The sequence below is a fragment of the Orbus hercynius genome (assembly GCF_003634275.1).
In the GTDB taxonomy this organism is placed as follows: Bacteria; Pseudomonadota; Gammaproteobacteria; order Enterobacterales; family Orbaceae; genus Orbus; species Orbus hercynius.
The window spans coordinates 57672-173014 of the sequence record NZ_RBWY01000003.1 but is presented as its reverse complement, the minus strand read 5'-3'; the positions used below and the strand labels follow the sequence as shown (position 1 = coordinate 173014).

The 115343-nt window shown below is 39.7% G+C and carries 108 protein-coding genes, 4 tRNA genes and 2 pseudogenes (2 of these 114 cut by a window edge); 34 read left to right on the top strand and 80 right to left on the bottom strand.

Annotated features, from left to right (window positions below; all coding sequences use genetic code 11):
- The 7 genes from zwf to DES39_RS08410 form a co-directional block, all read left to right on the top strand.
- A protein-coding gene (gene zwf, locus DES39_RS08440) for a glucose-6-phosphate dehydrogenase (protein WP_121145346.1) crosses the window boundary here: on the top strand, positions 1-530 show its 3' portion. Its footprint begins 943 nt before the window's first position; 530 of the gene's 1473 nt are visible here — the last part of the coding sequence; its start codon lies beyond the left edge, outside the window; its stop codon occupies positions 528-530.
- A 12-nt stretch (positions 531-542) separates the two neighbouring features.
- Positions 543-1238, top strand: a complete 696-nt coding sequence (gene pgl, locus DES39_RS08435) for a 6-phosphogluconolactonase (RefSeq protein ID WP_121145345.1) — start codon at positions 543-545, stop codon at positions 1236-1238.
- Between the two features lie 21 nt (positions 1239-1259).
- Positions 1260-2234, top strand: a complete 975-nt coding sequence (locus tag DES39_RS08430) for a sugar-binding transcriptional regulator (protein WP_121145344.1) — start codon at positions 1260-1262, stop codon at positions 2232-2234.
- A gap of 226 nt (positions 2235-2460) precedes the next feature.
- Positions 2461-3411: a transaldolase gene (gene tal / locus DES39_RS08425; protein WP_121145343.1), complete on the top strand. Its 951-nt coding sequence runs from the start codon at positions 2461-2463 to the stop codon at positions 3409-3411.
- An 82-nt stretch (positions 3412-3493) separates the two neighbouring features.
- Positions 3494-5500, top strand: a complete 2007-nt coding sequence (tkt, locus tag DES39_RS08420; protein WP_121145342.1) for a transketolase — start codon at positions 3494-3496, stop codon at positions 5498-5500.
- A 243-nt stretch (positions 5501-5743) separates the two neighbouring features.
- The gene (locus DES39_RS08415; protein WP_245959588.1) at positions 5744-6292 is read left to right on the top strand and encodes a DUF1007 family protein; all 549 of its coding nucleotides are present in this window, start codon (positions 5744-5746) and stop codon (positions 6290-6292) included.
- Positions 6283-7293 carry a nickel/cobalt transporter gene (locus tag DES39_RS08410; protein ID WP_121145340.1) on the top strand — a complete coding sequence of 337 codons (1011 nt, stop codon included), beginning with the start codon at positions 6283-6285 and terminating at the stop codon, positions 7291-7293. The genes DES39_RS08415 and DES39_RS08410 overlap by 10 nt, the downstream gene beginning before the upstream one ends.
- Here DES39_RS08410 and DES39_RS08405 read toward each other — a convergent pair.
- The 15 genes from DES39_RS08405 to DES39_RS08335 form a co-directional block, all read right to left on the bottom strand.
- Positions 7290-7532, bottom strand: coding sequence for a FeoC-like transcriptional regulator (locus tag DES39_RS08405; RefSeq protein ID WP_121145339.1), 243 nt, complete (start codon positions 7530-7532; stop codon positions 7290-7292). The genes DES39_RS08410 and DES39_RS08405 overlap by 4 nt on opposite strands.
- 67 nt (positions 7533-7599) lie before the next feature.
- The gene (gene feoB / locus DES39_RS08400) at positions 7600-9930 is read right to left on the bottom strand and encodes a Fe(2+) transporter permease subunit FeoB (protein WP_121145338.1); all 2331 of its coding nucleotides are present in this window, start codon (positions 9928-9930) and stop codon (positions 7600-7602) included.
- A complete protein-coding gene (locus DES39_RS08395; RefSeq protein ID WP_121145337.1) occupies positions 9927-10175 on the bottom strand; it encodes a FeoA family protein in 249 nt (82 codons plus the stop codon). The genes feoB and DES39_RS08395 overlap by 4 nt, the downstream gene beginning before the upstream one ends.
- 149 nt (positions 10176-10324) lie before the next feature.
- On the bottom strand, positions 10325-11713 hold the full coding sequence (locus DES39_RS08390) for a hypothetical protein (protein WP_121145336.1): 1389 nt from the start codon (positions 11711-11713) through the stop codon (positions 10325-10327).
- A 122-nt stretch (positions 11714-11835) separates the two neighbouring features.
- Complete coding sequence (glnE, locus tag DES39_RS08385) at positions 11836-14622, bottom strand: bifunctional [glutamate--ammonia ligase]-adenylyl-L-tyrosine phosphorylase/[glutamate--ammonia-ligase] adenylyltransferase (protein ID WP_342773798.1); 2787 nt, start codon at positions 14620-14622, stop codon at positions 11836-11838.
- A gap of 47 nt (positions 14623-14669) precedes the next feature.
- Positions 14670-15605, bottom strand: a complete 936-nt coding sequence (locus DES39_RS08380) for a CYTH domain-containing protein (RefSeq protein ID WP_121145334.1) — start codon at positions 15603-15605, stop codon at positions 14670-14672.
- Between the two features lie 175 nt (positions 15606-15780).
- Complete coding sequence (gene glyA, locus DES39_RS08375; protein WP_121145333.1) at positions 15781-17037, bottom strand: serine hydroxymethyltransferase; 1257 nt, start codon at positions 17035-17037, stop codon at positions 15781-15783.
- A gap of 244 nt (positions 17038-17281) precedes the next feature.
- Positions 17282-18046 carry a TSUP family transporter gene (locus DES39_RS08370; RefSeq protein ID WP_121145332.1) on the bottom strand — a complete coding sequence of 255 codons (765 nt, stop codon included), beginning with the start codon at positions 18044-18046 and terminating at the stop codon, positions 17282-17284.
- Positions 18047-18262: 216 nt separating this feature from the next.
- The gene (gene aroC, locus DES39_RS08365) at positions 18263-19345 is read right to left on the bottom strand and encodes a chorismate synthase (protein ID WP_121145331.1); all 1083 of its coding nucleotides are present in this window, start codon (positions 19343-19345) and stop codon (positions 18263-18265) included.
- Between the two features lie 37 nt (positions 19346-19382).
- On the bottom strand, positions 19383-20276 hold the full coding sequence (prmB, locus tag DES39_RS08360) for a 50S ribosomal protein L3 N(5)-glutamine methyltransferase (RefSeq protein WP_121145330.1): 894 nt from the start codon (positions 20274-20276) through the stop codon (positions 19383-19385).
- A gap of 167 nt (positions 20277-20443) precedes the next feature.
- Positions 20444-21493: a dihydroorotase gene (gene pyrC, locus DES39_RS08355; protein ID WP_121145329.1), complete on the bottom strand. Its 1050-nt coding sequence runs from the start codon at positions 21491-21493 to the stop codon at positions 20444-20446.
- A 13-nt stretch (positions 21494-21506) separates the two neighbouring features.
- Positions 21507-22445: a dihydroorotate dehydrogenase gene (locus DES39_RS08350; protein ID WP_121145328.1), complete on the bottom strand. Its 939-nt coding sequence runs from the start codon at positions 22443-22445 to the stop codon at positions 21507-21509.
- A complete protein-coding gene (locus tag DES39_RS08345; RefSeq protein ID WP_121145327.1) occupies positions 22438-23241 on the bottom strand; it encodes a dihydroorotate dehydrogenase electron transfer subunit in 804 nt (267 codons plus the stop codon). Before DES39_RS08345 ends, DES39_RS08350 begins: the two co-directional genes overlap by 8 nt.
- A 21-nt stretch (positions 23242-23262) precedes the next feature.
- Positions 23263-24489, bottom strand: a complete 1227-nt coding sequence (locus DES39_RS08340; RefSeq protein ID WP_121145326.1) for an MFS transporter — start codon at positions 24487-24489, stop codon at positions 23263-23265.
- Positions 24490-24584: 95 nt separating this feature from the next.
- Positions 24585-25832 carry a M20 family metallo-hydrolase gene (locus DES39_RS08335; protein WP_121145325.1) on the bottom strand — a complete coding sequence of 416 codons (1248 nt, stop codon included), beginning with the start codon at positions 25830-25832 and terminating at the stop codon, positions 24585-24587.
- Between the two features lie 179 nt (positions 25833-26011).
- On the opposite strand from DES39_RS08335, the gene DES39_RS08330 reads away from it, so the two are divergent.
- A complete protein-coding gene (locus DES39_RS08330) occupies positions 26012-27493 on the top strand; it encodes a fumarate hydratase (protein WP_121145324.1) in 1482 nt (493 codons plus the stop codon).
- Between the two features lie 92 nt (positions 27494-27585).
- Complete coding sequence (gene nfsB, locus DES39_RS08325; protein ID WP_121145323.1) at positions 27586-28230, top strand: oxygen-insensitive NAD(P)H nitroreductase; 645 nt, start codon at positions 27586-27588, stop codon at positions 28228-28230.
- 47 nt (positions 28231-28277) lie between these two features.
- Here the strand turns inward: nfsB and yejF are convergent, their stop codons facing one another.
- The 9 genes from yejF to trmB form a co-directional block, all read right to left on the bottom strand.
- Positions 28278-29978, bottom strand: a complete 1701-nt coding sequence (yejF, locus tag DES39_RS08320; protein WP_121145322.1) for a microcin C ABC transporter ATP-binding protein YejF — start codon at positions 29976-29978, stop codon at positions 28278-28280.
- Positions 29975-31033, bottom strand: coding sequence for an ABC transporter permease (locus tag DES39_RS08315; protein WP_121145321.1), 1059 nt, complete (start codon positions 31031-31033; stop codon positions 29975-29977). The genes yejF and DES39_RS08315 overlap by 4 nt, the downstream gene beginning before the upstream one ends.
- Before the next feature lies 1 nt (position 31034).
- Complete coding sequence (locus DES39_RS08310) at positions 31035-32105, bottom strand: microcin C ABC transporter permease YejB (protein ID WP_121145320.1); 1071 nt, start codon at positions 32103-32105, stop codon at positions 31035-31037.
- Positions 32106-32124: 19 nt separating this feature from the next.
- The gene (locus DES39_RS08305; protein ID WP_121145445.1) at positions 32125-33951 is read right to left on the bottom strand and encodes an extracellular solute-binding protein; all 1827 of its coding nucleotides are present in this window, start codon (positions 33949-33951) and stop codon (positions 32125-32127) included.
- Positions 33952-34044: 93 nt separating this feature from the next.
- Positions 34045-34734: a leucyl/phenylalanyl-tRNA--protein transferase gene (aat, locus tag DES39_RS08300; RefSeq protein WP_121145319.1), complete on the bottom strand. Its 690-nt coding sequence runs from the start codon at positions 34732-34734 to the stop codon at positions 34045-34047.
- 145 nt (positions 34735-34879) lie between these two features.
- Positions 34880-36049 (bottom strand): histidine-type phosphatase, encoded by a 1170-nt coding sequence (locus tag DES39_RS08295; RefSeq protein WP_121145318.1) that lies wholly within the window; start codon positions 36047-36049, stop codon positions 34880-34882.
- On the bottom strand, positions 36049-36774 hold the full coding sequence (gene nfsA, locus DES39_RS08290) for an oxygen-insensitive NADPH nitroreductase (protein ID WP_121145317.1): 726 nt from the start codon (positions 36772-36774) through the stop codon (positions 36049-36051). The genes DES39_RS08295 and nfsA overlap by 1 nt, the downstream gene beginning before the upstream one ends.
- Before the next feature lie 273 nt (positions 36775-37047).
- On the bottom strand, positions 37048-37923 hold the full coding sequence (locus tag DES39_RS08285) for an MBL fold metallo-hydrolase (RefSeq protein ID WP_121145316.1): 876 nt from the start codon (positions 37921-37923) through the stop codon (positions 37048-37050).
- A 38-nt stretch (positions 37924-37961) separates the two neighbouring features.
- On the bottom strand, positions 37962-38690 hold the full coding sequence (gene trmB, locus DES39_RS08280) for a tRNA (guanosine(46)-N7)-methyltransferase TrmB (RefSeq protein WP_121145315.1): 729 nt from the start codon (positions 38688-38690) through the stop codon (positions 37962-37964).
- A gap of 107 nt (positions 38691-38797) precedes the next feature.
- On the opposite strand from trmB, the gene DES39_RS08275 reads away from it, so the two are divergent.
- The 4 genes from DES39_RS08275 (at position 38798) to DES39_RS08260 (ending at position 44929) form a co-directional block, all read left to right on the top strand.
- Positions 38798-40495, top strand: coding sequence for a sensor histidine kinase (locus DES39_RS08275; protein ID WP_121145314.1), 1698 nt, complete (start codon positions 38798-38800; stop codon positions 40493-40495).
- Positions 40489-41205, top strand: coding sequence for a two-component system response regulator BtsR (gene btsR / locus DES39_RS08270; protein WP_121145313.1), 717 nt, complete (start codon positions 40489-40491; stop codon positions 41203-41205). Before DES39_RS08275 ends, btsR begins: the two co-directional genes overlap by 7 nt.
- Positions 41206-41427: 222 nt before the next feature.
- Positions 41428-43581: a carbon starvation CstA family protein gene (locus DES39_RS08265; RefSeq protein ID WP_121145312.1), complete on the top strand. Its 2154-nt coding sequence runs from the start codon at positions 41428-41430 to the stop codon at positions 43579-43581.
- A gap of 160 nt (positions 43582-43741) precedes the next feature.
- On the top strand, positions 43742-44929 hold the full coding sequence (locus tag DES39_RS08260; RefSeq protein WP_121145311.1) for a BaiN/RdsA family NAD(P)/FAD-dependent oxidoreductase: 1188 nt from the start codon (positions 43742-43744) through the stop codon (positions 44927-44929).
- Positions 44930-45038: 109 nt separating this feature from the next.
- Here the strand turns inward: DES39_RS08260 and rplS are convergent, their stop codons facing one another.
- Genes rplS through rpsP form a run of 4 tightly spaced genes read right to left on the bottom strand, consistent with a single transcriptional unit; the run spans position 45039 to position 47027 of the window.
- Entirely contained in the window at positions 45039-45389 is a 351-nt protein-coding gene (gene rplS / locus DES39_RS08255; RefSeq protein ID WP_121145310.1) for a 50S ribosomal protein L19, read from the bottom strand.
- A gap of 30 nt (positions 45390-45419) precedes the next feature.
- Complete coding sequence (trmD, locus tag DES39_RS08250) at positions 45420-46172, bottom strand: tRNA (guanosine(37)-N1)-methyltransferase TrmD (RefSeq protein ID WP_121145309.1); 753 nt, start codon at positions 46170-46172, stop codon at positions 45420-45422.
- A gap of 55 nt (positions 46173-46227) precedes the next feature.
- The gene (gene rimM / locus DES39_RS08245) at positions 46228-46755 is read right to left on the bottom strand and encodes a ribosome maturation factor RimM (protein ID WP_121145308.1); all 528 of its coding nucleotides are present in this window, start codon (positions 46753-46755) and stop codon (positions 46228-46230) included.
- Between the two features lie 23 nt (positions 46756-46778).
- Complete coding sequence (gene rpsP, locus DES39_RS08240) at positions 46779-47027, bottom strand: 30S ribosomal protein S16 (protein ID WP_121145307.1); 249 nt, start codon at positions 47025-47027, stop codon at positions 46779-46781.
- Positions 47028-47318: 291 nt separating this feature from the next.
- Here rpsP and lysC point away from each other — a divergent pair, with 291 nt between their 5' ends.
- The 3 genes from lysC (at position 47319) to cysS (ending at position 50581) form a co-directional block, all read left to right on the top strand.
- Positions 47319-48689 (top strand): lysine-sensitive aspartokinase 3, encoded by a 1371-nt coding sequence (gene lysC / locus DES39_RS08235; protein ID WP_121145306.1) that lies wholly within the window; start codon positions 47319-47321, stop codon positions 48687-48689.
- 131 nt (positions 48690-48820) lie between these two features.
- Entirely contained in the window at positions 48821-49063 is a 243-nt protein-coding gene (locus tag DES39_RS08230; RefSeq protein ID WP_121145305.1) for a GlsB/YeaQ/YmgE family stress response membrane protein, read from the top strand.
- A 123-nt stretch (positions 49064-49186) separates the two neighbouring features.
- Positions 49187-50581: a cysteine--tRNA ligase gene (gene cysS / locus DES39_RS08225; RefSeq protein ID WP_121145304.1), complete on the top strand. Its 1395-nt coding sequence runs from the start codon at positions 49187-49189 to the stop codon at positions 50579-50581.
- A 48-nt stretch (positions 50582-50629) separates the two neighbouring features.
- Here the strand turns inward: cysS and yjeH are convergent, their stop codons facing one another.
- The 12 genes from yjeH to trmJ all read right to left on the bottom strand — a co-directional run bounded on the left by yjeH (position 50630) and on the right by trmJ (position 61368).
- Entirely contained in the window at positions 50630-51880 is a 1251-nt protein-coding gene (gene yjeH / locus DES39_RS08220) for an L-methionine/branched-chain amino acid transporter (protein WP_121145303.1), read from the bottom strand.
- 93 nt (positions 51881-51973) lie between these two features.
- Positions 51974-53401 carry a bifunctional D-glycero-beta-D-manno-heptose-7-phosphate kinase/D-glycero-beta-D-manno-heptose 1-phosphate adenylyltransferase HldE gene (hldE, locus tag DES39_RS08215; RefSeq protein ID WP_121145302.1) on the bottom strand — a complete coding sequence of 476 codons (1428 nt, stop codon included), beginning with the start codon at positions 53399-53401 and terminating at the stop codon, positions 51974-51976.
- 39 nt (positions 53402-53440) lie between these two features.
- Positions 53441-54199, bottom strand: coding sequence for a twin-arginine translocase subunit TatC (gene tatC, locus DES39_RS08210; RefSeq protein WP_121145301.1), 759 nt, complete (start codon positions 54197-54199; stop codon positions 53441-53443).
- Complete coding sequence (tatB, locus tag DES39_RS08205; protein ID WP_121145300.1) at positions 54189-54608, bottom strand: Sec-independent protein translocase protein TatB; 420 nt, start codon at positions 54606-54608, stop codon at positions 54189-54191. The genes tatC and tatB overlap by 11 nt, the downstream gene beginning before the upstream one ends.
- Positions 54609-54611: 3 nt before the next feature.
- Complete coding sequence (tatA, locus tag DES39_RS08200; RefSeq protein WP_121145299.1) at positions 54612-54839, bottom strand: twin-arginine translocase TatA/TatE family subunit; 228 nt, start codon at positions 54837-54839, stop codon at positions 54612-54614.
- A 135-nt stretch (positions 54840-54974) separates the two neighbouring features.
- Complete coding sequence (ubiB, locus tag DES39_RS08195; RefSeq protein ID WP_121145298.1) at positions 54975-56528, bottom strand: ubiquinone biosynthesis regulatory protein kinase UbiB; 1554 nt, start codon at positions 56526-56528, stop codon at positions 54975-54977.
- 8 nt (positions 56529-56536) lie between these two features.
- On the bottom strand, positions 56537-57316 hold the full coding sequence (gene ubiE, locus DES39_RS08190; RefSeq protein WP_121145297.1) for a bifunctional demethylmenaquinone methyltransferase/2-methoxy-6-polyprenyl-1,4-benzoquinol methylase UbiE: 780 nt from the start codon (positions 57314-57316) through the stop codon (positions 56537-56539).
- A gap of 71 nt (positions 57317-57387) precedes the next feature.
- Positions 57388-58332 carry a multifunctional transcriptional regulator/nicotinamide-nucleotide adenylyltransferase/ribosylnicotinamide kinase NadR gene (gene nadR, locus DES39_RS08185; RefSeq protein ID WP_170143376.1) on the bottom strand — a complete coding sequence of 315 codons (945 nt, stop codon included), beginning with the start codon at positions 58330-58332 and terminating at the stop codon, positions 57388-57390.
- A gap of 149 nt (positions 58333-58481) precedes the next feature.
- The gene (locus DES39_RS08180) at positions 58482-59591 is read right to left on the bottom strand and encodes a tRNA/rRNA methyltransferase (protein ID WP_121145295.1); all 1110 of its coding nucleotides are present in this window, start codon (positions 59589-59591) and stop codon (positions 58482-58484) included.
- Between the two features lie 14 nt (positions 59592-59605).
- Positions 59606-60016, bottom strand: coding sequence for a transcription antitermination factor NusB (gene nusB, locus DES39_RS08175; RefSeq protein WP_121145444.1), 411 nt, complete (start codon positions 60014-60016; stop codon positions 59606-59608).
- Between the two features lie 15 nt (positions 60017-60031).
- Positions 60032-60502, bottom strand: coding sequence for a 6,7-dimethyl-8-ribityllumazine synthase (gene ribH / locus DES39_RS08170; protein ID WP_121145294.1), 471 nt, complete (start codon positions 60500-60502; stop codon positions 60032-60034).
- A 140-nt stretch (positions 60503-60642) separates the two neighbouring features.
- Positions 60643-61368 carry a tRNA (cytosine(32)/uridine(32)-2'-O)-methyltransferase TrmJ gene (trmJ, locus tag DES39_RS08165; RefSeq protein WP_121145293.1) on the bottom strand — a complete coding sequence of 242 codons (726 nt, stop codon included), beginning with the start codon at positions 61366-61368 and terminating at the stop codon, positions 60643-60645.
- A gap of 151 nt (positions 61369-61519) precedes the next feature.
- Here trmJ and suhB point away from each other — a divergent pair, with 151 nt between their 5' ends.
- Positions 61520-62323 (top strand): inositol-1-monophosphatase, encoded by an 804-nt coding sequence (suhB, locus tag DES39_RS08160; RefSeq protein WP_121145292.1) that lies wholly within the window; start codon positions 61520-61522, stop codon positions 62321-62323.
- A gap of 34 nt (positions 62324-62357) precedes the next feature.
- On the opposite strand, the gene miaE is transcribed toward suhB, so the two are convergent.
- The 9 genes from miaE to DES39_RS08115 form a co-directional block, all read right to left on the bottom strand.
- Positions 62358-63134, bottom strand: a complete 777-nt coding sequence (gene miaE, locus DES39_RS08155; protein ID WP_121145291.1) for a tRNA isopentenyl-2-thiomethyl-A-37 hydroxylase MiaE — start codon at positions 63132-63134, stop codon at positions 62358-62360.
- Positions 63135-63144: 10 nt separating this feature from the next.
- Positions 63145-64065 (bottom strand): UTP--glucose-1-phosphate uridylyltransferase GalU, encoded by a 921-nt coding sequence (galU, locus tag DES39_RS08150; RefSeq protein WP_121145290.1) that lies wholly within the window; start codon positions 64063-64065, stop codon positions 63145-63147.
- A gap of 265 nt (positions 64066-64330) precedes the next feature.
- On the bottom strand, positions 64331-64462 hold the full coding sequence (locus tag DES39_RS08145) for an entericidin A/B family lipoprotein (protein WP_121145289.1): 132 nt from the start codon (positions 64460-64462) through the stop codon (positions 64331-64333).
- 26 nt (positions 64463-64488) lie between these two features.
- Positions 64489-65679 (bottom strand): amino acid aminotransferase, encoded by a 1191-nt coding sequence (locus DES39_RS08140; protein ID WP_121145288.1) that lies wholly within the window; start codon positions 65677-65679, stop codon positions 64489-64491.
- A gap of 123 nt (positions 65680-65802) precedes the next feature.
- Positions 65803-66378, bottom strand: a complete 576-nt coding sequence (locus DES39_RS08135) for a cysteine hydrolase family protein (RefSeq protein ID WP_121145287.1) — start codon at positions 66376-66378, stop codon at positions 65803-65805.
- Between the two features lie 3 nt (positions 66379-66381).
- On the bottom strand, positions 66382-67014 hold the full coding sequence (locus DES39_RS08130) for a thiol:disulfide interchange protein DsbA/DsbL (RefSeq protein WP_121145286.1): 633 nt from the start codon (positions 67012-67014) through the stop codon (positions 66382-66384).
- 280 nt (positions 67015-67294) lie between these two features.
- A complete protein-coding gene (locus DES39_RS08125; RefSeq protein WP_121145285.1) occupies positions 67295-67678 on the bottom strand; it encodes a RidA family protein in 384 nt (127 codons plus the stop codon).
- A 169-nt stretch (positions 67679-67847) separates the two neighbouring features.
- Positions 67848-69191, bottom strand: coding sequence for an APC family permease (locus DES39_RS08120; protein WP_121145284.1), 1344 nt, complete (start codon positions 69189-69191; stop codon positions 67848-67850).
- A 181-nt stretch (positions 69192-69372) separates the two neighbouring features.
- Positions 69373-69792, bottom strand: a complete 420-nt coding sequence (locus DES39_RS08115) for an OsmC family protein (RefSeq protein WP_121145283.1) — start codon at positions 69790-69792, stop codon at positions 69373-69375.
- Positions 69793-70018: 226 nt separating this feature from the next.
- On the opposite strand from DES39_RS08115, the gene DES39_RS08110 reads away from it, so the two are divergent.
- The 3 genes from DES39_RS08110 to ilvN all read left to right on the top strand — a co-directional run bounded on the left by DES39_RS08110 (position 70019) and on the right by ilvN (position 72993).
- The gene (locus tag DES39_RS08110; RefSeq protein WP_121145282.1) at positions 70019-70675 is read left to right on the top strand and encodes an HD domain-containing protein; all 657 of its coding nucleotides are present in this window, start codon (positions 70019-70021) and stop codon (positions 70673-70675) included.
- A gap of 345 nt (positions 70676-71020) precedes the next feature.
- Positions 71021-72709: an acetolactate synthase large subunit gene (gene ilvB, locus DES39_RS08105; protein ID WP_121145281.1), complete on the top strand. Its 1689-nt coding sequence runs from the start codon at positions 71021-71023 to the stop codon at positions 72707-72709.
- Between the two features lie 2 nt (positions 72710-72711).
- Positions 72712-72993 carry an acetolactate synthase small subunit gene (gene ilvN / locus DES39_RS08100; protein WP_121145280.1) on the top strand — a complete coding sequence of 94 codons (282 nt, stop codon included), beginning with the start codon at positions 72712-72714 and terminating at the stop codon, positions 72991-72993.
- Between the two features lie 44 nt (positions 72994-73037).
- On the opposite strand, the gene DES39_RS08095 is transcribed toward ilvN, so the two are convergent.
- From DES39_RS08095 to alr, 16 genes and pseudogenes are all read right to left on the bottom strand, one after another.
- Positions 73038-74003, bottom strand: a complete 966-nt coding sequence (locus tag DES39_RS08095; RefSeq protein WP_121145279.1) for a fimbrial protein — start codon at positions 74001-74003, stop codon at positions 73038-73040.
- 12 nt (positions 74004-74015) lie between these two features.
- Entirely contained in the window at positions 74016-74543 is a 528-nt protein-coding gene (locus DES39_RS08090) for a fimbrial protein (RefSeq protein ID WP_121145278.1), read from the bottom strand.
- Positions 74544-74573: 30 nt separating this feature from the next.
- Entirely contained in the window at positions 74574-75206 is a 633-nt protein-coding gene (locus tag DES39_RS08085) for a fimbrial protein (RefSeq protein ID WP_121145277.1), read from the bottom strand.
- Between the two features lie 13 nt (positions 75207-75219).
- Positions 75220-75969 carry a fimbria/pilus periplasmic chaperone gene (locus DES39_RS08080; protein WP_121145276.1) on the bottom strand — a complete coding sequence of 250 codons (750 nt, stop codon included), beginning with the start codon at positions 75967-75969 and terminating at the stop codon, positions 75220-75222.
- Positions 75970-76033: 64 nt separating this feature from the next.
- Entirely contained in the window at positions 76034-78538 is a 2505-nt protein-coding gene (locus DES39_RS08075; protein WP_121145275.1) for a fimbria/pilus outer membrane usher protein, read from the bottom strand.
- 35 nt (positions 78539-78573) lie between these two features.
- Positions 78574-79017: a fimbrial protein gene (locus DES39_RS08070; protein ID WP_170143375.1), complete on the bottom strand. Its 444-nt coding sequence runs from the start codon at positions 79015-79017 to the stop codon at positions 78574-78576.
- A 169-nt stretch (positions 79018-79186) separates the two neighbouring features.
- On the bottom strand, positions 79187-79711 hold the full coding sequence (locus DES39_RS08065) for a fimbrial protein (protein WP_121145273.1): 525 nt from the start codon (positions 79709-79711) through the stop codon (positions 79187-79189).
- 368 nt (positions 79712-80079) lie between these two features.
- Entirely contained in the window at positions 80080-80283 is a 204-nt protein-coding gene (locus tag DES39_RS08060) for a heavy-metal-associated domain-containing protein (protein ID WP_121145272.1), read from the bottom strand.
- A gap of 82 nt (positions 80284-80365) precedes the next feature.
- Positions 80366-82624, bottom strand: a complete 2259-nt coding sequence (locus tag DES39_RS08055; RefSeq protein WP_121145271.1) for a heavy metal translocating P-type ATPase — start codon at positions 82622-82624, stop codon at positions 80366-80368.
- A gap of 195 nt (positions 82625-82819) precedes the next feature.
- Positions 82820-84154 carry a replication-associated recombination protein A gene (locus DES39_RS08050; protein WP_121145270.1) on the bottom strand — a complete coding sequence of 445 codons (1335 nt, stop codon included), beginning with the start codon at positions 84152-84154 and terminating at the stop codon, positions 82820-82822.
- A 14-nt stretch (positions 84155-84168) separates the two neighbouring features.
- Positions 84169-84762, bottom strand: coding sequence for an outer membrane lipoprotein periplasmic chaperone LolA (gene lolA / locus DES39_RS08045; RefSeq protein ID WP_121145269.1), 594 nt, complete (start codon positions 84760-84762; stop codon positions 84169-84171).
- Positions 84763-84891: 129 nt separating this feature from the next.
- Positions 84892-86439 (bottom strand): annotated as a pseudogene (locus DES39_RS11220) (DNA translocase FtsK); the annotation flags it as partial.
- 816 nt (positions 86440-87255) lie between these two features.
- Positions 87256-87816 (bottom strand): annotated as a pseudogene (locus DES39_RS11215) (DNA translocase FtsK 4TM domain-containing protein); the annotation flags it as partial.
- Positions 87817-87985: 169 nt separating this feature from the next.
- Complete coding sequence (locus DES39_RS08035) at positions 87986-88420, bottom strand: GNAT family N-acetyltransferase (RefSeq protein ID WP_121145268.1); 435 nt, start codon at positions 88418-88420, stop codon at positions 87986-87988.
- 17 nt (positions 88421-88437) lie between these two features.
- Positions 88438-89463 (bottom strand): endolytic transglycosylase MltG, encoded by a 1026-nt coding sequence (gene mltG / locus DES39_RS08030; protein WP_121145442.1) that lies wholly within the window; start codon positions 89461-89463, stop codon positions 88438-88440.
- An 8-nt stretch (positions 89464-89471) separates the two neighbouring features.
- Positions 89472-90587, bottom strand: coding sequence for an alanine racemase (gene alr, locus DES39_RS08025; protein ID WP_121145267.1), 1116 nt, complete (start codon positions 90585-90587; stop codon positions 89472-89474).
- Positions 90588-90840: 253 nt separating this feature from the next.
- On the opposite strand from alr, the gene DES39_RS08020 reads away from it, so the two are divergent.
- Positions 90841-92019 carry an aminotransferase-like domain-containing protein gene (locus DES39_RS08020; protein WP_121145266.1) on the top strand — a complete coding sequence of 393 codons (1179 nt, stop codon included), beginning with the start codon at positions 90841-90843 and terminating at the stop codon, positions 92017-92019.
- 106 nt (positions 92020-92125) lie between these two features.
- Here DES39_RS08020 and DES39_RS08015 read toward each other — a convergent pair whose 3' ends face one another.
- Entirely contained in the window at positions 92126-93349 is a 1224-nt protein-coding gene (locus tag DES39_RS08015) for an MFS transporter (RefSeq protein ID WP_121145265.1), read from the bottom strand.
- Positions 93350-93384: 35 nt separating this feature from the next.
- The gene (locus DES39_RS08010; protein WP_121145264.1) at positions 93385-94794 is read right to left on the bottom strand and encodes an aminotransferase-like domain-containing protein; all 1410 of its coding nucleotides are present in this window, start codon (positions 94792-94794) and stop codon (positions 93385-93387) included.
- Positions 94795-94974: 180 nt separating this feature from the next.
- Here DES39_RS08010 and pdxS point away from each other — a divergent pair, with 180 nt between their 5' ends.
- The 3 genes from pdxS to DES39_RS07995 all read left to right on the top strand — a co-directional run bounded on the left by pdxS (position 94975) and on the right by DES39_RS07995 (position 98241).
- Positions 94975-95865 carry a pyridoxal 5'-phosphate synthase lyase subunit PdxS gene (gene pdxS, locus DES39_RS08005; protein WP_121145263.1) on the top strand — a complete coding sequence of 297 codons (891 nt, stop codon included), beginning with the start codon at positions 94975-94977 and terminating at the stop codon, positions 95863-95865.
- On the top strand, positions 95865-96449 hold the full coding sequence (gene pdxT, locus DES39_RS08000; RefSeq protein ID WP_121145262.1) for a pyridoxal 5'-phosphate synthase glutaminase subunit PdxT: 585 nt from the start codon (positions 95865-95867) through the stop codon (positions 96447-96449). The genes pdxS and pdxT overlap by 1 nt, the downstream gene beginning before the upstream one ends.
- A gap of 319 nt (positions 96450-96768) precedes the next feature.
- Positions 96769-98241, top strand: a complete 1473-nt coding sequence (locus tag DES39_RS07995) for a hypothetical protein (protein WP_121145261.1) — start codon at positions 96769-96771, stop codon at positions 98239-98241.
- A 94-nt stretch (positions 98242-98335) separates the two neighbouring features.
- Here DES39_RS07995 and DES39_RS07990 read toward each other — a convergent pair whose 3' ends face one another.
- The 5 genes from DES39_RS07990 to DES39_RS07970 form a co-directional block, all read right to left on the bottom strand.
- Complete coding sequence (locus DES39_RS07990) at positions 98336-99118, bottom strand: TOBE domain-containing protein (RefSeq protein WP_121145260.1); 783 nt, start codon at positions 99116-99118, stop codon at positions 98336-98338.
- 12 nt (positions 99119-99130) lie between these two features.
- Positions 99131-99958: a hypothetical protein gene (locus DES39_RS07985; protein WP_121145259.1), complete on the bottom strand. Its 828-nt coding sequence runs from the start codon at positions 99956-99958 to the stop codon at positions 99131-99133.
- Positions 99959-100191: 233 nt separating this feature from the next.
- On the bottom strand, positions 100192-101823 hold the full coding sequence (gene pgm / locus DES39_RS07980; RefSeq protein ID WP_121145258.1) for a phosphoglucomutase (alpha-D-glucose-1,6-bisphosphate-dependent): 1632 nt from the start codon (positions 101821-101823) through the stop codon (positions 100192-100194).
- Positions 101824-101846: 23 nt separating this feature from the next.
- Entirely contained in the window at positions 101847-102347 is a 501-nt protein-coding gene (locus tag DES39_RS07975; protein ID WP_121145257.1) for a replication initiation regulator SeqA, read from the bottom strand.
- A gap of 49 nt (positions 102348-102396) precedes the next feature.
- Positions 102397-102609: a hypothetical protein gene (locus DES39_RS07970; RefSeq protein WP_121145256.1), complete on the bottom strand. Its 213-nt coding sequence runs from the start codon at positions 102607-102609 to the stop codon at positions 102397-102399.
- A gap of 272 nt (positions 102610-102881) precedes the next feature.
- Here DES39_RS07970 and DES39_RS07965 point away from each other — a divergent pair, with 272 nt between their 5' ends.
- Complete coding sequence (locus DES39_RS07965; RefSeq protein ID WP_121145255.1) at positions 102882-103358, top strand: outer membrane lipoprotein; 477 nt, start codon at positions 102882-102884, stop codon at positions 103356-103358.
- 22 nt (positions 103359-103380) lie between these two features.
- A complete protein-coding gene (gene gloA / locus DES39_RS07960; RefSeq protein ID WP_121145254.1) occupies positions 103381-103788 on the top strand; it encodes a lactoylglutathione lyase in 408 nt (135 codons plus the stop codon).
- Positions 103789-103852: 64 nt separating this feature from the next.
- Here the strand turns inward: gloA and DES39_RS07955 are convergent, their stop codons facing one another.
- The 4 genes from DES39_RS07955 to moaC all read right to left on the bottom strand — a co-directional run bounded on the left by DES39_RS07955 (position 103853) and on the right by moaC (position 105855).
- Positions 103853-104587 carry a Bax inhibitor-1/YccA family protein gene (locus DES39_RS07955; protein ID WP_121145253.1) on the bottom strand — a complete coding sequence of 245 codons (735 nt, stop codon included), beginning with the start codon at positions 104585-104587 and terminating at the stop codon, positions 103853-103855.
- A gap of 62 nt (positions 104588-104649) precedes the next feature.
- The gene (moaE, locus tag DES39_RS07950; RefSeq protein ID WP_121145252.1) at positions 104650-105102 is read right to left on the bottom strand and encodes a molybdopterin synthase catalytic subunit MoaE; all 453 of its coding nucleotides are present in this window, start codon (positions 105100-105102) and stop codon (positions 104650-104652) included.
- Between the two features lie 5 nt (positions 105103-105107).
- Positions 105108-105353, bottom strand: a complete 246-nt coding sequence (locus tag DES39_RS07945; protein WP_121145251.1) for a MoaD/ThiS family protein — start codon at positions 105351-105353, stop codon at positions 105108-105110.
- A complete protein-coding gene (gene moaC, locus DES39_RS07940) occupies positions 105346-105855 on the bottom strand; it encodes a cyclic pyranopterin monophosphate synthase MoaC (protein WP_121145250.1) in 510 nt (169 codons plus the stop codon). Before moaC ends, DES39_RS07945 begins: the two co-directional genes overlap by 8 nt.
- A 162-nt stretch (positions 105856-106017) precedes the next feature.
- Between moaC and DES39_RS07935 the strand changes: the two genes are divergently transcribed.
- The 8 genes from DES39_RS07935 to aspT all read left to right on the top strand — a co-directional run bounded on the left by DES39_RS07935 (position 106018) and on the right by aspT (position 112457).
- A complete protein-coding gene (locus tag DES39_RS07935) occupies positions 106018-106647 on the top strand; it encodes a TIGR04211 family SH3 domain-containing protein (protein ID WP_121145249.1) in 630 nt (209 codons plus the stop codon).
- A gap of 2 nt (positions 106648-106649) precedes the next feature.
- On the top strand, positions 106650-107864 hold the full coding sequence (locus DES39_RS07930; protein ID WP_121145248.1) for a multifunctional CCA addition/repair protein: 1215 nt from the start codon (positions 106650-106652) through the stop codon (positions 107862-107864).
- Positions 107865-107980: 116 nt separating this feature from the next.
- Positions 107981-108057, top strand: a tRNA-Met gene (locus DES39_RS07925).
- A gap of 31 nt (positions 108058-108088) precedes the next feature.
- Positions 108089-108173 (top strand) — tRNA-Leu (locus DES39_RS07920).
- Between the two features lie 20 nt (positions 108174-108193).
- A tRNA-Gln gene (locus DES39_RS07915) sits at positions 108194-108268 on the top strand.
- A gap of 151 nt (positions 108269-108419) precedes the next feature.
- Positions 108420-108494, top strand: a tRNA-Gln gene (locus tag DES39_RS07910).
- Between the two features lie 669 nt (positions 108495-109163).
- The gene (gene gad, locus DES39_RS07905; RefSeq protein WP_121145247.1) at positions 109164-110564 is read left to right on the top strand and encodes a glutamate decarboxylase; all 1401 of its coding nucleotides are present in this window, start codon (positions 109164-109166) and stop codon (positions 110562-110564) included.
- A gap of 201 nt (positions 110565-110765) precedes the next feature.
- On the top strand, positions 110766-112457 hold the full coding sequence (gene aspT, locus DES39_RS07900) for an aspartate-alanine antiporter (RefSeq protein WP_121145246.1): 1692 nt from the start codon (positions 110766-110768) through the stop codon (positions 112455-112457).
- Positions 112458-112686: 229 nt separating this feature from the next.
- On the opposite strand, the gene copM is transcribed toward aspT, so the two are convergent.
- The 4 genes from copM to rfaD all read right to left on the bottom strand — a co-directional run.
- A complete protein-coding gene (gene copM / locus DES39_RS07895) occupies positions 112687-113046 on the bottom strand; it encodes a CopM family metallochaperone (RefSeq protein ID WP_121145245.1) in 360 nt (119 codons plus the stop codon).
- 95 nt (positions 113047-113141) lie between these two features.
- A complete protein-coding gene (gene rfaC / locus DES39_RS07890; protein ID WP_121145244.1) occupies positions 113142-114110 on the bottom strand; it encodes a lipopolysaccharide heptosyltransferase RfaC in 969 nt (322 codons plus the stop codon).
- Positions 114111-114115: 5 nt separating this feature from the next.
- Positions 114116-115171 carry an ADP-heptose--LPS heptosyltransferase RfaF gene (rfaF, locus tag DES39_RS07885; RefSeq protein ID WP_121145243.1) on the bottom strand — a complete coding sequence of 352 codons (1056 nt, stop codon included), beginning with the start codon at positions 115169-115171 and terminating at the stop codon, positions 114116-114118.
- Positions 115172-115206: 35 nt separating this feature from the next.
- On the bottom strand, positions 115207-115343 hold the end of the coding sequence (gene rfaD, locus DES39_RS07880; protein ID WP_121145242.1) for an ADP-glyceromanno-heptose 6-epimerase. It continues 790 nt past the right edge of the window; the window shows 137 of its 927 coding nt (coding positions 791-927); its start codon lies off the right edge, out of view; it ends in the stop codon at positions 115207-115209.

Here is a 115343-nt window from a genome sequence, read left to right as displayed (position 1 = left end):
CCTTTATCTCAATACGTGTTGATATTGATAACTGGCGCTGGGCTGGAGTACCATTCTATTTAAGAACCGGTAAACGTTTACCAAGTAAATGCTCTGAAGTCGTTATTTATTTTAAAAATCAACCGCTTAATTTATTTAGCGAATCTTACCCTCAATTACCGCAAAATAAACTCACCATTCGTTTACAGCCCGACGAAGGGGTTGATATCGAAATCCTCAATAAAGTGCCTGGCCTTGAAAGCAATAACAACTTACAGATGACTAAACTGGATTTAAGTTTTAGCGAAACATTTCATCAACATATTGCCGATGCTTACGAACGTTTATTACTTGAAGTGATGCGTGGTCGCCAAGCGCTGTTTGTCCATCGCGATGAAGTTGAAGCCGCTTGGAAATGGGTTGATTCGATCTTAAATGCTTGGGCTGATGATAAAGAGATGCCAAAACCATACCAAGCAGGCACATGGGGACCGGTAGCGTCTGTTGCACTAATTACTAAAGACGGCCGTTCTTGGAATGAATTCGAATAATAAGGTAAAAACATGTTTAAATTAAATGAATATGCTTCAGCAGCACAGCTTACACAAGCGATGACTGACCATATTGTCAGTGCATTAAATAACGGCATAAAAACCCGTGGTTTTGCCTCAATTGCGGTGTCTGGTGGTAAAACACCAATTCCACTATTTAAACAATTAAGTCAACAGCATTTAGATTGGAGTAAAGTTTATATTACGCTAGTCGATGATCGCTGGGTAGATAGCAATGATGATGCTAGTAATGAGAAATTAGTTTTCATGCACTTATTGCAAAATGAAGCTAAACAAGCTCATTTTATTGGCTTAAAAAACAGTGCCACAACGCCGTTTGCTGGCGAGTCAATCACACAGAAAAAATTAGCTGAGATCCCAATGCCACTTGATGTGGTGATTTTAGGAATGGGTGAAGATGGTCATACTGCCTCACTCTTCCCTCATGCTAAAAATTTACCGCTGGGGTTGGACATGCATTCGAGCAAACAGGTAGTTGGTATGACGCCATTAACCGCGCCCCTTGATCGCATAACGTTAACACTACCAGCGATTTTAAATAGTCATAACATCTATTTATTGCTTGTTGGAACAAGTAAAAAAACTGTGTTAGAACAAGCGATACAAGGCAACAATATCACCGATATGCCGATACGCGCTATTTTACAACAAAAGAACGTTGACGTAACTGGCTTTTGGTGTGAATAGTTAATCACAAAGGAAAACACAATGGATGTATTTGACAACCCACAAGATACCGATATCTTAACTGAAATTGCCATTGCTTATTATGAGCACGAGCAAACACAAGAAGAGATTGCCCAACGGTTTGGCATTTCACGCATCAAAGTAGGTCGGCTATTAAAAAAGGCTCGCACCGAAGGAATTGTTGAAATTAGCGTCAAATATCATCCTGTTTTTAGCTCTAAAATAGAACAGCAATTTGTTAATGCTTTTGGCATAAAACGCGCCCTTATTGCCATCGATCATCAAGATGAGGCTGAGCAACGCAGGCAAGTGGCAGCGCTTGTAACTAACTATCTATCCAGCACACTAAAAGATGGAATGACCATTGCTGTGGGACAAGGACGAAATGTCGCCGCCGTAGCAAGTCACATTGGTATTTTTCCTGAAAAACAATGTAAATTTATCTGTGGTATTGGTGGCACACTGCGTGATGGCGAATTGATTGATGCCGATCATATCAGCCGAAATCTTGCACGAAAATTCAATGCAACGAGTGAAACTCTTTATGCACCCGCTTATGTAGAAAATAGCGAACTAAAAAAAGCGTTTTTACAAAACCGGGTGATTAAAGAAACCCTTGAACGCGCAAGTAAAGCAGATATTGCTTTAGTTGGACTCGGTGATATGAGTAAAAATAGCTACATGGTTCAATTGGGTTGGTTTACACCGCAAGAAATCAAAAATGCCAATCAACACCAAGGTGTGATTGGTGAAATCGCTGGCTATAGCTTTTTTAATATCCAAGGTCAGCTGGTAGATACCGTCATGAATGATCGTGTTATTGGGCTTAATATTGATGAACTAAAAAATATTCCCTGTGTGATTGCCATCGCCGCTGAAAATACCAAAGCAACGGCAATACTCGGTGCTTTAAGATCAGGAGTAATTGATATTATTGCGACCAGTGCTTCAAATGCTCAAAAAATACTTCGCTTACATTTAAATAATCGCTCATAATTGTTGCTTAAATTATCGATAGTAGTGGCTCTTTGCTCGAAAAGATAAAACTGTGTACTTGATCACTTGCTTATTTCCATTTATATTACATAATAACAAATGTTACATTATTGAACTTTTGAGCATATTAATCGAATATAATATGATGTTATTCACCGAATAACTCTACTATAATAGTCAAATTTAACACACTTTTCATACACGCTTTCTTTATAAGGATATTCATATGAGTCAATTAGATGAGTTTAAAAAATATACTGTCGTTGTAGCCGATACGGGCGATATCGATTCAATAAAGCAATTCTCTCCTGAAGATGCGACAACTAACCCATCACTTGTGTTAAAAGCGGCGCAATTACCACAATATCAATATTTAATTGATTCAGCTATTGAAGCAACAAAAAAACTAGGTGGCACAAAAGAAGAACAACTCATTAATGCCAGTGATTTAGTTGCAGTGAATATCGGCGCTGAAATTTTAAAATCTGTACCAGGCCGCATCTCAACAGAAGTCGATGCGCGGCTCTCATTTGATGAACAAAAATGTATTGAAAAAGCACGTAAAATTATCAAACTTTATCACGAAAAAGGTATTGATAAGTCACGGATTTTAATCAAATTAGCGTCAACATGGGAAGGAATACGCGCAGCAGAAAAATTAGAGAAAGAAGGAATTAATTGTAACTTAACCTTACTTTTCTCTTTTGCTCAGGCTAGAGCATGTGCTGAAGCTGGTGCTTACTTGATTTCACCGTTTGTTGGACGAATCTATGATTGGTATCAAGCTAAGCAACCAATACAACCTTACGTTGCTGATGAAGATCCTGGCGTTGTGTCGGTTCGTACCATTTATAACTATTATAAACAACATGGATATAAAACCATTGTTATGGGTGCAAGCTTTCGTAAAGTAGACCAAATCCTCGCATTAGCAGGCTGTGATCGCTTAACTATTGCCCCGAATTTACTGACTGAAATGAAAAACTCAACTGCGCCGGTCGTTAGAAAACTTGATCCTAATCAATCCGTGAAAGAACGCCCAGCGCCAATGACTGAAGCCGAGTTCAGATGGCAACATAATTCAGATGCAATGGCGATAGAGAAATTATCTGAAGGTATTCGCGCATTTGCAGTCGACCAAGGTAAACTTGAAGATATGCTTATTAAGTTACTTTAATTAACTGAACTTTGATTAGCGATTCATCCCAAACCATCAATCGCTTTATCGTTTATTATTATTTTACTGGAGAGAAAATAACATGAATGCAACAACATTATCTCATCGCGAGCTAGCCAATGCTATTCGTGCCCTGAGTATGGATGGCGTCCAGAAAGCAAAATCGGGTCATCCCGGCGCACCAATGGGTATGGCTGATATTGCCGAAGTATTATGGCGTGGATTTTTAAAACACAACCCCTCTAATCCAAGCTGGGCAAATCGCGATCGCTTTGTGTTATCAAATGGTCATGGTTCGATGTTGATTTATAGCCTATTACATTTAACTGGCTATGATCTCTCTATCGATGATCTTAAAAATTTCCGCCAATTGCATTCAAAAACACCCGGTCATCCAGAGTATGGCTATACTGCAGGCATCGAAACAACAACAGGTCCATTAGGTCAAGGCATTGCTAATGCCGTAGGTATGGCAATTGCAGAGCGCACGTTAGCCGCGCAATTTAATCAACCCGGTCATGAAATAGTTGATCATTATACGTATACGTTCTTAGGTGATGGTTGCCTAATGGAAGGGGTTTCTCATGAGGTATGTTCACTTGCCGGTACACTAAAATTAGGTAAATTAATTGCCGTCTATGATGACAATGGTATCTCTATCGATGGTCACGTAGAAGGCTGGTTTACTGATGATACAGCAAAACGCTTTGAAGCTTATGGTTGGCATGTTATTCGTGGTATTGATGGCCATGATGCCACAGCAATTAAAACAGCAATCGAGCAAGCTCAAGCCGTCAGCGATAAACCATCATTACTGATGTGTAAAACCGTGATTGGGTTTGGTTCGCCAAACAAAGCCGGTACCCATGACTGTCATGGTGCGCCATTGGGTGATGCCGAAATCGAAGCAACACGTAAAGCATTAGGCTGGAATTATCCACCATTTGACATTCCACAAACGTACTATGCGGCTTGGGATGGCAAAACCAAAGGTCAGCAACTAGAAGCACAGTGGAATCAGCGATTTGCCGCTTACCAAAAAGCGTATCCAGAACTTGCCCAAGAATTTGTGCGCCGCACAACAGGACAATTACCACAAAGTTGGCAGCATGATGCCAAAGCATTTGTCAATAAATTACAAGCCAATCCAGCAACGATTGCAACGCGTAAAGCGTCACAAAATGCGATTGAGGATTTTGCTAAACTGCTCCCCGAATTCCTTGGTGGTAGCGCCGATCTTGCGCCAAGTAACTTAACGATGTGGTCAGGGTCTAAAGAAATTTTAGCTAACCCAAATGGTAACTATATTCATTATGGTGTACGCGAATTTGGTATGTCTGCGATTATGAATGGTATTGCATTACATGGTGGATTTATCCCTTACGGCGCAACATTCCTAATGTTTATGGAATATGCGCGTAATGCAGTACGTATGGCGGCATTAATGAAAATCCGCACGCTATTTGTTTATACCCATGACTCAATTGGCCTTGGTGAAGACGGTCCAACGCATCAACCGGTAGAACAGATCGCAAGCTTACGTTTAACCCCAAATGTCAGCACATGGCGTCCATGTGACCAAGTTGAGTCAGCAATTGCATGGCAATATGCAATTGAACGTCACGATGGACCAACCGCATTAATTTTTTCAAGACAAAACTTGAAACAACAAGAACGCACTCCGACGCAACTTGATAATGTTTATCGTGGTGGTTATGTTCTTAAAGACTGCACAGGCACGCCTGAACTGATTCTAATTGCAACGGGCTCTGAAGTTGAGCTTGCCGTTGAAGCTTATGAACAACTCAGCAATAACGGTAAAAAAGTTCGCGTTGTTTCTATGCCAGCAACAGATGCATTTGATAAACAAGATGCCGCGTATAAAGAATCTGTTTTACCGGCAGCAGTAACAAAACGTATTGCGATTGAAGCGGGTATAGCTGATTTTTGGTACAAGTATGTTGGTTTAAATGGCAAAGTCATTGGCATGACCTCATTTGGTGAGTCAGCACCGGCAGAACTGTTATTCAAAGAGTTTGGCTTTACCGTTGAGAATGTGATTGCACAAGCAACAGCATTATTAAAATAACGTTAAGTCACATCATGTTAAGGCGTGTTTATCACGCCTTTTTAATTAGCTATAAAAATTTTAAAACGTGAAATTTACATTTTATACTAATATTATTGATTAAAAAAATAGGAACCATGTTATAATATAACAAAACCGTATATAAACAACATTTGTTACATGATTCGACATCACTATTTAAAATATTGCTTCTTTTTTATAATATTAATATCAACGCAATCTTATAGCCATCCTCACAGTTTTATGACCCTGAAAACTGCATTTTATGTTAGCCAAAATCAGCTGACTAAAATTCAATTCACATGGGCAATGGATGAGCTCACATCGAGTTACCTTAAACTTGAGTATGAACAACATCCGCAACAAACCTTTGATGATTTAATGAATAATATTGAAGAAAATCATCTATTTTCACAATTTACGCTCAATACTAGTGACCAACCTATCCCAATTGCATTAACCGCAGAGAAAAGCAGCGCTATTTTGAATTTTGACCATAATAAAGGGATGTTGACATTTTGGGCAACATTAGCCAAACCAATTGCGATCTCAGGTCAAGAGTTTGAACTTGTTACATACGAAAAAACGTTTTATGTCGATATGTATTACGAACAAGATCAAGACGCCACAATCAATAACAACAGTTGCCAAATTATGCTCGATAAACCAACGCCGGATGATGCAACGCTTAGTTACGCCCAAGCGCTCGATACTGATGATACGCCTGCTGAGAGCGACGATTTTATTTTGGGTAAATTATTTGCGCAAAAAGTGGTGATATCATGCCAGTAAGCCAAAGTAAGCCGTGTTATCTGACAGTGATATTGCTTGTTATCATCATTATTGCCTCAGCATTCGCGGTTTATTACTATTGGTTTGAACTCATTACCGTGGCGCAACAATGGCAACGCTATTTTCATCAGCAATTAGTGCAATTTTTATTACGAACCAAACAGGCACCTTGGGACACCGGATGGCTGCTGGTCTGCTTTAGTTTATTATATGGCATATTGCATTCGGCAGGTCCTGGTCATGGAAAGGTGATTATTACCACCTATCTTGCTACCCAAAAACGTCATTTTAAAAAATGCCTGTTAATTACGGTATTATCCGCCATATTACAAGGTATTGTCGCGATTGCCTTAATCACTATTTTATTAATGATGCTCAATTTATCCACCAAGTATTTAACCATAGGTGAATATCAGCTAGAACGAGCAAGTTATCTTGTCATTATGTTTGTTGGCGTATTTTTATGCTATAAAGCTATCAAAAAGCTCGTGCAACAGCTATTTTCTCGCCATCACAGTAAAATCACCATTAATTCAATAAACCCCTTACAATCAGCCGAGCATCAACATCAGCTAAACTGTGATTGTTGTGGTCATCAGCATATTCCGGCTGCGACAGACATTGAGCACAAAAAAGGTTGGCTAGGTGATTTAGGGATTATCTTAGCTATCGGTATTCGCCCATGTTCTGGCGCACTACTGATGCTGATTTTTGCTTATACGCTCGGCGTGTACCATTGGGGAATTATTGCAACACTCGCGATGTCAATCGGTACGGCATTAACCACATCGTTAATCGCATTGCTAGTTTATCACGCCAGAAAATTGGCCGAACAATTGGTCAAACACAAGCAGCGTTCACTCGTCAGCGAACTCATACCGGTCGTGACTCATTCACTAGCGCTTATTGGCGGAATAGTTTTTGTCATTATGGGGTTAGTGCTGTGCCTTGGCATGAGTCATACTTACGTACCGCTAGGTAATCCACTATTAATGCGTTAACCGCGCCAAATATACACTTGATGAGCACTATCGCTACACTCAAAGCAGTCGCTGCATTTTTTGCCGGTACTACAATTATCGATCGCCGTCGCATCGACCAGTTCAATCTTACCTTTCTTGAGCCAAAACAACAGCATTTGCTGCATCGCACTTTCTTGAATCTGAAAACGACGCGATAAATCCAATAACGTCGCACGACCATTAAGTTCAATGTACTGAGAGATATCGGTCATTAACATCGCAATTGCCCTTTATGGTAATGATTGACGCTGCCACAAACCAATCACCTAGCAGCGTCAAACCGGATTAACAACAGCAGCTAGATTTGCTACATTTAGCCGGTTTATTGGCTAAAGTCGGCGCCGCAAATGCGCAGTGTCTGCCAACAAATTTCATGATTAATACAATCAGCGCAAATATCACCATTAAGCCAACTAACCAGGCTATGGCTGAAGACGAGGTACCGAGCAACGTGAATTGGAAATAAGCTGTTGCACATATCCAGCCCACAATAAATGTCCAAACCGCAACAAATGCAGTCCATTTAGCGCCCGCTTCACGATAAACCGCCCCGAGTGCCGCTGCACACGGTGTATAGAGTAAAATGAAAATTAAATATGCCATAGCCGCCGCGCTATTACCAAACGATGATTCAATCTTGCTCACGGCACTTGGTGTCACATCTAAATTACTTTGTAAGGAATCAATATCTTCATCGACAGCAGATAATCCCAGCGGATCTAAGAATGCTTCGCCAAGCCCTGCTAGGTTCTCTGGAATAGTTAAAAAGGCGTCTTTAATACCACCTACTAAGCTAAACTCATCGCCATCATCTTCACTGTCATCTTGCATAGAATATAGCGAATTAAGGGTTGCAATGACAGCTTCTTTAGCAAATATACCAGTAAAAATACCCACCGTCGCAGGCCAGTTTTCAGCCGTCACGCCCATTGGTTCAAACACTGGCGTTACTTTTTGACTGACTACGGAAAGCACCGAATTATCAGAATCTTGATTACCGAATGAACCATCAGTACCAAGCGAGTTTAGTACGCTTAGTACGGTGACCATTAAAATGATGGCTTTACCGGCTTTAAAGATAAAACTTTTGAGTCGTTGCCAAGTTAAGCTAGCCATACTACGTAAAGTTGGAATGCGATAAACCGGCATTTCCATAATAAATGGTGTGACATCGCCTTTAAGTAAAGTAAATTTGAGCACAAAGCCGGTCACGATCGCCACCACAATACCCAAAAGATACAGAATAAAAACGACCGTTGAGGCATTATTCGGGAAGAAAATAACCGCTAAAAGCGCATACACAGGCAAACGAGCCCCACACGACATAAATGGAATCATGCAAATTGACATGATGCGATCGCGCGTGCTCTCTAATGTTCGAGTGCCCATAATCGCCGGTACACCACAGCCAAATCCAACTAACATTGGCACAAAGGCTTTACCCGGCAAACCAATTGCACGCATTCCCCGGTCGACCACCATTGCAGCGCGGGCTAAGTAACCAGAGTCCTCCAAAAAAGATAGGCAGAAAAACATTGCTGCAATTACGGGAATAAATGTCGCGACAGTTTGTACACCAGTGCCGATACCATCGGCTAAAATCACCGTTAACCAATCAGGCGCATGCAGCATATTTAATACATGAGACAGACCATCGACGAAGATTGTGGCAAATAACACATCAAAAAAGTCAATAAAGACCGAGCCAAATTTAACGGCAATGATAAACATCAGGTACATTGCTAATAAAAAGAATGGAATACCCGTAATCCGCCCTAGCGCAACCCTATCAATTTTATCTGACAGTGAGTAGCTGGCAACCCGCGGATTATCAATCACGGTTTTACAGATTTGATCGATCGCTTCATAGCGGCTACTTGCAATGGCAATATCCACTTCATTGTCACACCATGCGGCAATCTCTTGTCGACAAGCTTCAATGTGCAACAATTCATCATTATCAAAGGCAAAATTTTGTGAATCAAGCAGCGCTTCAAGCAGTTGCCAACGACTAAGTTGATTAATGTAGCTCTCTGCTGGTACTGATGATAACAATTTTTCAATCGCTTGATTTTGCGCATCCGCTAAGGTAGTAATTGTTGGTTTAGCCGTTGACTTAGTCACCGCCAAGCGTTCAAGCTCACGATACAAATTATCGATACCTTTCTTCTTGGTGGATGAAATTGCCACCACTGGGCAGCCTAACAGCTGCGATAATTGCTCTGTATCAATATGCTCACCGATCTCATTAACGGCATCGATCATATTTAATACCACAATCAGGGGAAGATTGAGATCAATTAGCTGAAATGTTAAGTATAAACTGCGTTGTAAATTGGTTGCGTCAATAATATTGACAATCACACTATCTTTTTCAGTTAAGACGTAATCGCGCGCAATCATTTCGTCTTGCGAGGTGGTTTCGGTATCACTTTCTATAGCATAAGTACCTGGTAAGTCGACGATTTCATACGATTTTTTATTATAACTAAAAATCCCTGTTTTACGCTCAACAGTGACACCTGGCCAGTTACCAACACGCTGTTTAGCACCGGTGAGTAAATTAAATAGCGTCGTTTTACCACAGTTTGGATTACCGATTAATGCTATACTCATTTTTCAATCTCCACCACGGCAATTGACGCAGCCTCTTGACGTCTTAAACACAATAAAAATCCTCTCATATTAATTTCGAGCGGATCACCCAGTGGCGCAACTCTCACAACCGATACTTTGCATCCAGGCGTAATACCCATAGCCAGTAGTTTGCGACGAAAAGGTAATGAGTCAGGTAATAGTTTGGCAATAACGGCTTCTTTGCCAAACGTGAGGCGATCTAACGTTAACTCTTGAGTATCCATATCATAACATCCTGCTAAAACAACATACGTTAAGAACAATAATAATAATGCGAATTATTCTCGATATTAATACAAATCACTTTAGAATGAAATACGCACTACTAAAAATTTAATTTTACCTGCCTCAATTTTACAAAATAACGCCACTTTTATAACCGTTCAAAAATAGTGGCTAGATTCGACAATTGGCTTTGAACATACCGCTCTTGCTCTTTTTTAGCCTGCTCTGCCAATTTATTTTGCGAGACGTATGAGCCAGAATTATGATCACGATAATTATTAGGTACCTGCCCGGAATAAGCATATTTCGTCATGCTCGAGCTTTTCCTAATTTGATCTGAGTCTTTGTAACGATAAATACCACTAACATCAATATCGGTCGTCAATTCAAACGTATTCTCAAGTACCGTTGTTTGTAAATTGTAATAATACGTTTTATAGACATCTTTAGATTGTGTCACACCATCAGCATTGGTTTCATTAATGGTTTTTTCAACCAGATTTTCACTCATCGCTTTTTTGCTAATATCTGGTGGTAATTCTCGATAACGGCTCTGCTCTTTAATATTAATAACAAGGTCTGCCGTTGAGGGATTGGTCACAAACTTAATATAATCATCCTTTAGATTAGCTTGTATCAATTGGCTATATTTGCTTGGTGGAAAATAGATTCTTAGTTGACCTTTTTGTTGATATTGCTCAAATAATTTTGCTGATCCTTTATAATCGCCATAAGGTTGGTAGATTTCCCCAGCGTCGTGATAAAGCTGGGCTATCTCACGATATTCAGCATGGGTCGTCGCCGATTTTCGGATTGCTTCAGCTTGCTGATAAAGTTTGCCAGCTTCAATAGCGCGATATTTTTTATCATACACCACAAACAGTTCATCACTATTTTTATATTTACCCAGTGGTTTATAAACTTCCGATGCACTGGCAAAAGACTCCGCTGCATATTGGTATAAACCAGACTCAGCCAGTATAGTGCCTTTATCGTAATACTCTTTTGCCGCAACTTGCATATACTTTTTATTAGTCTTGTTATACAGCGCTTCAATATCTTTATAGTTATATTGTTCTAAGCCTTTGCGATATAAATTAGTTTTAAGACGATAACTATCACCATCTTTAGCATCGATAGAATTACCATACACATAATACTCTTCAGCAATCACTTGTCTAAGCTGCTTAATATCATACTTATTATTAAAAAAATAAACTTGCTGGCTATAAAAACGATTACTCAAACGATTTTTGATCTGGAGTAAAGCTTCATAGCTGTTAATGCGACTTGCGTAGTCCGTTCTATTGGCGGTTAGTAATTGATTTTCATAATGTGCCATCACATTACCGACAAGGGTTCGAAATTCCTCTAAATCAGCGGCATCGAGTTTAGACTCTCCTTTCTCTTCTACCGATAACGCTGCTAATTCAATACTTTCGACATATTGACCTTCTTTGTAAGCGTCTTGTGCTGTGCGGGGTGAGGCACACCCCACCAAAATAAAAATCGACAGGGCTAGTAACAATAATCGCATCAGGATTCCTTATATCATTATTTATATTTAATATTATAATGATTATCAGGAAAATTGTGCAATGCACAAGTCAACATTGTCTTTTTTTTGATGCTATTTTTATCGTTAGCTGATTAACTGTACTAATTGATTAGCCACTGTTGCCAGCTATGCCTCACATATTGCCGCTCGGTTTGAAAAAGCTGACCATCAACTTTACTCGATAGCTGTTGCAGTGATAAACGGTGAATTTCATTACGCATATTAATGTAAATTTGCGTTAATTTTTCAGCCTCATCATCCGGCATAATGTGATATTTTTTAGCTAATTCTAAAATACGCACGTTATCGCTCCAAGTGGTCATCTTAGGTTCTTGATGCGCATAATTGAGCACTAAATATTGTGATATAAACTCAATATCACCAATACCACCACTATCAACTTTAATGTTAAATTGCGTCTTCTCATGAGAGCCTAAATGACTTCTCATTTTTTCGCGCATTTCGCGCACATCTTGTTTTAGTGACACTTTATCTCGTGGCTGCATTAAAATCTGATGACGAATCTGATTAAAGCGCGCTTGGAGTAATGGTTCACCATAGACTACCCTTGCTCTGACTAACGCTTGATGCTCCCACGTCCAAGCATCATTATTTTGATAATCCGCAAAGGCATCTATACTGCATGCCAATAATCCAGCATCACCTTGTGGACGCAGCCTGACATCCACCTCGTATAAAATACCGGAATTGGTACGAATACTAAACAAGTGAATAATACGCTGTACTAAGCGCAGATAAAACTGACGGCTATCTATGACTTTCTGACCAGTGGTCATACTGTTTGCTGGGCAATCGTATAAAAAAACCAAATCCAAGTCAGAGCCATAACCTAGCTCAATGCCGCCCAATTTACCATACCCTACCACTAATAAGCCTTTTTGCTCATCTTCCGCTAAATAATCGGGTTTACCATAACGCGAAACCATTTGATTCCAGGCGATTTGTACCACAAAATCCAACATCGCCTCAGCCAGATACGTTAAATGATCACTGACTTTCATCGTCGGCAAAATATGGGCAATATCACTGGCGGCAATATGTAACAATTGCATTTGCTTAAACTGCCTTAGCGCTTCAATTAGCGCCTCTTCATCGTCAGACTCAATGCGCAATAAGTATTGATATAATTCACTTTTATAACTATCCATTGGCACAGTTTTGTATAACGAATTAAAATCAATCAGCTCATCTAATAATAGCGGATAACGCATGAGCTGCTCACTAATCATCGGTGACGCAGCGCATAAGCGAATTAACTGTTTTAATGCATTTGGGTATTCAACCAATAACTCTAAATACGTCGTGCGACTGACTATATTGACTAAAAGTTGCAGTGTTCTTGATAAGATCGTAATTCGATTATCATCTCCACATGCCAGGGCAAACACTCTTGGCATTAATTGATCGAGAATATCACGCCCGCGAACGCCAATCGTCCGTTTACTAATGCCATCTCTAAACTGCACAATGAGCTGATAAAGCTGCTGTGACTGCTCCGCATTGAGCTGCGGCAACACATGGCCAATATCGCTGTGAGCTAAATCAGTTGCCCACAGCTCATCAAATTGTTGGTCGTAGTTTGCTTGTTCACCTTGATGGTCATCGATGCCAATTAACTCATTAAAAATTACCCGAGTCGATAACATCCGCTCAGCAAGTGCATGTTGAAAATCATGCCAATCATCAAATCCCATGCCTAATGCTAAGCGCTGCTGATCAGTGGTATCCTCTGGTAAAGTTTGGGTCTGCTCATCATTAATCCCTTGCAATAAGTTCTCACACCGCCTTAGAAATAAATAATTGTGATGCAGCTTATCAACATCATCAATGGTTAACAGCTTTTCATGTTCAATCGCACGTAATGCTGCCAGTAGTGAGCGCGTTTGTAAAGCTGGCACGCGGCCACCACGAATCAATTGAAAGACTTGTACGATAAATTCGATCTCTCGAATACCACCCGCCCCGAGCTTAATATTATTATGCAAACCGCGACGTCTGACCTCACGTTCAATCATCCCTTTCATATTACGTAAAGATTGTAAGACGCTAAAATCAATATATCGACGATACACAAACGGCTTAAGCATTTGATAGAGTTCTTTGGCATAAGGCGAATTTTGATCACCAAGCACTTTGGCTTTGACCATCGCATAACGCTCCCAATCTCGGCCTTGTTCTTGATAATAATCTTCCATTGATGCAAAACTCAACACCAACGGCCCGCCGTCACCGAGCGGTCTTAGCCTCATATCTACGCGGTAGACAAAGCCATCTTGAGTGATGTGCTCAAGTGCTTTAATTAAGCGTTGTCCAAGGCGAGTAAAAAAGATCGAATTATCAAGTTCACGACGTTCACCTTTGGTAACACCATGTTCGGGATAGGCAAAAATCAAATCAATATCGGACGAAAAGTTCAGTTCCCCCCCACCAAGTTTCCCCATCCCTAAAATCACTAATGCTTGCTCAATGCCTTGATGACTATAAGGTGTACCCCATTCTTGACAGCTCAGTTTATACAACCAATCACGAGCGGTAATAATGAGCACTTCCGCTAAGGTGCTTAACTGAACCAGTGTTTGCTCGGTGGTGCTCGTATTGGCAATTTGTGACCAGTTAATTCTCAGCAATATTTTGCGTCTAAACTGGCGTAACACGGCCAGCAATTGCTCTTCAGATTGAATCCTCATAATTAGCTCATCTAACCAGCGTTGATAAGCCAGATATTCATCCTCTGTAGGGGCATTAATGTTGATTTCGGCTAACCAAGCGGGAAAGCGTGATAATGATTCAACGATAAAATCACTTCTGCTTAAAATATCAATATATTGGCAAACTAATACTTGATCACAATTGACTAACTGTGTCATCACTTTATGTTGCTGTGTTGTCAGTATGGACATAGATCACCATTTAGCTAATCATTGAGGCTAAGAAGAATTAAATACAATTTAAATTGAGTATTGATTTCACTAAACGCAAACATTTTAATATCACTCATCAATTGACGCTTTTTATTCCAATAACGATAAAGTTGATTTAATTGAGTGGAATATTCATTTTGCGCTGTTGGCAACAAGTGTTGTAAACGCTCGGCGGCCCAATGTAATGTTTGTTGATAAATCACCGTATCGTGATTGGCTAATGCATATTCTTCATTTGTTTGCCAATATTGTAATAAATCCGCTAACGATACGGTGTTAGCACTTGTCGGTAAAACGGCTTTATTGATCGCTTTACCTTGTAATAAACGGTAGCCTCTGGCAGCTTTACTTTGTGAAAAAAGATGCACATTAAAGCGACTTAACGCTAAAGCAAATAAGATCAAATCAAACTGAGAACCCGTTTTCAATTCTAATTCCAGTTCAAAGATCGGCACGCTAAGCTGCGCAGCAGAAATTTTCCCTTGATCAAGGGCAACTTCGATTTTGCTCTGTTTGAAATCAATCAACCACGTTTGGCGATGAAAATCGGTGGTAAATATCGCAATTATCTGTTGCGATAACGTTGCTACATCTAACTCATCAGCAAACACTTCAGCGGGTAATAGTGATAAATCGAGGCGCCGATAAGGCAATCTTGCATTAAACTCTTTACGGGCGTGTAAACCCGCCACCGCTTGGCCGGAAGATTTAACGGTAATTTCATACTCATCTTGCTTACCTGCTTCATGTGTGCCACGAATGCGCACACTTAAGCCGTGGTTACGTAAAATATTGTCCTTTCTGTCGTAGTAGGTATTCGTTAAATGTAACGAATGCTGCTCATGTATAGTCTGGGTTTGCAAAAAAGATAATAGATACTCAATGGATGATTCATCTAGTTCAAATTTTAATTCGACCTCTTGGCTCATTACGTGATTCCCCGACGATGATGACAATGCAGATCATACTATAGCAGGCTATCAGGCCATGATACAAATGTGCCGTGATATTTTATCGCTATTAGGTCGAGTTTAATCCCCGCAAGTGAAAAAAAGGGGACATCATATGATATCCCCACTTATCTCGTCAGCCAGTTAGTGATAATTATTGTTCATAAACAGGTAAGCGACGACAAATAGCTAAAACTTGCGCTTTAACTTGGTTAATCACCGCTTCATCATGAATATTATCAAGCACATCACAAATCCAATTTGCTAGTTGTTTCGCTTCTGCTTCTTTAAAGCCGCGACGGGTAATAGCCGGCGTACCTAAACGAATACCAGAGGTCACAAATGGGCTTTGTGGATCTTTGGGGACACTATTCTTATTCACCGTAATATTCGCGCGACCTAATGCCGCATCCGCTTCTTTACCCGTAATATTTTTATTCACTAAATCGATTAAAAAGAGGTGATTTTGTGTCTCACCCGCAACCACTTTGTAGCCGCGTTTGATGATCTCCTCGACCATCGCTTTAGCATTTTTAACCACTTGCTGTTGATAGGTTTTGTAAGCTGGTTCCATCGCTTCTTTAAGCGCTACCGCTTTTGCCGCAATCACATGCATCAGTGGACCGCCTTGCGCACCAGGGAAAACCGCGGAATTGAGTTTTTTATACAGCTCTTCACTGCCCCCTTTAGCCAAAATAAGGCCACCACGAGGTCCACCCAGTGTTTTATGCGTTGTGGTTGTCACCACATGCGCATGTGGCACCGGATTAGGATAAACACCCGCGGCAATTAAACCGGCAACATGCGCCATATCAACAAATAAGTAAGCACCAACACTATCAGCGATTTCACGTAATTTTTTCCAATCAACCACGCCTGAGTAAGCAGAGAAGCCACCAATGATCATTTTAGGCTTGCTGTCTTTAGCGATCTTAGCCACTTCGTCATAATCGATATGGCCCGAGTCATCAACACCATAGGCAACAATATGATAAAGTTTACCAGAGAAATTGACCGGTGAACCGTGAGTTAAATGACCACCTTCGGATAAATTCATTCCCAGTACCGTATCACCGGGTTGTAATAAGGCAGTGTAAACAGCAAAATTGGCTTGTGACCCCGAATGCGGTTGAACGTTGGCGTAATCAGCACCAAATAGTGCTTTAGCACGGTCGATAGCTAGCTGCTCGACAATATCAACGTATTCACATCCGCCATAGTAACGTTTACCTGGGTAACCTTCGGCATATTTGTTAGTAAGCTGTGAGCCTTGAGCTTGCATGACCCTTGGACTGGTATAGTTTTCTGAAGCAATTAATTCAATATGCTCTTCTTGACGTTTATTTTCATGTTGAATGGCATTCCACAAATCTTGGTCATACTCGGCTATTGTCATTTGTTTAGTAAACATCTTCGCTCCTCGCAGCTTTAGTTAACAACATAAGTTAAGAACATAAAATCAGCATAATCACAATACAATTACAGCTAGCTCGCTAGATACATTCAAGGCATATCATCTAAATCAACCCATGAAACCAGTAAATATCATAAACAATAACTGAGTCATTTACTAGGTTATATTGCCTGGTTTTTCAATACTAACTATCGACCAGTTACCCGCCAAATAGCTGACAGATTTTGCCATCATTAAGCGGTTAAAAAAAATTTTCACCAATCAGTTTTAAACTCATGACGGTTGAAACGATAATGAGCATTGGCCGAATCAATTTTTTTCCTTTTGATAATACCATTTTAGCGCCAATTCGGGCACCAATCACTTGACCAACTAACATCGTCAGACCGATCGTCCAAAGCACCTGACCACTGAACACAAAAAACAGTAATCCCGCTATATTAGAGGTGAAATTGAGTACCTTAGTGTGAGCCGTTGCTTTAGTCAAATTAAAGCCAGCTAGTGTCACATAAGCAAGGGCATAAAATGAACCGGCTCCCGGGCCAAAAAACCCATCATAAAAACCAACTACCATAGCGGCAACAATTGCAAATTGTGCTTCAGATAGACGGCGTTGACGATCGTGTTCGCCAATTTTGGGGCAGAATAAAAAATACAGGCCAACGCTGATCGTCAAAATCGGCAACAAGACACGTAAAAAATCGGACTGAATATGTAATACTAAGAGTGTGCCTAAAGCAGAACCGACAAAAGCCAGCAGAATCGATAGTTTCATTTCACTAAGATTCACCATACGCCGGCGGATAAAATACCAACTCGCCGAGAACGATCCACCACAGCTTTGTAACTTATTGGTTGCCAAAGCGGCTTGAGGTGCAATACCCACAGCAAGCAGCGCCGGCACCGTTAATAGCCCACCGCCACCAGCAATCGAATCAATAAAGCCGGCTAACAGGGCGACCACAAATAATAGTAAAAGCAATTGATAACTAATCGATATATCCATATTTATAACCGTATGTAAGTTTGCCAATAAATACTCGAAAACATCACTGTAATAAAAACTAATATCATGAACAGGACTCTGAATTTAGACCGCGTAAAATAATGTGCAACCCTGCCATTTAAGTAACGCTTATCGAGCATTACCAATATCGCAAAAATAATGACTGCCAAGGCAGCAAGTAATAATCCATCGAACCTATCATCGCTCATCATACGATTAAAAATAGCGTTTTGGCTGCACATCACCGCACTGTGCACGGTAACGTAAATAGTGATCCATCAGCACAATGGCCATCATGGCTTCAGCGATAGGCACCGCGCGAATCCCCACACAAGGATCATGACGCCCATGCGTTGACACCTCAACGGTCTGGCCATGAATATCAATCGATTGCCCCGCAATTTCAATGCTTGGTGTTGCCTTTAACGCAATATTGGCAGTAATGGTTTGGCCAGAACTAATGCCGCCTAAAATGCCGCCCGCATGATTGGATCTAAATCCCGCCGAGGTGATTTCATCACGGTTTTCACTGCCGCGTTTACTCACGGCGGCAAAACCATCACCAATTTCAACCCCTTTCACTGCATTAATGCTCATTAAAGCATGCGCGATATCCGCATCTAAGCGATCAAAAACAGGTTCGCCAAGACCAACTGGCACGTTTTCGGCCACAATAGTCACTTTAGCGCCAATCGAATCACCCGATTTTTTTAGTGAACGTAGCAATTGCTCGAGATCATCTAACTTTGATTCATCACCACAAAAAAATGGATTTTGTCCCACTTGTTGCCAATCTTGCAGTGGGCATGCTACCTCCCCCATTTGCGCTAAATAACCACGAATGGTAATGCCAAGATGATCATGTAAATATTTTTTAGCAATACTGCCAGCAGCAACGCGCATCGCCGTTTCCCTTGCTGACGCGCGCCCGCCACCGCGATAATCACGTATGCCATATTTTTGTTGATAAGTATAATCAGCATGACTTGGACGGAAAATCTCTTTAATACGACTGTAATCTTGCGAGCGCTGATCAGTATTTTCAATCATCAGCCCAATGCTAGTGCCGGTTGTTTTACCTTCAAAGACACCCGATAAAATTTTCACTGCATCGGCTTCTCTGCGCTGCGTCGTGTAACGCGATGAGCCCGGTTTACGGCGATCCAAATCTTTTTGTAAGTCGTCCTCACACAAATCCAGTCCCGGCGGCACGCCATCAACAATACAACCTAACGCAAGTCCGTGTGATTCACCAAATGTGGTGACTTTAAACAGTGTTCCAATAGAATTACCAGCCATACGTAACCTTTTTATTTATTTTTAGTTAGTAATATAATTATAAAATATCTTCAAATTCAATAAGTTGTTTTTTTGTTAGCATAAAAACGCCATCACCGCCATTAGCAAACTTGATCCATTTAAACGGTATCTGCGGGTATTGGGCTTGTAGGGCAACGCTACTATTACCCACTTCACAAATGAGTACACCAAATTTAGATAAATGAGCAGCAGAGGATTTTAAAATGCGTCTGACAATATCAAGTCCATCATTACCGGCGGCTAATGCCAGTTCCGGCTCGGTTCTAAATTCCAGCGGTAAATCATCCATATCCTCTTGATCAACATAAGGCGGATTGGAGATAATCACATCATATTCCACATCAGGCAGATCATTAAACAGATCAGATAAAACCGGTAAAACGCGGTGAGAGAGTTGATGCGCGTCGATATTAATTTGTGCCACTTCAAGCGCGTCATCAGAAATATCCGCGACGTCAACTTCAGCGTCAGGGTATTCATACGCACAAGCAATACCAATGCAGCCGCTACCGGTGCATAAATCAAGCATATTATGTGGCTCAAAATCAATAATACCAGCTAAATGATTTTGAATCAGCTCACCAATGGGTGAGCGAGGAATAAGTACGCGCTCATCAACATAGAATTGATGACCACAAAACCATGCTGTATTAGTCAAATATGGCGTTGGTATATGCTGCTCCGTTCTTGCAGTCACACAATCAATAATCAGCTGCTTTTCATCAACAGTCAGATTGGCTGAATAAAATTCGGTTGGAATAGTTAACGGCAAATTAAGGCTAGGTAACACTAATTGTTTTGCTTCATCAATCGCGTTATCACTACCGTGACCGTAATAGATATCTGAACGGTTAAACGTTGAGGCAGCCCAACGAATAAAATCTTGAATAGTATGTAATTGGTTAATCATCTTTTCCACAAAATTGCATCGGCTGTTTTACCCCTATTCTAGGGGCAATGTGGCTATAACACAACGAATAGTTATGAAGAAATATGCTGTCTGTCGTTAATCAGCTAAAAATGGAGGAAACCATATCTGATAGCAATTTCCTCCATTATGTTTAATAAAAATAACCGTTATTCACGTTTAATCGACCAACTTAATGTTTCACCGGCCAGAAAAGGAATCACCTCTCCAATCCCAGCAATCGCGATCGAATTAGGCACAACATAGTTTTTTTTCAGCAACGTTATTGACTCATCATTAACCGGCACTTGATAAAATTTAGGCCCATTAATCGAGGTGAATGCTTCTAATTTATCGAGTGCATTAGCCTGTTCAAACACCTGCGCGTAAACAGATAAAGCCACCGGTGCATTAAACGCGCCCGCGCAGCCACATGCAGATTCTTTACGGTGTTTTTCGTGTGGCGCGGAATCCGTTCCCAAAAAGAAACGCTGACAACCTGACGTGACGGCCTGCATCAATCTAGCACGATGCTGCTCTTTTTTTAAGATGGGTAAGCAGTAATTATGTGGCCTTAATCCGCCTTGAAATAACGCGTTACGATTTAGAAAAATATGTTGTGGTGTCACCGTCGCCGCTAAGTTAGCGGGGCCGTCCATAATAAGATCGGCGGCTTCTGTCGTTGTCACGTGTTCCAGCACGATTTTAAGTTCAGGTAACAATTTCATTAAAGGGAGTAAAACCGTGTCAAGGAACCGCGCTTCTCGCTCAAAGACATCAACCGATGAGTCAGTCACTTCACCGTGAATCAGTAATGCAATACCATGCTTTTGCATGCTTTCGAGCACCGGTAATACCGCCGAAATTGAACTCACCCCATGCGCTGAATTGGTGGTCGCATGTGCTGGATAGAGTTTTACCGCTTTTAAAATGCCATGCTGATAGCCTTCAACAATCTCGCTCGCTACCGTATCATCCGATAAATAAGCGGTCATTAATGGCGTAAAACGGTGCCCTACCGGCAGCGCAGCTAACACGCGCTCCTGGTAGGCGATAATATCAGGCAACCTTTTTAACGGCTTCACTAAATTGGGCATAATAATCGCACGGGCATAATCAAGGCTAGAATACGGTAACACCCCTTTTAGCATCTCGCCATCGCGTAAATGCAGATGCCAGTCATCGGGTTTTTTAATGGTAATGCTTAGTCGTTCAGACATAAATAGTGACCTTCTACGATAATGCCGTGTACGGTTCAAATGGTGTGTCATCTACCTGACCAATTAAATCCGTCATACTCTTAATGTTATTGGCTTGACAATAATCGGTTAATTGCTGCACCAAATCAGTCATAATGGTTGGCTCAATAAAGTTTGCCGTACCCACTTGCACAGCCGTTGCACCGGCTAATAAATATTCCAGCACATCATTAAGTGTTTCAATGCCCCCACAGCCAATCACTGGGATAGAAACATGTTTAAAACACTGATACGTCATTCTTAAATTGATTGGTTTAATTGCCGGGCCAGAAAAACCACCCATAATATTACCGAGCTTAGGACGGCGCGTTTTCACATCAATCGCCATGCCCAGTAAGGTATTACCGACCACAATCGCGTCGCCACCTTCATCTTCAACCGCTTTAGCAACACTGATAATATCGCCGGTATTGGGCGTTAATTTTGCCCATAAAGGCAATGGCGTGGCTCGGCGCAACATTTTTATGACTTTTTTGGTTGAATCGGCGGCAATCGCAAAGGCTTTACCGTGCGCTTCAATGTTTGGGCAGGAAATATTAGCTTCAATCGCCGCAATGCCTTTAACGTCAGTTAAAATTTCAGCAAGCTGCGCAAACTCGGCAGCCGTATTGGCGGAAATACTGGCAACCAAGGGCGGCTGATAACGATTAAAAAATGGCACAACGTCGCTAATGTAATGCTCCACGCCTTTACTGGGTATACCAATGGCATTAAGCATACCGGAACTGACTTCACAAATTCGTGGTAGCGCATTACCTGAACGTCGACTTTGGGTAAAAGTTTTGGTGACAAAAGCACCTAATTGATTGAAATCGATCAATGGTTCGAGCGTCGTATCAAACGTACCTGAGGCCGGCATAATTGGATTTTGTAACGGTAAATTACCGATTTTAACGGCAAGTAAATTATTCATACACAATTTCCCTAATATCAAATACTGGCCCATCTTTACAGACTTTCTTACTGACAAGTTGCGTTTGCGCTTGATCTTTAATCGCAATCACGCAGGCATGGCACATACCAATGCCGCAAGCCATATTTTGTTCTAATGCCACTTCACCGCGAATACCAAGCTCTAAGGCTAATTGTTGTAATAATTTACCAATCCGCTTTGAGCCGCAGGTAAAAAAGGCATCAATCGGCTGCTGGTGATGAACGTCACGAATCAACGCGTCAACATGATCAATCGCACTCGATCTATCACTGTCAATCACTTCAATAATGGCCGCTTTGGCATCAGCAAAACGGTGTTGTGACATGAGCCGTTCTTTATCTTTAGCGCTCAAAATCGCTGTCACACGAACGTTTTTTGATGCAGCATATTCCGCCAGTGGCGCTAAGGTCGCCAAGCCTACGCCGCGCCCTAATACTAAAATATGCTTATCAGTCGGTTTTAAATTAAAGCCGTGACCTAACGGACCGAGCATTTTAAAGGTTTGTTGCGCTTGTAAAGTCGATAAGCCTTCGGTGCCAATCCCAACGACTTTATATAAAAATTCAATTTGCCCGGTTGCTGAATTGGCAAAATAGGTACTCATCGGACGACGAAAAAATGGCGTTGCCTTATCTGTACTTGGACACATTAAATTAAAAAATTGCCCCGGTTCAACGGTAGCAGCCTCAGACCCAACGAATACAACCATATGCTTATACTCATCATTAACCCACTCATTACTCAGCACAACGGCTTGACTATCATAATATTTCATGATTATTCCCTAGTCTGAAAATTAACTTAATATGTTGTTTTTGCTTTCTTTAATTAAAAATAAAGTCGCAATAATATCTAAAATATAAATAGAAGCTAAGAATGCAATTGCCAATGAAAACGAAAACTGCTGGGCTAAATAACCAACTAGAATCGGCCCTAATGCGCCAATCCCGCGGCCGATATTAAATAACACGTTTTGCGCTGTGCCGCGTATCTCCGTTGGATACGATTCAGAGATGAGTACTCCGTATCCCGCTAGCATGCCATTGACAAATAGTCCCATAAATGCACCGGCAATCAATAATAGTTCCGGTGAGCTAAGCTGAGAATAGAGTAATACCATGACAAAGGCGCCAACCTGATAAATCAGAAATGTCGGCTTACGGCCTAATTTATCGGCCATGCGACCAAATAACCAAATCCCAACACCCATACCAATGATGGTGGCGGCTGTCCATAAACTCGATTTAGTCAGTGAAAAGTTAAACTGCTTAGCCATATAAGTTGGCAACCAGATCATTAAGCCGTAATAACCCAAGTTTTGCACTGAGGTCAAAATAATAATACCCAGTGAACTTTTGATAGTGCGGGCATCACAAAACAGTAATTTAATTGGCACCTTTTGTTTTTTGTGATCACGTTTTTGCGTAAAAATTTTTGGCTCAGGTAAACGGCTACGCAGCATAAATGCGATAGCCGCAGGTAACACGCCGACTAAAAACAGACCTTTCCAACCGATAAACGGCATTAAAATAGCGGGTAAAATTGCCGCCATCAGCACACCACTTTGCCACCCTAAGCCAACATAAGAAGCAACACGCCCTCTTTTACTGCTCGGCCAAGACTCAGCAACAAGTGTCATACCAATGCCATATTCGCCACCTAAGGCAAAACCGACAAAAAAGCGGTAAATCAGTAGATCGTAATAACCGAATGAAAAAAAGCATAATGTCGTTGCGATAATATATAAACCAATCCCCCACTTTAATGCTTTAACTCGGCCAAAGCGATCACTCAGTACCCCAAAAAAAATGCCGCCGACCACGGTACCAATTAATGTCCAAGTGACTAAAGCAGCAGCGCTGGTCGGGCTGACCGATAGTGATGTTGAAATAGCGGCAAGTAAAAAGCCAATTACCAGTAAATCAAATCCCTCGACCATATAACCCGTTATCGATGTCGCAACGCTTTTTATTTGATACTGACGCGACTCTGCTTGCGAGGTATCATTGTGATTAAGACTCATTATAATCCTTATTACCTTATTCTTGTTATGCTCATCTTTTTTAGCGCAACACAATTGATTGCATGTTATCGAGCACAGTGTTGATTCATGTTATATTATTCGCTAGCTAACACCGCCAATGTTTGCTTTAACAATTCAGCGCCCAAAGCAATATCCTCAAATTGGCTAAACTCATCAACATGATGGCTAATACCTAATACAGACGGAATAAAAATCATTGATGATGGGAATTTGCTTGCCATTTTCATGGTGTCATGGCCCGCCCCACTTAACATAGTCATATAGGCAATCTCTTTTTCAAGGCAAATTTGTTCGATCGTTTTAGCAATATTGAGATCAAGCTTAACCGGATTCTCACGAGAAATATTGCGTACGCTAATATCCGTTCCGGTATCGAAACTGGCTTTTTGAATCGCCGCCTGCATACTTTGTTCAACCCGCAGCATACTGTCGAGTTCAACACCTCGAATATCGACAAAAAACGTGACCTCGCCAGGAATCACATTCATCGAGTTAGGCACAACATCTAATTTACCTACCGTGCCAACCGTGCCGTAACAGGACTCTTTACAAGCGGCTAAATGAATATCGGCAATAATGGCAACACTCGCAACCAACGCATCTTGACGTTGATTCATTGGCGTTGCGCCAGAGTGATCCGCATGGCCTTTTACCGTCACACAAAAACGGATTGGCGCGGCAATGCCGGTGACAATACCAATTTGCTTATTCGCCGCTTCAAGGCATTTACCTTGTTCAATATGCAGCTCGACAAAGGCTGCAAAATAATCATTGGCCAGTTCACATTGCTGATTTAACACCGCTTCGCTGCTGTAACGCGTGCGATCAAGTACCTGAAAAATATCTTCATTGCTGCTATCTTTATTTTTACGCCAGCTCTCAGCGTCAACCTGACCGGCTAAAATTTTGCTACCAATACAAGAAAAGCCAAAACGGCTCGATTCTTCAGCGCGGAAAATCACCACTTCTAAACTGCGCTTTAACTGACCAGGTTCAAACTGTGATAATGCATAAATGCCGGATAAAACCCCTGCCACACCGTCATAATTACCGCCTAAAGGCACCGTATCAATATGAGATCCTGTGCCAACTGCCGGCAACTGTGGCTCAAAACCCGCTAAGCGAGCGAACACATTACCTGCCGCGTCTTGACGCACGGTCAGGCCCAAGGTTTTCATTTTAGTAATCAGGTACTCGTGTGCTTGCTCATCAACCTGCGAGTAAGCTAACCGAGTTGTGCCTTTTTCGTGATTTGATGTTGAAAAAGTAGATAAATGGTCGAATAACGCATTCAATTGGGATAATGTTAATTTCGCCGACATAGCTATTCCTTTGTGACATTTTGCTGCTTTTTTGTCTCATTTTTTAGACATTATAATCAAAAAAAAAAGCCTTTTTTACTAATTAAGCTAAAATAAATATCATTTGTGTGATAATTTTATCTTTTTTTAGACACCTGTGGATTAGACTATTACTAAGTAAATTAAAATGGAAGAATTATATGTCGATCATAAAACAAAGTGATTTTGTCGCCGGTATTATTAATGCTTTTCAATTGATCAGCTATGCTCATCCTATTGACTTTATTAAAGCGATGTATCAGGCATGGCAAAAAGAGACCTCGCCTGCTGCTAAAGATGCAATTGCGCAAATCCTTATTAATAGCCGTATGTGCGTACAAAATAAACGACCGATTTGCCAAGATACCGGCATTGCTGTCGTTTTTGTCAAAATTGGCATGAATGTGCAATGGGAGACACAACTGTCCATTGAAGAGATGGTGAATGAAGGCGTTAGGCAAGCTTATTTAAATCAACATAATAAACTCAGAGCATCAATCGTCGCTGATCCAGCAGGACTGCGCAAAAACACTCAAGATAATACCCCAGCCGTTGTGCACATAGAGATGACAGCCGGCGATAAAGTCGAGATTATTTGCGCAGCCAAAGGGGGAGGCTCGGAAAATAAAGCCAAATTACTGATGCTTAATCCTTCGGATTCGATTGTCGATGCTGTATTAAATATTGTGCCGCAGATGGGCGCAGGTTGGTGCCCGCCAGGCGTCCTTGGCATCGGGATTGGTGGTACTCCCGAAAAAGCCATGCTCATGGCCAAACAATCACTCATGCAGCCGATCAATATTGCCGATCTCTATCAAAAACAGCGCCAACAACAACCTTTAACACCCGTTGAGACATTGCGTTTAGAGCTCTATGAAAAAGTTAATCAACTCAATATTGGCGCACAAGGACTTGGTGGACTCAGTACGGTACTTGATATCAAAATGAATGATTATCCAACCCATGCCGCTAGCTTACCGCTGGCCATTATTCCCAATTGTGCGGCCTCTCGCCATGTCGAATTCACCTTAGACGGCAGTGGTCCACCTACACTACCTGAGCCCAATTTAGCCGACTGGCCCAATATTCCGCTTAGTCACGAGATTAAACAACAAATTATCAATGTCGATCAGCTAACCAAAGATAAAGTTCAACGCTTAAAATGTGGTGATCGCGTCTTGTTAACCGGTAAAATTTTGACCGCTCGAGACGCCGCGCATAAAAAGCTGATTGAGCGGCTAAACAATAATCAGCCACTGCCGGTGGATTTACACAATAAACTTATCTACTATGTCGGCCCAGTCGATGCCGTCAATGATGAAGTCGTTGGCCCTGCTGGTCCGACAACGGCGACCCGAATGGACAAGTTCACTGGGCAATTATTAGCCCAAACAGGACTACTTGGCATGATTGGCAAAGCAGAACGAGGGCCACAAACTACGTTGGATATTAAACATAACCATGCTATCTATTTTATCGCAGTGGGCGGTGCGGCTTATTTAATTTCCAAAACGATCAAAAAATCAAGGGTGCTTGCCTTTCCTGAACTGGGTATGGAAGCAATCTATGAATTTGACGTGGAGAATATGCCCGTCACGGTCGCTATTGACCCCAATGGTAATTCTATCTATGCTAATAGATAACCAGACATACTTCTTGCAAATTGGCAATCTCACTCAACGAGCAGTGACGTTGCCATTATGCATAGCTATCGACTTAATCAAGGAGTAATAACATGAATGTTGCAGACATTTCAAAAAAACGCTATACCACGAAACATTATGATAAAAGCAAAACCATTCCAGCTGAGCAAATTGAACAGTTGTTAACGGTGTTAAAAAACAGCCCATCTTCGGTCAACTCTCAGCCATGGCACTTTTTTATTGCCGATAATGATGCCGCCAAAGCAAAAATTTTACCGGCAATTTTAGAATTTAATCAATCGCGTGTGACTGATTCATCTCACACCATTATCTTTGCGGTCAGAACGCCATTAGATGAAGCGCATTTACACAATTTGTTACAACAAGAAGATAAAGATGGTCGCTTCCCAAGTGCTGATCTCAAAAGTGCTCAAGATAATGGTCGTCATTTCTTTGTTAAGCAAAATAGTGCAACACCGCAAACCCAATTCGAATGGGAAAGCCGACAAGCGTATATTGCACTCGGTCAGTTACTGTTTGCCGCAGCATCACTTGGTATTGATTCAACTGCGATTGAAGGTTATGACGCGGTTAAAATGGATGAAATTTTAGGTTTATCCGCGAAAGGATTTAAAAGCATTGTTATCGCCACACTGGGCTATCGCGCTGCCGATGACGGTAATGCGCACCGACCAAAATCACGCTTACCTGATGAACAGCTCTTCACCAGATTATAATCACACCAAGCAGCAGGCCTATCCTGCTGCTTGCTTAAATCGCAACACTATTCCTTACGAATCAGTAGTGCATCACTCCAATTCACTTTATTCGAATCTTTTTTAGGTTTTGGCATCGCATTGGGATCAAAATTAGGATTCAGCCTTGGCTTGGGTTTAACCGGCCTATCAATAAACGATAATAACATTTTGGTACAATCTTGCTGTGGCTCGTCAAAAATCTGATCACGTGGACCTTGTTCAACAATTTGCCCCTCTTTCATCACGATCACGTGATGGCATATTGAATAAATAACCGCTAAGTCATGACTAATAAACAGATAACTCAGTTGATGCTTTTGCTGCAAAGCTTTTAATAATTCAATAATTTGTAGCTGCACTGATCGATCTAGCGAAGATGTTGGTTCATCTAACACCAATAATTCAGGCTGCAAAATTAATACTCGTGCAATCGCAATGCGTTGCCGCTGTCCACCAGAAAATTCAAATGGATAACGGTGACGGCTAGCTGGATCGAGCCCCACTTCCTGCATAATCGTAATGACAGCCGCTTCACGCTCTTGCGCTGAGTATTGCTTATGAGTCAATAACCCTTCACTAATAATTTGCTCAACACTAAATCGTGGGTTTAATGATGAAAAGGGATCTTGAAATACAACCTGCATACGACTACGAAATGGCAGTAGCTTTTTCTGGCTAAGCTTTGCAAGCTGCGAACCATCAAAATAAATATCACCGGTTGACGCCATTAGTCGCAAAATAGCCAGCGCAGTGGTACTTTTGCCAGAGCCTGACTCACCGACGAGTCCGACCGTTTCCCCCTGATGAATAGTCAAACCAATATTATCAACAATGTTGTGTTTACGTTTACTTAAAAACCCTTTTCGCTGCGTTATTTCTACATTTAAGTGATTAACATTCAATAAAATACCCGGAGACTGAGGTAACGGCACCGGTTCACCTTGTGGCTCTGCATTGAGTAACTGCTTGGTATATTCATGTTCTGGTCGTAAAAAGATCCGATGACGATTGTTAAATTCAACAATCTGCCCTTGATTCATCACCGCCACTTTATCCGCCACTTTCTTCACAATGCTTAAATTATGGGTAATAAATAGCATACTCATATTGAGTTCATGCTTAAGCTCTTTCAGGAGCTGAATAATCTGCGCTTGCACAGAAACATCGAGTGCGGTCGTTGGCTCATCGGCGATAAGAAGTTTAGGCTGGGTTAGAATCGCCATCGCAATCATCACGCGCTGTCGCTCACCACCAGATAGTTGATGCGGATAGCTGTTTAAGCGCTGCTTGGCGTTTTTAATGCCCACGCGGGTTAAATATTCAATAATTTCAGCGCGCGCTTGATTGGCGCGCATACCTCGGTGCAACGACAACACTTCATAAAGCTGTTTTTCGATGGTATGTAGTGGGTTTAACGAGAGCATCGGCTCTTGAAAAATCATACTAATTTGATTACCACGAATCTGCCGCAGGGCACGCTCATTAACTTTGAGCAAGTCTTGATTATCAAACCAAATTTCTCCGCTTGGATAATCCACTTGCACTGGCGAAAGTAACTGCAATATCGATAATGCCGTCACCGATTTACCGCTTCCCGATTCACCGACTAAGGCAACGGTTTCTTTATCAAAAATATCCAAACTGACCTGATTAACAACCTGCGCTAAACCTTGTGATTGCTTAAATGCAACACTTAAATCGCGAATCGATAATAATGGCATGCTCATCTTAAGCCCTCTTTGTTTGGATCAAAAGCATCACGCACCGCTTCACCAATAAAAATTAATAAGGACAGCAAAGTGGCTATGACCATAAAGGCACTAATGCCAAGCCAGGGAGCTTGTAAATTGTTTTTACCTTGCAGTAATAAACGGCCAAGCGAAGGTGAGTCAAGTGGCAAACCAAAGCCTAAAAAATCCAATGACGTTAAGGTGGTAATTGAGCCACATAAGATAAAGGGTAAAAATGTTAATGTTGCCACCATCGCATTAGGTAACATATGCTTGAACATAATCCGGCTATCACTAACCCCTAATGCTTTCGCCGCGCGAATATAATCAAAATTACGGGTACGCAAAAACTCTGCCCGCACCACACTCACTAGCGCCATCCAACCAAATATCACCGTAATGGTCAGTAACCACCAAAAGTTCAGTGGCATGATACTCGAAAGTAAAATGATCATAAATAACACTGGTAAACCACTCCAAATTTCGATAAAACGCTGACCGAGTAAATCCACTTTACCGCCATAGTAGCCTTGCATGGCCCCCATCACAATGCCAATAATCGAGGTGACAAAGGTTAAGGCAATGGCAAAAAACATCGAAATACGAAACCCATAGACGATATTAGCCAGTACATCAAAGCCCGCATCTGTCGTCCCTAACCAATGGGCCGCCGATGGCGGAGTGGGAAACGTATCGGCGGTGTTGTAGATTAACGTATTGTAACTATAACGAAACGGTGGCCAAATCATAAAGCCATCTTGCTCAATATGTTGACTGATAGCCGGATCTAAATAATTGGTTGGCGTAGCAAACTCACCACCAAAATCAGTTTCGGGATAATCTTTTACAATGGGAAAATAAAACGCATCATGGTATTTAATTAAGATAGGCTTATTGTTAATCCAAACTTCAGCACACAAACTTATCAGAAAAAAGATAACAAAAATCCATAATGAGATATAACCGCGCCGATTACGTTTAAAACGTCTTAGGCGCAGCTGATTGATCGAGAGCGGCTTAGTAGCCTGATTTAAAGCGTTGTTGGTTGTCATATTAACGTGCCTCAAAATCAATACGAGGGTCGATTAACATATAAGTCAAATCGGTGATTAATTTGGTTACTAACCCAATAAGTGTAAAAATATACAGCGTGCCAAAAATGACTGGATAATCGCGCGAAATGATCGCTTCATAGCCAAGCAAGCCCAAGCCATTAAGCGAAAAAATAATCTCAATGAGCAGTGCGCCGGTAAATAAGATTCCGATGAACGCAGCGGGAAAACCAGACACAATTAACAGCGTTGCATTACGAAAAACATGACGGTATAGCACCTGTTTATTACTTAATCCTTTTGCTTTAGCAGTCACCACATATTGCTTACGAATCTCATCTAAAAACGCGTTTTTCGTTAGCATTGTCAATGACGCAAAGCCGCTAGTGACCATCGCAATAGTCGGTAAACAGATATGCCAAAAATAATCTTTAATTTTACCCCAGGTATCAAGCTCAGCAAAATTAGCTGACATCAAGCCCCGTAAGGGAAAAATATCAAAATAACGGCTGCCCGCAAATACAATAATTAACAGCACTGCCAGTAAAAAAGAGGGAATAGCATAACCGATAATAATCATCATACTCGACCAAAAATCAAACTTAGAGCCGTCTTTAACCGCTTTACGAATTCCCAAAGGAATTGAAATCATATAAATCAGTAAGGTACTCCACAGACCAAGTGAAATAGAGACCGGTAAGCTTTTAATAATTAAACCGGTAACAGATTCACTCTTAAAAAAGCTATTCCCAAAATCAAAACAGATAAAACTTTTAATCGTATCGATATAGCGCTGCCAAATCGGTCTATCAAAGCCGTACTGTTGTTCGATCGCCGCAATAATCTGTGGATCAAGCCCTTTCGCACCGCGATAAATTTGATGATTATTGAGCGTAGGTAATTCACTGCCCGGTAATAATGCAGCGCCTAATTGGGGCCCCATCTCAAGCTGGGCAATAGCCTGATCAACCGGGCCACCGGGCGCAACTTGCACGATAAAGAAATTAATCGTTAAAATAATCAGTAACGTTGGGATAATCAGTAATAATCGGCTAATAAGGTAACTTAACATGCTCTTTGCTCCTGCTTGCTTATCGATTATTTTTTGGCAATTGAGCCGCTTGATTCGCATCATACCACCACGTATCAAGCCCAATACTGTAGCGCGGTTTAACAGCTGGTTTATCAAATTTATGCCAATATGCATAATAGATATAACGCGGATACCACATTGGAATCATTGGGTATTCCTGCGTCAAAATACGATCGAGTGCCCGTGCAAGCGCAGTCAGTTTCTGCTCATCATGACTATAATTGGGAATTTGCATAATTAAATCATCAATCGCCTGATTATGTAATCCCGACGAATTCCAGGTTGAATTTAGGTATTCACTGCCCCATAAAATAATCAGCTGTGAGGTTGGATAAGGAATCGCCGGATAACTCGTTGGCATCATATCGTAATCGCGTTCACGTAAACGGGAATTAATTTGCGCATAATCAACCGTTGTGATGACCATTTTAATGCCCAATTTAGCTAAATTTTGTTGATAAGCAATGGCATATTTAATATCCGATCCCATATAAAGTAGCAGTTCAAATTCAAACGGTTTACCGGTTTGTTGATTGACCAACTGATTATCTTTCATCACCCAACCGGCTTGCTCTAATAGCGCCTTAGCTTGTAATAAATGACTACGGTTAAAACCATCACCATCACTTGGTGGCACTTGATACGATGAGCCAAATACTGACGGTGGAATAATCGTAGCGTAAGGTGTTAGCCATTCGCGTTCCAAATCGTTCGGTAACCCTTTGGCCGCATAAGGTGTATTTTCAAAAAAACTAGTCGGTTGCTGATAACTATTATAATAAAATGCACGATTGAGCCAGGCAAAATCAAATGCTAACGTTAAGGCTTGACGAACCTTAGTATCCCGAAAAACATCGCGCTCAAGATTAAAGGCTAACCAACGAGTATTAACTGCCGTTGTCACCTCATCTTCTTGCCGGACAATAAATCCATCGTCAAAGTAATGGCCTTGATACTGAGTAAACCAATTTTTAGGTTGGCCTTCAAGGCGAAAATCATATTCACCGGCTTTAAACGCTTCTAATGCAATACTATCATCTAAATAATAATCAATGCGTTTAGTATCAAAATTATAACGACCTTGATTAACTGATAAATTTTTTGCCCAATAATTAGGATCGCGCCGATAAATGGCATACTGACCTAGCTGATAATCACTGAGCACATAAGGCCCACTACCGATCGGCGGCGTTGTTAGCGGTTCAGCAAAATTTTTATTTTGCCAAAAATGTTTAGGTAATACAGTAAAATTGCCGACTAATGTGAGCAATCGTTCACGATTAGCTGTTGGTAGCTCAAATCTAACGCGGTATTTATCAAGCGCTTTAACCGTCACGCCCTCATTATATACACGGTATTGTGAAACGCCTTCAGTCATGAATTTAGTAAATGAAAACTCAACATCCTCAGCAGTTAAGGGGATACCATCACTAAAATAAGCAGTTGGATTTATCGTGACCTCAGCCCACTTCCCTGCATCAGAGTAAGTGATTGATGTAGCTAATAAAGGATAAAAACTGTTGAGTTCATCTTCTGATTGCATAAAAAGCGTTTCATACATATCATCAGCACTACGCTCTGGCGCACCTCGGCTGGCATAACGATTAAAATTATCATAAGTACCAATTTCGGCCAGCTTTAACTCCCCCCCTTTGGGCGCATTAGGATAAGCATAGTCAAAATGCGTAAAATCAGCGCGATACTTGGGTTCTCCAATTAATGCAAAAGCGGTTGTTGTAACAATTTTTTCATCAGGTAGAGTATACGTTTGTATCGTCGAGTCAGTTGGTTGCTGTGGCCCGGCTAGCTCATGTTGATTAGCCATCGCTTGGAAACTCAACACACTACTGATAAAACTCAATAATATGACTGGTTTCAACCGATTTTTGACATACTGAAACATGCTGTTCTCCACTCCCTAATACGCAATCATTTGCTGACGATAACAATGCTTTGCAACCGGCTCGGTTTGTAATTGTGGTAGGCGAGATAAATAGTCATCTCGCGAAATGTCCTTCGCGCCCAAGCTGGCGGTGTGTTCATTTAACACTTGGCAATCAATCAGTTTGCCGCCATTGCTTAAAAAATGCTGACAAAACGCATATAAACCGACTTTAGATGCATTAGTTTGTATACTAAACATTGATTCGCCACAAAATAGCGCCCCTTGCGCAATACCATACATCCCACCAATTAGGCGATTATTGTGCCAAACTTCAATCGAATGCGCAAAACCTAATTGATGTAATTGAATATAAGCGGCAATCATTTCATCAGTTATCCACGTATCTTGATGATAAGTTGCACAGCCTTCTATCACCGCCGCAAAATGCTGGTTTAGTGTAACTTGATAAGCACATTTATTTAAAAACTTTCTAAATGTTCTGTTGGCATGAAATTGCTCGGGTTCAAGCACCGCTCGCGGATCAGGTGACCACCATAAAATAGGCTCATCCTCACTAAACCACGGGAAGATCCCTTTTTGATAGGCCGCCAACAATCGATTAGCCGATAAATCACCGCCCACAGCGAGTAATCCGTTGGGGTCGGTTAAGGCATGGCTAGGCTTAGGAAAGGTAAGTGAATGATCTAATACATGAAGTAACACACGGCAGCCTAAATTTAATCACTGATGAATAATGACGTATTATACACCAAAGTATCAAGAAAAGATTGCTTTGGCATTCATCTGATTTGTTCGATTATCCTGCTCGCCGATATCACGTAATGCGTTCATGTGACAGCCGGGGTAATTAAACACCCGCTAAATAATCATCAATACGCTGCTCGACATCCCGCCACAAATATAGGCCGTTTTCATGCGGCTTTATATTAGACAGCGTTAATGTCATATGCTTAGGCGGATTGGTTAAACTCAGTGGCGACGCTAAGTGTAACTGTTCAACGCTCGGATACAGATACTCAGCGTTAAAATAGTATTGATCCGTTTTTGCATCGTATAAACGGTAAAATATGACCTTACCACCGATAGGGGTTAACTCAAATTGTTGTGGCAATCGATAATCATCGAAGCCGAGTGCCGCAAGCAACGTGGCGATATTACTATCGTGACCAACTAAAATATTGAGCTTATGTTGCCTTGTTTTAAATAATTGGTTAATCAATCCAACTAACGGTTTGGCAATATGCTTAGCCAGCATGGGTGATTTGTATAATAAATTAATATACTGGTTCTTAATATTGGTAATTAACCGCCACTGTTCATCGCAGTGAATCATACCCCAGGCAATATCATGCTTTGCAAATCCGGAATAGTGCTGCAACGTAAATGCGTCAGCAATAGCCGTGCCGAGCGCCAATGGGCCCAATAGAATCGGTTCTTGATATTGCTTTAAGTCAAATAGTGTCGGTAACTGCGCAAATTCACACTGATATTGTTGATAAATGGCCGACTGCCGATAGTCTAAAATATCGGACAATAATTGATAAGCAGGAGCCAATTGCTGATCGAGCTCTTCAATAAACTGAGCCGATCGGGTATAACGTTTAAGATCATCAATGACCGTCTGCTTAAAGGCTGTATCCGCCTGATAAACTACCGGATTAAACACTTCATCCATGCGTTCGATCGAATACTTATGCTCAATGGCAATATCTTGCCCAGCCCATGCACCTAAAGTAAAATACTGAGCAGTTGCAAGCGTGCGTTGTAAGCTATTGGCATAAACAAAAATATCTTCGGCATCAAGCAACGTGCCCTGCTGCGCCAGTCGCCTTGCAAAATAATCGCCAAAATAACTCTCTAATGTGCCACCACGCGTCGTTAAATAGCCCGCCGCGCAGTCCCATGTTGGCCAACTTTTTGGGGTAACGGTTTGCAAAAAATCGACCGTATTTGGCAATGGCGTTCGAATGCCATGCCGACTAAAAACAATGATGCAATCTAATTGCAAACAATCCATTATTTAGTAATCCAGCCTTGTTTGTGCAGATAACTGAGCATGAAATCACGTTGCTCTTTATTAATAATACTAGGTAGTTTATCACTCCAGCCACCTGCTTTTTTATGCTCAGAACGCTGATGATAATATTGATTCATCTGCTGGTCATATTGTGCCAACGCATCTTTATCAACAGCTTGATATTCATTATTAAAAAAGACCAACTCTTTGGGTAAACGGGGTTTGATCTCAGGATTTTGATCCGGATGACCAATACACAGGCCAAATAACGGCAATACAAATTTAGGTAATGCCAATAGCTCCGTTACTTGATCGATATTATTGCGAACACCACCAACATAAACACACCCCAGTCCTAAAGATTCGGCCGCAATAACCGCATTTTGCGCCATAATTGCCGTATCAACGCAGCCTAATAACAGTTGTTCCGCTTTCCCCAGTGATAACGTCTGATCAAGTTGATAATGGCGATTAAAATCGGCGCAAAACACCCAGAATTCAGCCGCACTTGCCACATAAGATTGATCACCCGCATAGTGAGCAAGTTTGGTGCGTTTATCTTGATCAGTGATACGAATAATGGTTGAGCACTGTAAAAAACTGGAACTTGATGCACTACTCGCTGCTGAAATAATACTATCGATATCATCTTGTTTAATCGCTTTAGGTAAATAAGCACGAATAGAACGATGATGGCGTAATAAATCAATAGTTGGATTACTCATACAATAACTCCACAACAAACATAAAAATCGGAATAATGATATAACGTATACATTATCACGTTAATCCATGAATAGTAAAATTAAGTTGATATGATACAAAGTGCAAGCTGGTCATGAATCGAAATAGTACTATCGCGACAATGCGGAACGAAAAAAAGCATGTTGGAAAACGAGCTTAACAGAATTAGGCATGATTTGCCTGAGCTTGATAATGAGTGATATCGCAGCCATACTGTACTGCGATATCATATAAATGATGATACGAATAATGCTTTAATTAAACGCCATTTCACCTAAGGTGATTTTCGTGCTCATCTCCAAATTCATTTCGCCACCTAAACCCGGATACAGTTTTTTCATGCTAGCAATCACCTCTTTAGATGAATCTCGGGTAAGCAGAATATAATCAAAAGTTTTTAAATATTGATGTGTAAACTCAAGTGCCTCAATTCCCATTGGTTGATTACCTAAATAGTGACCGGGAATGGCTAAGCTTGGTTGTAAAGCTAACATTTCAAAAATCGTGTTATCCCAATAAAGTCGATCACGCACGGTTTTGGCATCAGCCGTCCACACATACATATTGTTAGATAACAGTGAACCACCTACAATCATTTTGCGCGATGGGAGCCACAAATAAGTATGTAGCGCATCACTACCTTTAATATCAAACACTTCATCACCAAAATGAATCACATTCCCCGCTAGCGCTTGCGGGATGACAATTTTAGTTGGCGCTTGCTTACCTAGCTTGGTACGCCAGTATTTAAGTTTATCGGTACCGGACTGTTTAATTCGCTCGACGGTCGCCGGTGTTGCCACAACACGTGCATTGGGATAGGCTGCTAAAATCGTTTCTAATCCAAAATAAAAATCCGGATCACTTTGACTAATATAAATTAAGCTTAAAGGTTTACCACTTTGCTGAATTTGCTTAACAAGCTGCTCCGCATCTTGCGCGGTAAACTGAGCATCAATTAGCATCGCTTCATTTTGGGTATAGAAAATTGTTGAAGTAACAGGAAAAATAGCCTTGCTACCTGAGTTATAAACATCAAAATGACTAATTTTACCCGCTTGCTGCGTCGCGCAGGCTGCTAATGTAACAACTAGTGAAAATAATAAGACTAACCGTTGCAGACTTCTCATGTTTCTCCCCTCTATTTCGTTATCTAATATGATAATGATTATTCGATGCGTTTAAACTGTAAATCCCAAACACCATGCCCTAAATTCAGTCCACGATTTTCAAATTTCGTCATAGGCCGGTAATCAGGTCTTGGAATATAGCTACCATCAGTGGATAAATTCTCTAATCCCGCCGCGCCTTGTAACACCGCTAACATATGTTCAGCATAATGTTGCCAATCCGTTGCTAAATGTAATATGCCACCAGGTTTGAGTTTTTGTCGTAATAATTGGACAAAATCAGGTTGAATAATCCGGCGCTTATTATGCTTCGCTTTATGCCATGGATCAGGGAAAAAGATTTGCACTTTATCTAATGAACCATCGCTCACCATATTATGCAACACTTCCACCGCATCATGACACATCACTCGCAAATTACGTAAATTATGTTTACCCGCGGCCATTAAGCATGCCCCAACGCCTGGACGGTGAACTTCAATGCCGAAGAAATTTTCATTCGGCATGTTAGTTGCCATTTCGACTAATGAGGCCCCCATGCCAAAACCGATCTCTAGCGTAACGGGATGCGCATTATTAAATACGTTAGTAAAATCAAAACGATGCGCTGCATCATAGTCAATTCCCAACGTTGGCCATAACTGGGTAATGGCCAATTCTTGCCCTTTTGTTAAGCGTCCTTGACGCAAGACAAAGCTTCTAATTTGCCGTACCGGCCTACCGTCTTCCATTAGTTCAGTAGTCATAATGTCACTTTTTTGATTCATATCACGATCTTTGTTATACAATAAATTAGCTTAATAGTGTAACGTAAGTTAAAATTTGTCGCTAGCATTCCAATGACAATATAATCGAAATACAATAAACAAAAGCTATGTTTGAATTTAATCTCATTTTACAGCTCTTACAACAAATGTGCGTCTACCTTGTTATCGCCTATTTGCTGAGCAAAACCCCATTATTTATTCCCGTTATGCAGGTCACCGTTCATCTACCGCATAAATCGCTGTGTTATTTAATTTTTTCTTTTTTCTGTATTATGGGGACCTATTTTAGTCTGGAAATTGAAGATACCTTAGCCAACACCAGAGCTATTGGTGCCATTTTGGGCGGGTTACTCGGCGGCCCCACCGTTGGATTATTAGTCGGTATAACCGGCGGCGTCCATCGTTATACGTTAGGCGGAGTTACAGCTGAAACCTGTATGTTTGCCACCATATTAACCGGCTTCATTAGTGGTATGGTGCACTACTTTTTGATGAAAAATAGACGAGTTGACCTCATTTATAATCCATTCGTCGTTGCGGTATTGGCTATTCTGGTCGAATCACTGGAAATGCTGATGATTTTAATTTTTTCTAAACCATTCGACGTTGTTTTTCATACGGTTAAAATTATTGCCGCCCCAATGATTATTGCCAATAGTGTCGGTGCGGCAATGTTTATGCGAATCTTGCTAGATCGTAAGGCTATGTTTGAAAAGTATACCTCAGCCTTCTCGTCTAGAGCACTCAAAATTGCCTCTAGCACTGATGGCTTACTTAGAAACGGCTTTAATCAAGAAAACAGTACCAAAGTTGCCTATATTATTTATAAGGAGCTAGGCGTTGGCGCCGTTTCAATTACCGATCGCGAAAAAATTCTGGCATTTATTGGTACCGGTAGTGATCACCATCTACCCGGTACTCCGATTACCTCAAAAGCCTCGCTACAATCTATCGACGCCGATGAGGTGAAGTACCTTGATGGTATACATCAACCTTACCAATGTTCGCTCAATAAAAACTGTCGATTGGGCTCAACACTCGTTATCCCACTGCGCGGTGAGAATAATACCGTCGTTGGCACGATTAAACTCTATGAAGTAAAAAATACGCTTTTTAGTTCAATCAACCGAACGCTCGGTGAAGGTATCGCCAGTTTACTATCAGCGCAGATTCTTGCCGGCCAAAATGAGCGCTATAAACAGCTGTTATCACAAACAGAAATTAAATTACTGCATGCGCAAGTTAATCCGCATTTTTTATTTAATGCGCTCAATACATTACTTGCCGTTATTCGCCGAGATCAGTTGCAAGCGTCATCATTGGTACAAAATCTATCAACATTTTTCCGCAAAAATTTAAAACGGCCCACCGAAATCGTTAATTTAAGCGATGAGCTTGAACATATTACGGCGTATTTAGAGATCGAAAAAATGCGTTTTATGGATAAACTCGATATTGTCGTCGATGTACCGGCAAAATTTCAAACCGTACACTTACCGGCCTTTTCGCTACAGCCGATTGTGGAAAATGCGATCAAACACGGCGTATCACAAATGATAGGTAAAGGTATCGTCACTATCCGAGCTTATCAACACGATACCGTGTTAATGCTTGAGGTCGAAGATAACGCTGGGATGTATCGTGAAGAACATAAAGATAATGGTGGATTAGGCATTAATTTAGTGCATAAACGCATACAAATTCGCTATGGTGAACAATATGGCATGCAAATTCATTGTGAGCCCGATTGTTATACGCGAGTTGTACTCACCATACCCATTGAACAGGATAAAAGTATATGTTAAAAGCGATTATTGTCGACGATGAGCCATTGGCTCGCGAAAATTTACGCTGCCAACTCGCTCTACATGAAAAAATCACGATCATGGCTGAGTGCAGCAATGCATTTGAAGCCGTCAAAGCCATTCATCAGCTGCAGCCCGATGTGGTATTTTTAGATATTCAAATGCCGAAAATTAATGGTCTGGAAATGCTCAATATGCTCGATACGCAGACCATGCCACACATCGTGTTTTTAACCGCTTACGAAGAGTTTGCCATTAAAGCTTTTGAAGCACAAGCATTCGATTATTTATTAAAACCGATAGAACCGAGCCGATTAGATAAAACCATTCAACGATTATTCAATAGTCCAAAACAGCAAAATCTGACGCAATTAAGCGTAGATCCGATGCTCAAATACATTCCCTGTATTGGTCACAGCAAAATCTACCTACTCAATTTAGATGATGTGTATTATGTCAGCTCAAGACCAAGCGGCGTTTATGTCTTTAATAAAGAGAATACCGAATATTTTACTGAGTTAACACTGCGCACGCTCGAAGAAAAAACGCCATTAATCTATTGTCATCGTCAATATCTCATCAATATGAAACAATTGAAAGAGATTCGCTTTGACCAATCAGGCCATACTGAAATTATTCTCAATAACGCTGTTGCGGTGCCAGTGAGCCGGCGCTACTTAAAACCCCTGAAAGAACAGCTCGGGCTATAAATTCAGTGAACGAGAATATGTAAACTCGCATTTCTATCATTAACATCTTACCCCTTAGATGGTTTGGCGTTTATCTTGTCAAACCATTAACATGCCAATTTAAACCACTCACAATTGCTATTGAACCTTTTACTCACTTCAAGATTCTTTTTTCAATGCAAGTTATTTACTATACGCTGGCAAAATTTTAGATACTCTTTGATCTAATGAGGAAAACAATTAATGAGTAATAACAAATACCTTAAGCATTTACCTTGGGTGCTACTTGCATTCATCGGTGCATGCTGCTTAGCTGTTGTTGCATTAAGACGTGGTGAGCACATAAGTGCGCTATGGATTGTTGCAGCATCGGTTTCTGTCTATTTAGTTGCCTATCGCTATTACAGCCTTTATATTGCAAGTAAAGTGATGGGACTTGACCCGACTCGTGCAACACCTGCAGTCATTAATAATGATGGTCTAAACTATGTTCCAACTAACAAATACGTTTTATTTGGCCATCACTTTGCCGCAATCGCAGGCGCAGGTCCATTAGTTGGTCCCGTTCTAGCAGCTCAAGTTGGTTATTTACCAGGTACGCTATGGTTACTTGCTGGTGTAGTATTAGCCGGTGCCGTTCAAGACTTCATGGTGCTATTCCTGTCATCACGCCGTAACGGTGCATCATTAGGTGAAATGATTAAGCAAGAACTGGGACAAATCCCAGGCACAATCGCATTATTCGGTTGTTTCTTAATTATGCTAATTATCCTAGCAGTTTTAGCCCTAATCGTTGTTAAAGCACTGGCAGAAAGCCCTTGGGGCGTATTTACTGTGTGTGCGACCGTACCAATTGCGCTATTTATGGGAATTTACATGCGATTTATCCGCCCAGGTCGAGTCCTTGAGGTCTCAATCATGGGGATTATTTTGCTTGTTTTATCAATTTGGTTTGGTGGCGTTATCGCGCACGACCCATATTGGGGCAATGCATTGACATTCCAAGCAACGACCATTACTTATGTGTTAGTCGGTTATGCTTTCATCTCAGCATTATTACCAGTTTGGTTAATTTTAGCGCCACGCGATTACTTAGCAACGTTCTTAAAAATTGGTGTAATCGTTGGCCTTGCTGTGGGTATTGTGATTTTAAACCCTGATTTAAAAATGCCTGCTATTACCCAATACGTTGATGGAACCGGCCCGGTATGGAAAGGTGCATTAATGCCATTCTTATTCATCACTATCGCTTGTGGGGCAGTATCAGGTTTCCATGCGCTCATTGCCTCAGGTACCACACCAAAATTACTAGCCAGTGAAAAAGATACGCGCTTTATTGGCTATGGTGCCATGTTAATGGAATCGTTTGTCGCAATTATGGCATTAGTTGCCGCATCAATTATTGAGCCTGGTTTATACTTTGCCATGAATACACCACCAGCGGCGCTTGGCTTTACTATGCCAGATTTACACAAATTAAGTGATCCCGCGATGGCACCATTAATTATGGCGCAATTAAACGATGTAACGCATCAAGCGGCAGCGACCATTAGTTCTTGGGGCTTTACAATTTCACCAGAGGAAATTCTACAAACTGCAACGGATATTGGTGAAAAATCAGTGTTGAACCGTGCAGGTGGTGCACCGACGCTTGCAGTTGGTATTGCGCATGTATTCCATCAAATCCTTCCTGGTGCTGATATGGGCTTTTGGTATCACTTTGGTATCTTATTTGAAGCACTATTTATTTTAACCGCACTTGATGCAGGAACGCGTTCTGGTCGATTCATGTTACAAGATTTACTGGGTAACTTTGTCCCATTCTTGAAGAAAACAGACTCAATTGTTGCTGGTGTAATTGGTACTGCTGGTTGTGTTGGTTTATGGGGTTATTTACTATATCAAGGCGTTGTTGATCCACTTGGTGGCGTGAAAAGCTTATGGCCATTATTCGGTATCTCAAACCAAATGTTAGCAGCGGTCGCATTAGTTCTAGCAACGATTGTATTAATCAAAATGAAACGCGCACAATATATTTGGGTAACTATCATCCCTGCGGTTTGGTTATTGATTTGTACAACATGGGCGCTTGGCTTGAAACTGTTTAGTGATAATCCACAATTAGAAGGTTTCTTATATCTTGCAAAAGAATACAACCGTAAAATTGCTGAAGATCCAAGCTTAAGCTCACAACAAATTAGTGATATGACACATATTGTTATCAACAATTACACCAATGCTGGTTTAAGTGTTCTATTCCTAGTTGTTGTTTACAGTATTATTTTCTTCGGTATTAGAACGGCATTAAAAGTTCGTAATAATCCAGAAAGAACCGATAAAGAAACACCTTACGTTCCTGTACCTGAAGGTGGCGTGAAGACATCCATGTCTCACTAAGATAAGTTTGTTTGCTACATTAGCCGTAAACGAATTTATCCCTGTAGGACAGTCGTTAAAAAAATATCGGTAACCGCATACCCTACTATACAAATAGTAGGGTATTTTTATTGATAATTTCGTTATAATACCTGCCTTGTTTATTTCTAATAGATTATGCATGAAACCTAAAATTACCATTGTTGGCGCTGGCGCATCTGGACTGCTATGTGCAAGTTTGCTTGGCCAAAATCATTTTGATGTCACCGTCATTGATAATGGCAAAAAGCCTGGACGGAAAATTTTAATGTCCGGCGGTGGTCATTGTAATTTCACTAATCTGACCATTGAAGCGGATAACTATCTGTCACAAAATCCTCATTTTTGTAAATCGGCACTAAAGCGTTTTACACAATGGGATTTCCTTAATTTGGTGACTCGCTACAATATCCCCTATTATGAAAAAGAGCATGGTCAGCTTTTTTGTCAACATTCAGCGCAAGATATTGTCAATATGCTACTTAAGGAATGTGAAAAAGGTCAGGTTAAATTTAATATGCAAACTGAACTTGATGATATCAAACAAACAGAATCGGGTTTTCAGCTCTCAACCAATAAAGGGCAAATTGAGTCCGATAAAGTCATTATTGCTACCGGAGGGTTGTCTATGCCTAAATTAGGTACCACCCCGATTGGTTATCGTATTGCCGAAAAGTTTAATCTGCCGGTGATACCCGTTCGTGCAGGCTTAGTGCCATTTACCTTACAACAATCACTACTTGATAGCTTATCCCCACTTGCCGGCATCGCCACGTTCGCTGAAGTCAGCACTGCCTCAAAGCAGTTTAAAGGTAATCTACTTTTTACGCATCGAGGGCTATCAGGTCCGGCTATTTTGCAGCTATCAAGCTATTGGCAAGTTGGTGAGGCTGTTAGAATTAATTTGCTGCCTAATGATGATATGAACGCCTTTTTTGCCGTTCAAAGACAAGAAGCCAATAACCAATATATCAAAACAATTTTAGCAAAATTATTGCCTAAACGACTGATTGAGACGTTAATTGAGTTACAGATAATTATTGATGTGCCGCTAAAGCAGCTTAATTCAAAGCAGCAACAGCAACTTATTGACCAACTAACCAATTGGCAGATTATCCCTAACGGCACGGAAGGCTATCGCACCGCTGAAGTCACACTAGGTGGCGTAAGTACCGATGTGTTATCGTCAAAAAGCATGATGGTAACAAGCGTGCCTAATCTGTACTTTATCGGTGAAGTGATTGATGTAACAGGATGGCTCGGTGGTTATAATTTCCAGTGGGCCTGGAGCAGTGCCTATGCTTGCGCGAATGATGTCATAACAGCGTAATTAGACTGCATCTAACACAAAGCGATTGAGCAGCCGATAGTTAGCGGCAAAAAAATAGCTACCAAGGTAGCTATTTTCTTTATATTTTAAGATGTTCGTGACATCGCAATTAGTTAAGACGCTCTTTAATACGAGCCGCTTTACCACGAAGTTCACGTAGGTAGTATAGTTTAGCTTGACGCACTTCACCGCGACGTTTAATAGAGATAGAATCTACAACGGGTGAGTGAGTTTGGAAAACACGTTCAACACCTTCACCGTTAGAAATTTTACGGACAGTGAATGCAGAGTGTAAACCACGATTACGAATAGCGATAACCACACCTTCGTAAGCCTGAAGACGTTTTTTGTTACCTTCAACAACCCATACTTTTACTTCAACGGTATCACCCGGACGAAAAGCAGGAATGTCTTTTTTCATTTGTTCTTGTTCTAATTGCTGAATAATTGCATTTTTCATATTTATTCTCTTCCTAGGTACACTGAAATCTTAGTCGCGAGATTTTTCACTGTGTTCATTCTTGAACTCAGCAAGTAAACGTCGCTCTTCGTCAGTCAGAGCTAGATTATTTAGAAGATCTTCTCTTCTAAGCCAAGTCCGTCCTAGTGATTGTTTTAATCGCCAGAGACGAATTTCTTCATGGTGACCAGACATTAATATATCAGGCACCGCCATACCATCTAACACTTCCGGGCGAGTATAGTGCGGGCAATCAAGTAAACCGTTTACAAAAGAGTCTTCTTCTGCTGATGACTCGTGATGTAATACACCAGGAATAAACCGAGCGATTGCATCGACCATCACCATTGCGGGTAACTCTCCGCCACTTAACACATAATCCCCAACTGACCATTCTTCATCAATTTCAGTTTGGATTATCCGTTCATCTATGCCCTCATATCGACCACAGACAAGTATAAGCTTGTTCTGTTTAGATAATTCGCAAACCCCTTTTTGTTCAAGTTTACGCCCTTGTGGAGACAGATAAATTACTTTAGTATCATCCCCGAGCTGCATTTTTGCGGCATGAATGGCATCTCTTAATGGCTGAACCATCATCAACATGCCCGGCCCGCCACCATACGGTCGATCATCAACCGTTTTATGTCGGTCATACGCAAAATCGCGAGGATTCCAATACGAGACATCCAGTCGGCCATTTTTGACGGCTCTTCCTGTTACGCCATAATTGGTTATTGCTTGGAACATTTCAGGAAACAGGCTAATTACGCCAATTTTCATACAGTGCTCCCCAATAGCTAATTATGCTTAACATTCCTAAAATCATACTCAGGAACTAAAAAGCAGGATCCCAATCAACAGTGATCTGTTTCGCTGATAAATCAACCTGTTTAATAAATTGATCTTCAACATACGGGATCAAACGTTCTTTTGCTCCAAATGCATCTTTTAGATTTGCCTTAACGACGAGCACATCATTAGAACCGGTTTCCATTAAATCAGTTACCTGACCTAAATCATAACCATTTACGGTTGTCACTTTACAGCCAATTAGATCCTTCCAATAAAAATCACCCGCTTCCAAATTGGGTAACTTAGCTGAATCGACATAGATTTCAATGTTAGTTAATGCGTTAGCATCATCCCTGTCATCAATGCCTTTAATTTTGACAATAGTATCTTGATTATGCGGCTTAAAGCTTTCAACTTCAACTTCTTGCCAAGTATCAGCTCTTTTGATATACCAAGGTTGATAATCAAAAAGACTCTCTGAATCTTCGGTAAATGAAAACACTCTAAGCCAACCACGAATGCCATAACTTGAACCAAGCTTGCCTACAATGATTAATTTTTCTGTATTCATCTACACATCACTCAATTGTATAATTAAGCAATTTTTTGTGCTTGTTTGATCAGTGAATTAACACGATCAGATACAGTAGCACCTAAACCAACCCAGTGATTTACGCGATCAAGATCTAAACGTAGTTCTTCCGCTTTACCTTGCGCTACAGGGTTAAAAAAACCGATACGCTCAATAAAACGACCATCACGTGGGTTACGGCTATCAGTCACAACGACTTGATAAAATGGACGTTTTTTAGAACCGCCACGAGCTAAACGAATAGTTACCATAACTTCCTCTTAAAATTAAATTGTGTTTTGCTTGATTTATAACTGCCATTGGCTTCACCAAAAAAGCGTAGACAAAACAGAAATAAAAGCCCGAGAATTATACTCTTTTTTGAAGAAAGTGCAATGGTTAATGGGACGAATCAAGAGCGAGGTTAGATATCATGTTCTTTTTTAATAATCGTGACAACATAATATTTTTTAATTGCGATTATTTTAATCAAATAAATCCGATACAATGTAAAAATTATCAATTTTATCACGGCATTTGCTGATTATAATAATGAGGAAAAGATGAACAGTTCTAATCAATCATGTGTTATCGCAAAATTTGGCGGCACTAGTGTTGCGGATTATGAGGCGATGAAAAATAGCGCCAATATCGTGCTCACCAATCCTGATGTTAAAGTGGTGGTACTTTCGGCATCAGCTGGCGTAACCAATTTATTAGTAGCCCTAGCTGAAGGTCGTGATACTGAAATCCGTCAACAGCACCTTGCTAAACTGCACGAGATTCAATATAACATTCTAAGTGCGCTACCCGCCAATCCTGCACTACGCGATGAAATCGATCAAGTACTCAATAATATTGCCTCGTTATCAGAAGCAGCTAGCCTAGCTACATCAGCAGCATTAACCGATGAACTGGTGAGCCATGGTGAACTAATGTCATCACGTCTATTTGTCGAAATTTTAAAAGAACAACAACAAGATGCCATCTGGTTTGATGTCCGTAGAGTGATACGTACCGATAATAAATTTGGCAAGGCAATACCACAAATTGACGAAATCAAACAACTTTGTTGTGCGCATTTAAAATCGTTAGCAGAAAAACATATTGTAGTAACACAAGGATTTATTGGTAGCGAAAATTCGGGTAAAACCACAACCTTAGGCCGTGGTGGTAGTGATTACACCGCAGCACTACTTGGTGAAGCGCTACATGCCTCACAAATTGATATTTGGACTGATGTTGCCGGTATTTACACCACCGATCCGCGCATTGTGCCCAATGCCAAACGTATTGATGATATTACCTTTGCTGAAGCAGCTGAAATGGCTACTTTTGGTGCCAAAGTACTTCATCCAGCAACACTTGTTCCTGCCGTGCGCAGCAATATTCCGGTATTTGTTGGCTCAAGTAAAAACCCACAAGCCGGTGGAACGATTGTTTATAATGCTCATAGTATTACATCCGAACTGCCTTTATTTAGATCAGTATCGTTACGTCGCAAACAGACTTTACTCACGTTAAATAGCCTCAATATGCTACACGCACAAGGCTTCTTAGCCAATGTCTTTACCATTTTGGCTAAACACAATATTTCGGTCGATCTGGTGACGACTTCCGAAGTGAGCGTTGCATTAACCATTGACACAGCAGGAACCAATACCGATGGCAGTAGCCTACTGACCAAAGCACTGCTTGATGAGTTATCAACCGTGTGTTGTGTTGAAGTACAAGAAGATTTGGCTTTAATTGCAATTATCGGTAATCATTTAACCTCAGTTAAAGGAATGACCAAACAAATTTTTGGTCAATTAGAAGATTTCAGTGTGCGTTTATCCTGCTTTGGGGCAAGTACTCATAATATCTGTTTTCTGGTTAAAAGCAGCGATGCCGATAGCATTGTTAAAATTCTGCATAAAGCAATCTTTGAATAAATTTAATTTAATTTCAATCAATGGGTCTCCTATTGGTTGAAAAATACTAATCTAATCCCAATATATACATCCGCTAGATATTTATATCAGCAAAAATAAATTACTAATATTGATTAAAGAAGGAAATAAAAATGGGAATTTTGAGTTGGATTGTACTAGGGTTAATTGCTGGCTGGATAGCGAGAGTATTAATGCCGGTGACTGGTGGAATCATTAAAACAATGGTGCTCGGCGTTGTCGGTGCTGTGGTTGGGGGATATCTCAGTACCATGTTGGGTTTTGGAAGCGTAACCGGATTTAACCTAGTGAGCGTGATTATTGCCGTACTCGGTGCTATTTTAGTTATCTTTATTTATCGCTTAATTCAGCGATAATACTTTACCTGGCAATTTGCCAGGTAATTTTTCCCTTTAACATGCTTGAAGTCATTTCACCTGATACAAATTTTTTGTTATATTAACAAGCAATTTAAAACAAAATATAACAAGTAGATAATAATGCTAAAAATCTTCAATACTTTAACCCGAGAAAAAGAACTTTTTGAGCCTATTGATGGTAACAAAATCGGCATGTATGTCTGTGGCATTACCATTTATGATTTATGTCATATTGGCCATGGTAGAACGTTTGTTGCCTTTGATGTTATTACTCGTTATTTACGTTTTTTGGGCTATGACCTGACCTATGTTCGTAATATTACTGATGTGGACGATAAGATCATTAAGCGTTCAATCGAAAATGGCGAAACTTGTGATGAGTTAACCGCTCGCATGTTAAAAGAGATGTATGCCGATTTTGATGCACTTAATATCGCCCGGCCTGATAGTGAACCAAGAGCAACGCGTCATATTCCACAAATTATTGAGCTAGTTGAAACTTTATTGGCAAAAGAGCATGCTTATGTCGCTCAAAATGGCGATGTGATGTTTGCCGTTGATAGCGATGATAGCTATGGCATACTATCAAGACAAAATCTTGAGCAGCTGCAAGCTGGTGCTCGTGTCGATGTGGTCGATGTGAAACGTAATCCGATGGATTTTGTACTCTGGAAAATGTCTAAACCGAATGAACCAAGTTGGGATTCGCCTTGGGGCAAAGGCCGACCAGGTTGGCATATAGAATGCTCTGCGATGAACTGCCACCACTTAGGTAAGCATTTTGATATTCATGGCGGAGGCTCAGATTTAATGTTCCCCCATCATGAAAATGAAATTGCACAATCAAGCTGTGCCCATAGTGGTCAATATGTTAACTATTGGATGCATTCTGGTATGGTGATGGTTGATCAAGAGAAAATGTCTAAATCCTTAGGTAACTTTTTTACCATCCGCGATGTGTTAAAATATTATGATGCGGAAACAGTACGCTATTTTTTATTATCAGGACATTATCGTAGCCAATTAAATTATAGTGAAGATAACTTAAAACAAGCTCGAATTGCATTAGAACGCTTATATACGGCGCTGCGTGATACAGACCTCACAACCCCACATACCACACCTGATAGCGATTATTATCGCCAGTTTTGTGCAGCAATGAATGATGACTTTAACACACCAGAAGCCTATTCAGTATTATTTGAACTTGCACGTGAAATTAATAAAGCCAAAGCTGAAAATAATATGCCGCAAGCGAATGAATTAGCCGCAGAGCTACGTTATCTAGCCAAAGTACTAGGGCTATTAGAACAGCAACCGACACAATTCTTACAAAACGATAGTAATGATAATGTTGATAGTGCACAAGTCGAAGCATTAATTAAACAACGTAACGAAGCAAGAGCAAGTAAAAATTGGTCACTAGCCGATAATGCGAGAGATCAATTAAATGCGATGAATATCGTATTAGAAGATGGGCCGAATGGCACCACCTGGCGTAAAAAAAACGTTTAAAATGATGAGCCTCTAGTGAGGCTTTTTTAGTTTATATCAACCAAAAAGCTATGGATTACTAGTTTTTATCACGGTGACTTTCTTGGCGATAAACCATAATATTATAAAAATACCAAGCGCGTATAAACTCTTATAACCAATCACACACAATAATCCCAGACAAATCATCGTACATACGCTAGCCAATATTCTCAATTTACCGCTGAGCAACTTAATTGCCGACAGCATGGCTAAAAAATAAATAAACACAAATACACCATTGGCATATTCCAGTAAACTGTGTAGTGAAAAGGTAAATAAGTGAATCAACAATAAAAAGAACATACTTAATAAAATAACTAACGTTAAAGCATTGACTGGTGTTTGCCGCTTGGATAACCGTGCTAACCTACCTTGAGGATGATTTTCATTCGCCTGAACCCACACCAAGCGCGCAAAACTTTGGCAGTAAATATTAATCGACGCAAAACAGGCTAAATAACCGATAAGGCAAAATAGCCATAATGCTTTTGCACCAAATAACTGTTCAATAATTGTTGGCAGTGCCGCTGTTGCGCTGCTTAAATTGGGGACAAAAAAGATAACGGCTGCGGTACATACCCAATAAATAAAGCCTGCTAGTATGAGGCCCATTAATAATGCTCGGGGAAAATCTTTTTGTGGATGTTTAAATTCAGTCGATAAATGCACAAAAGCTTCAAGTCCAACAAAGCACCAAAACATCACAGCTAAGGCATTGATGACCGGCATAAATTGCACATCGCAGATATTAGGCCATGTTACTGTTAATACCGAGGGCGACGAAAAAAAACACATTGCCATCACTAAGCTAATAATCAAAATCGCTATAATAGATTGTACCCAACCACTCGCTGCCGCACCAAACAAACCAATCGCCCAGATCAGTAACAATGTGACCACCTGTATCATCAGTTCAACTTCTGCTGTAACATGAAAAACTGATGCCCAAAATCCAGAGGCAATGTAAAGTCCCGCGGGCAAGCCAAAAGGAATGACCGATAAGAATGACCAAGCCGTTACACGTCCTAACACCGGATTAAAGGCTTTGGCAATAAAATAAGCCACGCCACCAGCACTCGGATAATGTTTACCTAATTCAGCGAAGATAATGGCAATAGGAAAAACTAACACTAATAATAGTGGCCATGCCCATAAACCATCTTGACCAGCGATTTGCGCAACTATCGCTGGCACCGCAAAAATCCCAGTGCCTAATAAAGAGGTCGATAATAGCCCAATCCCTTGCCAAAAATTTAGCTCTTTTTTCAGTTCACTCATGGTATTTTTATCTATATATCAATTTTAATATAAAAAAATCGCCTCTTGCACAATAGGGCAAAAAAGGCGATTTAATGATTAGCTAAACTAGAATTAACGCTGATTTTTTATTGCATTAATAATATTTGTTGTTGAGCAGCCATCTTCAAAGTTAAGCACTTTAACGTCACCACCCGCAGCAATGACTTCTTTACCACCCGCAATCTCTTCAGGTTTGTAATCGCCACCTTTTACTAATATATCAGGTAACATTTTCGCAATTAAACGCTGTGGTGTTTGTTCTTCAAATGGCACGACCCAATCAACAGAATCAAGAGCCCCAAGCACTATCATTCGCTGCATTAACGGATTAATAGGACGTGTTTCACCTTTCAATTGTTTAACAGAGCTATCGCTATTTACTGCAACAATTAAGCGATCGCCCAATTTACGCGCGTTAGCCAAGTAAGACACGTGCCCAGCATGCAAAATATCAAAGCAGCCATTGGTCATCACAATTTTTTCACCGCGTTGACGGGCTTTACTAATCGCATCTTGTAGTTCATTCTCAGTCATGACGCCAAAGCCATTGTCAGCTCGCGCTCTAATCGCATCTTCAAGTTCAACTTGTGACACAGTTGAGGTCCCAAGTTTACCCACCACCACACCCGCCGCTGCATTAGCTAAAAAGCAGCTCTCTTCGAGCGTACAGCCCGCAGATAATGCTGCCGCTAAAGAGGCAATAACAGTATCACCCGCCCCCGTTACGTCAAACACTTCTTTAGCTTGAGTTGGTAAATGATAAATGGGTTTACCGATCTGCAGCAGTGTCATGCCTTTTTCGCTACGCGTGACTAATAATGCTTTGAGATCATAATCTTTAATCAGTTGATAACCTTTTGCAACAATCTCATCTTCATCTGCGCAAGTACCAACCACCGCTTCAAATTCTGACATATTTGGCGTTAAAATTGTTGCACCACGATAACGTTCAAAATCGCTGCCTTTAGGATCAATTAACACCGGAATGTTTGCTGCATTAGCAAGCTTAATCATCGACTGCACTGAAGACAATACGCCTTTAGCATAATCAGATAAAACCATTACCTTTGATTGTGGCAGTGCTTGCTTAATTCGAGCCAGTAAAGCACTCGGCTCAACGTTATCAAAACCCTCTTCAAAATCAAGACGAATCAATTGTTGATTACGTGATAACACGCGCAATTTAGTAATAGTTGGGTGTGATGATAATGTGACAAAATCACAGGTAACACGGTGCTTTGCGAGCTGCTCATCAAGAATTTTTGCGGCTTCATCAATGCCCGTTAGGCCAATTAGACGAGCTTGTCCGCCTAATGAGGTGATATTCATAGCAACATTGGCAGCACCACCAGGGCGCTCTTCTAACGAATTGATCTTCACCACAGGCACCGGTGCTTCAGGTGAAATACGGTTCGTTGCCCCGTGCCAGTAGCGATCAAGCATAATATCGCCAACGACAAGTATATTGGCAGTACTAAAATCGGGTAAACAATTTTTCATTTTGCATCCTAATCATGATACGAAATTAGCTTATCTTGCTTAATTAAGTTCTTGCTCTTGTTCATCCTCGTCCTGTCTTGAACGTGGTTTATAAAACTTAGCAAAAAATAACCCAATTTCAAATAATAAACACATTGGAATCGCCAATAAAGTTTGCGAAAATACATCCGGCGGCGTTAAAAACATCGCAACGGTAAATACCCCAACAATAATATATGGGCGTTTCTTTTTCAGCCCTTCCGGTGACGTTACGCCAGTCCAACATAATAAGATGATCGCAACAGGCACTTCAAAAGCAAAACCAAATACCACAAATAATGTCATGACAAAATCAAGATATTTAGTAATGTCAGTATTGATAGCCACATCAGCCGGTGCGGTATTAATGAAAAAGTAAAAGGCTAATGGAAAGACAATAAAATACGCAAAAGCCAATCCTAAATAAAATAAAGTTGTACTTGAAATGACGAGCGGTAAAATTAAACGGCGTTCTTTTTGATACAGTGCCGGCGCAATAAATCCCCAAACTTGAAAAAGAATATACGGAATAGCAGCAAAAAGCGATACGATAGCTGTTAATTTAATTGGTGTAAAAAAGGGTGCTGCGATATCCGTTGCAATCATGACACTCCCTTCTGGTAGTTGCCTTACTAACGGATGGGCAACAATCGAGTAAATATCATTTGAAAAATAGAGTAATGCAACGAATACCACAATCACACAAATCACACACCGAAGTATGCGTGTTCGCAGTTCAATAAGGTGACTAATAAGCGGCTGTGCTTTATCATCCGACATGCTGATCTTTCCCTATATCACTAACCGAAGAGGTACCGACATTTTTTGTAACTGGATCCTTAGCTGCCTGACCATTGATCGCTTGCTGGGTTGTCGATGCGATCTCGTCAGAAGTATCATAAAAATCTTTTTGAATCGACTCAGCAACACGCTTAAGATCATCGATAGAGGCTTTTATTTCAGGTGTAATATTGTCTAAACCACTTTTTTCAGCCTGTTTTAAACTGTCTTGTAGCTCTTGTAATCTCAATTCTTTATTCAGTTCTAATTGAACCGTCGCAGAAAGACGACGTAGGGCTTTAATCCATCCTGCTACCGTTTTGATAGCCTCAGGCAAACGTGCTGGCCCTAAAACCAGTAAAGCAATAATGAGGACAAGTAATAGCTCACCGAAGCTAATATCAAACACGGTTTACTCTTTTTTGTCATTATTTTGGTTGTTTTCTAGACCATCCGATTTTTGAGCAGATGAAAAATCAGCGTCGTTATCGCTCTCTTTTTTATCATCATCACCCATGGCTTTTTTAAAGCCTTTAATTGCCGAACCTAAATCAGAGCCCAATGTACGCAATTTTTTTGTGCCGAAAATTAACACAATCACAGCGAGTAGGATCAGAAGCTTCGTCCAACTTGGCATCATAACTAGTACCTCATTCATTTAGAAAATTATTTTATTATACACTTAATTTTAAATAAAATGCATGTCAAGTATTTGATCATACATCTTATTAGCTTTAAAATTAAACTAACATACTCACTTTATAACACATCGATTTTAAACTAATTTAATCAACAACATCATTACACTTGTCACAATAATAGATACTATGATGGCCACTTTCCAAGCACAACATTGCTTTGTTTTTGCCAGCTCTAACTGCTTAGTTAGTCGCTCTATATGCAAGACTAGTTTTTTTTGTTCTCTTTCATATTGTTTAATTCTTGCTGGTAGCTCGGGTAAGACTTCATGCCATTGCGGCAAGGTATCTATAAATTGTTTGGTAATATGTTTAATACTAGTTTGCTCATGATACCAGGATTCTAAAAAAGGTTTTGCCGTTGCCCACAGATCAAGCTGAGGGTAAAGCTGGCGGCCAAGTCCTTCAATATAGAATAATGTTTTTTCAAGTAAGACGAGCTGAGGTTGAATAACCATATTAAACTGCCTGGCAACTTGAAACAGGTGGAACAAAATTTGTGCAAAGGATATCTCGCCAAGTGGCTTGGCAAAAATCGGCTCGCAAACTGCTCGCATAGCCGATTCTAATGCAACGATATCAGTATCCTCAGGTACCCAAGCAGACTGTACATATAGCGAGGCAATTTTTTGATAATCGCGATTAAAAAAAGCAATAAAATTTTGCGCTAAAAATCGCTGATCATCACGACTGAGTTCCCCCACAATAGCGCAATCAATTCCAATATAACGTGGGTTAATTGGCTCTTTAACATCAATAAAAATATTGCCTGGGTGCATATCAGCATGGAAAAAATTATCACGAAACACTTGCGTAAAAAAGACGTTGACGCCACGCTCAGCAAGCAGTTTGAGGTTTACATTACGTGCCTTAAGCTGCGCAATATCGGATATTGGAACGCCACTAATGCGCTCTTCGACCATTACATTTGAGCGACATAATTCGCGATAGACATAAGGTATATAAAGCATATCGCTATTGATAAAATTTTGACGTAGACGGCTTGTATTGTCAGCCTCTCGCAGTAAATTCATTTCGTTCAATAGCGTCGCATGGTAATCACGCACAATTTCTGCCGAGCGTAATCGATTTGCGTCTGGTAAATATTTTTCGAGCTGAGCAGATAACCAGTACATCACCTCAATATCTGCATCGATAACCGGCTTAATCTCTGGTCGCAAGACTTTGATAATAATTTTTGCGCCGCTCTGTTTTAATGTTGCACAATGAACTTGCGCAATGGAAGCGGAAGCAAGAGGTGTAATGTCAAAATCAGTAAAATAATGGTCGATTGAATGACCTAATGCTTGCTCAATCATTTGCTGTGCTATTTGACCATCAAATGGGGCAACCTGATCTTGTAGCTTAACTAGTTGCTCGGCAATCGGATCTGGTAATAAATCTCGGCGAGTTGATAACATTTGCCCCAGCTTAACCCAAATTGGTCCAAGCTCTTGTAATGCTAACACTAAACGTTCACCGCCCTCTTTAGCTTTAGCTCGTTTTCTTACCCAAAAGAGTAATGCTAATACGAACTTAAATTTGGCAGATAGACGATACTTAGGTAAAAATTCACCTAATTGATAAGCTTTAAAGGTAGCAAGAATTTTATAGAGTCTTAAATACTTCATTGTATCACTTAGTATTTAAAACCAATGTGCAGTGCCACGATACCGCCGGTCATATTATGAAATTGTGCATCTCTAAATCCAGCCTCTTCCATCATCTGTTTCAGTTTTAACTGATCCGGATGCATACGAATTGACTCGGCTAAATAACGATAGCTATCGGAATCATTGGCAACAAGTTTGCCCATCAACGGCAGCATGGTAAATGAATATAAATCATAAGCTTTACTCAGCAATTTATATTCCGGTTTAGAAAACTCAAGGATGAGTAAACGACCGCCAGGTTTAAGCACTCGCCACATTGAACGTAGTGCTTTATCTTTATTAGTCACATTGCGTAAACCAAATGCAATGGTAATGCAATCAAATATATTATCAGCGAAAGGTAACTCTTCGGCATTGGCTTGCACATATTCGATATTTTTAAATAAGCCTTTGTCACGTAATTTATCACGCCCGACTCTTAGCATTGACTCATTGATATCAGCAAGCACGACTAAGCCATCATCCCCCACGAGTTGGGAAAATTTTGCGGTCAGATCCCCCGTTCCGCCAGCTAAATCTAGTACGGTTTGACCTCTTACAACGCCGCAATATTCCATCGTAATCTTTTTCCAAATACGATGAATACCAAACGACATGAGATCGTTCATCATATCATACTTATCGGCTACCGAATGGAATACATCCGCAACGCGCTTTTCCTTCTCTTGCTTAGGAATCTGCTTATAACCAAAGTCAATAGTTTCTTGACTATTATTGTTATTTTGCTCATCTGAAATTTTCGACATAATAATATAACCGTAAAAAAATTTAGCCTAGTTTAGCACAGACTCAACAACTGTACTATTTTTAGCGAAAATTAATGTAGTTGTTTTTCGACCATTTTCAGTATCTCCTCTACAACACTCAGGGCCGAGTCACAATCATCAAAGTCAGTTTCATTAATAATGAGATCAAAAGGATAATTTTCTTCGAGTTCTTGTAAAATCGTGTTGGAAGATTGGAATGCTGTTTGATAGTAGTGATGTAACGTTCGAAAATCCAGTGAAGTAAATAATACTCGATTGGCAGATAATGAGGCAGCATGCAATCGCTCAGCATGTAGCTTTGCCATACTAATGTAGTCAGATTTGTTAAAGACTAAATTGGCATTGTCTTGATAGCTACAGTTGATGTAATTAACATAACCGTTACCAACGTATTCAGTATTATAAATATTAGCTAATTGCTTAGGAACTTTACTAAATTCACTCCGTCCAATAATCGCAATGCGCTTGATAAAAAAGGGCCTTGCTTTTTGCGCAATAAAATGCCAATTATCATATGGCTGCTGTCGGATTTTAGTTGCACTAATATTCACAAAGTCACGATCGGCATCAATTAGTTTTACAGCGGTTTGGAAGTAATGCTTATAGTGCTCCACATCTTGTGGTTCACTGGTGAAAATAACCGAAGGAACAACGTGATGTTTATCTAAAATAGACTTAACTCTATCACTCCAATCTTGCCAACCATTAGGATAACTTGCAATGCCGGCTTCATCTAAAACATGGGTATGAACATTATGACGATTTTTAAAGGTTTTTTGTAACCACAAAAATCGATCTTCGACTCCTGGTTGCCTTGGCATATGACTATCTTGAAATAATTTGAGATCACGATTTTGTTCACAACCTAAAAGAATATGCAGCTCATCAACTTGACTCGCTGCTTTTTCAATCAAATAAATATGACCGCAATGGAGTGGGTAAAACTTACCAAAAACTAAGCCAATTTGGTGTGTTGCTACTGAGGAAATATTCATGATACCTGTCATCGTTGATAATAATGGTATACACTCTATCCAAAATACAATTTATGTCTATTCAAAAGATGCTATTTTTTGGTGCAAATGAGATTTAATCTTTTTATTTACCCAGCATATACAGTCTTATGCTGGGGATATTATTAATACTAGTCTCGGTGGGAAAACGCTTTCCATTTTGCTAACATAATACCAGTTAATACTGAAATATTTAATGCCGCCATCGCTTCACTACCAGGTAAATACACAATATCATCAGCCAAGGCTGCCAATTTGGTATTGATTTGTTGAAACACCACAAACACAATCTTCGTCTTTATTGTCACTTTTTCGAATGTTTCAGCTTTCAGAGAACTCACTTTGCACGGTAATAGTGCAATAATCTGATATCCCTGTTGCTTAAACTGATCAATAGATGCAACGAAATCATCAGCTTTAATTAAATTAATCGCTTCACACCCACCTTCTGCAACCCTCATTGCAGCACCATTATCCAGTAACTCAGGTTTTCTTAACAACAAAGCATTAACATCAAAAAAAGCCGTAGTTCTTGCTATACCACCAAGATTATGAGGATTATTAATATCATCAATGGCTAAAACACAATCTTGTTTTAATTGTCCATTGGCAGATAAATACTCTGCCACTAATTGTGACTGACGTTTTTTAACGATTAAACAAATGCCGCCGTGATGAGGTGTTTGGGCTATTTTCGTCATCTCTTCATCACTAATGACGTCATATCCTAATCGATGTTCGACTAAATGGGCAATTAGCGCTTTAAATTCAAACGTTTTTTCTTGCAAAAAAAATGCTTTAATGATTGCCTCTGGCCGTTTTGCAAATACCGCTTTACAACTATTTTCACTATAAACGAGTGTCTCTTCTTTACGCTGGCGTTTACTGTTATGTTCAATCTCTGGCTTTACTGTTGTATCGTAAGTTGGTAAATGTTCGGTACGGTTAACGCGCGCTTTCCAAGGCGAATCACCCTCTTGCATCATCGGCTTTTTGGCACGAGGTTTAAACGTTTCAATACGACTATCACTAGCCTGACGATTGCCACTATACCCTTTTTCTGCACGAGATTTATCTGGATTTTTCCCATAACCACCACGACTATTACTGCGTGGCTTATCAAAATCACGTTTATCATTTTGACGTTTAGGTTTGTCTTCTTTCGATTTTTGTGCGTAAAAAATCGCTGGTTTTACTTTATCTTTGGATGAAGAATTATTTGATGACTCATTGTCACTCATAGGAATCTCACTGTTTATCGTGTTCGTATAGTTGGCGCAACTTTATCAAGCACACCATTAATAAATTTATGGCTATCTTCAGCACCAAAGGTTTTCGTTAAATCAATCGCTTCATTAATCACGACTTTATAAGGCACATCTTCACGCTTGAGTAATTCATATAACGCAATACGTAAAATAGCCCGCTCGACTAAACCAAGCTCATCTAGCGAACGTTCATTCAAATATGGGGACATTTTAGCGTCAATTTCAGTCGCATTATGTCCAACACCATTGAGTAGCTCACGAAAATATTTTTTGTCGACACCTTTCATGTCCTGCTCAGCCATAAAACTGACCTCAACATCAGACAAATCATTTTTCGATACTTGCCAAGAATAAATTGCCTGCACCGCACATTCACGAGCTCGGCGTCTTGGATTTATTGTAGCACTCACGCCTTACCCCTTGATTATATTTAAGGTATTTAACATTTCAAGCACCGTTAATGCTGCTTCAGCGCCTTTATTACCCGCTTTAGTCCCTGCACGCTCAATAGCTTGTTCAATATTTTCAGTAGTCAAAATACCAAAACCGACTGGAATCGAATGCTCTAATGAGACAGATAATAAGCCAGAACTTGACTCGCCAGCAACATAATCAAAATGCGCTGTACTCCCACGAATAACGGTACCTAATGCAACAATCGCATCAAATTTCTTACTTTGTGCCGCGACTTTTGCGGTTAAAGGAATCTCATAAGCACCCGGTACTTTAATGATAGTGATATTGTGTTCATCAACTTGACCAATACGTTTTAGCGCATCAACCGCGCCCTCAACCAAACTATCATTAATAAAATGGTTAAAACGCGCCGTGATAATGGCAATTTTTGCTTTAGGTGCGGCAACTTGGCCTTCAATAGTTTGCATAAAGATTCCTCTGTATCTGACTAGATTTTACGTAGCCCTGTAATAAGCCGATAATTTTAGCATAGATTCAAATTTTCGCTATGTCGATTTTAGGTAAAACATCATTAACACAACACAAAAATAGGAACTTTTATTTCATTTCATTGCTTAGATATCGACGTTAATATACCGCGTAAAATATTCAATTCTTGTTGTTCAAGACGTGCTCGCGTAAATAATCGACGTAATCGTCCCATAATCTGCCCAGGATGACTTACATTAATAAATCCTGTTTGTAATAATGTCTGCTCCAAATGCTGATAAAAACGCTCGATATCATCATTCTTAGGATAACTTATCATCTCACTTTGTGGCAGTTGCTGAGCAGTTAATTTCAGCATTGCCATCCTGATTTCGTAACACAGAACTTGTACCGACATTGCTAAATTGAGCGAACTATACTCTGGATTGGCCGGAATCGAAACGTGGTAATGGCATTTTTGCAATTCCTCGTTAGTAAGACCGACCCGTTCACGGCCAAACACCAACGCCACTTGGTATCCTAGCTGCACCTCCTCAATAATTTTTTCACCACTTTCAAAAGACTCTAGATGTGGCCACTGTAAATGACGCGATCTCGCGCTCGTACCAATCACCAATTGACAACCAGCGATAGCCTCTTCCATTGAACTAACAATCTGCGCCTGTTTAATAATATCACTCGCGCCGGCGGCAAGTGAAATCGATTGCGAATCGGGTTTAACAATCGGATTAACCAAGCACAGTTTACTCAGCCCCATGGTTTTCATCGCGCGCGCCGCCGATCCTATATTACCCGTATGTGAAGTTTCAACTAAGACAATTTTAATATTCTCAAGTAATGACATTTGTGTTATATCCAATAAAATTTTACTGCTAGTCTAACATAAACTAGAAAAAGCCGAAAATACTGCTATACTATCGACCAAAATATTCTCTTGTGCTTGATAATGAGGGAATTCATTTTCTGTTCTTTAACATCAATTGGAAGAAAACACTATGCATCCGATGCTCAATATTGCTATTCGTGCTGCCCGTAAAGCAGGCAATGTCATCATTAAATCTTATGAAAATCCGGCTTCAGTTAAAGTCAATACCAAAGGCGAAAATGATTTCGCAACCAACGTCGATAGAGCGGCTGAATCGCTTATTATCGAAACAATAAAAAAAGCGTATCCGGACCATACGATCATTGCTGAAGAGAGTGGCTTAACTAAAGGCAGCGATAACGATACGCAGTGGATTATCGACCCAATTGATGGTACTACCAATTTCATTAAAGGTATTCCTCACTGTAGCGTTTCAATCGCAGTGCGCATTAAAGGCAAAACCGAAGCAGCTGTTGTTTATGATCCGATGGCAAATGAACTCTTTACAGCAAGTAGAGGTCAAGGTGCCCAGCTTAATGGTTATAGAATCCGCGCGAATAATACGAAAGATTTAGAAGGTTCAGTACTCGCTATTGCTTTCCCTTATAAAGCGAAACAATACAGCGATAGTTATTTTAATGTATTACAAAAACTATTTACAAAATGTGCCGATTTCCGCCGCACGGGTTCAGCTGCATTAGATTTATCCTATGTTGCTGCGGGTCGATTCGATGGTTTTTTTGAAATCGGTTTAAAGCCTTGGGATATTGCTGCGGGCGAGTTAATTTTGCGTGAAGCGGGCGGCATTATGACTGACTTTGTTGGCGGAAATAACTATATGGTCTCAGGCAATATCGTTGCGGGTAACCCTAAAGTCGTGAAAGAGTTTATTACTTTAACTCAAAGTGAATGGCCAGATCGCTTAAAAGCCTAACAACATCTTAGCAAACCCGCATTATGCGGGTTATTTATTTCAGCGGTACGCCGCTATGAAAACGAAATTCGTTATCAGTCGAATCAATTAATTCAGCTTCAACTAGGCCAATTGTACTCACCCGCTCGCTAATATCGGTATCACTAATATGTTGTGCAAGTTTAAGATAATCTTGGTAATGCCTTGATTCTGAACGTAGTAGCGAAATATAAAAACACGCTAGTTCATCATCAACATACGCCGACAATTTAGCAAATCTTTCGCATGATCTAGCCTCAATGTAAGCACCACAGATTAACTTATCTACCAATGTTGCCGGTTCATGCGTTCTGACTTGTTGCATTAATTTTTTAGCATAACGCCCAGCGCTAATATTTTGATACGCAATTTGCCTTTGTTCCATAATGCTCAACACTTGGCAAAAATGATGTAACTCTTCCTTAATTAGCATTACCATTTTATCAACTAATTCATGACTATAAGCACAATTAGCACGTAACGTGAGCTTTTTTGAAATATCATGATGACTGGCAAGCAGCTCAGTAAGACTTCCCTCTTGACGATAAATTAGATTTTCATAAGGTGCGAGCCAGTTTAATAACACATCACCACTTGGCTTATCAACCGCATATTTACGAATTAACCAAGCCGCTGTTTGCGCAGCTTTGAGTTCACAAATCATATGATCAATAAGTAGCATTGATAAGTTTTCAGCTTTACTCGCCTCATTAATCCAACTATCAGGCGTTTCGCACTGAAGAAAGTCATTAATGGGCACTAGCAATGACTGATATGCAGATAAAGTCACAATTTAAAACCCATTAAAATTTTATGTTTTTTAGCCAGCAAGTCACGTCCTTCCCTAAGGATTGATGCCTCATGGCATAAGTCACGAATGTTTGCACATAGCCGAGTTTATTACCACAATCATGGCTACGACCTTTGATACAGTAAGCATCAACAGGTTCACTTTCAAGTAACATCGCAATCGCATCTGTTAACTGAATCTCATCACCCGCACCGGCAGGGGTTTTAGCAAGTAATGGCCAGATTTTCTCAGATAATACATAACGCCCAACTATTGATTGATTGGATGGCGCTTCTTGCTGAGAAGGCTTTTCAACGACACTATACATTTGCGCAGTTTCACCAGTTTTTAGCGGCTCACCGTGACAATCAACAATACCATAAGAAGAAACCAGTTGCTCAGGAACTGGTTCAACCATAATTTGGCTACGCTTAGTTTGATGATAATTGTTAATCATGGCGGCTAAATTATCTTGTGCTAAGTTGCTTTCATATTCATCGATAATAACGTCAGGTAACACAACCGCAAAAGGTTCATCACCGACTAACGGATAGGCACATAACACCGCATGACCAAGTCCTTTAGCAAGCCCTTGCCTGACACTACTAATGGTAACATTTTTAGGTAAAATGGATTGGACTTCCGATAATAATTGCCGCTTAACTCGAGCTTCAAGCATTGCTTCTAATTCGAAACTGGTATCAAAATGGTTTTCAATCGAATTTTTAGATGAATGCGTTACAAAAATGATCTCGGTAATGCCGGCCGCAATGCACTCTTTCACTACATATTGAATCAAGGGTTTATCAACTACAGGTAACATCTCTTTTGGAATAGCCTTAGTAGCAGGCAACATTCGCGTTCCCAGCCCTGCGACAGGCACAACAGCTTTAGTGACTTTTCCTCTGACAGAGGAAGGAAAATTTGAGAACATTTATTATCCTTTTTACTTATTAATAAAACTTAGTCTACTATACTTGATTTCTTGATAATTTTGCATAGCAAGTCACGATATTATCAATCTGTAAACTATATCTGATTACGAATATTATTCGATGAAATGATGAAATAACGACACAATAAAAATCAGTATTGTAAAATAAAAACACCCTTGACAGTAACATCATAAAATTAACGAGGATCTAAAAATCAATACCTCGTTAATATTATATCAATAACATTTTACATTTGAAAACTGCTTAGCTTGCCGCGTTAGATACTGCTTTACCACCTGATTGAATATCTTCACCAACACCATGTACTGTATTGCAGCCAGTAACAACAGCAACAACCATAAGAGCACATAAAATTGCCAATACTTTTTTATACATACATTTCCCCTCAATTACGAATAAAATTACAATGCAGCAAATGCTTTCGCCACAGCATAAACATTGTTGTCGTTTAATCCTGCAACGCACATTCTACCGCTACCCACTAAATATATTCCAAACTCATTTTTCAATTTGCCAACTTGCTCTTTACTAAATCCGGTATAGCTAAACATACCACGTTGTTTGAGTAAGAAACTAAAATCACGCGTAGGGGCAAGCTCTTTTAAGGTATTTACTAATTCCGTTCTCATCTGCATAATGCGAGTATTCATCTCATTCACCTCACTCATCCACAGTGCCTTTAATTCAGGTTGATTAAGCACATGAGAGACAAGCTGAGCGCCAATATTAACAGGACTTGAATAATTTCGTCGAACAGTTGCTTGCAGCTGACCTGATACTCGCACTGCGGCGTCTTTATCTTCACAAAGCACAGATAATCCACCAACACGCTCACCATAAAGTGAAAATGTTTTAGAAAATGAATTCCCAACAAGACCACACATACCTGATGCAGCAAGTGCTCGAATCGCATAAGCATCATCATCAATACTTTTACCAAATCCTTGATAAGCGATGTCCATAAATGGAATGAGATCTTTTTGTTTTAATAATTCAATCAGGTTATCCCATTGTTCATGCGTTAAATCAGCACCCGTTGGATTATGACAACAAGGATGCAATAACACGATACTTTTCGGCGGCAATTCACTGATGGTTTGCATCATACCATCAAAATTCACCCCACCAGTCTTAGCTTCAAAGTAAGGATAACGATTAACAGTAAAACCAGCACCATTAAAGATAGCCACATGGTTTTCCCATGTCGGATCACTGACCCAAACTTGTGACATCGGAAAATAACGAAACAGAAAGTCAGCACCAATTTTCAACGCACCCGAACCGCCTAATGTTTGAATAGTCGCAATTCGTCCCGATTTAACTACCGCATTATTTTCACCAAATAATAATGATTGCACCGCTGAACAATAAGCCGGTAATCCACTCATTGGTAAGTAAAGTGACGCGCTGGTTTGGTTTTGATAGAGATAATCAGCAGCTTGTTTGACGCAATTCAATCGAGGCACAATGCCTTGTTGATCATAGTAATAACCAATACTTAAATTAACTTTATTATTTCTAGAATCATTATTAAAATCATAGACTAATGATAAAATGGGATCGCCTGCATACGGCTCGACTTTTTCAAACATAATACTGCCTTTTATGATAAGGATGAGAGAACTAATAAAATTGTTTCGATTATTACACCAACTATTTAAGCAATCAATATGCTTAAACAGTTATTTTTACGTAATGCAGGTAATATTCTCTTATTAAACCATTTTTGCTAATTGCTCAGCATCAACAACAGTTGCAATTCCTTTGAGAAATTCAATCGAGCTATTATGCTCAGCTTGCGTTGGCGCAGCGCAGGCATCTTCAACTATAACTACTTGATAATCGCGATCATGTGCTTCGCGCGCGGTACTTTGCACCGTCATGGAAGTGCTCACACCAGCGATAATTAATCGTTCAATTTTATTAGCACGTAACGCGGCCTCAAGTTCGGTACAATAAAATGCACTCACGCGCGGTTTAATAATAACCATATCCGCTAAGTGAGCGTGTAAATCAGGATGGAAATCAGTACCTTTTGTATCTAAAGAAAGGCCGCCAATCTGATTAAGTTGACCAAACAACGGCGATGATTTTGGTTGCTCGGTGTAATGCGTTGAAAAACCAACTTTCACAAGTAGCTTTAACCAATTTTTTTCGCCCGCCAGTGTCAAAATACGATTGGCATGCTCAATCACATGGCCTTGTATCACATTAGGTGATGAATGTGGAATTTTACCATCAGGATGGGTAATATCAATAATATAATCAATGCCGATAAATGCTGTATTCATAATCTATTTACTCGATATAGTAATCAACTCATTTAGTTTATCTTGCGCACCTTGGTACTGATTTGAACTATCTAAAATAAGCTGATATTGATGGTTAACATAAATTGAAGGAACGTATTTAAGTCCAAATGATCGGGCAAGTTCCATAGCCAGTTTGAGTTTATCACTCACCACTTCGGAGTTATAATATTTTTCGAGTAATTTTCTATTAATACCTTGGCGCTGTGCCCAAGAAAAAATAGCATCATCATTCTCAAAACTTAATTTTTGTTTGTGAATAGCAGCATACATAAGTGGCGTAATACGATCTTGCTCAGCGGGCGATATCATTCCCAAAGCATAAAACAGACGCGCATATTCATTCCATTTACCTTTTCGGGGAATGGCGATACGGGTAAAGGTGACATTCGCCGGTTTTTGCGCTAACCATTGAGCAATTTGTGGCTCTAACTTATCGCAATAAGGGCATCCATAAGAAAAAAATTCGATTACCTCTATCTTATCTTGCGGTGACGGATCTTTTGCGATTTGTGAATTTAAAACAATATAATCTTGATTTTCGATAAGCTCAGCATCTGCCACATAACTTAGACTGAATAATAGTGCTATTACTAAACTTTTCAATATATTATGCATTTATTTTACTCCTTCCAAATCGAATAACGCCATAGTTTATCACCTTCATAATCACTTTTAATATTAGCCGGTAGACATACTTACAGCTATTTACCACCAACGATCAATTTTTCGATATGAAATAAGGTTATTTCTAAAGACAATGTCCAGCTTTCACTTGTTAAATATACGTATATTTGTTAGGGATGAACGGAGCAACTACAAATCGCTAAATAAGTAGCTGAAAAATTTACAGCTTGCTATTTATTAGACAGCCAGCCTCAAATAGCAAGCCAATCCTTTATCTATTGGCAATGACTTCAATTTCAACTTTTGCATCTTTTGGAATACGTGCAACTTGTACACAAGAGCGCGCAGGGAATGATGCATTATGATCTTTAAAAAATTGGTCATAAGCTGCATTAACGGCAGCAAAATCATTCATATCAGCTAAAAAGATGGTTGTTTTAACAATGTTACCGACTTGACAATTCGCAGCAGCTAAAATTGCTTTAATGTTCGCTAAACTCTGTTTTGCTTGAGTACTAACATCATCAGACATCGTTCCCGTTGCAGGGTCAAGCGGGAGCTGGCCAGATACAAAGACTAAATTACCTAAATCAACAGCCTGAACGTAAGGACCAATTGCAGCAGGTGCTTTATCTGAATTAATGATTTTTACCATTATCTTTACCTCATTTGGTTTATCTTGATTTCAAATTTCTCAGTACTTAGTATACTAAGCCGACAGAGGAAAAAGTTCAATTATAAAAGGTCATAATAGCACCAAAACCTAAGTGACAGTGGTGCTTGCTACGCGAGCATTCAATCTTAATGGCCTGAAAGCCACATGATTACGCGTCATTTAATCCGTTCAAATTGGCTTTACCACGGTTAAAAAATAAGATTAAGATGCCCAAAATTAGCCAGACAATCCCAACAATTTTTGCATCATTATCAATATGCCATAATACCGGTAACAACACTAATATACCCATGACAGGAATGATGACGTCCCAAATAAAGGACTGCATACCACTATTGCGTTTTTTGAATTTAAAATAACCAATAACTGCAACGTGTAACATAATAAAGGCCGTTAACGCACCAACGTCAACAAATGAAACTAACGTCGGCAGCCCTCTGACACTATTTGCCGCAATTGCTGCAAGGCACAAATTAAAACCAGCCGCAAACAGTATCGCAACAGTTGGTACACCATTATGTTTACCCACTTGAGCTAATACTGATGGTAAACGCCTATCACGCCCCATACTAAAGAGCAGACGGCTCGCTGCAGCTTGACCAACCATGGCCGCAAATGCCGCACCAATCGCTTTCATCAACCCTAAAGACCAGCCCAGCCAAATCGATAATTCTTGATTAACAATTTCGTAATATGCTTTACCTTGAAAACTAGGATTAGCACGTAAATATTCCGGTGAATAAGGACTTAATAACGCACCAATATACGTTTGCACAACAAACAATGTACCCGCTAAAATTAAGCAGCCAATAATCGCTTTACTCACCAAGCTTCGTTCACCACCATTTTCTTCGGCAAAGGTTGCTATCGCATCAAAACCTAAATAAGACAGTACCGCAATCGAAACTGCGGTAAATAAATGCCCCCAAGTGAATAACTCTCCACCAACAAACGGCTCTAACCAATCTCGTTTAATACCGCTAGTAATTAATACCCAAATACCAACTAGCAGTACCACAGCTAACACAATGATTTCTAAAATTAAAATTACCAATGTCACTTTAGCCGATTTTTTAATACCGATCAGATTCAGTGACGTGGTGACAACCACCGCTAAGCATGTCCATAACCAGACCGAGACTTCAGGAATAATGGCATTTAACGAGATGCCACTAAATAAATAAGCAACAGCAGGGATAAACAGGTAGTCGAGTAATAACAACCAGCCGACTAAGAAGCCAGCATTAGGATGGATCCCAGCTGAACAGTACGCGTATACCGAACCAGCATGAGGCAATTCCCTAGCCATTCTGGCATAAGAAAAGGCCGTAAAAGCCATCACAAATGTTGCGACAATATAGACTAAACCAATTGCCCCATCACTAATGGCATCGAGCACACCAAATAACCCAACCGGTGCAGCAGGACCAATAAAAAGGAGCCCAAGAATCATTAGATCGCGAAAACGCATGCTTTTATTTAATTGTTGCATAATTTATCTCAATAATATGAATTACTGTATGACATATTAACGCAATTAGTTTTTTGGGTAATATAACAAATAGCAATTAGCTTATTCCTATCAGTTATATTTTTGAATTAAGCGAATCAAGCACTAGATGGTGGGCAGAAAAATAGCGCCACAATGGCGCTAATTGATACAATAATAACGATTAATCTTGTTCTCTAATTTCGTAGGTATAGCTCATTTTTGCCGTTTTACCTAACATGATAGACGCACTACAATATTTTTCAGACGCCAGTTGTATCGCACGTTCTACGGCATCATTTGATACTGAACATCCAGTTATAACGATATGAAAATTAATTGAAGTATACACTTTGGGGGATGATTCTGCTTGTGTTTTTTCAATGTCTACCCACATGTCACGCACATCTTGTTTTGCAGTTTTCAAAATCGCAGTAATATCATATGCCATGCATCCTGCCGCACCATGAAGTAATAGCTCCATCGGACGAGCACCACGATTGCGACCACCATGCTCAATGCCACCATCCATAACGACAGTATGGCCACTAGCTGTTTCACCCATAAAACAAAACTCATCAACCCACTTCAAACGATCTTTCATTTTATCACTCCTAATCACATATCAAATTGATCTTAATTTACTTTATTTTATGCAGTTTATCTAGCAAAATCACGGTTTTAATCATAGCAAAAGACCATAATCGTGATATTGGCCAAATCGATATCAACACTGAACCATCAATCATTGATATTATCATTTTTCCTTACCGCCGATTGTTGTATATAATAAATCATATGTTGAACTTACTTTTTACCATAAAACGATCATGTTAACGCCTTTACAACAAAACATTATTTGCCATACCGAAGATTACGTCAAAAATAAACTGGCATATGATTACTCAGGTCACGATTTTGCACATATCATCCGTGTAACGAATTTAGCCAAACAAATTTACCAAACTGAATCACAAGCCAATGAGTTTATCGTCGTAATGGCAGCCTATTTACATGATGTTATTGATGATAAAGTGATCGAAAACATACCGCTTGCAAGGCAAGAGCTGATCGATTTTATGCAGCAAAAAATGCTATCGTGTGATGAGCAACAAGCAATACTGTCAATTATTGATAATATGTCATTTAAAAAAAATCTAGCTGAAAAACAACCGCTTAGTCTTGAAGGGCAAATTGTCCAAGATGCCGATCGACTAGATGCGATTGGGGCAATTGGTATTGGCAGAACCTTTTTCTATGGCGGCAATAAAAAACATATCATGCATGATCCAAATATCCAGCCTCGTAGCGAGATGTCACAAACAGACTACCGTCAACCTTCTACGGTCATTAATCATTTTTATGAAAAACTGTTTTTACTTAAAGATCAAATGAATACCAAAGCAGGCACCAAGCTAGCACAAGAAAGGCATCAATTTTTAGTCGATTTTGTCCAGCGCTTTGAACAAGAATGGCATGGCCGCTAACCTTTCTATCTGGGAGCGAAGCAATCACAATATGATAACATTCACATTTTTTTATTTAATCGAATTTTTTTAGATAAAAGAATTGCTCGCAAAACAAAAATATGATTTCATAGTAACCAGTTTATTCAAAAGAGTTTATCCCTATGCTTACATTCATGTCGACTCAGCTTTTCGCTACACTGATTAATTCAGTGGTCCTCGCCGTGCGTGTAGTGGTCGGCAATGCGCCGCGACGGGATTAAATCAACACGTTGACCAAACCCCGCCGGTGCAAACCGAGCGGGGTTTCTTTTTTATCCATCTCGCTCCAAATGTCCCGGCACTATTAATAAGGATAACAGAGCGATGCAACATTCCAACAATCATTCCACCTTACAGTTAACGGGATCTGAGTTGATTGTAAAAATTTTAGAAAATTTTGGCATTACCACCGTAGCAGGTATCCCCGGTGGCGCAATACTGCCGCTTTATGACGCCTTAGGAAAAAGCAAAAAAATCAAACATATTCTGACTAGGCATGAGCAAGCGGCAGGATTTATCGCTCAAGGTATTACCCGTATAACAGGGAAACCAGCTGTTTGCATGGCGTCGAGTGGGCCGGGCGTAACCAATTTATTAACCGCAATTGCCGATGCCAAATTAGATTCTATCCCTATTATTTGTATTACCGGTCAGGTATCGACTGCAACAATTGGCACCGATGCCTTTCAAGAGGTTGATACTTACAGCATATCAATTCCCGTGACCAAGCATAACTATTTAGTCCGCACCATTGAGGAATTACCGGACATCATGCAAAATGCGTTTCGCATTGCCCAGTCAGGTCGGCCAGGCCCAGTGTGGATTGATATCCCAAAAGATGTTCAAACCGCTACCATTGAAATTGATGCCATACCTGTGCTTATCGCGCCAAATTCGCAGCCCCATTTAGATTATCCACTGATTAAGCAAGCTGCAGCGCTTATCAATCAAGCGAAAAAACCGGTGCTTTATTTAGGTGGAGGAATTGTGTTTTCAAACAGTGAACAATCAGCCGTCGCCTTAGCAGAAAAAGCTAATATTCCAACGACCACCACCTTAATGGCGCTTGGCACAATTCCTAGCTCACACCCATTATCACTTGGCATGCTTGGTATGCATGCTAAACGGAGTACCAACTATATTTTGCAAGAAGCTGATTTGCTCATCGTACTTGGGGCCAGATTTGATGATCGTGCCATCGGTAAAACCACCGAATTTTGCCCAGATGCAAAAATTATCCATGTCGATATTGATCGAGCGGAACTCGGCAAGATCAAGCAACCAGATATCGCCATTAATGGCGATGTTCAATGCGTATTGCATTTACTTTTACCATTATTACAAGTAAACCGCCGTACCGATTGGCTCGCTGAGATCACAAATCTTCAACAACAATATCCTTGTAATTATCACAATCATGATCCATTGACTCACTATGGATTAATTCAAGCTGTTGCCAATATTGTTGATCCTCAAACCATTATCACCACCGATGTTGGCCAACACCAAATGTGGGTGGCTCAAGCTTATCCCTTTACTCAACCGCGTAAACTACTTACCTCTGGCGGATTAGGCACCATGGGATTTGGCGTGCCAACCGCAATTGGCGCGGCATTGATCCAACCAGGATTACCCGTCATCTGCTTTACCGGTGATGGCAGCATTATGATGAATATTCAAGAGCTGGCAACCATTGCTGAGCATAATTTAAATATCAAAATCATCTTGCTTAATAACCAAGCACTTGGGCTAGTTCATCAACAACAAACGCTGTTTTATGAGCAACATATATTTTCATCAACCTTTACCAGTCACATTGATTTTATCAAAATTGCCCAAGGGTTTGGTTTATCAACATGTGACTTAAATGAGCATAGCGATCCGCAACAAGCGCTATGTATCGCACTTAATACACCGGGCCCTTGTCTTATTCATGTACGCATTGATATTGATGCTAAAGTTTATCCAATGGTGCCACCGGGTGCAGCGAATATTGAAATGATCGGAGGATAATAATGACTAATACAAATATCATGTTGACACTTACCGTGTTAAATCATCCCGGCGTGATGACGCACATTTGTGGGCTTTTTGCTCGGCGAGCTTTTAACGTTGATGGGATCTTATGCTTACCAATCAATGCTTCCCAATATAGCCGTATTTGGCTGTTAGTCAAAGATGATGAACGATTAGAGCAAATGGTTAGACAAATCGAAAAATTAGAGGATGTGCATGAAATCACTATCAATGATCACTGTCAACTCTTTGAGCAACTAAAGATGTTACAAAATAGTTAATCTTTTATGGCTTTCTCTGCTTGGTAGAGAAAGCCGAATAATGACTAAGGTAAAGAGGTGATGAGTGAAGCACTAGCATTAAAACGACCACTACTTAAATTTTCGCTACTCACATTAGGATTTTTAATGACCGAAATATTCAGTGATTCATTACTCATACCACCGTCAATTATCGACATAAAAGATCCATTTGGTTTCACTAAAGTATTATTATGTGAAATTTCAATCCCTAAATTTGCATTATCACTCACCACTATCGCATTATCTGAAAATGTTACCGGCTGAGCACTCAACGTAATTTTAATCTGCTGATTATAAAGGCTGTTGTCATGACAGTTAATATTCAAATCAACCGCTTTACTAATACTCTCTGCACTACTATTTTTTATCATTGATTTAGGGACTAAACCAAAATCGATATTTATCGGTTCATTATTATTAATATCACAGTTTCCAGCTTGTAAAGCAGCGCGATTTGCTGCAACAAAAACCCACGTAAAATTTTCTTGCACACCTTCATAACCATGGCTAGAATTTGATGTACTGTATTTGTATAATCGAAGTGTCATTAATGTTTCACCAGGTGATATCACTAAGCTAGATCCGATCGTGTTGGGGACTACAAAAAACATATTGATATCAAGCGGATAAATATTATTATCAGCTATCGAAAAAATATTGGTTTTTGGCGTATTAGTCGATAAAATTCGAGCACCATTGATATATACACCATTATCAAGATGACTAATTGCAGCTCCAGGGGTAATCCCATTGGCCTTTAGCTCCATATGATCAACATAAAAATACGGTTGTTGATTTTGGCAAGCAAGGTAATCACCAACATTACCAAAAATATTTTCACCACGCACAATATTGGAATTAATATAAATTGGCACACTTACAGTACCATTTGATTTAATTTCTTTGCCTGTTGAAAGATCATAACAAACAAAAGAGAATGCATGTGGGGCATAAAATAGCATCACGACAATAAAGAATAGTTTTTTCATATTCTAATCCAATTAGTTATATTCAAATACAAATGTAGCCGTTGCAGTAAAATGACCCAATCCAATATTTTTTTGTGCGATAGCATCAGGATCCGCTTTAACATACGCATTAAGCGCTAACGTGTTATTACCATTTTTAAAAGGAAAGGTTGCACCTTGCTGACTATTCATCGGTAACATCACACCATTACTTTCAATTCCAATCGCAATTCCTGATGCCTGACTGGTCGAGTCTAATGCGAGTAAACCGGCTTGCTGACGACTTTCTTCACCGATAAATTTAACCGTTAAAGTTTTTATCGCACTTGAATTACACTCCGTTAATTCAATATAAAAGGGTTGTTCGATACGGCGAATATTATAAAGGTCTTGATCAGTCAACTCCCCAAACTCAACATTAATATTGCCATTATTTGGACTGATCGAGCAAGGCTCATCAATCAATACCCCCGTAATAAACATATCTGTCGCATTACTGTTAGCAATAATACCTAATAATAGCAATAGGCCTGTTATGTAGCGCTGACTTTGTATAAACACCGCTATTTCTCCTCGACAACAATTTTTTGCTTAATCATAAATTAACTCAAAATTAATCACAGCAGAATACTGCCCCGCTTCAAGTGAAGTTGCTACTCTAATGGGCGTAACGTAATACATTAAGCGATTATTATTTAACGATAACAGGTGTGGCGGTGTTGCAATACCAATCGGCACAGCTTCGCCATTAGGGGTTGTAATTTGTAATCCTAAGCCCTTAGCACCTAACACTTGCACTACCGTAGAATTATTGGTGATTGTGGGTGCTAAAAAACGTACTTTTACTGCCGGCTGAATGACGCTCCAAGTGGTAGTGCCGTTATGAAAATTTTCCATCTTTATATCACTACGAACACAATCAAGCAAATTGATATCAAAAGGCACCGCATGACCTTTATCACCGACATACTGTAATTGCGCCGTTGAGGCATTTCCCAAATCGATTACTTGATACGCGGAGTCCATCGACAATCGACAAGCACTTTCAGTTAAAGTGCCATGAACATATAGCGTACCTAATTTACCATCTAACCCCAAATCATTGACTGGTTGCCGCCAACTCGAATCGCTAAAAGAATCCGCAGAAACATAAAACGCACTACAGGCTGCGAGTGTGAGTATTCCAAAAAAAACGCGTTCACTTAATCGCTTTTTTACTTGCATAATCTAAATTCCACTATTTTAACTCGGGCACAACAGAGCAAGTGTTGCCTTGACATTGGAATGTCAAATCAGGTCGCCCACCATAATCATTAATATACGTTAGTACAGGTTTACTACCTAGTGCAGATGCTTTTATATCAAGCTTTGTTTCGGCAAAAGGGGCAATCATCGCCGCATTCATGTTCACTTTATTCAGTGCTGATTTTGATGAAGCGCCATTTGTGATAGTAATATAAAATGGCGTTGGATTTTTTAGCATGACGCTATCGCCTTGTTTGATCATCACCAATTTTTGTGCCGGAATGGTGTCATTACCTTGCTCTACAATCGCAGCAGGTCGATAGAACATTTTAATTTTTGATTGCAAAGCCAACTGTAAAACATTCGGTTTATCACTTTTTGGTGGAATTTCTCTTAAGTTAAAATAAAAGATACTTTCACGATCCTGCGGTAAGTTTTTGACTTCTGGTAATGCTTCAATTCTAACTTGACTTGCTTTGTCAGGTTCAATACGCTGAATTGGCGGTAAGACAACAAAAGGCGAGGTGATTTTTTTACCCTCGCTATTTTCAATCCATCCCTGAGCTAAATAAGGCAATTGCTTATTTTTATTGGCAATATTAATTGATACGGATTTTTGACTACCATCAAATACCACTCGTGTACGATCAAGCGAAATAGCAGACAATGCACTCAATGAAATCACACTACCGGCAATTAACGTACTGGCTAAAAGAAAATGACGTATTTGGCTAATTTTCATAATTTATATCCTTTTTCTGCACACAGAATTTAGGCAACTAGCAATACTCAGTATTGCATGCTGATTACTCAGCAATGGCCTCACATGTTAATGTTAATTGTTCGGAATCATCACTTAATTCAGCAGGAAACTCAATGCTGCATTGTGCTTTACCGCTCCATTTGATAAACATCTGTTCGTTAGGTTTAATGCCACTAATATAAGCTAAACTATTATCATCAATAATGCCGGTTTCTTGGCCGTTTCGATTGACAATTTGCGCGCCAAACGGCAATAAACCACCATCACTAGACTGGAGATTTATCATCCGTTTTTGCCCAGATAAGACAATAAATTTACGATATCCAATTGCACCATCAGTTAACGTAAGTTGTTGAACAGAATCAGTAACTTCTGCATCATCAGGTAATCGATTAAGATCGATTTTTATTTTATTTTTGTAATAACTATTAATATCGGCTAAAACTGCCTTACCCCACCTATTAGATCTCACTTCAGGGCCGTTACCTTTAACTGGAATCCCAGCCACTTTGTCAGTGTCAACCAATAATCGAGTGCCGCCCATTCGTGATACTCGATGCAAATCTGCACCATCAGCCGTAACAGTCAAACCGCCTTTTAATCCAATGCCAAATGACACATATTCATTATTGATATAACTTGCATTAGCAATTATTTGAGCGCTATCAGCTTGATGAGTAATGTAGCCACTTGCAGTTGCACCTTGATTTGAATGACCAGCGCTTAACTGATACGATGTTTTATTATCAATAGTATTGTAATAATTAGCTTGATTTATCGTTTCATCACGGGTTGCCGATAATGAATAACCTAAATAACTCGAACTGCTAAGCGGAATGCTAAATGATAAAAATAATCCATCATTATTATGCTTATTATAAACTTGACGATAAGCCGACAGCGATGTGCTGACCTGTTTTATCGCACCAAAATCAAAATACTTTGAGGCCATAATGCTATATCGGTCAGAATTTGAAGCATTCCAATAAGTCTGATGATCATAGTTAAAATAAACCGACATTTGCCCATCGCCAAATGTTTTATTTAAAGAAACAGTATACAGCTCCTTGCTACTATTAATATCTTCATGATTACTCGATGCAGCGAGATAATCAGCCATGCTTATAAAATTACGTTGAGTGAAACGATAACCAGCAAATTGAATTTGGCTATTGTACTCATCAAACCGCTTGGAATAATTCAAACGTAATGATCCACCTGTTCGCATTGACTCCATCGGCAAACATGCAAAAGATTGAGTGAAATCAACGGAAACTGCACCAAAGCGGTCTAAATCTCGTCCTACACCAAGTGCAAGCGCATCATAATTTTCACTATTGATACTGCCGCCAAATACTGACCATCCACTCGATACGCCCCAAGAAAACTCCCCCGTTAAAAATAACTCACCATTTGTGCGATGGCGGATATCTGATGGACGCCCTATTGCAGCGCTATAGCGAACTTGTCCTGGTCTAGTTAAGTAAGGAATATTGGCCGTATTAACTTGATAATTTTGTACTGACCCATTTTGTTCTTGAACTTCAACATCAAGTTGACCACTTATACCACTAGGTAAATCCTGAATAGCAAAGGGTCCAGCTGGCACCTGTGTTTGATAAATAACACGCCCTGACTGACTAATAATCACTGTTGCATTAGTGGCTGCAACGCCAGTGACTTCAGGTGCATATCCACGTAAATTGGGGGGCAACATATTTAAATCAGTATTTAAACTAATCCCAGTATAACGAAACGTATCAAACAGTGATGAATTCAAGTAATTCTCACCAACAGCTAACTTTGCATTGATAGCAGATAAAGCAGTGTAGGCATAAATACGACTAAGATCAAACGCATTAACACTCGTACTTGATGAGGTGTTTCCCCAAGAATGATTAGAACGTCCCTGCCAATCAGCGCGTAAACGCCAACGGCCAAGATTTGCCCCAACGACACCATTACCATTAATATTGTAATACTTGTGATCATGTTTATAGCTGCTATTCATTTGACCGGTAATATTATAATCGAATATTACTCCGGAGATTCCATCATCCCACATTGATGCCGGTTCCCATGTTTCGCTACGATACTCTAAGTAAGCTTGGGGAATAGTCACATTAAGTGACTCAGAAGCAAGATCCCCTTTAGCCTCAACACCTGGCAAGCTATTTAACACTAAACATTGATGATTCTTTTGCCATGTCAATGCGTTAAACACAGCTGGTTTTAATCCCCATTTATTAACTAAATCAGGTAAAATACAAGGCTCACTTTGATTATGAACGTCAGAAGATTGATAATAAGTAATCGGATAGTTACCAATTGATTCATTATTCAGACGCACTTTAAAAGTATAAGTACCAGGCATGATATAACCAGGCATCGAAAACTGATTAAGATCGATATTATCTCTATCATCTAGATCTAATACATCAATGTTAAATTGCACAAAATCAGTCGCATATGACGCCTTAACCAGCACTATGTTCAATGCTAAAGCTATAAATGAAACAAGATGTGCTTTTTTAAGCTTAGATGACATAAAAAGTATACCTAGTATAATATTAAAGATAACAATTAGTTATAATCAATTTTAAAATTCAACGTAGCGTTATAATTGCCAGAAGACATCGTAGAACCGATTTTTACCAACTGAATTCGATAGATTAACGAAGCGATGTTGTCATTAAGATGAATATTATGATTAGATAAAGAAGTTGCTACACCTGGCATTATCATGACTTGTGCATCATTGTAGATAGCAAGACCAATACCACTAGCATCACCCGATACCATAAAAAAATTCCCTTCACTAAGACCATCAAAAGTAATTCCTAAATCACCTTTAATACCATTGGGATTTTGACCAAAATCACAATCTATTAACCTGATACTAAAAAATATACTAGGCCCAGCCCCTTGCTCCAATAACTCATGAATTGGCGTATTGCCCATGTTGATAGTTTGATCTAATGATTGAGTATCAATGGTACAAGCTGAATAATAAATTTGGCCTTTCATGCCAACTTTTCCATATACGGATGCAAGTTCTGAGTTAGCGAACATGGTGAACATGAGCAATGGCATCAAAAAAAACAAATGCTTAATCATAAATTTCACATGAAACCCCAGCTCAGATTTGCAAGAAAAAATGAAAAGGCAATAAATTACCTTTCATTTGATATTAATGTTACTCGTAAGATAAAACAAAATTAGAGATCGATTCAAAAGCACCTTCATTAATGTCATCACCGACACCTTTAACATAAGCGCTGAATAATAATGTGTTACTGCCATCTTGAAGTTTATGAGTTTCACCCGTTTTCTCACCTAATTTAATCGGTGTACCATTACTATCAGTAATTTGAATGGCTGCACCAGCGCTTGAGCTGATACCTAATAATGTTGTATCGATCGTATTTGCATTACCACTAAATGTAATTGAGACACTATTGGCAACAGTCGTATCACAGTCTTCCAACTCAATAGTGAAGGCTCTCGGATTACTACTGCCTTTGTTTTCAAGTACCGCTTTATTGATGCTGCCAAGTTCAACGGTTTGCTCAACAGATCCAGGAGCAATTGAACACGCACCTGAAATGATAGAACCGGTAAATTTAACCGATCCACTACCAGAATCAGCCGTTGCTGCCATCGCAGATGTGACCATACTTGCTGAAATTAATGTGCCAATAATAGCGTTAGAAAGCTTCATATTTTTTTCCTTTTATTTATGTTTATTTACATCAAATTAATCGGCTAAATAATATAATCTATTTTTTAAATTAGCAAATACATTTTTATAAAAAATTTAATATCAAATATCATTAAAAAACAAAATTATCAATTAAAATAAAAAAATATAGGAAGTAAAAAAAGATAATCGATATGATATAAGCCTTACAATGAAAAGGGATAAGATGCGATCGTAATTAATCATTCAATGAGTTATGTGAAATAAATCAGCACTAGATAAAAAATAGAAAAAAATAAGAACAAGTGGGTTTTGGCAAGCAGATGATTTAAGAAAAATAAGGTATACACCGATAACAATAATATTATCGGTGTGGATTTTAGTCGATATTAAGAACCGATACCGACAAATTGATAACCAGCGGCATCAATAGCGTTAATTGCGACCTCTTGAGAGAGAGTACCGCCATCGATAGCGACCTCTTTTTTCGCCAGATCAACGGTGACCTTTGCCTGTGAATCAATATCATTGATCGCTTTCGTTATCACTTTAACACAATGATTACAGCTCATATTATCAATAATTAATTTCATTTTTTACTCCTAAATTGCTAGTATTTTACCATTATACTACCACGGTTTTTAATTCTTTAATCCAAGGTATGATGCCATTAATTTATTTTTTTAGTAAGCGTAGGCCATTGGCTACCACAAGTAAGCTGGTACCAATATCAGCAAAGACGGCCATCCACATGGTGGTATCACCTAAAAACGTTAATACAAAGAAAATGGTTTTTATCACTAATGCAAAGGCGATATTTTGCACCAAAATCGAAAACGTCGATTGCGATAAGCGAATAAACTGTGGGATCTTACATAAATCATCATCCATTAATGCAACATCAGCGGTCTCAATGGCTGTATCAGTCCCCATCGCCCCCATCGCAAAACCAATATCCGCTTTAGCCAAAGCAGGCGCATCATTTATTCCATCACCCACCATACCAACTACGTCAGATGTAGTCAGCTCACTCACGACAGCGAGCTTATCCTCGGGCAATAAATTCCCTTTTACTTGATCAATTCCCACTTGAGCCGCAATAACGCTTGCCGTATGTGCATTATCTCCTGTTAACATGATTGTTTTTATACCTAATGATTTTAACTGGGCAATCGCTTCAATACTCGTTTCTTTGACCGTATCGGCAACAGCAAACAGGCCCTGTACGGCCTGATTACCAATTAACATCACAACAGTGTTACCTTGCCGTTCTAGCCCCTCGATAGTCTTTTCTAGTTCGTTGCTGCACGCGCCAAGCTCTTCCGCCATGCGATGATTACCTAAAAACCATAATGCACCATTGATCTCACCTCGAGTTCCTTGGCCCAATACCGCTGTAAAATTACTCACGTTTAATGGCGCGATATTCTGTTCTTTAGCGGCTAATGCAATCGCCTTCGACACAGGATGATCAGAGCGCGCCGCCAAACTACTCGCTATCGCTTTGATTTCAAGCTCATCTAATGTGCCTAATGCCAAAAAGAGCGTCTGTTGAGGCTTACCATAAGTAATGGTTCCCGTTTTATCCAAGGCTAGCACGGATAATTTACGACCTTGCTCTAAATACATGCCACCTTTAATTAAAATACCATAACGCGTTGCAGCAGCAAGGCCACTGACGATAGTTACTGGCGTTGAAATTACGAGAGCACATGGGCAGGCGATAACTAATAACACAAGGCCTTTATAAATCCAATCAAACCACATGCCGCCAAACAATAACGGTGGCACGATACCAATACCGAGCGCAATAATGAAAACGATGGGCGTATACACTTTGGCAAAGCGATCAACAAAACGCTGGGTCTGTGCTTTACTGCCCTGAGCAGATTCAACCGCTTTAATAATACGTGCCAGCGTTGATTGTGCGGCAAGTGCCGTGACTTTATATTCAAATGAACCTGATTCATTAATCGTTCCCGCAAAGACTGTATCACCAGTCATTTTCTCTATCGGTAAGCTTTCCCCGGTGATGGGTGCTTGGTTAATGGTTGATTGCCCAGCAATGATTTTACCATCTAACGCAATACGCTCACCCGGCTTGACGCGAATAGTACTGCCAATTAGCACTTCTTTAATGTCCATTTCAACCCAAGAACCATCAGACTGTAGTACCGTTGCGGTTTCAGGCGTTAAACTGAGTAAGTTTTTAATCGCATTGCGAGCCCTATCCATTGATTTCGCTTCAATGGCCTCAGCTAAAGTAAATAACACCATCACCATTGCAGCTTCCGGCCACTGGCCAATTAATATTGCGCCAGTCACCGCAAATGACATTAATGCATTCATGTTAAGATTGAAGTTTTTAAGCGCGATCCAACCTTTTTTATAAGTACCTAATCCACCAAGTAAAATCGCCACAATCGCGAGCAGTAAAACTAACCCGGCAGGGCCACTCATAAAGTGAACAATTTCAGCACCTAAAGCCATTATTCCGGCAATAGCAAGTTGTTTCCATTTAATCACCGGTCTAAAATCAGCCACATTATCACTTTCGTTTGGTAATATCGCCTCTGGGGCCATATCAATAGCCATTAATGCTGCTTCAATATCGGCTAATGGTGCTTGTTGATGATGCACAGTTAAAATTCGCTGCATCAAATTAAACTCTAACTCAACAATACCTTTGATATTCGCCAATTTTTTACGGATCAACGCTTCTTCAGTTGGGCAATCCATATTATTAATGCGATAAACCGCCTGCGTTCCATTGCTGACGGGAATCGGACTATCGGTCATTGCAATCGGTGCACTACCATGGCAGCAGCTATGTTTAGCCGGTGTATGTTGGTGTTCATGTGACATTTCATCGTGATGATGAGCAGTATGAGGTTGCTGGCTACAGCATGATGAATGCGCTTTGTGTTCGCCCATAATATTCCCTATTCGTTTAATAAACCTTATTGTTATCGGCGAGTTAACGCAAATAATGTTAATCAATAGTGACTACTTTAAACCTTAAAGTCACTATAAGGTCAATCATTATTTACTAATAAAAGAGGTCGGCTGAGAGATAAAAGGTAAAACGGTTTGTGAATACGCCACAATGACAAATATTCACACGATAAGCTAGTTTTTATAACGCTTCGTGGTGCTTTTAGCATCTAAACCAGCAAGCCAGGCAAGTTTTTCTTTATATTGTCGCTCAGCCCCCCGCTCTGTTGGCTGATAATAAAGGGTATCTCTTAGCTCTGGAGGGAAGTAATTTTCACCAGCAGCATAAGCATTTTGTTCATCATGAGCATAACGATACTCTTGCCCATAACCCAACTTTTTCATTAAGCTAGTCGGTGCATTACGCAAATGTTCAGGTACGTCATAATCCGGTAAACTTTGTGCATCTTTCATCGCTTGATTAAATGCCACATAAACAGCATTACTTTTTGGTGCACAAGCCAAATAAACAATCGCTTGTGCAATCGCACGCTCGCCTTCAGCAGGACCGACGCGCGTAAAACAGTCCCACGCTGCTAACGCCACTTGCATGGCCCTAGGATCAGCATTACCAACATCTTCAGATGCAATAGCGAGCAAACGGCGCGCCACATATAGTGCATCGCCTCCGGCGCTAATAATGCGGGCATACCAATAAAGCGCAGCATCAGGGGCTGAACCGCGAATAGATTTATGCACAGCTGAAATCAAGTCATAATAGCGATCGCCTTGATTATCAAAGCGCGCACTGCGTTCACCAACAACTTCTTTTAACAATTCAGTTGATAATAATTTGCTCTCGCCGGCCATATCAACTAATAACTCTAGCGTGTTCAGTGCCCGCCGTGCATCACCACCAACAAATTGCGCAATCTGTAATTGGGTTTCAGCGGGTAATATTACATCCAAATTGCCATAGCCACGCTCAGGATCATTCATTGCTTGTTGCAATATTTGTTCAATATCACTCTCGGTCAAGGATTTGAGCAAATAAACTCTGGCTCGCGAAAGCAAAGCAGAATTGAGTTCAAAAGACGGATTTTCAGTAGTTGCACCAATAAATGTTACCGTGCCATCCTCAACAAAAGGCAAAAAAGCATCTTGCTGGCTTTTATTAAACCGATGTACCTCATCAACAAATAGAATTGTTCTAAATCCCATTTGCTGATTGTGTTTTGCGCGTTCAACCGCTTCACGAATATCTTTAATGCCCGATGTTACCGCAGACAAACGTTCAACTTTAGCATTACCATGATGAGCAATAATTTCAGCCAGTGTGGTTTTACCCGTTCCCGGCGGTCCCCATAATATCATTGAATGTAGATGACCAGCCTCTATCGCTTTAGGCAGTGGTTTTCCCATGCCAAGTAAGTGCGACTGCCCAATATATTCAGACAAGGTACGAGGACGCATTCTTGCCGCTAGCGGTCTAAATTGCTCATTAGAAAAATCAAAAGAGAATGTCGTCATCTTAAACCCGTCATTTATCGTTGATCATCAACCGTCACGCCCTGCGGAATGGTAAATTTAAAATGCTTCATATCAATAATCCCTAATGACTGATGAGAAAGCTCATAATAGCTACGTTGCCCATCGGTTTCGACAATCGTGAAATCAGCAATCATTCCTGTCGGTAAGACACTAATAATAAAATAGCCATTAGTATTATTTGTCGGTTTTAACGTAAAGGTATTATCATTTTTGTCAACGCGATAATCATTCCACACCTTATTATGGCTATCGGTAATTAATAACAGCAGTTGATTATCAACCGCTTGATTTAGCGACATCACCGTCACTTGTTCAACAGCTGGCGTATAGATCCAAATATCTTTATTATCAGATATAATCATCGTCTCATCAGGCTCAGTGATTGTCCAATTAAAATAATTAGGTCGATTAACCCACAGTTGGCCTTTACCTTCTTGAATCACCTGTTTGTCTGCCGTTTTAACTTGTTGAGAAAACTGCGCGTAAAAGCCTTGTACTTTATCTAAACGCTGCTTTAGCACATCTTTTGCATCAGCAAAAACAGAACAAGATACCAATAGCCCTAACACTAATATGAACTTTTTCACTAATCTTACCTACCCGTCGTTTAGCACTAATGCGTTATCATAAAACAAAATAAATCGTTAAGCGGTATATTATGTGCTTAACAACTGTATAAATAAACAGAAAAAGAAGCAATTTAAATCTTTTTTTTATCAATAATCCTGACCCGATGGTGGCGCTAATACCTCTCGATTACCGTTGTGACTGGGTGCACTCACAATACCTTGCATTTCCATTTGCTCAACAATTCGTGCTGCGCGGTTATAACCTATACGGAATTGTCTTTGCACGCTCGAGATTGATGCGCGTCGTTTATCCACAACAAAAGCAACTACTTGATCAAATAAAGGATCAAGATCTTCTTCACGATTATCAAAGCCGTCGGCATCTGCATCATCACCACTTACTGTTATATTTTCAATATATTGTGTTGGGATACCTCTTGCTTTCCAATCTTGCACAACTGCATGCACTTCCTCATCACGAACAAAGGCACCGTGTACACGAATCGGTATCGAACTATTTGGTGCCAAATATAGCATATCCCCCATCCCTAATAGCGATTCAGCGCCCATCTGGTCTAAAATAGTGCGCGAGTCAATTTTACTTGAGACAGTAAAGGCAATTCGCGTTGGGATATTGGCTTTAATGAGTCCGGTAATGACATCCACCGATGGCCTTTGCGTTGCTAATACTAAATGAATACCAGCAGCTCGCGCTTTTTGTGCCAAGCGTGCGATTAATTCTTCGACCTTTTTACCCACCGCCATAATTAAATCGGCAAACTCATCAACTAGCACCACAATATAAGGCAGTTTTTCCAGCATCGGAATATCAATGTCCATGCTATCGCCTGGTCGCCACAATGGATCAGGAATCGGCCGTCCCATCTCCTGAGCAAGCTTAATTTTATCGTTATAACCGGCAAGATTTCGTACACCAAGACTCGACATCAAACGATAACGTTTTTCCATCTCATTGACGCACCAGTTCAGCGCATTACACGCATCTTTCATATCGGTCACAACATCGGTCAGCAAATGAGGAATGCCTTCATAGACAGATAATTCAAGCATTTTCGGGTCAATCATAATAAAGCGGACATCTTCTGGCTGAGACTTATATAAAATGCTTAAAATCATTGCATTCACACCAACCGATTTCCCCGATCCGGTCGTACCTGCAACCAATAAATGTGGCATCTTAGCCAAATCTGCCACCACTGATTGGCCGGCAATATCTTTACCAAGTACGATAGTTAAAGGCGACATCGCCGCAGTAAATTGGGGGCTATCAAGCACCTCTCTAAAATAGACTGTTTGACGGTGTTTATTAGGTAACTCAATTCCCACATAAGGTTTACCGGGAATCACTTCCACCACCCGCACTGACGGCATAGATAAAGAGCGAGCTAAATCACGATCTAATGTTGAGATTCGTGATGCTTTAACGCCCGGTGCTAACTCAATTTCAAAGCGAGTTATAACAGGGCCTGGCAAATAATCCACCACTCTGGCTTTGACCCTAAAATCAGACAAACTTTTTTCAATCAAGGCTGCGGTTGCCTTCAACGCATTATGATCAATCTCAACTTGCTTAACGGGTGGCGCAGTTAAGAGATCAAGTGAAGGCAATGGCGTCGTTGGTTTTTTGAGTGGAAAACTCTCTTTTTGTAATAATGGATGAATCAAACTATCATGAACATTATCTTTAGTTAACCTCGCGACCGGCTCTAATTCCTGCTCGGATTGCGCTGCGAACTGTTGCACTTGCTCTGGTTGTTGAGCCTCAGCATCCATGGTTATCTGTGGTGCCAGTTCATCGTCTAGTGTAGCGATGCTTTCTGGTACTGATACAGGTTCTATCTCAAAATGAGGGGGTGGTGTAAATATAGCGGGCTCTACCACTACCTCAGGCTCAACAGCGGGTATGGCATAACTGCCAATAGGGGCAATAAGATCATCTTCATCAATCTCAACTAGCGCTATTGGTTCATCTTGTTCATTTGGCGTATCAGTAATATGAACGGGTTCTGCTTGCGGTACTGTTTGCTGCGCAATCGGTGAATAATAATCCGCATTAATCGTAAATTCACGTGATACATCATCTTCTTGTTGATGTATTATTTTTGGCGGTAAGCTATTTTCATCAATCATGATCTCAGGGATGCTCTCAGGCTCTAAATACGTTTCCTGATACGTCTGCGGCGCAAGTTGACAAGGTTCATCTTGCGCTAGTTCATCGTGTTGTGCCACGGCAATAGCATTATCAATGTCAATTTGTTCTGTTTGCGCCGAGGTAAAATGACTAGACGGCTCAACATCTAGTGATGGATGACTATCTGCAACTAAAACTGGCGCAAGCTGATTAGTATCTGTATTGGATAACTCAATATTTAACTGTGGTTCATCATGCTCAAGCTCTATCTCTGATTGTTCTGTGCGTTTCAATCGACTCGCAATAAACGCCAATATTGGCGTTGCCACGCTCACCACACACAGCCCCACCAGTTCGGCAATAAAAAACCAGGATAAACCTGTCAATAATGTGACACTAGCGATCGCTATCAAAAACGTTACCACCGAGGTACCAATATGCCCTAAAAACGGCAATGTCTCGCCAACCACAATAGCACCTAAAATCCCTCCCGCTTGGAACTGCTCAAGATCTTGAATATTTAAAGCGAAAAAACCCGTTGCACTAAACGTAAATGCGAGAAAACCGATTACTCGCAGCGACAGACTAAAATAGTTAATCGGCTTATCACGGTGACGATACAAATAGACCATGGCCTGAGCACAAAAAATAATAATTAAAATGGGTAAAAAGTAAGAAACAAAACCAAAAAACTGCAAAAAAATATCAGATAAATATGCCCCCACCGCACCGCCCCAATTGTGGATCGGGTCATGCCATGCGGTTTGTGACCAACTAGGATCGGCCGGATCAAAAGAGATAAGGGAGAGCATTAAATAAGCACACATTATCATCACTAAAAATAGTGCGGTTTCAACAAGGAGTTGTGCACTGGTTAATTTAACCTTTGTCGGTTGCTTATGGACTTTTGGATCTGACACTGATTTTTTCAAAATACACCTGATTGATTATTGATAAATAAGACTGATAATGAATATTTTCTAGCATAATTTTAGCATATCACTAGCTAACTTTAAAATCACTATATCAAACGTTAATCAGGGATGTTTACGCTCAATGTATTAACATGATACTAAATTGATAACACACCTATTGTCGATACAACAAATGTAACAGCGGAAAAGGATTGCCTTGAAAATCAGTCTCGCTATATCCTTCAATGGTAAATCCCTGTTGTTGATAAAACGCTAAAGCCTGCGGATTTTGTTCATTGACATCTAATCGTAGCAATCCGCTTCGCTGCTTGGCAAAATCAATTAACTGTGTACCGTAACCTTTTCCTTGATAACCGTCATCAATAAACAGCATTTCAACTTTATTATCATCAAAACCGATAAAACCAACAATCCGCTCGGATGTCTCTAATACCCATAATTGCACGGCATCAAGCCACTGATCTTGCAAACCTTGATATAAATGAGCAATATCTTGAGCGGTCAGAAAATCATGAGTAACTGTTACGGAGCGAGACCATAATGCTAGTAAATCTGGATGATCTGATTTTAACGCCTGACGAATGACCATAAATCACCTTCCGCTGATTAATTATTTTGGCTACTCATCAATCGCCAATATGCCTTAACGGCTTTATCATGATCAGCATAATTAGTCGTAAACGTATGCCCTCCCTGACCATCGGCCACAAAATATAAGTAGTTTGTGGTTGCCGGATGCGCAGCTGCCTGCAAAGAGGCTAAACTTGGCATAGCAATGGGGGTGGGGGGAAGCCCATAGATGACATAAGTATTATAAGGATTCTCTTTATCTTGCAAATCCTTACGGGTAAGTCGGCCTTTGTACTGCTCACCCATCCCATAAATCACAGTCGGATCGGTCTGTAACTTCATTTTATATTTTAAGCGATTAACAAAAACTGACGATACCTTAGATCGTTCATCGTCCACGCCAGTCTCTTTTTCAATGATCGAGGCCATAATCAACAGTTGATAAGGTGTTTGATAAGGTAGCCCTTCGTCGCGCTCATCCCAGATAGTTTGCAAAGCTATTTTCATCTTTTGATAGGCGCGATTTAAAATAGCAACATCAGTTGTACCTGGCGTATAATGATAGGTGTCAGGATATAGCCAGCCTTCAATAGCGCCCTCAATACTTAATTGCTTTGCCACCTCACCTAATGACTTATCCGTTAGTGTTAATTCAATATCCGGCATATTTTTTAATGTTGCCAGCCACTCTTTCGCTTGCTTACCCTCAACAAATTTTATGGCAAACTGCACTTCCTTACCACTGACGAGCAATTGCAAAAATTGTTCAACGGTCATGGTGGCTGATAATTGATAAGTTCCCGATTTAATGCCTTGCAGTTCCGGGTGAATTTTCATTAAATAAGGAATCAAATATGCATCGGTCATTAACGACTCTTGCTCAACTTGTTTGACCAAATTGGCAATCGACGTACCACGCTTTAAGACAAACAGTTGTTCGGGCTCATTCAATTCAATCGTGCGCTGAGCAAAATTTTGCAAATACCAATACGCCGATATCGCAGCCGTTCCTATTGCCAAAATGCAGATAACAATAAAAGTGATAAGGTATTTTTTTTTCATCATAATCATTAATCTACGTAGCGTAATTTCGCTCTTTCCGTTAATCGAGTCAGTAATTCATAAGCACTCATCCCCGAGTGAGCCGCAATTTTTTCCACGGGTAATGCATCATTACCCCATAAAATCACTTCATCACCCGCTTTATCGGTGGCATTTGGACCCAAATCGACTAAAATCATATCCATCGCGACTCGCCCAACAATTGGCACCATACGCTGATTAATCCATACCGGTGTATTGGCTAAAATATCACGCGGATAGCCATCACCATATCCCATTGCAACGACCGCTAAACGAGTACTGTATTGTGCTTGCCAAATTAAGCCATACCCTAACGATTCGCCTTCTTTATGTTCTCGTACGGTAATAATTTCCGATTTGAATACCATCACTGGTTTTAATCCTAAGCCAGCTCCAGTTGCCCTATTCGGCTCATCATAACTAAATGGTGATACCCCATAAAGCGCAATACCGGGCCGAATAACATCACGATGGGAGACAGGCCAAGCTAATATACCTCCTGATGCTGCAATAGATTGTTTACCAATACGTGATGGATCGCAGGCTGTCGCGATAAACTGATCAAAGATTGTCATCTGCTCAGTTGTGATCGATGAACGCACATCATCAGCGCAGCAAAAATGGCTCATCACATTAATTGACTGCTTAATAACCTGGCAGTCACATAACGATTGAAAAGCCTGACCGGCTTGCTCGGGCCGAAAACCAAGCCGATGCATCCCTGAGTCAAGTTTAAACCAGACATCCAGTGAACCCGCTGGCAAATCAAGGTATTTAAGCTTATCGATTTGCTCTTGGCAATGAATCACAGTTTGCAAATTATATTTAAGTAACTGCGTAACCTCATCATGTAAGAAAAAGCCTTCTAGTAGCACAATCGGTGATTTGATTCCAATTTTTCTCAGCTCGATACCTTCTTCTAAACGTGCAACGCCAAAATAATCAACTACATCATCAAGACAAGTTGCGATCATATTTTTTCCATGAGAGTAAGCATTCGCTTTCACTATCGCCATGATTTGGCTGTTTGGACTCAACGTTTTAAAGGCAGCGACATTATGTAATAAGGCACTGATACTCACTTCGATTGTCGCAATTGACATACTTTTCTCTTTTTCTTTAACTGATGACGCTTAATTTCATTTTTTGCGCTACTTGCCGTAGCACTTCCCGAAGTCATAGCCTTGATGAACACCATGGCCTAATCGCTATTTTTTATTATTGTATATGCGGTTACAACTGAATATTGCTATAAAAAAAATTCTATTATCTATTCTAATTTTTGTTTTTCATAATGACAAATAAATTCGCAAGTATTATATTTGTATCTTTCATAAAAATGATAAGGTATTAATTATGTCATCCGATATATGGCAATTCTCACAGCGCGCTGCGGCCCTGCAAAGTTCAGCTATCCGAGAAATTCTAAAAGTCACTGAATTACCCAATGTTATCTCATTTGCTGGTGGTCTTCCATCACCCAATACATTCCCCATTGAAAAAATTAAACATGCTGTCGATATCATTATGGATAGTGATGAAGCATTCAGTGCATTGCAATACGGTCCAACAGAAGGTTACACGCCTTTACGTGAGTGGGTAAAAAATCAGATCAATCAACGTGAAAATACACATTACACAACTGATAATGTGTTAATTGTCACCGGTTCACAGCAAGCACTAGATTTAATTGGTAAAGCGTTAATTGATAACGGCACTAAAGTCTTAGTTGAAACGCCTACCTACCTTGGGGGCTTGCAAACATTTACCCAATACGCGCCACACTACGTCTCAATCGCTAGCGATGAACAGGGCCTAGATCCTGATAAATTAAGCGATGATGATGCCAAAGCAGCCAATTTTTTATATACCATTCCTAATTTCCAAAACCCGACGGGTCGACGATTATCCGCTGAACGCCGTAAAAAATTAGCGCAAAAAGCGATTAAGAACAATTTATTAATGATTGAAGATGATCCATATGGCGAACTTGATTATCAAGGTCATCGTTTACCAAGTTTAATCAGCTTTGCACCAGAAAACACTGTGTATTTGGGCTCATTTTCTAAAATCTTAGCGCCCGGTATGCGCTTAGGCTACGTTGTTGGGCCTGAGAGTTTTATTCGTAAACTGGTACAACTCAAACAAGCCGCTGATCTTCACACACCAAGTTATACTCAGCATATCGCTTACCAAGTAGTTAAAGAGGGTTATTTAGCGAGCCATATCCCAACCATTCGTGAGTTATACAAAACACGCTGTGAATTTATGCTCACACAACTTGAAAAATACATGCCAAAAACCGTACGTTGGACAAAACCTGAAGGTGGCATGTTTATTTGGGTTGAACTGCCTGAACATATTGACACCACCGTTTTACTCGCTGAAGCAATAAAACATAATGTTGCCTTTGTGCCTGGTGAGACTTTTTTTGCTACCAATCCAAAAAGAAACTGCTTACGCTTAGCGTTTGTCACCGTGCCAGAAGAACGTATTGAGAAAGGTATTCAAATTTTAGCTGATTTAATCAAGTAAGCTTAACTCAGTCAAAGGCGGCGAGCGACCAAGTCTCGTCGCCCTTTTCCCCCACAATTGATAGCTTGCTTAAATGCACTATCAACGCTTAATTAAAGACGTTGCCTTAATCGGTAAATTGCTGCTGCTTTGTCTCTTTACCAAGTAAAACTATCGCAATAATAGCAAACAGTATTGCCATCGCAAAGATCATAAATATGGTAGAAATTGCCACATCAATTGTCACTAAGCTACCGACCATGAGAGGGCCAAAAATGCCACCAATTCGCCCAATCGATGCTGCCATACCCGTACCAGTTGCGCGAATGTTAGTGGCATATTGCTCTGGTGTATAAGCATACAAGGCTCCCCAAGCACCTAAATTAAAAAAAGACAATAAGGCACCACACAATAACAATCCATTTGCACTTTGCGCCATACCAAATAAATAGGCACTTATCAGTGTCCCAGTTAAATAAATAGTGAGCACCCATTTACGACCAATACGTTCGATTAGCCAAGCGACTGTAAAATACCCTGATAATTGTGCTAATGTCATTAGCAAAACATAACCAAAGCTTTGGACTAAAGAAAAGCCTTTCATCATCATCACATTAGGCAGCCATAAAAACATGCCATAATACGAAAACACCACACAAAACCAAACAATCCAAAGCATTAATGTGCTTTTATGATATGGTTTGGCCCATAAAGTGGTCAATTTTGACCAAATGGATTGCTGTTTTGCCGATACACTGAGCCCATTATAAAGCGGAGAATCAGGTAAACCTGTTCGTAAATACAGTGCATAAAAAGCCGGTAGTGCGCACAAAATCATCGCTCCTCGCCAACCAATAGCAGGCAAAGGAATTAAAAAATAAGCAATCAACGCAGCAATAATCCAGCCCGCCGCCCAAAAACTTTCTAATAACACGACGATTCTGCCACGTACTGAGGGTGGCACACTTTCACTCACTAACGTTGACGCAACAGGTAACTCGCCGCCAAGTCCTAAGCCAATAAAAAAACGTAAAATAATTAGGCTAACAAACCCCCAGGCAAATGCACTTAAACCACTGGCAATACTAAACATTAATAATGTCAATAAAAAGGCAGATTTGCGCCCTTTTTTATCAGCATAAATACCAAAAACAAACGCACCAATCGCCATGCCAATTGAATTCACACTAGCGATCCAACCTAGTTGTGATGCCGTTAAGTTCCAGTCTACTTTTAACGCAGTAAGAATAAAGTCCAATAAACCAATGTCCATCGCATCAAACAGCCAGCCGGTTCCTGCAAGCAATAATAATTTATTATTTGATATTGCATGACTCGTTGAATAATTCATATTATGTAAGATATATAAAACAGTCCGTTTTTATATCAAACCAAATTTTGTATGAAATGTCCATAACTTAATCTAATAAAACCCAAGCTATCACCAAAAACATCACCTTTTGAAACAGTTACCCCTTTCGATAACCAGCGATTTAATAATTCATCTTCTTGTTTAATATTTTTAACCTTTGTCTGTAAGTATAGGTGCATGCCACCTTGCGCCTTTATATAGTAATCAAAATGAGGGTTGTGCTGTTTGAGCCAGTGGATAACACTATCACGTTTATCTTGCAATTGCTCTCGCAAATAGCGTTGATGATATTGATAATGATTTTTCAAATAATCTTCTGCCAATAGCTGTGGCACAATACTCAGGCCGGAATCAATATATTGGCGTATTTCAGCTAGACGATGAATGATATTTTGTGGCGCAATCATCCAGCCGACACGAATACTACGTCCTAAATACTTTGATAATGATCCCAGATACAAGACTTGGTTACTGTCATCGATTTTTTTAATCGGTGAACAATCGACACCACGATTAAAAGATAGCGCACTATAAGCATCATCTTCGACAATGCCAATGCCCGCTTGTTGACAAAAAGCGAATACGGCAGCTTTACGTGCTGAGCTCATCACAATACCAGTCGGATTTTGAAATACCGGATTGAGGAAAATCAATTTTAGTGGATGGGTTTGTTGTAATACCTTTAGCTCATCAACAATAATCCCCTCTTGATCCATCTTTATGCCATAAATTCTTACGCCAGCAGCCTGAAAAAGCGGCAGTGAATAAAAATAGGATGGAGACTCAATGCCAATTGCATCACCCGGTTTGAGCAGTCCTTGTGTGATTAAAAATAACGCTTGCTGAATACCAGAGGTAATTAAAATTTCATCAATCGCAACGGTCATATCAAACTGCTGCTGCATATATTGCGCAATATATTTTTTTAACGATGGTAAACCAAGTTGTAACTCTTCACTGTGCTTTTCTTGATAAATGAGTTCTTGATTAGACATCGCCGGCAACGATAATTTAGGGATTAAAGCAGCGGGTAAATCACCGTTAGCCAAGTCGCAGATATTGTCACTTTTAAGTAGCGATTGTTGCCTGAGTTGCTGTACTTTTTGCTGATAAAGTGAGATCCGACGCTGAAAGTGAGCGGGCAAATGCCAATTTATTGAAGGATATGCCTGTAATCCCCATTTTTGCGGATTAACAAATGTGCCACTACCCATTTTTCGAATCAAGACTTTGCGCTCAGTCAGTTCATCTAAAGCCCGAACGACGGTCGATCGATTAATATCAAGTTGTTCAGCCAGCTGCCGCTCTGATGGCAGCCGCTCCCCAAATACCAGCACACCTTGTTCAATATAATATTCAACTAATCCTATCAATTTTTTATATAAAGTACCATTGAAGCGCTTAAGCTGCTCTTTTTGCCACATGGATAATTTTCTCCTATTGTGCTTTTTTTTATCATAGCGAATTGGATGGTATAAAAATAGTCCAATTGGCTGTTTTTTTTCATTGGCGAATTTTTAATAATACTGAGTAACCAAACAATTTGATCTATTTTTAAGTCAATCAAATTACTCACTATCACGATATAAAATGGAGAAGTTCCGATGCACAGTAAACATGTTGGTTCAACAGCAGTAAAACGTGGCATGGCACACATGCAAAAAGGCGGCGTTATTATGGACGTGATTAATGCCGAACAAGCAAAAATTGCAGAACACGCTGGCGCGGTTGCTGTTATGGCGCTTGAACGCGTGCCCTCAGATATTCGAGCGGCAGGTGGGGTCGCGCGCATGGCAGATCCAACTATCGTTGAAGAGGTTATGCAAGCCGTCTCAATTCCGGTGATGGCTAAAGCGCGAATTGGCCATATTGTTGAAGCGCGCATACTTGAAGCGATGGGCGTTGACTATATTGATGAAAGTGAAGTGCTCACACCAGCAGATGAACAATATCACCTGTTAAAAAGCGATTTTGTCGTTCCTTTTGTCTGTGGTTGTCGTGACTTAGGGGAAGGTTTACGCCGTATAGGTGAAGGCGCATCCATGCTGCGTACAAAAGGGGAACCTGGTACGGGTAATATTGTTGAAGCTGTGCGTCATATGCGCCGAGTCAAGGAACAAATTCGTTTGGTTACCAGTAAAACCACCGACGAATTAATGACCTATGCTAAAGAAATTGGTGCACCTTATGAGCTACTACTACAGATCAAATCATTAGGTAAACTACCAGTTGTCAATTTTGCTGCCGGCGGCATTGCAACACCCGCTGATGCAGCACTCATGATGCAACTTGGCGCGGATGGTGTATTTGTAGGCTCTGGAATTTTTAAATCAGATAATCCTGAAAAATTTGCTAAAGCAATCGTGCAAGCGACAACTTATTTTAATGATTATCCACGCCTTGCAGAATTATCTAAAAACCTAGGTAATGCAATGAAAGGTATTGAAATGAGTAAATTAAGTGAATCTGAACGCATGCAAGAACGAGGCTGGTAATGAAAACAATTGGCGTATTAAATTTGCAAGGAGCAGTCAGTGAACATATCACAATGCTGAAAAAGTTAGATACCGTTAAATACAGCCTTGTCAAAAAACCACAAGATCTTCAAGGACTCGATGGTCTTATTATACCCGGTGGAGAATCAACGGCAATTAGCCGTTTGATTAACCAAAATGGTTTATTTGAACCGATCAAACAATTTTCCCGCTCAGGTAAAGGAATTTTTGGGACTTGCGCTGGGTTAGTGCTTTGTGCCAAAACGACAACCAAAATTGATAATACCGACAAATCAGTCACGCCTCTGGGGCTGATTGATTTAGTGGTAGAACGTAATGGATTTGGTCGGCAAATCGATAGTTTCGAAACCCGGTTAACTGTCAACAATATTGGTGACAATATTCCTGCTATTTTTATCCGAGCACCTTATATTCAATCATTCTCCCAAAGTGTTACCCCTTTAGCCTATATTGATCAATATTGTGTAATGGCGCAAAGTAAAAATATACTGATTTGTTCATTTCATCCTGAATTAACTGATGATTTAAGAATTATCCACTATTTTATTAAGCATTGTTGTTAGCATGCGATATTTTGTATCATTATAATCAGTCATCATTTTTAGCCCAATCCTTCTCGTTACGTGGTTAGAGAAGGAATCTTCCTATTCCAAATAATGATAAAACACTTACATTTCAATGAATAATTCAAAACAACCTTTTGATTTATTTTTACAAAAATATTATTTTTTGATAGAGCGCAATTATTAATGCCGATTAATTAATCAACACAAACAATATGACAAAAAAGTAATTTAAATAGATAATCGATAAAGATTAATGAATTCACTAGGGTTTAGGCTACTGAATATCCAATTTTTTAACACGCTATTGGAATTTAAAATGTATAAAAAAATGAGTCTTGTTCCGAATTATTATCCAAAATCAACAATGTTAGCCGGATTTACTACTTTAATTTTAACCGGTGGTATCAATTCAGTTCATGGCACTCTTAGTGCAACTACCAATATTAATATACAAGGTAGCATGCCTTATTTTATCTTATCGGATGGTATCACAAAATTAACAACACCAAGTGAACTATTGGGCTTTACAATGACCTATACTAATAGTGAAACTGGTCAAATAGATATATCTCGCTTTGATACAACCATGGCAACGACACCAACGCAAAGTAGAACAATCATTGCACCAACAGGCATGAAGTTCAATGATATCAAAACACTTATACCACTTGATAACACCCCTTATGAACTCTCCACATTACAACTTACCGTTGGGGATGACGATGGCGATGCTTCATCATCGGATATCATTTCTTATCAAGGCACAATGCAAGCAGCATGGTATGATAAAAGAGGTGTCATGATTACCGATTTAGATCAACTACTAAGTCCATGTGAATCCCCTTATACGTTATTGATTAATACTTCCAACGTTTCAGCAAATACAGCCTATGGCAATCCTAGTTTGAATCTATTCGGTTCGAATAACGCACGATATATTTTTAAAGTTGAGCAGCATCAAATCTGCTTTGTTAGACCACTTAATATGACCGTATTAACGACAAGCACTTCAAGCTCGAGTGGTTTTAACCCGCAAGTGTTTGATACAACGCTCGGATTTAACATTACAGCCCTCGAAAAGAAAAATCAAACTTTTCCATCTACTGGTTTTAGGGGGGCAAAGTTTACATTATTGGGATCTGATGAAGATCAAACTAACTACCGCTGCGCTTTAGTAAATGATACAGATGCCGTAAGTTTGTCAGGTACAAGTGGGCGATATCAAGGGCAAAATTGTACTCTTCGCTATGAAAGCGAAACACGTTTTACCACCCCCATAACGATTCAAATGGAACATAAGAACAGCGATGGTACTTGGCAACAAGTTGATAGTTATACTATTCCCGAACCTACACATTGGGCAATCAGAGGTGGGGCAATGGCGTATGCAAATAATGATATCCTTGCTGATGCAACTTCTTTTCCTGCGTTAAGTAAATGTAGTGGTGAAAATGTTGATAGTATTAATCATCCCGTTTATATTAATCGACAAAAATACTTATTTCGTCGTAATGAACTGACCAACAGTATCGGTTCTGATCCGACTACTTATCCAGAAAATAGCGCGCCGACAACAACCAATGCTCAGTTTATACGTGATGCCGATGGCACATTTATGGGTGAATGGGGATTAACTTACAAATATGATTATGCCTCTTATGATCAACTCATTTTCTTTTGGACATCGGAAGCATATTCAAGTAATCGTCAATTTGAAGTCGGCACTTCAGGTAATGTTGCAAATATGTCACCAACCTCAGTCTATAATCTTGTTGAGTGCCGTGGATAATCTTAATCACTAACGATAATTGATGCACTATCCTTTATGTTGGCGTACTTGACAACACATCATAAAGGATAAATAAAATCATAAACCTAACAAATTAACGGGCTAACGTCGCAACAATAATATTTTCCGGATGAATATAGATATTAATCATCTGACCTTGCTTAATCTGTAATTGCTGATACTCATCAATCGGTCTCGATGCATAAATCTCAAGCCCTGATGATAAGGATAACATCATTTCACACCAATATTGACTGAGCATAATGTGAGAAACAGAGGCTAAATAGTGATTGGTATTAGCACGATTTATTACTTCAACTTGCGGGGCTTTAATCAATAAAATGACTTCTTTACCAGGGATTAAGTCCAAACGATGAATACTTGATTGAGTTACACAAATGGATAATTTTGTAATTTTATCTTGTAATAGTACCGTCACTAAACCGGCCATGTCATGATTATTAATATCAATTATAGTACCATAAAACTGATTACGCGCACTTGATTGTAAAGACACTTTGGCGGCAACATTTAGCACATTATTTAATGGTATTGTTTCATCTTTCAATATGCTAAAAGCATGACTCTGCATATGAGTTAATAGATCATATAATTGAATGAACCTCAGCGCATATTGGCTAAGCTGAGCTCCACCCCCACCCTTGCCACCGGTAGAAGTTATCACGAAAGGCTGTTCAGCTAATTTATTCATATCGTCGATCGCATCCCAAGCCGTTTTATAACTGATGTGAATCAATCTTGCAGCTTGACTTAAGCTACCAGTTTGCGCAATAGCTTTTAATAATGCAATGCGCTTTGCGTCTGTAAATAGTTTATCGCCAAATTTTAATGTCAGAAAAATATCAGGAAAAAACATGATAAAAACCCATCAACTGTTCCAGTACTCAATGGTGCGTTTATAAACCGTTTGTTTACCTTCTGCTTGTTCAACTTTTGTCAGCCAATTGCCGTACTCGTCAAAATTACTATAAATAATTTGTGTTGTAATACTATCAGCAAGCTCAGTCATAAACTGATAATGTGAATACTCATTTGCTTTAACAAGACGCTGTCTATCATCATACTCAAATTGAGTGCTCACCATAGATTCATAACCATATTCATTACTATCAATATTGGTAAAACGATAAAGATTTAATGAGCCTTTTGGATCAAAGAGGTACTCAATACTGAATTTTTCATTCTCAACTGGTTTTTTATACTCAAATATTACACCAAACTCTCCACTATCTAGCAGATTATTGTGTTGTAATATGACACGTTCTTCATTGAAATCATATGAAGGTAACAGGGTAATTTCAATGGCATTATTTTTTAAAACATACAAGCTATTATCGATTTCATAACTTCCCACGGTTTGTTTACGCTGCCATTTATTATCGCCATTACGCATTAGTGTGGTAATCATCGTTCTTTGGGCTTCTGCCGTCGAGCCTATCGCCGCGGCTGAATAGTAGTTAATCAATAATCCTTTTTCATCATATTCTACGATTGTTTTACTCTGACTGCTATCAGAGCTATGTTCAATTGACATACTCGACTTCTTAACAAGAACAGACGATATTGTGAACATCTGAATATCGTCATTTTCTAGCAATAAATTGATCTGCTGATATGTTAATTTAGCGAAACTAACATCATTAAGAAACACAAAGCTGGCAATAATGAAGCAACTATAAAGAATTCCTTTTTTCATTTTCTACATGACCTTTTCTCTTAAAAATGCTAATAATTTGAATAATTGATAGAAAATTTCGATAACTGATTTATATTACTTAATACACTTTATAATCTTACTCGAAATTTAACAGCAATTCATCAAATTCCTTACATTTTAGTAGGATATATTGGTCAATGTAAAATCATTATAATCCTGTATTAACAACACTCTATAGGGCTTATAATATGTACAGGCTATAACAATAAAAGCTATTTTATTGCTTTAGAAACGAGTAACTCGGCTTCTTGCTGAATTTGCATTAGATGACTTTCACCAATAAAACTTTCGCTATAAATTTTATAAGCATCTTCAGTTCCTGATGGACGAGCGGCAAACCAACCATTTTTTGTGACGACTTTCAACCCACCAATCGCCGCACCATTAGCAGGCGCTTTTATTAAACTCTGCTCGATCTTTTCACCCGCTAATAAATCAGTTGTTAACTGCTTAGCATCGAGTTTAGACAATTTTTGTTTCTCAATATAACTGGCTGATGCTTGAATTCGACCATAAAAAGATTGACCATGTTTTTGTTCCAAAGCGTCATATTGAACTTGTGGATTATGACCAACCCTTGCGGTCATTTCTGCCGCCAACAAGCATAAAATAATACCATCTTTATCTGTCGACCACACTTGACCATTATGCCTTAAAAAAGAGGCTCCAGCACTCTCTTCACCGGCAAAACCAATTGAGCCATCAAATAGCCCATTAGCATACCATTTGAATCCAACTGGGAACTCTAATAATGATTTATTGAGATCACAAGCAACCCGATCAACCATTGAGCTTGTCACTAACGTTTTACCAATTGCAACGCCAGCATGCCAATCAGGGCGATGTTTAAATAAATAATCAATACATACCGCAAGGTAAGCATTGGGTTTCATCAAACCGGCAGGTGTTACAATGCCATGTCGATCAAAATCAGTATCATTACCAAAAGCCAGATCAAATTTATCTTTCAGCTGCAATAATCCAGCCATTGCATCAGCGCTTGAACAATCCATTCGAATAACACTGTCATGATCAAGGTGCATAAAGCGAAACGTGGGATCAACTTTATCATTCACAATATTCAAATTAAGTCCGTATTTTTCAGCAATGCGCGGCCAATAAGTAATGCCCGCACCACCTAGCGGATCAACACCAATATTTAATCCTTTCCTAGCAATAATATCAAAATCAATAATATTGACTAAATCATCAATATATTCAGTTTCAAACTCTTTCACATGAACATAATTTGAGTTCATTGCTTGCGAGAGCGTTAAGCGCTGTACGCCAGATAAGTGGCTTTTTAGTAACTCATTCGCGCGTTTTTCAATCATTGAGGTCACAACCGTATCGGCTGGGCCACCATTAGTTGCATTATATTTGATTCCACCATCTTCTGGCGGATTGTGTGAAGGGGTGATCACAATACCGTCCGCAGCTTGGGCATGCTGTTGATTATAAGTAATAATGGCATGAGAAATAACAGGCGTTGGCGTATATCCCCAGTTTTGTGCGATAATACAATCAATACGATTTGCCGCTAACACTTCAAGCACTGTTTTTAACGCAGGATCAGATAACGCATGAGTATCTTTACCAATAAAGCAAGGTCCGGTAATATTTTGAGCATGACGATAATCAGCGATAGCCTGTGCGATAGCAATAATATGATGTTCATTAAACGTGCCTTTATTTGCACTACCACGATGACCTGAAGTACCGAAAATAACAAGTTGACTTGGATCATCATAATTTGGCTCTACGCGATAATAATGATTTAATAATGCATCGATATTAATTAGATCAGTTGCCTGCGCTAATTGTCCTGCTCTAGAATTACTCATTCTTGACCCTTTTCTTAATAAAATTACTTCGCAACAAATTGCGTTTTTACCAGCCCAATTATGTAATCAGGTACTTCCATTGTATTCATGAGTGATTCAATAATGAATATTTTTCTAGCTGTATTGCTATTGGTCACAACCCAATAAGGCGTGTTTGGAATGAGTTTAGGCTTAGTGTTGTTGCCTGAACGCAAAAGAGTTTGTTCATCATCTGCTAAATATCGACGCTTACTGCCATGCAAGGATGCAGCCGCAACCGAGAATAAACTATGATTACAGGTATAAAGTACAGCAAGAATGGATAAAAAACGATTTACTAATTTTTTCTGATTGACAAACTCATCACTCTTAACTAATGCAACAAGAGCCGAAAAATCACCAAATTGAGTTGGCGTCGCCGCAGTGACTTGATAAGATTCAATAGCAAGTAAACGCCTTAATATACTCGATGCATCCTCACCTATATGGCAAGTTTGTCTCGCAATATATTGATATAAATCATCATCAATTTCAATTGTTTTCACACTAGATTCCTCTTTGATTTGGTAACATACATAAAATTCATCAGAGTATTCACTCTATCGTGCATCCCTGTACGGGGATATTCTCTAAAGGAATAGGCGAATGAATATTATCATACTCACTATCATCACAACCTTGTGATTGAGCGATATTATGATGTGATTTAGCTTGTTGCTGATTATTCAAAGGTGTTGAGCGATGACAACCACTAAGCAGGAATAAAACGCAGATACCTAAAATTATATGCTTTAACCAACCACTCACAATAAACCTTTTAAACGAATAATTTTGTCATCGGTAAATTGTATCATCAATTATTAAAATAATAAAAAACTGATTGTTATCAGATAGCCACTAATAAGTTATCACACATCATACTCTGCATATTGCTAGATAAATTTATCTATAAAGGCGAGTAAATTAATTATTTACAATAAAATAACGATACTTATCGCCAAGATTTGATAAAATGGAATAAAACCGTCTAATTTGTATTAGCGTTAAAAACGATTGAATCAATGAAAAGGATAATATATATGAAAAAAGTTGCTGTATTAGCATGTTTAGCGATCTTGCTCGCCGGATGTCAAAATAGTGATATCTATTCAGGGGATGTTTACTCAGCGGATCAAGCCAAGCAAGTCCAACAAGTGACTTATGGTACCGTATTATCAGTACGCCCAGTTAAAATTCAAACTAATGCTTCAAACGGCTCAACCAATACTGTAATTGGCTCTTTAAGTGGCGCTGTCCTTGGTGGCTTTCTAGGTAATACCATTGGTAATGGTACCGGTAAAAGTTTAGCAATTGCTGGGGGCGCAATTGGGGGGGCACTAGTTGGTAGTGAAGTTCAAAATGCGGTAAGCGAGACGAATGCTGTTGAGCTAGAGGTACGACAAGAAAATGGGTCAACAATTGTATTAGTCCAAAAAGCAACGCCAAACCAATTCCAAGTAGGTCAAGAAGTGCGTTTGGTAACTAACGGTAAACAAGTTAACGCCTCACCTCGTTAATACGCGATAAGGATAATTAAAAATGCGAATATTACATACGATGATTCGGGTTGGTCATTTACAACGATCTATTGATTTTTATACTAAAACAATGGGTATGAAACTCCTTAGAACCAGTGAAAATCCGGAATATAAATATTCACTGGCCTTTGTTGGTTATGATGATGAAAGCAAAGCATCGGTAATTGAGCTGACTTATAACTGGGGAACTGAAAATTACGATATGGGTAATGCTTTTGGCCACATCGCTATCGGCGCGGATGATATTGCAAAAACGTGTGAACGTATTAAGCAAGCTGGTGGTAAAGTGATTCGAGAAGCGGGCCCAGTAAAAGGCGGCACCACGATTATTGCTTTTGTCGAAGATCCCGATGGTTATAAAATTGAATTAATTGAGAACAAACAAGCAGACAAAGCATTAGGTAATTAATGCTGACATGAATGCAATAAAAAAAGGGACCGAATGGTCCCTTTTTTATTATGCAGAAAAACGGTTAGCGTCTTTCACCAAAGATTCTCAATAACATTAAGAATAAGTTAATAAAATCAAGATACAATGTTAAAGCACCAAAAATAGCATAACGTCTAAATGCATTTTGATCGTCTGTTGGTAATTGCTCACCGAATGCTTTTAATTTTTGTGTGTCATAAGCCGTTAAACCCGCAAAAACAAAAACACCGATATAAGTAATCGCCCACATTAATGGTGTGCTTTGCATAAAAATGTTAACCAACGACGCGATAACTATACCGATTAAGCCCATAAATAAAAAGCGGCCTAAACCTGACAAGTCACGTTTAGTGGTATAACCGTAAAATGCTAAAGCAGCAAACATACCTGCGCTGATGAAAAATACACTCATAATCGATGATGCGGTATACATAATAAAAATCGACGTTAGCGTTAAACCACTTAATGCCGAATACAACATGAATATGCTGGTTGCTGCGCTGCCAGATAATCGATTAATCATGCCTGATAATACAAAAACCAATCCTAATTGTGCTGCAATTAATACCCATGACAACACACTTAAAGAGGTGATATAGCCATATTCGTTAACAGAAAATAACAGTCTCATAATTGGTACGCTAGTTGAGGCATACCAGGCAACAAAGCCAGTTAATAAAAGACCCACGGTCATCCACCCGTAGACATGGCTCATATAAGTCTGAACTCGGCTACCAGCCTGCTCAATAATCGAACCGTTAGGGGAATAATTATTCATTTAATATCCTCTTGTTATAGAAAAAAAAGTACAACATCGACACATTATATCGAAATTGTAGTTTAATACCATTTTTTCAATGCGTCTTTATCAGTTTTTTTCGCTTCAACCCAGTTATCATGAGTTGAAGTTTTTTCCTTTTTCCAAAAAGGCGCCTCGTTTTTTAACACATCCATAATAAAATCAGCAGCAGCAAATGAATCTTTACGATGTGCACTACTGACACCAACATAGACAATATTTTCATTTGCGAGTATTTCGCCAACTCGATGCACAATGATAATCCGATTAAGCTGCCAACGTTCTCTTGCTTGCTCAATAATGTTAAGTAAAACGTTTTCAGTCATCCCTTGATAATGCTCAAGATATAACGATGATACATCGTTTTGGAGTGAGCGCACCTTACCCGTAAAAGTCACAATTGCGCCATCTTGTGTTGACTGAGATAACCATTGATAGTGTTGGCTGATATCAACAAACTCATTACTAACAATAACAATATTTTGTTCATTCATGATGCTTAGCCGCCAGTAACCGGCGGAAAAAAGGCAACCTCATCATTAGCGTTGATCACATAATTGTGATCAACTAATTGCTTATTTACCGCACATAATGTGTGTTTTTCTTTTAAAGCATATAACCAATTATCACCGTTTAAACTTAGGTGCTCAATTAAGTCGCTAACAGCAATTGGTGCCATATCTAGTTCTAAAGACGATACACCAATTAACTCTCGAGTTTGTGCAAAAAATAGTATTCTAATCATATTGCGCTTGAAAATTCCCAGATTTGCCGCCTAACTTGGATAATAATCTCACTTGAGAGATCACCATATCTTTCTGTACTGCTTTACACATATCATAAATGGTTAACGCCGCGGTCGATGCCGCAACCAATGCTTCCATTTCAACACCGGTTTGTCCCGTTAAGCGACATAAGGCTTGAATTCTGACTTGTGAATGTTCAACATCAGCTTCAATCATCACTTCGATCTTACTTAATAAAAGCGGATGGCATAACGGAATTAATTCCCACGTACGCTTAGCGGCCTGAATTCCAGCAATTCTTGCTGTCGCAAAAACGTCACCTTTATGATGTTTATTTTCAATAATCATCGCTAATGTTTCGGGATTCATTATCACAAATGCTTCAGCAATCGCTTCTCGCATAGTCGGTTGTTTATTCGTTACATCGACCATGTGCGCTTCGCCATGCGCATTAATATGAGTAAAGTGTTGGCTATTTTTAGCTTCATCGAATGGTGTCATTGTTAATTATCATCAGTAAAATCTAATGCTCATTAAGATATCAGATTTCATCATTATTGAGAATAGCCAGCATAGACCATTTAATAATGCTACTTCGTCGTAGCCGTTTTTATGGTATACTCTGCGGTAGTAATTAACGATATTATTTAAAGAAATGACACCATGAAGATGAAAAAATCACGTTATACGCTTGCCGCTTTTTTTACTGCGTTGCCACTAATCACATTCAATGCGACTGCATTAGATAAGTATGTAACCGAAAATTTAACCGTTTATTTAACGCGTGGACCTGGCCCACAATATGCCATTGTAGGTACATTGAATGCGGGTGAGAAGATCACAGTTCTAGAAACCAGCAGCGATGGGCAATATACACGGATTCAAAATGATGCAGGTAAGATCGCTTGGGTAAAATCGACCAATTTAACAGACACTCCAAGCGTGAAAGAGCAAGTCGATATATTGGCACAAAAGTTATCGAGCGCGCAAGAACAAGCGACTAAACTTGAGCAAGAAAAAAATACTTTATTAAACGAATATTCTAATCAGCTCGATACCGCTAAACAACAAATTGAAAAACTCGAACAAAGTAATCGCCAATTACAAACAACATTTGATGAGCAACAAGCAAAAATTACCTCGTTAAGCGAAACTGTTGATGAAAAAAGGCAAGATTTAATGTTGACTTGGTTTACTCGAGGGGGGCTTGTTGCCGGTATTGGCTTAATTCTTGGACTTATTTTACCTATTATCATGCCCAAAAGACGTAATAAAGATCGTTGGATGAAATAACCATGAAGGTGTTTCTTGTTGGTGGAGCGGTGCGAGATCAATTACTCGAACTGCCCATCACCGAAAAAGATTGGGTTGTCGTCGGTGAAACTCCGCAAACGCTATTAAAACTCGGTTTTTCACAAGTTGGGAAAGATTTTCCCGTTTTTCTCCATCCTGACACTAAAGATGAATACGCTTTAGCTAGAACAGAGCGTAAGTCGGGACAAGGTTATAGCGGCTTTATTTGTGACTTTAATGATCAAATTACGTTAGAACAAGATCTACTGCGGCGAGATTTAACCGTTAATGCGATCGCAATGGATCCGTGCGGCAATTTAATCGATCCCTATGGTGGTATTGATGATCTTAATAATCGATTATTAAGGCACGTCTCACCTGCTTTTCAGGAAGATCCTCTTCGTGTTTTACGCGTCGCACGTTTTGCCGCGCGATTTCATCATTTAGGCTTTACTATTGCCTTAGATACGATGGCACTAATGAAACATATTGTTAGTATCGGTGAAATTAACTATTTAACCGCCGAAAGAGTTTGGCAAGAAACAGAAAAAGCCCTAGCCACTCAAAATCCACAGGTTTATTTTGAAGTGCTAAAAGAGTGTGGTGCTCTAGCGATACTCGTGCCGGAACTAAATGACTTATTTTGTATTGCTCAACCGACCAATAGATGCTTGGGAACCCATACCTTACGGGCACTAAAACAATCCGCCAAACTTACTGATAACCTAACGGTGCGCTTCGCCGTTTTATGTCATGATTTTGGTAACACAGTTGCACAGTCTAAAGATTGGCTACACATTGATGATTTCGCAGAAAAAAGCATTAGCTTAATCAATACACTTTGCACAAGATTAAAAATTCCAAATCAATATAAAAAACTCGCCTGTTTAGTCTGCCGCTATTACAATGATGTACATTATGTTACCGACATACCAGCTCAAAAATTAATTGCATTATTTGATGGGATAGACGTCTGGCGTAATCCTATTTATCTGGATCACTTGATATTGAGTAGTCTAGCTGACTTTAAGGCCAGAAAAGGCTTTGAAAATAAGCCTTATCCACAAGCTGAATATTTAAAACAGGCTTATTTTGTAGCAAAATCAGTCGCTGTACAAGATATTATCAATGCGGGATTTAAAGGGCAAGCTATACGACTAAAACTTGAAAATCTACGAGAAAAAGCCCTGATTGATTGGAAAAGCACTAATTTTTGATTATATCTCAAACAATCAAACATAAATTTAAAAATTTGATAAAAAAATAGTTGACGATTTGATTCAAGACAAGCATAATGCGCCTCGCAGTGTTGGTTATGACGTTGCGAATGAATGGCTACGTAGCTCAGCTGGTTAGAGCACATCACTCATAATGATGGGGTCACAGGTTCGAATCCCGTCGTAGCCACCATTAAAAAGAAGTAATTTTTATTGAAATAAATGCGGGTGTGGCGAAATTGGTAGACGCACCAGATTTAGGTTCTGGCGCCGCGAGGCGTGGGGGTTCAAGTCCCTTCACCCGCACCATTTATTTTCAATTTCCCTTTTGGGGTATAGCCAAGCGGTAAGGCAGCAGGTTTTGATCCTGCCATCCCCAGGTTCGAATCCTGGTACCCCAGCCATATTTTACAGTTCTGCTCATTGATAATACCCAAAATTGGTGTCATATTACCCATAAATAGGTAATAGCGGAATTGGCAGATACACTAGATTCACAATCTAGTTCCTTATAGTCGTGCGAGTTCAAATACCACTACCCGCACCAGCGACAGTTGGGGTATAGCCAAGCGGTAAGGCAGCGGATTCTGATTCCGCCATTCCAAGGTTCGAATCCTTGTACCCCAGCCATGTTTTTTTTATACCCGTTTTTAATATCCCAACTTTGATATTCATCACACATTTTATTAAATGAGTAAAATTATTTTTTATATTACATATGGTATCAACGTTCTCACTCATCAAAAAAAGTCATATACCCTCAAACCAATCCTAGCTTGATTACTCAATACAACTCGCTGATAGCACAAACTCAGACACTTTTAGTATTATGATTAAATCCGACAAATAGTATGAAAACACTTCCAAATATAGAGTTTATTGGCGCACACTATAAATGAATATTCCTGATTGCTGTTAGCATAAGCCTTTGTAATATTATCAACTATTTTTTTATATCGATTACACAGATTTTATTACTATTTTTTCACTCTATTTCATCGAAAAAACACTCTTTCAATATAACTTATTGTTTTTATGGATGTTTTTAGACAAAAAAACACATTAAAAGCACACTGAAAGCACATATTAACAAAAATTTGAGCACATAAAGTACCAAATCAATTCTATTTATATCCAATAATAGCTTCATTCGAGAATATTCAACTAATCGGGAATGTAATCGAAAAAATAGGAAAACCGTATGACTGAACAAGTAAAATATTCGTGCAATTGAGTCGAATATTTTGAAAAGAAATTACGTACGAACTTATAAATTATGTATTAAAAGGATATATCATTATGAAATCAAACACAGAAAACCAATCAAGAATGAGCTCATTAGACGATGTTTATGGTTCATATGAACTTGGGCAAATTTTACCTAAATCAAAAATACCTCAAAATCAAAATAACCCTAAATTTGTTTTTCAAGCTGTACATGATGAACTGATGTTAGATGGTAATGCACGTCAAAATTTAGCAACATTCTGCCAAACATGGGAAGATCCCGAAGTACGTATATTAATGATGGAAAGCATTAATAAAAATATGATCGATAAAGATGAATATCCACAAACAGCTGAAATTGAGAATCGCTGTGTGCATATGATTGCTCAATTATGGAATTCTCCTGATGCAGAAAATACACGTGGTTGTTCAACAACAGGCTCGTCTGAAGCTGCAATGTTAGGTGGTTTAGCATTAAAATGGAGCTGGCGTAAACGTCGTCAAGCAGCAGGTAAATCAACAGATAAACCAAATTTAGTTGTCGGTTCTGTACAAGTTTGTTGGGAAAAATTTGCACGCTATTTTGACGTTGAATTACGTGAAATTCCATTAGAAGGTGACCGTTTAACATTAACGGCAGAGCAAGTATTGAAACATGTTGATGAAAACACTATCGGTGTTGTACCAACATTTGGCGTAACATTTACTTGTAACTATGAACCCGTTAAAGAAATCAGTGATGCACTAGATCGTCTACAAAAAGAAACAGGTCTTGATATTCCAATGCACGTTGATGGCGCAAGTGGCGGATTCTTGGCACCATTCTGTGCTCCTGAAATTGAATGGGACTTCCGTTTACCGCGTGTAAAATCAATCAATACTTCTGGACACAAATTTGGTCTATCCCCTTTAGGTGTGGGCTGGGTTGTATGGCGTGAAGCATGTGACTTACCAGAAGAGTTAATTTTTAATGTTAACTACTTAGGTGGCAACATGGAAACGTTTGCACTTAACTTTTCTCGCCCTGGCGGACAAATTGTAGCGCAATACTATAACTTACTTCGTTTAGGTCATGAAGGTTATCGTAAAATCCATACAGCGTGTTATGAAACAGCGCAATACTTAGCAAAAAGTATCGCAGAATTAGGTCCATTTGAAATTATTTTTGATGGTAACCCACAAAAAGGGATTCCAGCAATTAGTTGGGCACTAAAACGTAATCAAAAACATAATTTCACTTTGTATGATTTCTCAGATCGTTTACGTAATCGCGGCTGGCAGGTACCTGCTTACTCAATGCCTGCAAACCGCGAAGATTTAGTCGTACAACGAATTTTGGTACGCCATGGTGTGAGTATGGACTTAGCCTCTTTATTAATCGAAGATATTAAACGTTGTTTAGAATATTTTGATAAATATCCTGTTGCCAAACCATTAGATAAATCAGATGCAACATCATTTAATCATAACTAATTTGTAAGTATCAATACAGAGGGTCATATAGCGGTATGACCCTTTTTTTAAATGTTTACACAACAAAAATCCATATTCTGGTAGATCAGACTTTAAAATGAATATATTTGGCAACGGTTTGTTGCGCAAGGTAACTTACAAATTATATTAAGTTGACAATTATCATTATATGTTTGTTTATGCAAAAACCTTGGAGGATTTATGGTTTTATGGCATTGGATTGAAACAACCTTAAAGACCTATCCCGAACTCGCTATTTTTTTAACTGTAGCATTAGGATATTGGGTAGGCGGTCTCAAATTAAAAAGCTTTAGCTTAGGCGCAGTGACGGGAACGTTACTAGTTGGGGTTATCATTGGGCAAATTGGCATTGATATTTCCAGCCAAGTCAAATCTGTTTTCTTTATCATGTTCTTATTTTCTGTTGGTTTTGGTGTTGGACCTCAGTTTGTTAAAGGTTTAGCGAGCGATGGATTGCCGCAAGCAATATTTGCTGTTGTAATATCTTGTTTATGTTTAGGATCGGTTTATTTAGCTGCCGTACTTGCCGGCTATGGACCGGGCCTAGCAGCCGGATTATTAGCAGGAACACAAACAATTTCTGCGTCAATTGGACTGGCAACAGACAGTATTAATCATTTAAATTTAAGCCCTGATGAAATCAAAAATCAATTAGATCAAATTCCTGTCGCTTATGCAATTTCATACCTATTTGGTACCATTGGTACTGGGTGGATCATCGCATTCTTGGGGCCAAAACTATTAGGAATCGATTTGGTCAAAGAGTGTCAGCGCTATGAAAAAGAGATGTCACACGGTGAGCCAGAAGGCGGTATTCAATCGGCTTGGAATCAATATGTAATCCGTGCATTCAAATTAGCAAATGGCACACCTATTATCAGCAAAAAAATCGCTGATGTCGAAAACATGACAAGTAATCGTGTATTTATAGAAGCGATTCGCCGAAATAATAAAACTATCGACTTTGATGATAATAGCGTTTTACAACAAGGTGATATCTTAGCGGTATCAGGACGCTATGATGACTTAGTTGAACTCAGCCATCATCTTGAAGAAATTAATGATGCCGAATTATTAAAAATTCCAGTTGAATCAGTCGATGTGCTAATCACTAGCAAACATGCTGACAACAAAACACTACTTGAACTATCTAAACTACCCGTTGCGCGTGGTGTTTATTTAAAACGTATTCGTCGTGGCTCATTAAGTGTCGATATTCCTGTTCAAGCGCAAACTAAACTTCATCGCGGTGATATTGTGACAGTTGTTGGTAGTAAAAAGCATGTTGACTCAATTATTGCCGAGTTTGGCTTTGCCGATCAACCAACGAGCATCACCAATATGGTATTTGTTGGTAGCGGTATTGTATTAGGTGGATTTATTGGTGCGATTGTTGTACCAATTGCTGGCGTACCAATTACCTTATCAACTGCGGGTGGTGCATTAATTGCAGGTTTAGTGTTTGGTTGGTTACGTAGCTTTAATCCAAAACTCGGTAATGTACCAAGCGCAACCTTATGGTTTATGAACTCAGTCGGTTTAAATATCTTTATTGCCGTCGTCGGCATTACCGCCGGTCCTGGCTTTATTAGTGGTGTTAAACAAGTTGGCTTTGAATTGTTCTTCTGGGGAATGTTTGCAACTGCAGCTCCGATGATCCTAGCCCCACTAATTGGTAAATACATTTTCAAATTTGACCCAGCTATCAACTTAGGTTGCTGTGGTGGTGCAAGAACCAGTACCGCATCAGTTGCGATGGTTGCCGATGTTGCAAAAAGTAATGTACCAATGCTAGGTTATACCGTTCCTTATGCCGTTAGTAATACCCTTCTCACCTTATGGGGTATGGTCATTATCATGTTACTGCGGTAAAGCGCATAACTAAAATAATGAGTTAACAGTTGTTATAACGCAGTGGCAGCTTAGGCTGTCACTGTTTTTTTAGTCAACTGCAACGCTTTTAATCATCTCACCTCTTTTCATAAAAATAGCAAAATAAATTCATCTCGTACAAAATAAAAAAGCCTAATAACATCACAATTATTAGGCTTTGATACGTTTTAATTATAGCGACAGCATAAGCTCGCTATCTCATTAGGCATTATTTCGTTTGATGCTGCTCAAGCCATTTTTTCATAAACGCGATTTCTTGTTCTTGCGCTTTGATTACTTGCTCAGCAAGAGCTTTGATCTCAGGATCTTTGCCGTATTTTAATTCAATGTTAGCCATATCGATCGCACCTTGGTGATGCGGGATCATGCCGGCAACAAATGCCACATCCGGATCCGATGACATGACGCCATCCATCATTGGCTTATGCATATCGTCCATCGCTTTCATATACTCTTGCGTCATTGGGTTGGTATTACCGTGATTGGCATGATCATCCATATTCGCAAATGCGCCATTAGCCGACATGAATAGTGTTGTTGTCAGAATCGTTACTAGTAGTTTTTTCATTGAAATATCCTCTATTATTGTTCACTTTAACACAATGTTAAATCCAAACGCCTAAACTTATTCGCAGAGCATTGGGTCAATTTAAGCGCAATGACTTAAATTAGCTGCATTAATTGTTGATAGACATCTTTAGCTAAAATACTTGGCATACTTTTTTGTGGTGAAATCAAACGGTGTTGATTGCAGCCATAACCACCAATTAATTTAGGATCTGTTGGGCCATATAGCGTGATATTGGGTCGATCTAATGCAGCCGTTAAATGACTTAAGCCAGTATCAACCGATACCACCGCTTTGGCACCTGCTAGAATCGTCGCGACCTCAGCTAAAGTTAGCTTTGGCAAGACTTCAACATGCGAAAATCCCTCAGCTAAACGCAATGAACGTTCATATTCATGTGCCGCGCCCCAAGGCAATTTCACTTTATAGCCAGTCGGTTCAATTAAGGTAATTAAACGGCGCCACTCATCTTCAGTCCAGTGCTTATCATCGCGAGTGGTTGCATGTAAAAATACCAAATATTGTTGATTATCATGCGGTAGTGCCGCTAAAAAATGCTTAGCAATCGCATAATCGCCAATTTTATTCGGTAAGGTATAGCCTAAACTCTGTGCAAATAGCTGTCTAACACGCTCAACCGCGTGTTGATTTTTGGCAACAAAGTGCTTTTGATCATAAAACCAACTCGCAATCGGCTCACGAGCGCTATTTTTATCGAGTCCATGCTTAGCACCTCGCGCTTTGCGAGTAATTAACAAAGCACTTTTGATCAACCCCTGCGCATCAATAATGCAGTCGTACTGCTGTAATCTTAGTGCGGCAATAAATTGCTTGCGTTCAGCACGAACCGAGTGGCTAAACCAACTTTTACGCCAGCGCCGAATCGCCACTGGAATCACACGATTAACCGCAAAATGCCAGCTAGGAATCTGAGCAAAATTTTCTTCAACCACCCAATCAAATTCAATATCATCGATCATTTGGCATGCATCAGTTAACGCCGGTAACGTATGTAGAACATCACCCATTGATGAGGTTTTAACAATTAGAACGCGCTTAGTCATCACGCTTATTCCTTGGTCGTATCGGTTTGAAATCGTGCAAGTAATGTCATTAATCTGTCAAATACTAGCTGGGGCTCGATGTCGATTAAACTTTGATGGTAACCCTCTTGGCTATCACCTTTACGGACTTTATGGTAGCCAGTAATGAGGCGAATAACATCAGCCTTATCAGATAATGGTGGCGTAAAATCAGGGCTACTTGGACCGTACAGAGCAACTAATGGTCGCCCTAATGCCGCCGCAACATGCATTAATCCTGAATCATTCGTCACAATTGCATCACAGCAAGAGATTAAATTGACCGCTTGCTCTAATACTGTTAAGCCTGCTAAATTAATACATTTTTCAGGATGGGCCATCTTTTGCATGATTGACTCACCCACCGCCCGATCTTTATCTGAGCCAAAAATAACAATATGGGCATTTTGCTGCACAAGCTTATCAGCCAGCGCCGCATAGTGATAATCAGGCCATCGCTTAGCCGGGCCGAACTCGGCTCCTGGGCAAAAGCCAATTAAACTCACCTCGCTCGGTAAAGCAAATTCACTGCGGCTTTGCAGCACATCATCCGGACTCACCACCAATTTTGGAGAGAGAAGAGGTTTAGGTAAATCAGCGGCAGAGTGAATATCCCCTTTTGGATAAGCTAATGCAATATAGCGCTCAACCATCAACGGAAATGCTAGCTTATCAAGCGGACGAAGATCATTAAGTAAACCATAACGCAGTTCGCCTTTCCAGCCAGTACGTGTTGTTATGCCAGCAAAAAAAGGAATTAAAGCTGACTTTAATGAGTTAGGCAGTACAATTGCTTGATCATAATGCTGCTTTTGCAACTGTTTACCTAATTGATAGCGCTCTTTTAACGCTAACTGACCATGACCAATTGGCATTGAAATCGATCGATTCACTTCCGGCATTTTACTCAGCAGCGCTCGGCACCATGTAGGTGCCATAACATCAATTTCGATCTGGGGATTGTTCGCTTTAAGTGTACGATATAAACTGTGTGACATCATCATGTCACCCACCCATGATGGACCGATAATTAACGTTTTCATAAATACTCTCAGTGATAAAAAATAATTAAAAACGATTAGTTAGCATTTAGATGCTTCATATAGTCTGCCGTGCCTTCGGCAACCGTTTTAAAAACAATAGGGCATCGCGTTTTTCTAAACTTTGTCAAATCGGCTTGAGTAAAGGTCTGATAACGGCCTTTTAAATGATCCG

Bases quoted from the DNA above. Each gene is read 5' to 3' on its own strand.
- DES39_RS08080 (WP_121145276.1), bottom strand. From the start codon at position 75,969: ATGAAAATTAGCCAAATACGTCATTTTCTTTTAGCCAGTACGTTAATT.
- DES39_RS08230 (WP_121145305.1), top strand. From the start codon at position 48,821: ATGGGAATTTTGAGTTGGATTGTACTAGGGTTAATTGCTGGCTGGATA.
- cysS (WP_121145304.1), top strand. From the start codon at position 49,187: ATGCTAAAAATCTTCAATACTTTAACCCGAGAAAAAGAACTTTTTGAG.
- prmB (WP_121145330.1), bottom strand. From the start codon at position 20,276: ATGATTAACCAATTACATACTATTCAAGATTTTATTCGTTGGGCTGCC.
- DES39_RS08015 (WP_121145265.1), bottom strand. From the start codon at position 93,349: ATGAATTATTCAACGAGTCATGCAATATCAAATAATAAATTATTATTG.
- moaC (WP_121145250.1), bottom strand. From the start codon at position 105,855: ATGACACCATTCGATGAAGCTAAAAATAGCCAACACTTTACTCATATT.
- DES39_RS08130 (WP_121145286.1), bottom strand. From the start codon at position 67,014: ATGCATAATATATTGAAAAGTTTAGTAATAGCACTATTATTCAGTCTA.
- DES39_RS08430 (WP_121145344.1), top strand. From the start codon at position 1,260: ATGGATGTATTTGACAACCCACAAGATACCGATATCTTAACTGAAATT.
- yejF (WP_121145322.1), bottom strand. From the start codon at position 29,978: ATGAGCATGCCATTATTATCGATTCGCGATTTAAGTGTTGCATTTAAG.
- DES39_RS08095 (WP_121145279.1), bottom strand. From the start codon at position 74,003: ATGAAAAAACTATTCTTTATTGTCGTGATGCTATTTTATGCCCCACAT.
- DES39_RS08110 (WP_121145282.1), top strand. From the start codon at position 70,019: ATGTTAACGCCTTTACAACAAAACATTATTTGCCATACCGAAGATTAC.
- DES39_RS08035 (WP_121145268.1), bottom strand. From the start codon at position 88,420: ATGGTCATTCGTCAGGCGTTAAAATCAGATCATCCAGATTTACTAGCA.
- tal (WP_121145343.1), top strand. From the start codon at position 2,461: ATGAGTCAATTAGATGAGTTTAAAAAATATACTGTCGTTGTAGCCGAT.
- ribH (WP_121145294.1), bottom strand. From the start codon at position 60,502: ATGCAAACTATTGAAGGCCAAGTTGCCGCACCTAAAGCAAAAATTGCC.
- DES39_RS08265 (WP_121145312.1), top strand. From the start codon at position 41,428: ATGAGTAATAACAAATACCTTAAGCATTTACCTTGGGTGCTACTTGCA.
- DES39_RS08345 (WP_121145327.1), bottom strand. From the start codon at position 23,241: ATGAAATATTATGATAGTCAAGCCGTTGTGCTGAGTAATGAGTGGGTT.
- DES39_RS08180 (WP_121145295.1), bottom strand. From the start codon at position 59,591: ATGAGTGACAATGAGTCATCAAATAATTCTTCATCCAAAGATAAAGTA.
- DES39_RS08310 (WP_121145320.1), bottom strand. From the start codon at position 32,105: ATGTTAAGTTACCTTATTAGCCGATTATTACTGATTATCCCAACGTTA.
- galU (WP_121145290.1), bottom strand. From the start codon at position 64,065: ATGTTCTCAAATTTTCCTTCCTCTGTCAGAGGAAAAGTCACTAAAGCT.
- ubiB (WP_121145298.1), bottom strand. From the start codon at position 56,528: ATGAAGTATTTAAGACTCTATAAAATTCTTGCTACCTTTAAAGCTTAT.
- DES39_RS08070 (WP_170143375.1), bottom strand. From the start codon at position 79,017: ATGAAAGGCCAAATTTATTATTCAGCTTGTACCATTGATACTCAATCA.
- DES39_RS08140 (WP_121145288.1), bottom strand. From the start codon at position 65,679: ATGTTTGAAAAAGTCGAGCCGTATGCAGGCGATCCCATTTTATCATTA.
- tatA (WP_121145299.1), bottom strand. From the start codon at position 54,839: ATGATGCCAAGTTGGACGAAGCTTCTGATCCTACTCGCTGTGATTGTG.
- DES39_RS07995 (WP_121145261.1), top strand. From the start codon at position 96,769: ATGTATAAAAAAATGAGTCTTGTTCCGAATTATTATCCAAAATCAACA.
- DES39_RS08055 (WP_121145271.1), bottom strand. From the start codon at position 82,624: ATGGGCGAACACAAAGCGCATTCATCATGCTGTAGCCAGCAACCTCAT.
- DES39_RS08275 (WP_121145314.1), top strand. From the start codon at position 38,798: ATGTTTGAATTTAATCTCATTTTACAGCTCTTACAACAAATGTGCGTC.
- DES39_RS08115 (WP_121145283.1), bottom strand. From the start codon at position 69,792: ATGAAAGATCGTTTGAAGTGGGTTGATGAGTTTTGTTTTATGGGTGAA.
- DES39_RS08010 (WP_121145264.1), bottom strand. From the start codon at position 94,794: ATGTGGCAAAAAGAGCAGCTTAAGCGCTTCAATGGTACTTTATATAAA.
- DES39_RS08350 (WP_121145328.1), bottom strand. From the start codon at position 22,445: ATGAATAATTTACTTGCCGTTAAAATCGGTAATTTACCGTTACAAAAT.
- aroC (WP_121145331.1), bottom strand. From the start codon at position 19,345: ATGGCTGGTAATTCTATTGGAACACTGTTTAAAGTCACCACATTTGGT.
- aspT (WP_121145246.1), top strand. From the start codon at position 110,766: ATGGTTTTATGGCATTGGATTGAAACAACCTTAAAGACCTATCCCGAA.
- DES39_RS07985 (WP_121145259.1), bottom strand. From the start codon at position 99,958: ATGAAAAAAGGAATTCTTTATAGTTGCTTCATTATTGCCAGCTTTGTG.
- ilvN (WP_121145280.1), top strand. From the start codon at position 72,712: ATGACTAATACAAATATCATGTTGACACTTACCGTGTTAAATCATCCC.
- trmJ (WP_121145293.1), bottom strand. From the start codon at position 61,368: ATGTCATTACTTGAGAATATTAAAATTGTCTTAGTTGAAACTTCACAT.
- gad (WP_121145247.1), top strand. From the start codon at position 109,164: ATGAAATCAAACACAGAAAACCAATCAAGAATGAGCTCATTAGACGAT.
- DES39_RS08305 (WP_121145445.1), bottom strand. From the start codon at position 33,951: ATGGCTAATCAACATGAGCTAGCCGGGCCACAGCAACCAACTGACTCG.
- ilvB (WP_121145281.1), top strand. From the start codon at position 71,021: ATGCAACATTCCAACAATCATTCCACCTTACAGTTAACGGGATCTGAG.
- DES39_RS08020 (WP_121145266.1), top strand. From the start codon at position 90,841: ATGTCATCCGATATATGGCAATTCTCACAGCGCGCTGCGGCCCTGCAA.
- rfaF (WP_121145243.1), bottom strand. From the start codon at position 115,171: ATGAAAACGTTAATTATCGGTCCATCATGGGTGGGTGACATGATGATG.
- suhB (WP_121145292.1), top strand. From the start codon at position 61,520: ATGCATCCGATGCTCAATATTGCTATTCGTGCTGCCCGTAAAGCAGGC.
- DES39_RS07955 (WP_121145253.1), bottom strand. From the start codon at position 104,587: ATGAATAATTATTCCCCTAACGGTTCGATTATTGAGCAGGCTGGTAGC.
- DES39_RS07965 (WP_121145255.1), top strand. From the start codon at position 102,882: ATGAAAAAAGTTGCTGTATTAGCATGTTTAGCGATCTTGCTCGCCGGA.
- nfsA (WP_121145317.1), bottom strand. From the start codon at position 36,774: ATGAGTAATCCAACTATTGATTTATTACGCCATCATCGTTCTATTCGT.
- DES39_RS08120 (WP_121145284.1), bottom strand. From the start codon at position 69,191: ATGCAACAATTAAATAAAAGCATGCGTTTTCGCGATCTAATGATTCTT.
- DES39_RS07945 (WP_121145251.1), bottom strand. From the start codon at position 105,353: ATGATTAGAATACTATTTTTTGCACAAACTCGAGAGTTAATTGGTGTA.
- pyrC (WP_121145329.1), bottom strand. From the start codon at position 21,493: ATGTCTGAACGACTAAGCATTACCATTAAAAAACCCGATGACTGGCAT.
- DES39_RS08405 (WP_121145339.1), bottom strand. From the start codon at position 7,532: ATGTTAATGACCGATATCTCTCAGTACATTGAACTTAATGGTCGTGCG.
- rimM (WP_121145308.1), bottom strand. From the start codon at position 46,755: ATGAATACAGAAAAATTAATCATTGTAGGCAAGCTTGGTTCAAGTTAT.
- hldE (WP_121145302.1), bottom strand. From the start codon at position 53,401: ATGAAAAATTGTTTACCCGATTTTAGTACTGCCAATATACTTGTCGTT.
- yjeH (WP_121145303.1), bottom strand. From the start codon at position 51,880: ATGAGTGAACTGAAAAAAGAGCTAAATTTTTGGCAAGGGATTGGGCTA.
- DES39_RS08410 (WP_121145340.1), top strand. From the start codon at position 6,283: ATGCCAGTAAGCCAAAGTAAGCCGTGTTATCTGACAGTGATATTGCTT.
- DES39_RS08065 (WP_121145273.1), bottom strand. From the start codon at position 79,711: ATGAAGCTTTCTAACGCTATTATTGGCACATTAATTTCAGCAAGTATG.
- DES39_RS07930 (WP_121145248.1), top strand. From the start codon at position 106,650: ATGAAGGTGTTTCTTGTTGGTGGAGCGGTGCGAGATCAATTACTCGAA.
- copM (WP_121145245.1), bottom strand. From the start codon at position 113,046: ATGAAAAAACTACTAGTAACGATTCTGACAACAACACTATTCATGTCG.
- DES39_RS08050 (WP_121145270.1), bottom strand. From the start codon at position 84,154: ATGACGACATTCTCTTTTGATTTTTCTAATGAGCAATTTAGACCGCTA.
- rplS (WP_121145310.1), bottom strand. From the start codon at position 45,389: ATGAAAAATGCAATTATTCAGCAATTAGAACAAGAACAAATGAAAAAA.
- moaE (WP_121145252.1), bottom strand. From the start codon at position 105,102: ATGAATGAACAAAATATTGTTATTGTTAGTAATGAGTTTGTTGATATC.
- DES39_RS08260 (WP_121145311.1), top strand. From the start codon at position 43,742: ATGAAACCTAAAATTACCATTGTTGGCGCTGGCGCATCTGGACTGCTA.
- DES39_RS08060 (WP_121145272.1), bottom strand. From the start codon at position 80,283: ATGAAATTAATTATTGATAATATGAGCTGTAATCATTGTGTTAAAGTG.
- DES39_RS08085 (WP_121145277.1), bottom strand. From the start codon at position 75,206: ATGCAAGTAAAAAAGCGATTAAGTGAACGCGTTTTTTTTGGAATACTC.
- glyA (WP_121145333.1), bottom strand. From the start codon at position 17,037: ATGTTTACTAAACAAATGACAATAGCCGAGTATGACCAAGATTTGTGG.
- trmB (WP_121145315.1), bottom strand. From the start codon at position 38,690: ATGAATCAAAAAAGTGACATTATGACTACTGAACTAATGGAAGACGGT.
- DES39_RS08395 (WP_121145337.1), bottom strand. From the start codon at position 10,175: ATGGATACTCAAGAGTTAACGTTAGATCGCCTCACGTTTGGCAAAGAA.
- trmD (WP_121145309.1), bottom strand. From the start codon at position 46,172: ATGAAAATTGGCGTAATTAGCCTGTTTCCTGAAATGTTCCAAGCAATA.
- nfsB (WP_121145323.1), top strand. From the start codon at position 27,586: ATGAATGTTGCAGACATTTCAAAAAAACGCTATACCACGAAACATTAT.
- pgl (WP_121145345.1), top strand. From the start codon at position 543: ATGTTTAAATTAAATGAATATGCTTCAGCAGCACAGCTTACACAAGCG.
- pdxT (WP_121145262.1), top strand. From the start codon at position 95,865: ATGAAAACAATTGGCGTATTAAATTTGCAAGGAGCAGTCAGTGAACAT.
- pgm (WP_121145258.1), bottom strand. From the start codon at position 101,823: ATGAGTAATTCTAGAGCAGGACAATTAGCGCAGGCAACTGATCTAATT.
- glnE (WP_342773798.1), bottom strand. From the start codon at position 14,622: ATGACACAGTTAGTCAATTGTGATCAAGTATTAGTTTGCCAATATATT.
- gloA (WP_121145254.1), top strand. From the start codon at position 103,381: ATGCGAATATTACATACGATGATTCGGGTTGGTCATTTACAACGATCT.
- rfaC (WP_121145244.1), bottom strand. From the start codon at position 114,110: ATGACTAAGCGCGTTCTAATTGTTAAAACCTCATCAATGGGTGATGTT.
- DES39_RS08330 (WP_121145324.1), top strand. From the start codon at position 26,012: ATGTCGATCATAAAACAAAGTGATTTTGTCGCCGGTATTATTAATGCT.
- DES39_RS08125 (WP_121145285.1), bottom strand. From the start codon at position 67,678: ATGGTAAAAATCATTAATTCAGATAAAGCACCTGCTGCAATTGGTCCT.
- DES39_RS08315 (WP_121145321.1), bottom strand. From the start codon at position 31,033: ATGACAACCAACAACGCTTTAAATCAGGCTACTAAGCCGCTCTCGATC.
- DES39_RS08370 (WP_121145332.1), bottom strand. From the start codon at position 18,046: ATGGATATATCGATTAGTTATCAATTGCTTTTACTATTATTTGTGGTC.
- DES39_RS08380 (WP_121145334.1), bottom strand. From the start codon at position 15,605: ATGAGCCAAGAGGTCGAATTAAAATTTGAACTAGATGAATCATCCATT.
- rpsP (WP_121145307.1), bottom strand. From the start codon at position 47,027: ATGGTAACTATTCGTTTAGCTCGTGGCGGTTCTAAAAAACGTCCATTT.
- DES39_RS08335 (WP_121145325.1), bottom strand. From the start codon at position 25,832: ATGTCGGCGAAATTAACATTATCCCAATTGAATGCGTTATTCGACCAT.
- DES39_RS08135 (WP_121145287.1), bottom strand. From the start codon at position 66,378: ATGAATACAGCATTTATCGGCATTGATTATATTATTGATATTACCCAT.
- btsR (WP_121145313.1), top strand. From the start codon at position 40,489: ATGTTAAAAGCGATTATTGTCGACGATGAGCCATTGGCTCGCGAAAAT.
- tkt (WP_121145342.1), top strand. From the start codon at position 3,494: ATGAATGCAACAACATTATCTCATCGCGAGCTAGCCAATGCTATTCGT.
- tatC (WP_121145301.1), bottom strand. From the start codon at position 54,199: ATGTCGGATGATAAAGCACAGCCGCTTATTAGTCACCTTATTGAACTG.
- DES39_RS08390 (WP_121145336.1), bottom strand. From the start codon at position 11,713: ATGCGATTATTGTTACTAGCCCTGTCGATTTTTATTTTGGTGGGGTGT.
- DES39_RS07990 (WP_121145260.1), bottom strand. From the start codon at position 99,118: ATGTTTTTTCCTGATATTTTTCTGACATTAAAATTTGGCGATAAACTA.
- alr (WP_121145267.1), bottom strand. From the start codon at position 90,587: ATGTCAATTGCGACAATCGAAGTGAGTATCAGTGCCTTATTACATAAT.
- DES39_RS08285 (WP_121145316.1), bottom strand. From the start codon at position 37,923: ATGAGAAGTCTGCAACGGTTAGTCTTATTATTTTCACTAGTTGTTACA.
- DES39_RS08340 (WP_121145326.1), bottom strand. From the start codon at position 24,489: ATGAGTCTTAATCACAATGATACCTCGCAAGCAGAGTCGCGTCAGTAT.
- DES39_RS08075 (WP_121145275.1), bottom strand. From the start codon at position 78,538: ATGTCATCTAAGCTTAAAAAAGCACATCTTGTTTCATTTATAGCTTTA.
- nadR (WP_170143376.1), bottom strand. From the start codon at position 58,332: ATGAATATTTCCTCAGTAGCAACACACCAAATTGGCTTAGTTTTTGGT.
- ubiE (WP_121145297.1), bottom strand. From the start codon at position 57,316: ATGTCGAAAATTTCAGATGAGCAAAATAACAATAATAGTCAAGAAACT.
- mltG (WP_121145442.1), bottom strand. From the start codon at position 89,463: ATGAAAAAAAAATACCTTATCACTTTTATTGTTATCTGCATTTTGGCA.
- pdxS (WP_121145263.1), top strand. From the start codon at position 94,975: ATGCACAGTAAACATGTTGGTTCAACAGCAGTAAAACGTGGCATGGCA.
- DES39_RS08295 (WP_121145318.1), bottom strand. From the start codon at position 36,049: ATGGATTGTTTGCAATTAGATTGCATCATTGTTTTTAGTCGGCATGGC.
- DES39_RS08145 (WP_121145289.1), bottom strand. From the start codon at position 64,462: ATGTATAAAAAAGTATTGGCAATTTTATGTGCTCTTATGGTTGTTGCT.
- DES39_RS08415 (WP_245959588.1), top strand. From the start codon at position 5,744: ATGACCCTGAAAACTGCATTTTATGTTAGCCAAAATCAGCTGACTAAA.
- feoB (WP_121145338.1), bottom strand. From the start codon at position 9,930: ATGAGTATAGCATTAATCGGTAATCCAAACTGTGGTAAAACGACGCTA.
- DES39_RS07935 (WP_121145249.1), top strand. From the start codon at position 106,018: ATGAAGATGAAAAAATCACGTTATACGCTTGCCGCTTTTTTTACTGCG.
- lysC (WP_121145306.1), top strand. From the start codon at position 47,319: ATGAACAGTTCTAATCAATCATGTGTTATCGCAAAATTTGGCGGCACT.